General features: G+C 42.6%; 117 protein-coding genes, 1 pseudogene and 1 riboswitch (1 of these 119 cut by a window edge). Of the genes and pseudogenes, 79 read left to right on the top strand and 39 right to left on the bottom strand.

The window, feature by feature from the left end; translation table 11 throughout:
• The first annotated feature begins 85 nt into the window (after positions 1-85).
• The 9 genes from ACXAEA_RS22085 (at position 86) to ACXAEA_RS22045 (ending at position 9,631) form a co-directional block, all read left to right on the top strand.
• The gene (locus tag ACXAEA_RS22085) at positions 86-1,351 is read left to right on the top strand and encodes an MFS transporter (protein WP_475097988.1); all 1,266 of its coding nucleotides are present in this window, start codon (positions 86-88) and stop codon (positions 1,349-1,351) included.
• Positions 1,305-1,943: a TetR/AcrR family transcriptional regulator gene (locus tag ACXAEA_RS22080; RefSeq protein ID WP_475097987.1), complete on the top strand. Its 639-nt coding sequence runs from the start codon at positions 1,305-1,307 to the stop codon at positions 1,941-1,943. Before ACXAEA_RS22085 ends, ACXAEA_RS22080 begins: the two co-directional genes overlap by 47 nt.
• A gap of 640 nt (positions 1,944-2,583) precedes the next feature.
• Positions 2,584-2,874, top strand: coding sequence for an Asp-tRNA(Asn)/Glu-tRNA(Gln) amidotransferase subunit GatC (gene gatC, locus ACXAEA_RS22075; RefSeq protein WP_475097986.1), 291 nt, complete (start codon positions 2,584-2,586; stop codon positions 2,872-2,874).
• Between the two features lie 11 nt (positions 2,875-2,885).
• On the top strand, positions 2,886-4,343 hold the full coding sequence (gatA, locus tag ACXAEA_RS22070; protein ID WP_475097985.1) for an Asp-tRNA(Asn)/Glu-tRNA(Gln) amidotransferase subunit GatA: 1,458 nt from the start codon (positions 2,886-2,888) through the stop codon (positions 4,341-4,343).
• A gap of 12 nt (positions 4,344-4,355) precedes the next feature.
• Complete coding sequence (gatB, locus tag ACXAEA_RS22065) at positions 4,356-5,783, top strand: Asp-tRNA(Asn)/Glu-tRNA(Gln) amidotransferase subunit GatB (protein WP_475098191.1); 1,428 nt, start codon at positions 4,356-4,358, stop codon at positions 5,781-5,783.
• A 192-nt stretch (positions 5,784-5,975) separates the two neighbouring features.
• Entirely contained in the window at positions 5,976-6,671 is a 696-nt protein-coding gene (locus ACXAEA_RS22060) for a hypothetical protein (RefSeq protein ID WP_475097984.1), read from the top strand.
• Positions 6,672-7,553: 882 nt separating this feature from the next.
• A complete protein-coding gene (locus tag ACXAEA_RS22055) occupies positions 7,554-7,892 on the top strand; it encodes a hypothetical protein (protein ID WP_475098190.1) in 339 nt (112 codons plus the stop codon).
• Positions 7,893-7,907: 15 nt separating this feature from the next.
• Entirely contained in the window at positions 7,908-8,951 is a 1,044-nt protein-coding gene (locus ACXAEA_RS22050) for a leucine-rich repeat domain-containing protein (RefSeq protein WP_475097983.1), read from the top strand.
• Between the two features lie 20 nt (positions 8,952-8,971).
• Positions 8,972-9,631, top strand: coding sequence for a hypothetical protein (locus ACXAEA_RS22045; protein ID WP_475097982.1), 660 nt, complete (start codon positions 8,972-8,974; stop codon positions 9,629-9,631).
• An 82-nt stretch (positions 9,632-9,713) separates the two neighbouring features.
• Here ACXAEA_RS22045 and ACXAEA_RS22040 read toward each other — a convergent pair whose 3' ends face one another.
• The 3 genes from ACXAEA_RS22040 to plsY all read right to left on the bottom strand — a co-directional run bounded on the left by ACXAEA_RS22040 (position 9,714) and on the right by plsY (position 12,869).
• Positions 9,714-10,457, bottom strand: a complete 744-nt coding sequence (locus ACXAEA_RS22040; protein ID WP_475097981.1) for a hypothetical protein — start codon at positions 10,455-10,457, stop codon at positions 9,714-9,716.
• Positions 10,458-10,578: 121 nt separating this feature from the next.
• Positions 10,579-12,054 carry a sodium/proline symporter PutP gene (putP, locus tag ACXAEA_RS22035; protein ID WP_475097980.1) on the bottom strand — a complete coding sequence of 492 codons (1,476 nt, stop codon included), beginning with the start codon at positions 12,052-12,054 and terminating at the stop codon, positions 10,579-10,581.
• 191 nt (positions 12,055-12,245) lie between these two features.
• Positions 12,246-12,869: a glycerol-3-phosphate 1-O-acyltransferase PlsY gene (gene plsY / locus ACXAEA_RS22030; RefSeq protein ID WP_475097979.1), complete on the bottom strand. Its 624-nt coding sequence runs from the start codon at positions 12,867-12,869 to the stop codon at positions 12,246-12,248.
• Between the two features lie 346 nt (positions 12,870-13,215).
• Between plsY and ACXAEA_RS22025 the strand changes: the two genes are divergently transcribed.
• The 12 genes from ACXAEA_RS22025 (at position 13,216) to rlmD (ending at position 26,001) form a co-directional block, all read left to right on the top strand.
• On the top strand, positions 13,216-14,157 hold the full coding sequence (locus ACXAEA_RS22025) for a diacylglycerol kinase (RefSeq protein WP_475097978.1): 942 nt from the start codon (positions 13,216-13,218) through the stop codon (positions 14,155-14,157).
• A gap of 249 nt (positions 14,158-14,406) precedes the next feature.
• A complete protein-coding gene (locus ACXAEA_RS22020) occupies positions 14,407-14,958 on the top strand; it encodes a cysteine hydrolase family protein (protein ID WP_475097977.1) in 552 nt (183 codons plus the stop codon).
• Between the two features lie 66 nt (positions 14,959-15,024).
• Positions 15,025-16,500 carry a nicotinate phosphoribosyltransferase gene (locus tag ACXAEA_RS22015; RefSeq protein ID WP_475097976.1) on the top strand — a complete coding sequence of 492 codons (1,476 nt, stop codon included), beginning with the start codon at positions 15,025-15,027 and terminating at the stop codon, positions 16,498-16,500.
• 195 nt (positions 16,501-16,695) lie between these two features.
• Positions 16,696-17,244, top strand: a complete 549-nt coding sequence (locus tag ACXAEA_RS22010; protein ID WP_475097975.1) for a hypothetical protein — start codon at positions 16,696-16,698, stop codon at positions 17,242-17,244.
• Positions 17,245-17,501: 257 nt separating this feature from the next.
• Entirely contained in the window at positions 17,502-18,575 is a 1,074-nt protein-coding gene (locus tag ACXAEA_RS22005; protein WP_475097974.1) for an ATP-binding protein, read from the top strand.
• 110 nt (positions 18,576-18,685) lie between these two features.
• Positions 18,686-20,818 (top strand): DNA helicase RecQ, encoded by a 2,133-nt coding sequence (gene recQ / locus ACXAEA_RS22000; protein ID WP_475097973.1) that lies wholly within the window; start codon positions 18,686-18,688, stop codon positions 20,816-20,818.
• Positions 20,819-21,197: 379 nt separating this feature from the next.
• Entirely contained in the window at positions 21,198-21,608 is a 411-nt protein-coding gene (locus tag ACXAEA_RS21995; RefSeq protein ID WP_475097972.1) for a hypothetical protein, read from the top strand.
• A gap of 96 nt (positions 21,609-21,704) precedes the next feature.
• A complete protein-coding gene (locus ACXAEA_RS21990) occupies positions 21,705-22,655 on the top strand; it encodes an ABC transporter permease subunit (RefSeq protein WP_475097971.1) in 951 nt (316 codons plus the stop codon).
• Complete coding sequence (locus tag ACXAEA_RS21985; RefSeq protein ID WP_475097970.1) at positions 22,652-23,542, top strand: ABC transporter permease subunit; 891 nt, start codon at positions 22,652-22,654, stop codon at positions 23,540-23,542. The genes ACXAEA_RS21990 and ACXAEA_RS21985 overlap by 4 nt, the downstream gene beginning before the upstream one ends.
• 133 nt (positions 23,543-23,675) lie before the next feature.
• Complete coding sequence (locus ACXAEA_RS21980) at positions 23,676-24,125, top strand: BsuPI-related putative proteinase inhibitor (RefSeq protein WP_475097969.1); 450 nt, start codon at positions 23,676-23,678, stop codon at positions 24,123-24,125.
• An 80-nt stretch (positions 24,126-24,205) separates the two neighbouring features.
• Positions 24,206-24,544, top strand: a complete 339-nt coding sequence (locus ACXAEA_RS21975) for a DUF3221 domain-containing protein (protein WP_475097968.1) — start codon at positions 24,206-24,208, stop codon at positions 24,542-24,544.
• Between the two features lie 86 nt (positions 24,545-24,630).
• Complete coding sequence (rlmD, locus tag ACXAEA_RS21970) at positions 24,631-26,001, top strand: 23S rRNA (uracil(1939)-C(5))-methyltransferase RlmD (protein WP_475097967.1); 1,371 nt, start codon at positions 24,631-24,633, stop codon at positions 25,999-26,001.
• A 112-nt stretch (positions 26,002-26,113) separates the two neighbouring features.
• Here rlmD and ACXAEA_RS21965 read toward each other — a convergent pair whose 3' ends face one another.
• The 7 genes from ACXAEA_RS21965 to ACXAEA_RS21935 all read right to left on the bottom strand — a co-directional run bounded on the left by ACXAEA_RS21965 (position 26,114) and on the right by ACXAEA_RS21935 (position 32,951).
• Complete coding sequence (locus tag ACXAEA_RS21965; RefSeq protein WP_475097966.1) at positions 26,114-27,331, bottom strand: hypothetical protein; 1,218 nt, start codon at positions 27,329-27,331, stop codon at positions 26,114-26,116.
• Between the two features lie 13 nt (positions 27,332-27,344).
• Positions 27,345-28,178 (bottom strand): hypothetical protein, encoded by an 834-nt coding sequence (locus ACXAEA_RS21960; RefSeq protein ID WP_475097965.1) that lies wholly within the window; start codon positions 28,176-28,178, stop codon positions 27,345-27,347.
• The gene (locus tag ACXAEA_RS21955; protein ID WP_475097964.1) at positions 28,175-28,864 is read right to left on the bottom strand and encodes an ATP-binding cassette domain-containing protein; all 690 of its coding nucleotides are present in this window, start codon (positions 28,862-28,864) and stop codon (positions 28,175-28,177) included. The genes ACXAEA_RS21960 and ACXAEA_RS21955 overlap by 4 nt, the downstream gene beginning before the upstream one ends.
• 2 nt (positions 28,865-28,866) lie before the next feature.
• Positions 28,867-29,247, bottom strand: coding sequence for a GntR family transcriptional regulator (locus ACXAEA_RS21950; protein ID WP_475097963.1), 381 nt, complete (start codon positions 29,245-29,247; stop codon positions 28,867-28,869).
• 495 nt (positions 29,248-29,742) lie between these two features.
• Positions 29,743-31,485, bottom strand: coding sequence for an ABC transporter ATP-binding protein (locus ACXAEA_RS21945; RefSeq protein WP_475097962.1), 1,743 nt, complete (start codon positions 31,483-31,485; stop codon positions 29,743-29,745).
• A gap of 373 nt (positions 31,486-31,858) precedes the next feature.
• Complete coding sequence (locus ACXAEA_RS21940) at positions 31,859-32,416, bottom strand: DUF6143 family protein (protein ID WP_475097961.1); 558 nt, start codon at positions 32,414-32,416, stop codon at positions 31,859-31,861.
• Positions 32,409-32,951, bottom strand: coding sequence for a DUF6143 family protein (locus ACXAEA_RS21935; protein WP_475097960.1), 543 nt, complete (start codon positions 32,949-32,951; stop codon positions 32,409-32,411). Before ACXAEA_RS21935 ends, ACXAEA_RS21940 begins: the two co-directional genes overlap by 8 nt.
• Positions 32,952-33,252: 301 nt before the next feature.
• Here ACXAEA_RS21935 and ACXAEA_RS21930 point away from each other — a divergent pair, with 301 nt between their 5' ends.
• The 3 genes from ACXAEA_RS21930 to ACXAEA_RS21920 all read left to right on the top strand — a co-directional run bounded on the left by ACXAEA_RS21930 (position 33,253) and on the right by ACXAEA_RS21920 (position 35,094).
• Positions 33,253-33,519: a hypothetical protein gene (locus tag ACXAEA_RS21930; RefSeq protein ID WP_475097959.1), complete on the top strand. Its 267-nt coding sequence runs from the start codon at positions 33,253-33,255 to the stop codon at positions 33,517-33,519.
• On the top strand, positions 33,519-33,722 hold the full coding sequence (locus ACXAEA_RS21925) for a hypothetical protein (protein WP_475097958.1): 204 nt from the start codon (positions 33,519-33,521) through the stop codon (positions 33,720-33,722). Before ACXAEA_RS21930 ends, ACXAEA_RS21925 begins: the two co-directional genes overlap by 1 nt.
• A gap of 403 nt (positions 33,723-34,125) precedes the next feature.
• Positions 34,126-35,094, top strand: coding sequence for a tRNA dihydrouridine synthase (locus ACXAEA_RS21920; protein WP_475097957.1), 969 nt, complete (start codon positions 34,126-34,128; stop codon positions 35,092-35,094).
• Between the two features lie 212 nt (positions 35,095-35,306).
• On the opposite strand, the gene ACXAEA_RS21915 is transcribed toward ACXAEA_RS21920, so the two are convergent.
• The gene (locus tag ACXAEA_RS21915) at positions 35,307-35,738 is read right to left on the bottom strand and encodes a dual specificity protein phosphatase family protein (protein ID WP_474835906.1); all 432 of its coding nucleotides are present in this window, start codon (positions 35,736-35,738) and stop codon (positions 35,307-35,309) included.
• A 120-nt stretch (positions 35,739-35,858) separates the two neighbouring features.
• Positions 35,859-36,107 carry a PepSY domain-containing protein gene (locus ACXAEA_RS21910; RefSeq protein ID WP_474835907.1) on the bottom strand — a complete coding sequence of 83 codons (249 nt, stop codon included), beginning with the start codon at positions 36,105-36,107 and terminating at the stop codon, positions 35,859-35,861.
• 620 nt (positions 36,108-36,727) lie between these two features.
• Here ACXAEA_RS21910 and ACXAEA_RS21905 point away from each other — a divergent pair.
• The 4 genes from ACXAEA_RS21905 (at position 36,728) to ACXAEA_RS21890 (ending at position 42,662) form a co-directional block, all read left to right on the top strand.
• Complete coding sequence (locus ACXAEA_RS21905; protein WP_474835908.1) at positions 36,728-37,057, top strand: hypothetical protein; 330 nt, start codon at positions 36,728-36,730, stop codon at positions 37,055-37,057.
• Positions 37,058-37,237: 180 nt separating this feature from the next.
• Positions 37,238-39,457, top strand: a complete 2,220-nt coding sequence (gene katG / locus ACXAEA_RS21900) for a catalase/peroxidase HPI (RefSeq protein ID WP_475097956.1) — start codon at positions 37,238-37,240, stop codon at positions 39,455-39,457.
• 383 nt (positions 39,458-39,840) lie between these two features.
• Positions 39,841-41,079 (top strand): serine/threonine transporter SstT, encoded by a 1,239-nt coding sequence (gene sstT / locus ACXAEA_RS21895; RefSeq protein ID WP_475097955.1) that lies wholly within the window; start codon positions 39,841-39,843, stop codon positions 41,077-41,079.
• A 782-nt stretch (positions 41,080-41,861) separates the two neighbouring features.
• On the top strand, positions 41,862-42,662 hold the full coding sequence (locus ACXAEA_RS21890) for a DUF2935 domain-containing protein (protein WP_475097954.1): 801 nt from the start codon (positions 41,862-41,864) through the stop codon (positions 42,660-42,662).
• A 95-nt stretch (positions 42,663-42,757) separates the two neighbouring features.
• Here ACXAEA_RS21890 and ACXAEA_RS21885 read toward each other — a convergent pair whose 3' ends face one another.
• Complete coding sequence (locus ACXAEA_RS21885; RefSeq protein WP_475097953.1) at positions 42,758-43,696, bottom strand: DMT family transporter; 939 nt, start codon at positions 43,694-43,696, stop codon at positions 42,758-42,760.
• Positions 43,697-43,908: 212 nt separating this feature from the next.
• On the opposite strand from ACXAEA_RS21885, the gene ACXAEA_RS21880 reads away from it, so the two are divergent.
• From ACXAEA_RS21880 to ACXAEA_RS21870, 3 genes are all read left to right on the top strand, one after another.
• Positions 43,909-44,391, top strand: a complete 483-nt coding sequence (locus tag ACXAEA_RS21880) for an Lrp/AsnC family transcriptional regulator (RefSeq protein WP_475097952.1) — start codon at positions 43,909-43,911, stop codon at positions 44,389-44,391.
• Between the two features lie 116 nt (positions 44,392-44,507).
• Positions 44,508-44,903: a VOC family protein gene (locus ACXAEA_RS21875; RefSeq protein ID WP_475097951.1), complete on the top strand. Its 396-nt coding sequence runs from the start codon at positions 44,508-44,510 to the stop codon at positions 44,901-44,903.
• 24 nt (positions 44,904-44,927) lie between these two features.
• Positions 44,928-45,296 (top strand): MmcQ/YjbR family DNA-binding protein, encoded by a 369-nt coding sequence (locus tag ACXAEA_RS21870; protein WP_475097950.1) that lies wholly within the window; start codon positions 44,928-44,930, stop codon positions 45,294-45,296.
• 313 nt (positions 45,297-45,609) lie between these two features.
• Here the strand turns inward: ACXAEA_RS21870 and ACXAEA_RS21865 are convergent, their stop codons facing one another.
• Positions 45,610-45,981 carry a Na-translocating system protein MpsC family protein gene (locus ACXAEA_RS21865; protein ID WP_475097949.1) on the bottom strand — a complete coding sequence of 124 codons (372 nt, stop codon included), beginning with the start codon at positions 45,979-45,981 and terminating at the stop codon, positions 45,610-45,612.
• A gap of 223 nt (positions 45,982-46,204) precedes the next feature.
• Positions 46,205-46,344, top strand: a riboswitch (cyclic di-AMP (ydaO/yuaA leader).
• 404 nt (positions 46,345-46,748) lie between these two features.
• Here ACXAEA_RS21865 and ACXAEA_RS21860 point away from each other — a divergent pair.
• The 8 genes from ACXAEA_RS21860 (at position 46,749) to ACXAEA_RS21825 (ending at position 55,191) form a co-directional block, all read left to right on the top strand.
• Positions 46,749-47,153, top strand: a complete 405-nt coding sequence (locus tag ACXAEA_RS21860) for a hypothetical protein (RefSeq protein WP_475097948.1) — start codon at positions 46,749-46,751, stop codon at positions 47,151-47,153.
• Positions 47,154-47,277: 124 nt separating this feature from the next.
• Positions 47,278-47,358, top strand: a complete 81-nt coding sequence (locus ACXAEA_RS21855; protein ID WP_474835890.1) for a potassium-transporting ATPase subunit F — start codon at positions 47,278-47,280, stop codon at positions 47,356-47,358.
• 30 nt (positions 47,359-47,388) lie between these two features.
• Entirely contained in the window at positions 47,389-49,050 is a 1,662-nt protein-coding gene (kdpA, locus tag ACXAEA_RS21850; RefSeq protein ID WP_475098189.1) for a potassium-transporting ATPase subunit KdpA, read from the top strand.
• 153 nt (positions 49,051-49,203) lie between these two features.
• A complete protein-coding gene (gene kdpB / locus ACXAEA_RS21845) occupies positions 49,204-51,216 on the top strand; it encodes a potassium-transporting ATPase subunit KdpB (RefSeq protein WP_475098188.1) in 2,013 nt (670 codons plus the stop codon).
• Positions 51,217-51,249: 33 nt separating this feature from the next.
• Positions 51,250-51,828, top strand: coding sequence for a potassium-transporting ATPase subunit KdpC (kdpC, locus tag ACXAEA_RS21840; RefSeq protein ID WP_475097947.1), 579 nt, complete (start codon positions 51,250-51,252; stop codon positions 51,826-51,828).
• Between the two features lie 69 nt (positions 51,829-51,897).
• A complete protein-coding gene (gene kdpDN, locus ACXAEA_RS21835; protein WP_475097946.1) occupies positions 51,898-53,043 on the top strand; it encodes a KdpD-like non-kinase potassium sensor in 1,146 nt (381 codons plus the stop codon).
• Between the two features lie 78 nt (positions 53,044-53,121).
• Positions 53,122-53,535, top strand: a complete 414-nt coding sequence (locus ACXAEA_RS21830; protein WP_475097945.1) for a CBS domain-containing protein — start codon at positions 53,122-53,124, stop codon at positions 53,533-53,535.
• A gap of 381 nt (positions 53,536-53,916) precedes the next feature.
• Positions 53,917-55,191, top strand: a complete 1,275-nt coding sequence (locus tag ACXAEA_RS21825) for an L-cysteine desulfidase family protein (RefSeq protein WP_475097944.1) — start codon at positions 53,917-53,919, stop codon at positions 55,189-55,191.
• 257 nt (positions 55,192-55,448) lie between these two features.
• Here ACXAEA_RS21825 and ACXAEA_RS21820 read toward each other — a convergent pair whose 3' ends face one another.
• Positions 55,449-55,874 carry a MarR family winged helix-turn-helix transcriptional regulator gene (locus ACXAEA_RS21820; RefSeq protein WP_475097943.1) on the bottom strand — a complete coding sequence of 142 codons (426 nt, stop codon included), beginning with the start codon at positions 55,872-55,874 and terminating at the stop codon, positions 55,449-55,451.
• 308 nt (positions 55,875-56,182) lie between these two features.
• On the opposite strand from ACXAEA_RS21820, the gene ACXAEA_RS21815 reads away from it, so the two are divergent.
• The 6 genes from ACXAEA_RS21815 to ACXAEA_RS21790 all read left to right on the top strand — a co-directional run bounded on the left by ACXAEA_RS21815 (position 56,183) and on the right by ACXAEA_RS21790 (position 62,840).
• Positions 56,183-56,890, top strand: a complete 708-nt coding sequence (locus ACXAEA_RS21815; protein WP_475097942.1) for an SDR family oxidoreductase — start codon at positions 56,183-56,185, stop codon at positions 56,888-56,890.
• 39 nt (positions 56,891-56,929) lie between these two features.
• Positions 56,930-57,757: a methyl-accepting chemotaxis protein gene (locus tag ACXAEA_RS21810; RefSeq protein WP_475097941.1), complete on the top strand. Its 828-nt coding sequence runs from the start codon at positions 56,930-56,932 to the stop codon at positions 57,755-57,757.
• Positions 57,758-57,790: 33 nt separating this feature from the next.
• The gene (locus ACXAEA_RS21805) at positions 57,791-58,831 is read left to right on the top strand and encodes a medium chain dehydrogenase/reductase family protein (RefSeq protein WP_475097940.1); all 1,041 of its coding nucleotides are present in this window, start codon (positions 57,791-57,793) and stop codon (positions 58,829-58,831) included.
• Positions 58,832-58,908: 77 nt separating this feature from the next.
• Complete coding sequence (locus tag ACXAEA_RS21800; RefSeq protein WP_475097939.1) at positions 58,909-59,745, top strand: SDR family oxidoreductase; 837 nt, start codon at positions 58,909-58,911, stop codon at positions 59,743-59,745.
• Positions 59,746-59,794: 49 nt separating this feature from the next.
• Positions 59,795-60,829 carry an aldo/keto reductase gene (locus ACXAEA_RS21795; RefSeq protein ID WP_475097938.1) on the top strand — a complete coding sequence of 345 codons (1,035 nt, stop codon included), beginning with the start codon at positions 59,795-59,797 and terminating at the stop codon, positions 60,827-60,829.
• 319 nt (positions 60,830-61,148) lie between these two features.
• Positions 61,149-62,840 carry a methyl-accepting chemotaxis protein gene (locus tag ACXAEA_RS21790; RefSeq protein ID WP_475097937.1) on the top strand — a complete coding sequence of 564 codons (1,692 nt, stop codon included), beginning with the start codon at positions 61,149-61,151 and terminating at the stop codon, positions 62,838-62,840.
• Between the two features lie 336 nt (positions 62,841-63,176).
• Here ACXAEA_RS21790 and ACXAEA_RS21785 read toward each other — a convergent pair whose 3' ends face one another.
• A complete protein-coding gene (locus ACXAEA_RS21785; protein ID WP_475097936.1) occupies positions 63,177-64,481 on the bottom strand; it encodes an MFS transporter in 1,305 nt (434 codons plus the stop codon).
• A gap of 369 nt (positions 64,482-64,850) precedes the next feature.
• Here ACXAEA_RS21785 and ACXAEA_RS21780 point away from each other — a divergent pair, with 369 nt between their 5' ends.
• The 5 genes from ACXAEA_RS21780 (at position 64,851) to ACXAEA_RS21760 (ending at position 68,765) form a co-directional block, all read left to right on the top strand.
• Positions 64,851-65,000, top strand: a complete 150-nt coding sequence (locus ACXAEA_RS21780; protein WP_475097935.1) for a hypothetical protein — start codon at positions 64,851-64,853, stop codon at positions 64,998-65,000.
• A gap of 233 nt (positions 65,001-65,233) precedes the next feature.
• Complete coding sequence (locus ACXAEA_RS21775) at positions 65,234-65,725, top strand: YehS family protein (protein ID WP_475097934.1); 492 nt, start codon at positions 65,234-65,236, stop codon at positions 65,723-65,725.
• 389 nt (positions 65,726-66,114) lie between these two features.
• On the top strand, positions 66,115-68,010 hold the full coding sequence (gene abc-f / locus ACXAEA_RS21770) for a ribosomal protection-like ABC-F family protein (protein WP_475097933.1): 1,896 nt from the start codon (positions 66,115-66,117) through the stop codon (positions 68,008-68,010).
• A 146-nt stretch (positions 68,011-68,156) separates the two neighbouring features.
• The gene (locus ACXAEA_RS21765; protein WP_475097932.1) at positions 68,157-68,612 is read left to right on the top strand and encodes a DUF2269 family protein; all 456 of its coding nucleotides are present in this window, start codon (positions 68,157-68,159) and stop codon (positions 68,610-68,612) included.
• A gap of 12 nt (positions 68,613-68,624) precedes the next feature.
• Positions 68,625-68,765, top strand: coding sequence for a hypothetical protein (locus ACXAEA_RS21760; RefSeq protein WP_475097931.1), 141 nt, complete (start codon positions 68,625-68,627; stop codon positions 68,763-68,765).
• 500 nt (positions 68,766-69,265) lie between these two features.
• Here the strand turns inward: ACXAEA_RS21760 and ACXAEA_RS21755 are convergent.
• Positions 69,266-69,697: pseudogene (locus tag ACXAEA_RS21755) on the bottom strand (AhpC/TSA family protein); the annotation flags it as partial.
• A 285-nt stretch (positions 69,698-69,982) separates the two neighbouring features.
• On the opposite strand from ACXAEA_RS21755, the gene ACXAEA_RS21750 reads away from it, so the two are divergent.
• Together ACXAEA_RS21750 and ACXAEA_RS21745 are read left to right on the top strand one after the other, a co-directional pair.
• On the top strand, positions 69,983-70,864 hold the full coding sequence (locus ACXAEA_RS21750; protein WP_475097930.1) for a GNAT family N-acetyltransferase: 882 nt from the start codon (positions 69,983-69,985) through the stop codon (positions 70,862-70,864).
• A gap of 102 nt (positions 70,865-70,966) precedes the next feature.
• Positions 70,967-71,938, top strand: a complete 972-nt coding sequence (locus ACXAEA_RS21745) for a PstS family phosphate ABC transporter substrate-binding protein (RefSeq protein WP_475097929.1) — start codon at positions 70,967-70,969, stop codon at positions 71,936-71,938.
• A 117-nt stretch (positions 71,939-72,055) separates the two neighbouring features.
• Here ACXAEA_RS21745 and ACXAEA_RS21740 read toward each other — a convergent pair whose 3' ends face one another.
• Positions 72,056-72,226: a hypothetical protein gene (locus ACXAEA_RS21740; RefSeq protein WP_475097928.1), complete on the bottom strand. Its 171-nt coding sequence runs from the start codon at positions 72,224-72,226 to the stop codon at positions 72,056-72,058.
• 135 nt (positions 72,227-72,361) lie between these two features.
• The gene (gene yfkAB / locus ACXAEA_RS21735; protein ID WP_475097927.1) at positions 72,362-73,480 is read right to left on the bottom strand and encodes a radical SAM/CxCxxxxC motif protein YfkAB; all 1,119 of its coding nucleotides are present in this window, start codon (positions 73,478-73,480) and stop codon (positions 72,362-72,364) included.
• Positions 73,481-73,647: 167 nt separating this feature from the next.
• On the opposite strand from yfkAB, the gene ACXAEA_RS21730 reads away from it, so the two are divergent.
• Both ACXAEA_RS21730 and ACXAEA_RS21725 read left to right on the top strand, forming a co-directional pair.
• A complete protein-coding gene (locus ACXAEA_RS21730) occupies positions 73,648-74,502 on the top strand; it encodes a GRP family sugar transporter (protein WP_475097926.1) in 855 nt (284 codons plus the stop codon).
• A gap of 13 nt (positions 74,503-74,515) precedes the next feature.
• On the top strand, positions 74,516-75,301 hold the full coding sequence (locus ACXAEA_RS21725; protein ID WP_475097925.1) for a glucose-1-dehydrogenase: 786 nt from the start codon (positions 74,516-74,518) through the stop codon (positions 75,299-75,301).
• A gap of 93 nt (positions 75,302-75,394) precedes the next feature.
• On the opposite strand, the gene ACXAEA_RS21720 is transcribed toward ACXAEA_RS21725, so the two are convergent.
• Entirely contained in the window at positions 75,395-75,892 is a 498-nt protein-coding gene (locus tag ACXAEA_RS21720) for a CBO0543 family protein (RefSeq protein ID WP_475097924.1), read from the bottom strand.
• 156 nt (positions 75,893-76,048) lie between these two features.
• Between ACXAEA_RS21720 and ACXAEA_RS21715 the strand changes: the two genes are divergently transcribed.
• Positions 76,049-76,579, top strand: coding sequence for a CBO0543 family protein (locus tag ACXAEA_RS21715; protein ID WP_475097923.1), 531 nt, complete (start codon positions 76,049-76,051; stop codon positions 76,577-76,579).
• 211 nt (positions 76,580-76,790) lie between these two features.
• The gene (locus tag ACXAEA_RS21710; RefSeq protein ID WP_475097922.1) at positions 76,791-77,759 is read left to right on the top strand and encodes an NAD(P)-dependent alcohol dehydrogenase; all 969 of its coding nucleotides are present in this window, start codon (positions 76,791-76,793) and stop codon (positions 77,757-77,759) included.
• Between the two features lie 59 nt (positions 77,760-77,818).
• On the opposite strand, the gene ACXAEA_RS21705 is transcribed toward ACXAEA_RS21710, so the two are convergent.
• Together ACXAEA_RS21705 and ACXAEA_RS21700 are read right to left on the bottom strand one after the other, a co-directional pair.
• Positions 77,819-79,507 carry a methyl-accepting chemotaxis protein gene (locus ACXAEA_RS21705; RefSeq protein ID WP_475097921.1) on the bottom strand — a complete coding sequence of 563 codons (1,689 nt, stop codon included), beginning with the start codon at positions 79,505-79,507 and terminating at the stop codon, positions 77,819-77,821.
• Between the two features lie 258 nt (positions 79,508-79,765).
• The gene (locus tag ACXAEA_RS21700; protein WP_475097920.1) at positions 79,766-80,341 is read right to left on the bottom strand and encodes an MEDS domain-containing protein; all 576 of its coding nucleotides are present in this window, start codon (positions 80,339-80,341) and stop codon (positions 79,766-79,768) included.
• 383 nt (positions 80,342-80,724) lie between these two features.
• Here ACXAEA_RS21700 and ACXAEA_RS21695 point away from each other — a divergent pair, with 383 nt between their 5' ends.
• From ACXAEA_RS21695 to ACXAEA_RS21675, 5 genes are all read left to right on the top strand, one after another.
• The gene (locus ACXAEA_RS21695; protein ID WP_475097919.1) at positions 80,725-81,006 is read left to right on the top strand and encodes a GNAT family N-acetyltransferase; all 282 of its coding nucleotides are present in this window, start codon (positions 80,725-80,727) and stop codon (positions 81,004-81,006) included.
• Positions 81,007-81,156: 150 nt separating this feature from the next.
• Positions 81,157-81,492, top strand: a complete 336-nt coding sequence (locus ACXAEA_RS21690) for a hypothetical protein (protein ID WP_475097918.1) — start codon at positions 81,157-81,159, stop codon at positions 81,490-81,492.
• A 156-nt stretch (positions 81,493-81,648) separates the two neighbouring features.
• On the top strand, positions 81,649-82,632 hold the full coding sequence (locus ACXAEA_RS21685) for a ring-cleaving dioxygenase (RefSeq protein ID WP_475097917.1): 984 nt from the start codon (positions 81,649-81,651) through the stop codon (positions 82,630-82,632).
• A gap of 69 nt (positions 82,633-82,701) precedes the next feature.
• On the top strand, positions 82,702-83,307 hold the full coding sequence (gene wrbA / locus ACXAEA_RS21680; protein WP_475097916.1) for an NAD(P)H:quinone oxidoreductase: 606 nt from the start codon (positions 82,702-82,704) through the stop codon (positions 83,305-83,307).
• Between the two features lie 312 nt (positions 83,308-83,619).
• Positions 83,620-85,074 (top strand): protein adenylyltransferase SelO, encoded by a 1,455-nt coding sequence (locus ACXAEA_RS21675; protein WP_475097915.1) that lies wholly within the window; start codon positions 83,620-83,622, stop codon positions 85,072-85,074.
• Positions 85,075-85,271: 197 nt separating this feature from the next.
• Here the strand turns inward: ACXAEA_RS21675 and ACXAEA_RS21670 are convergent, their stop codons facing one another.
• Together ACXAEA_RS21670 and ACXAEA_RS21665 are read right to left on the bottom strand one after the other, a co-directional pair.
• Positions 85,272-85,367: a putative holin-like toxin gene (locus ACXAEA_RS21670; protein WP_251485982.1), complete on the bottom strand. Its 96-nt coding sequence runs from the start codon at positions 85,365-85,367 to the stop codon at positions 85,272-85,274.
• Between the two features lie 667 nt (positions 85,368-86,034).
• Positions 86,035-86,907 (bottom strand): MerR family transcriptional regulator, encoded by an 873-nt coding sequence (locus ACXAEA_RS21665; RefSeq protein WP_475097914.1) that lies wholly within the window; start codon positions 86,905-86,907, stop codon positions 86,035-86,037.
• A 181-nt stretch (positions 86,908-87,088) separates the two neighbouring features.
• Here ACXAEA_RS21665 and ACXAEA_RS21660 point away from each other — a divergent pair, with 181 nt between their 5' ends.
• From ACXAEA_RS21660 to ACXAEA_RS21635, 6 genes are all read left to right on the top strand, one after another.
• The gene (locus tag ACXAEA_RS21660) at positions 87,089-87,286 is read left to right on the top strand and encodes a DUF378 domain-containing protein (protein ID WP_475097913.1); all 198 of its coding nucleotides are present in this window, start codon (positions 87,089-87,091) and stop codon (positions 87,284-87,286) included.
• 97 nt (positions 87,287-87,383) lie between these two features.
• A complete protein-coding gene (locus tag ACXAEA_RS21655; RefSeq protein WP_475097912.1) occupies positions 87,384-87,560 on the top strand; it encodes an SE1832 family protein in 177 nt (58 codons plus the stop codon).
• Between the two features lie 141 nt (positions 87,561-87,701).
• On the top strand, positions 87,702-88,226 hold the full coding sequence (locus ACXAEA_RS21650) for a GNAT family N-acetyltransferase (protein ID WP_475097911.1): 525 nt from the start codon (positions 87,702-87,704) through the stop codon (positions 88,224-88,226).
• Positions 88,223-88,912, top strand: a complete 690-nt coding sequence (locus ACXAEA_RS21645) for a Dph6-related ATP pyrophosphatase (protein WP_475097910.1) — start codon at positions 88,223-88,225, stop codon at positions 88,910-88,912. Before ACXAEA_RS21650 ends, ACXAEA_RS21645 begins: the two co-directional genes overlap by 4 nt.
• Positions 88,913-88,954: 42 nt before the next feature.
• Positions 88,955-89,782: an MBL fold metallo-hydrolase gene (locus tag ACXAEA_RS21640; protein ID WP_475097909.1), complete on the top strand. Its 828-nt coding sequence runs from the start codon at positions 88,955-88,957 to the stop codon at positions 89,780-89,782.
• Positions 89,783-89,800: 18 nt separating this feature from the next.
• Positions 89,801-90,250, top strand: a complete 450-nt coding sequence (locus ACXAEA_RS21635; RefSeq protein WP_475097908.1) for a GNAT family N-acetyltransferase — start codon at positions 89,801-89,803, stop codon at positions 90,248-90,250.
• A gap of 52 nt (positions 90,251-90,302) precedes the next feature.
• Here the strand turns inward: ACXAEA_RS21635 and ACXAEA_RS21630 are convergent, their stop codons facing one another.
• Positions 90,303-93,386, bottom strand: a complete 3,084-nt coding sequence (locus ACXAEA_RS21630) for an efflux RND transporter permease subunit (RefSeq protein ID WP_475097907.1) — start codon at positions 93,384-93,386, stop codon at positions 90,303-90,305.
• A 99-nt stretch (positions 93,387-93,485) separates the two neighbouring features.
• Between ACXAEA_RS21630 and ACXAEA_RS21625 the strand changes: the two genes are divergently transcribed.
• Complete coding sequence (locus ACXAEA_RS21625; protein WP_475097906.1) at positions 93,486-94,316, top strand: TetR/AcrR family transcriptional regulator; 831 nt, start codon at positions 93,486-93,488, stop codon at positions 94,314-94,316.
• An 80-nt stretch (positions 94,317-94,396) separates the two neighbouring features.
• Here the strand turns inward: ACXAEA_RS21625 and ACXAEA_RS21620 are convergent, their stop codons facing one another.
• Positions 94,397-95,017 (bottom strand): class I SAM-dependent methyltransferase, encoded by a 621-nt coding sequence (locus ACXAEA_RS21620; RefSeq protein ID WP_475097905.1) that lies wholly within the window; start codon positions 95,015-95,017, stop codon positions 94,397-94,399.
• 110 nt (positions 95,018-95,127) lie between these two features.
• On the opposite strand from ACXAEA_RS21620, the gene ACXAEA_RS21615 reads away from it, so the two are divergent.
• Complete coding sequence (locus tag ACXAEA_RS21615; RefSeq protein ID WP_475097904.1) at positions 95,128-96,018, top strand: LysR family transcriptional regulator; 891 nt, start codon at positions 95,128-95,130, stop codon at positions 96,016-96,018.
• A gap of 50 nt (positions 96,019-96,068) precedes the next feature.
• Here the strand turns inward: ACXAEA_RS21615 and ACXAEA_RS21610 are convergent, their stop codons facing one another.
• From ACXAEA_RS21610 to ACXAEA_RS21595, 4 genes are all read right to left on the bottom strand, one after another.
• Positions 96,069-96,866, bottom strand: a complete 798-nt coding sequence (locus ACXAEA_RS21610; RefSeq protein WP_475097903.1) for an N-acetylmuramoyl-L-alanine amidase — start codon at positions 96,864-96,866, stop codon at positions 96,069-96,071.
• A gap of 164 nt (positions 96,867-97,030) precedes the next feature.
• Positions 97,031-97,591, bottom strand: a complete 561-nt coding sequence (locus ACXAEA_RS21605; protein ID WP_475097902.1) for a hypothetical protein — start codon at positions 97,589-97,591, stop codon at positions 97,031-97,033.
• Positions 97,588-98,175, bottom strand: coding sequence for a hypothetical protein (locus ACXAEA_RS21600; RefSeq protein ID WP_475097901.1), 588 nt, complete (start codon positions 98,173-98,175; stop codon positions 97,588-97,590). Before ACXAEA_RS21600 ends, ACXAEA_RS21605 begins: the two co-directional genes overlap by 4 nt.
• A 67-nt stretch (positions 98,176-98,242) precedes the next feature.
• Complete coding sequence (locus ACXAEA_RS21595; RefSeq protein ID WP_475097900.1) at positions 98,243-98,770, bottom strand: GNAT family N-acetyltransferase; 528 nt, start codon at positions 98,768-98,770, stop codon at positions 98,243-98,245.
• A gap of 103 nt (positions 98,771-98,873) precedes the next feature.
• Between ACXAEA_RS21595 and ACXAEA_RS21590 the strand changes: the two genes are divergently transcribed.
• The 4 genes from ACXAEA_RS21590 to ACXAEA_RS21575 all read left to right on the top strand — a co-directional run bounded on the left by ACXAEA_RS21590 (position 98,874) and on the right by ACXAEA_RS21575 (position 102,688).
• On the top strand, positions 98,874-99,509 hold the full coding sequence (locus ACXAEA_RS21590) for a hypothetical protein (RefSeq protein WP_475097899.1): 636 nt from the start codon (positions 98,874-98,876) through the stop codon (positions 99,507-99,509).
• Positions 99,506-99,850 (top strand): rhodanese-like domain-containing protein, encoded by a 345-nt coding sequence (locus ACXAEA_RS21585; protein WP_475097898.1) that lies wholly within the window; start codon positions 99,506-99,508, stop codon positions 99,848-99,850. Before ACXAEA_RS21590 ends, ACXAEA_RS21585 begins: the two co-directional genes overlap by 4 nt.
• A 357-nt stretch (positions 99,851-100,207) precedes the next feature.
• A complete protein-coding gene (gene putP / locus ACXAEA_RS21580) occupies positions 100,208-101,677 on the top strand; it encodes a sodium/proline symporter PutP (RefSeq protein ID WP_475097897.1) in 1,470 nt (489 codons plus the stop codon).
• Between the two features lie 618 nt (positions 101,678-102,295).
• On the top strand, positions 102,296-102,688 hold the full coding sequence (locus tag ACXAEA_RS21575; protein WP_475097896.1) for a fasciclin domain-containing protein: 393 nt from the start codon (positions 102,296-102,298) through the stop codon (positions 102,686-102,688).
• Positions 102,689-102,767: 79 nt separating this feature from the next.
• On the opposite strand, the gene ACXAEA_RS21570 is transcribed toward ACXAEA_RS21575, so the two are convergent.
• The 6 genes from ACXAEA_RS21570 to ACXAEA_RS21545 all read right to left on the bottom strand — a co-directional run bounded on the left by ACXAEA_RS21570 (position 102,768) and on the right by ACXAEA_RS21545 (position 105,707).
• Complete coding sequence (locus ACXAEA_RS21570; protein WP_475097895.1) at positions 102,768-103,496, bottom strand: ZIP family metal transporter; 729 nt, start codon at positions 103,494-103,496, stop codon at positions 102,768-102,770.
• Positions 103,497-103,622: 126 nt separating this feature from the next.
• Positions 103,623-103,778, bottom strand: a complete 156-nt coding sequence (locus ACXAEA_RS21565) for a hypothetical protein (RefSeq protein ID WP_475097894.1) — start codon at positions 103,776-103,778, stop codon at positions 103,623-103,625.
• A gap of 119 nt (positions 103,779-103,897) precedes the next feature.
• Complete coding sequence (locus ACXAEA_RS21560; RefSeq protein ID WP_475097893.1) at positions 103,898-104,302, bottom strand: nuclear transport factor 2 family protein; 405 nt, start codon at positions 104,300-104,302, stop codon at positions 103,898-103,900.
• Between the two features lie 109 nt (positions 104,303-104,411).
• Positions 104,412-104,876 (bottom strand): SRPBCC family protein, encoded by a 465-nt coding sequence (locus ACXAEA_RS21555; protein WP_475097892.1) that lies wholly within the window; start codon positions 104,874-104,876, stop codon positions 104,412-104,414.
• Between the two features lie 12 nt (positions 104,877-104,888).
• On the bottom strand, positions 104,889-105,311 hold the full coding sequence (locus ACXAEA_RS21550; RefSeq protein ID WP_475097891.1) for a DUF1801 domain-containing protein: 423 nt from the start codon (positions 105,309-105,311) through the stop codon (positions 104,889-104,891).
• Positions 105,312-105,335: 24 nt separating this feature from the next.
• A complete protein-coding gene (locus ACXAEA_RS21545) occupies positions 105,336-105,707 on the bottom strand; it encodes a VOC family protein (RefSeq protein ID WP_475097890.1) in 372 nt (123 codons plus the stop codon).
• A gap of 224 nt (positions 105,708-105,931) precedes the next feature.
• Between ACXAEA_RS21545 and ACXAEA_RS21540 the strand changes: the two genes are divergently transcribed.
• A complete protein-coding gene (locus tag ACXAEA_RS21540) occupies positions 105,932-106,447 on the top strand; it encodes a DoxX family membrane protein (RefSeq protein WP_475097889.1) in 516 nt (171 codons plus the stop codon).
• 535 nt (positions 106,448-106,982) lie between these two features.
• Positions 106,983-107,906 carry a GNAT family N-acetyltransferase gene (locus ACXAEA_RS21535; protein ID WP_475097888.1) on the top strand — a complete coding sequence of 308 codons (924 nt, stop codon included), beginning with the start codon at positions 106,983-106,985 and terminating at the stop codon, positions 107,904-107,906.
• A gap of 39 nt (positions 107,907-107,945) precedes the next feature.
• Here the strand turns inward: ACXAEA_RS21535 and ACXAEA_RS21530 are convergent, their stop codons facing one another.
• Positions 107,946-108,401 (bottom strand): GNAT family N-acetyltransferase, encoded by a 456-nt coding sequence (locus ACXAEA_RS21530; RefSeq protein WP_475097887.1) that lies wholly within the window; start codon positions 108,399-108,401, stop codon positions 107,946-107,948.
• A 24-nt stretch (positions 108,402-108,425) separates the two neighbouring features.
• Positions 108,426-109,076: a YdeI/OmpD-associated family protein gene (locus ACXAEA_RS21525; protein WP_475097886.1), complete on the bottom strand. Its 651-nt coding sequence runs from the start codon at positions 109,074-109,076 to the stop codon at positions 108,426-108,428.
• 275 nt (positions 109,077-109,351) lie between these two features.
• On the opposite strand from ACXAEA_RS21525, the gene ACXAEA_RS21520 reads away from it, so the two are divergent.
• The 4 genes from ACXAEA_RS21520 to ACXAEA_RS21505 all read left to right on the top strand — a co-directional run bounded on the left by ACXAEA_RS21520 (position 109,352) and on the right by ACXAEA_RS21505 (position 113,748).
• A complete protein-coding gene (locus ACXAEA_RS21520) occupies positions 109,352-109,879 on the top strand; it encodes a YceI family protein (RefSeq protein WP_475097885.1) in 528 nt (175 codons plus the stop codon).
• Positions 109,880-109,996: 117 nt separating this feature from the next.
• The gene (locus ACXAEA_RS21515; protein WP_475097884.1) at positions 109,997-111,460 is read left to right on the top strand and encodes a spore germination protein; all 1,464 of its coding nucleotides are present in this window, start codon (positions 109,997-109,999) and stop codon (positions 111,458-111,460) included.
• Positions 111,461-111,470: 10 nt separating this feature from the next.
• Positions 111,471-112,655, top strand: coding sequence for a Ger(x)C family spore germination protein (locus ACXAEA_RS21510; RefSeq protein WP_475097883.1), 1,185 nt, complete (start codon positions 111,471-111,473; stop codon positions 112,653-112,655).
• On the top strand, positions 112,645-113,748 hold the full coding sequence (locus ACXAEA_RS21505; RefSeq protein ID WP_475097882.1) for a GerAB/ArcD/ProY family transporter: 1,104 nt from the start codon (positions 112,645-112,647) through the stop codon (positions 113,746-113,748). The genes ACXAEA_RS21510 and ACXAEA_RS21505 overlap by 11 nt, the downstream gene beginning before the upstream one ends.
• 154 nt (positions 113,749-113,902) lie before the next feature.
• Here ACXAEA_RS21505 and ACXAEA_RS21500 read toward each other — a convergent pair whose 3' ends face one another.
• Positions 113,903-114,665: the 3' portion of a uracil-xanthine permease family protein gene (locus tag ACXAEA_RS21500; RefSeq protein ID WP_475097881.1), read on the bottom strand. It continues 596 nt past the right edge of the window; only the last 763 of its 1,359 coding nucleotides appear in the window; its start codon lies off the right edge, out of view; the stop codon is at positions 113,903-113,905.

Here is a 114,665-nt window from a genome sequence, read left to right as displayed (position 1 = left end):
GGTTGATAAACGACACAAGTGTCGCTATAATTAAATTAAATGAAAACGACATTAATGTCGTTTTGTATGATGTGGAGGGATGGAGATGGGGGCTCTTTTAAGAAATAAGGGGTTTGTTACCTTAATGCTTGCACAGTTCATATCGAGTTTTGGTGATTGGTTGAGTGTGATCGCAATCATTACGATGGTTGGTTTGAAATGGGAAGCATCGCCAATGGAGGTTTCTTTGATCATACTTTGTTTGGCAGTCCCTATGGCGGTGTTAGGGCCATTTACAGGCACAGTCGCTGACAGGCTAAACAGGAAATTGTTGATGATCGTTTCAGACTTGGCAAGAGCTGGGCTTATTTTGTTTCTTGCATTTACGGATTCTTTATGGACTGTTTATATTTGCTTGTTTATGGTCGGAATGCTTTCGGCAATTTTTGTCCCGGCAAAGAATGGGAAACTGAAAGAGCTGATAGAACAAGAAAGTATGAAAAGTGCTATGTCCATCACCTCTATGATTGATTCGGGATCGAAGGTATTGGGTCCATTGTTGAGCGGAATATTGGTTGCGGCTTTTGGGACACAGCTGGTGTTCTTTATCGATTGTGGAACCTTTGTTATTTCGGCGTTACTGCTGTTCTCATTGCCCAAGGTAACAGGTTCAATACTGGAAGGGTCAGCTAAGCCAGAGAAAGCTTCGTTTAGAGCGGATTTTTTAGAAGGCCTCGAGTTTATCAGAGGCAATCGCTTCTTGATCATTGGGATGATCGTTTTAGGGGTCAGCCTGCTGATTTTACAACTTTCCGATTCACAAATCATTGTTTTGCTTCGGGAATTACCGCAAGCCTCACCTGACCTGTTTGGTTATCTTGTTACGGCATCTGGTGTAGGGTTGTTCCTTGCAGGATTACTGTTGGCTAAAAAAACAGATTACAATGCTCTCATTCTGATGTTTATTGGAGTTTGTGGAATTGGCTTCAGTTTTAGTATGATGGCAGTATTGACCCGGTTGGATTTAGTGCTGCCCGGTTTATGGGTACCTGCTTTGGGGCTGGCTGCCGGTTTTTCTGCTGGATTGGTATTCATCCCTTTTCAGGCGACTGTCCAAGCCGATACTCCCGTACACATGACGGGAAGAGTGTTCGGGGTGTTGAACAGCGTGACTACCACTGCGACAATCATTGGGCCGTTAGCAGGCGGATTACTTGCTACTGTACTGGGAGTCATTCCGACATTTGTGATTACTGGATTATTGTTGGTTGCGGTCTCTATCGTCGGTTTGATTTTTAAAAATAAAATAGAACGGGGGAAAGCAGATGTCTCCGAAGGTCAGTCAGGAGCACATGGAACAGCGCCGCATTGATATTTTGAGAGCGGCACAGGAGGTTTTCATTGAATATGGTTACGAGCGAGCGACGATGAAGCACATAATGGATGCTGCAAAGGTTAGCAGAGGCGGACTGTATCAATATTTTTCAAGTAAAGAAGCTGTGTTTGAGACGATTTTGGAAGAATCACTTGCCAGAGAATTAGATGATACGTTAGATATGGTAAAGGAAAATGTAACATCTTATTGGAATATGCTTATGAAAACCATCTTTGGCGAGGATGGGGAGCCTGATGACGAAATGGATCCTTTAGCGCCGGCAAAGCTTGAATTCTTTATCATCGGAAGAAATGACGGCCATAGAAGAGAATACGGAACAGTGCGATACCATAATGGCTTGAAACTTTATAGGGATATTATTGAACATGGCCAAAGAAGTGGTGAATTTAGCGCAAGGTTTGATCATGAAATCATTGCCCGCTCGATCATTGCTTTTATTGATGGCTTAGCAGTGGAGCATGCGATGTTATCAAAGGAAGACTTAAAAATAAAAGAACAATCGATATTGTTTGTAGATTATTTAAAAATGGCGTTAGGAATAGGAGATCATTCCATAAAAAGTGATTAAAAAATTGGCATATCTTGGAGAGAGTCGTAACCTGCATGGCCAGCGTGAGAAAGGTTTTGGAAAAGGGAATGGTGTTATTCACGATTCCCTATTTTAATTGTTTTTCCAATAATCTTAAAAACTTTTGCCGGGAATCCATATTGCGGATTATTCTGTTAACCCGAATCGAGCTTTGGAGGTAGGCCCTCACATGCCGGTTAACGAAAAATAAACGCCGATACTTCTGGTCCTCGTAAATCTCTTTGAACCATTCATGCTGGTTTAATCGCTCTATATGACGGTCGATTTTTCGGGTATTCAATACCTGATCATTGCCTCCACTAGTAAATAAACTGCCAATGAACTCAAAAATAAATGCTAGAATGGCATCCTCACCTCACTTCTAAGAATCAATCAGTTCTCCTCATACCATAGCTGCATGCAATCAGCAGCAACAGAAAACCAAAGGCTGAAAATAGTTTTTTCATATTTTACTCCGCCTTTGTAATACTAATATTCCACAAAAATGTATTCTTTCCTGCGATCCCAAGCCTCTCATGTTAAAATGGTACAAATGGCAAGGCTTGTATTGCTTTAACGTGTAAAACTTTGCTATGATCAGTATTATTATTGTCTGACGATTTACAATGGAGGTGCTTTTATGTCAAGGATTTCAGAGGATCAGGTGAAGCATGTCGCGCACCTGGCGAGATTGGCGATAACTGAGGAAGAGGCGCAAATGCTGACAGACCAGCTGGACAAAATTATTACATATGCGGAGCAATTGAATGAGCTGAATACGGACAATGTTGAGCCGACAGCACATGTGCTTGAAATAAAGAATGTCATGCGCGAGGACCGTTCCCAACAGGGGCTGCCGCGCGAGGAAGTATTGAAGAATGCGCCTGAGCACCAGGATGGGCAGATCAAAGTACCTGGAATTATGGAGTAGGAGGACCGGCAATGAGTTTATTTGAACATAAGATTTCGGAGCTTCACGAGCTTTTACATAAAAGAGACCTGAGTGTTTCCGACCTGGTCGACGAATCGTTCAAACGGATTGGCGAGGTCGAAGGCAAGGTCCAGGCATTTTTAACACTGGATGAAGAAAATGCAAGGGCAGCTGCGAAGGCACTGGATGATAAGGCAGTGCAAAGCACGCCATCGAATAAATTATATGGCCTGCCGATCGGCATAAAGGACAATATCGTCACAAAGGGTTTGCGTACGACGGCGGCGAGCAAGATTCTCGAAAACTTTGATCCTATTTACGATGCGACCGTCATGCAGAAGCTGAGGCATGCGGAAACGGTGGCGATCGGCAAGCTGAACATGGACGAGTTCGCGATGGGGTCATCAAATGAAAACTCTGGTTTTAAAAAGACGCTCAACCCATGGAATCTTGACCGTGTGCCTGGTGGTTCTTCTGGCGGATCCGCCGCTTCAGTAGCAGCAGGAGAAGTACTTTTCTCGCTTGGTTCTGACACTGGTGGTTCCATTCGCCAGCCTGCATCATTCTGCGGTGTGGTCGGCATGAAGCCTACTTATGGTCTTGTTTCCCGTTTTGGGCTGATTGCGTTCGCGTCATCATTGGACCAGATTGGACCGATCACGCGCAATGTTGAAGACAATGCCTATTTGCTAAAAGCGATCGCGGGGTACGATGAAATGGATTCGACTTCCGCAAAAGTGGACATCCCTGACTATATCGGTTCAATGAATGGCGATATAAAAGGGATGAGAATCGCTGTGCCAAAGGAATATATCGGTGAGGGTGTGAACGAAGAAGTACGCAAATCCGTGCTGGACGCACTAGCGGTCCTTGAGCGCCTCGGTGCAACATGGGAAGAGGTTTCCCTGCCGCATTCGAAGTATGCATTAGCAACGTATTACTTGCTGTCATCTTCTGAAGCGTCCGCTAACCTGGCACGCTTTGATGGCGTGCGTTACGGCTATCGTACTCCTAACGCGGAGAACCTGATCGAAATGTACAAAAAGACTCGTGCAGAAGGATTCGGCGAGGAAGTGAAGCGCCGGATCATGCTTGGTACTTTCGCGCTTAGCTCTGGTTATTATGATGCTTATTATAAAAAAGCACAGAAGGTTCGCACGCTGATCAAGCAGGACTTTGAAAAAGTGTTCGAACAATACGACGTCATCATCGGTCCGACTACACCTACGCCAGCCTTCAAAATAGGCGAGAATACAACGGATCCGATGACGATGTATGCGAACGATATTCTAACCATTCCTGTTAACCTTGCAGGAGTGCCGGCAATTTCGGTTCCGTGCGGTTTTGATCAAGGGCTGCCGCTTGGCCTGCAAATCATTGGCCGCCATTTCGATGAAAGAACAGTATATAAGGTTGCCCACGCATTCGAGCAGGCGACTGATTTCCATAAACAACAACCGCAGCTGTAAGGGGTGAAAATGATGAAGTTTGAAACAGTAATTGGCCTTGAGGTCCACGTTGAATTAAAAACAGATTCGAAAATTTTTTCGGCGAGTCCGAACCATTTTGGTGCTGAGCCGAATACAAATACAACCGTCATAGACCTTGGCTACCCAGGAGTCCTTCCTGTCGTGAACAAGAAGGCTGTTGAATACGCAATGAAGGCAGCTATGGCGTTGAACTGTGAAGTAGCTGAACACACGAAATTCGACCGGAAAAACTATTTTTATCCGGATAACCCGAAGGCCTACCAGATTTCCCAGTTCGATAAGCCGATTGGCGAGAACGGCTGGATCGAAATCGAGGTCAATGGCTATAAAAAGAAAATCGGCATAACCCGTATCCATATGGAAGAGGATGCTGGCAAGCTGACGCATGGCAGTGGATATTCCCTCGTTGACTACAACCGCCAGGGAACGCCGCTTGTCGAGATCGTATCGGAGCCCGATATAAGCACTCCGGATGAGGCATACGCTTATCTGGAAAAATTAAAGTCAATCATCCAATATACAGGTGTATCGGATTGTAAAATGGAAGAAGGTTCACTCCGCTGTGATGCGAACATCTCAATCAGGCCTATCGGGCAGAAAGAACTCGGCACAAAAACCGAGCTAAAAAACCTGAACTCCTTCAACTTCGTTCGCAGAGGCCTTGAACATGAGGAAAAGCGCCAGGAAGAGGAAATCCTCGCTGGCCGCGAAATCCAGCAGGAAACGCGCCGCTTTGATGAAGCAACAAACACAACCATCCTGATGCGTGTTAAAGAAGGCTCTGATGACTATCGTTATTTCCCTGAACCAGACCTGCCAGACCTTTACATCGACGAAGGGTGGAAAGCAAGAGTACGTGCGGAAATCCCAGAGCTTCCAGACCAGCGCAAAAAGCGATATGTCGAAGAGATGGGACTGCCAGCTTATGATGCGGAAGTTTTAACGGTATCGAAAGAGATGGCTGATTTCTTTGAGTCTGTCGTAAAAGCTGATGCGGATCCGAAACAGGCATCCAACTGGCTGATGGGAGAGTTCTCAGCTTACCTGAAGGCAGAATCGAAAGAGCTGCATGAAACGGCATTGGCTCCAGACGGGCTTGCTGGCATGATCAAGCTGATTGAAAACGGAACGATTTCTTCTAAAATCGCAAAGCAGGTATTCAAGGAACTGGTCGAGAACGGCGGCGATCCAGAGCAAATCGTCAAGGAGAAGGGACTTGTCCAAATCTCCGACGAAGGCGCACTGCTTAAGATCATCACCGAAATCATCGATGCCAACCCGCAATCAGTGGAAGATTTCAAAAGCGGCAAGGACAAAGCAAAAGGATTCCTAGTCGGCCAGATCATGAAAGCGACAAAAGGCCAGGCCAATCCGCCGCTTGTGAATAAATTGCTAGTTGAAGAACTGAATAAGAGATAATAGCGAAAGCTGGCGATTACATCGTCAGCTTTTTTGTCGATATTTCCCGGGAAAAAGGGGAAATTGCGTTAAAAAATAGTTCTTAAAATACATATTCTTACATACTTGCGGGTGCTATTATTAGCTTAAGAATGCAAAAGCAGGAGGCTGGCCGTTATTTTACTAAGAGACATTGATCTGGATTTGCCCTATATGGAAAATGAAGAAAAAATCAAAGCATTAATGGTCCAGCATTCTTTAACAGAAGCAGACGCAACCCGCTTTGATTATGAAGAAAATTGGAAGCACAAGAGGATGTTGTTCCGTGACCAGGTGAGGTGTATAGCGAGTTTATATACATTTTTGCTTGGGCGCTTCTCTACTGAAAAAACAAAAAAAGTAACGATTAATTGCATAGAAGAGCCAATCGATGATGTGCATACAACCCCGGATGGTTTCACTGAAGTGTCGGTAGATCTGGATATAGACACTTATTTTTCATTACCCAATTATGAAAAGAAAAGGATTATCCTTAAAAAAATTCATGAGGGCATGATGAAAGTCGTCATGGAGTTTGAATGGAATCAGGAACTTTTTAATCGAATTGCTGCAGAAGTTCAAGCCCGAAACTATGTTAACGAGTATGTCTTGAATCAAAAGAACTCACCAGACAGGAAGTTTAAAGCAGAAGTATTTTGTGAACATGATCTAGACTATTTTTCAATAATCCTGACCATCAGGGACAATAAAACTGGAGAACGGGTAAAAACCAAAAGGGTTTTGCAGGAGAGGCCGCATGAATTGATCTTTTCTCAATATCTTGGAGACATAAGATGGGCTTCTAATAGTGCCATAGAATTATTCTATCGTGGTAAGCAAACAAAATGGCTGGTTGAAAAAATGTGCTAAAGGCGGGGGCTTATGGTCAAATTCATCAAAATTGGAAACGTGCGAATTCGGCAGGATGAAGATAGCGTGTCGGTGTCAATTAATAGCGACAATATTAAGGATTCAGTTGATTATATTAATGAGCATGGAATTAAGACGGTCGATATTGCTTATGAGATCGAACATGTAAATTTTCTAAGTGAATGTCCTGATGTTGAGAGTGTTGCCCTTGGTGATGAAAACTTAAAAGATCTAACAGGTCTTTACGATTTAAAAAAACTAAAGTCGTTGTCTATCAATGATACAAGGCCGTCTCTGAAAATCGATTTTGAAAAAATCCCTTCACTTGAAGTGTTTTTTGGGAAGCTGCCGCCTAAAGCAAAAGGTGTAGAGACACTCAGGAACTTAAAAGAAATGAGGCTCTGGAGTTACAAGCCTAAGTCAAAAAATCTTGAACCATTCTCCGAGCTTAAGAATCTTAAATCCCTGGAGCTAATCCAGTCTAATATCACATCGTTAAAGGGTGTTGAAGGACTGGAAAGCCTGGAAAAGCTGGGTCTTTACTATTTAAGGTCCTTTAATGATTTGAAGGACATTAAATATCTATCAAAAAGCCTAAGAGTTTTAGAGATTGAGAACAGCAAAAAAATCGAGGATTTCAGTCCTATTGCAGAGGTAAAAGATTTAGAAAAGTTAAGTATGTTGGACTGTGGGGAAATAGCTTCGATTCAGTTTGTCAATCAATTGCCGGGATTAAAAGAGCTTGCCTTTGGTGGGACTACTGTTCTTGATGGGGATTTGTATCCTTGCGAACTTATTGAACATGTATATTTTACACAGAAAAAGCATTACACTCATCGGTTAGTAGAATACACTGCGGTAAAGAAAGAAGAGACAGAAATTATGTCTGTTCAAAGTTCTGATGATACACTGCCCACTGTTTTATGGAGAGCACGGATGGAGGAAGGAGACGATCTGTTCACTGAGGAGGCTATAGCCACTTCGGAAAAAGCATTGCAGCAATATGTCTCTTCACTCAATTCCATGAAAGCCCCGACGGAAAGGGCAATATTGAAAAAGGTAAAAGAAGTTGTAACCGAATTTAACAGGTTGAATGAAGAATTCGATTATTTCATCGAAACGCTGGAACGCGAAGAATTGTATGAATTCATTGATGAAAAAGCACAGGAAGCCGGTTTGGAGCCGGATGGGGACATAACGGAAGAGTGGAGAGAATGGTGATTAAGGAGAAAATCGATGTATAGCAGGGTCACTGATGCCGTCATACAAATAAAGAATGCTTTAACCCCGGAAGAAATTACGGAATTGAAAAATGATACAGACTTGAAAACTATACAGTTCTCTAGTGATATTGAACTTAAAACCTTTCAGCGAATGAATGACCTATTATTTTCGACACGTGCTGATGTTGGTCTCCGCATTTATGGTTACTACCAGTCAGTATGTGATTTGGGCTTTCTTCAGCATCTTACGAATTTGAAGCGTTTGTATGTTGAATGTCATGAAAGGGTAGAGAATATAGAGGCCCTTGCGTATTTGGGTTATTTAACAGAATTAAATCTGAGCATATATAGTTTGGAAACATTTGATATCTTATCTATGATCCCTGAAGGATTGCAAAAGTTGATCCTCGGCGATACGAAGTCAAAAAAGCCGAGTTTAGCTGTGATAGAAAGATTCACTGACCTTAGAGAACTAGTGATAGTAGGACACACGAAACACATTGATGTTGTCGGGAAGTTGCTAAACCTTGAAAAACTTACATTAACCTCCGTTACGACTAAGAGTTTGGAATTTCTGAAACCGTTAAATAGATTAACGCAGCTTTCAGTTAATTTTGGCGGCATTAAAAACTTCTCAGCAGTAGAAGGAATGGTAAGGTTACAATTTTTAGAACTTTTTCAAATCAGGGGATTGAGCGATCTCTCATTCATATCAACACTTTCAGGCCTTCAATATCTTTCCTTGCAAAATTTACCGAACGTTCAAGAGTTGCCAGCTTTGAATCTCCCGAAACTAAGAAAGGTAGCATTAGATAATATGAAAGGACTAAACGACCTCCACGGTTTAGGAGATGTACCTGCTTTGGAGGAGTTTACCCATTGGTCAGCGATGAATAGAAGGATCGACGATTACCTGCCTATTTTAAGAAATCCCTCTTTGAAAAGAATTTCTGTTGGCTTTGGCAGTGATAAGAAAAATAAGCAGTTTGAAGAGCTAGCGAAGAACCATGGTAAAACTGACCAGGATGTCTGGAAAGAATTCATTTTTTTTACATGATCTACTGAAGGAGAACGTATATGGAACTAAAAGAAATCATTTTATCGGACATGACAAACAGGCCTAAAAAGAATGAGGTGGGCTTCAATCATCAGTCCCGTGTATTTCAATTGTTGCTAGGCAGATATTTAAAAGAAATTAAGACCGAGGATGTCAGGTATTTGAGTGTTTACTGTCTTGATAAAGTAGAAGGAATGGAGATTGATCCGTATACGATAGAAAATGGATTGACGGTGAAGATTCCATATAATCCGATTGAGTTTTTGCAGTGTGGAAATGTTGAAGAGAAGTATGTAGAGTATGTGAAAATTTTTAATGAATACATAGCTCCGGTATTTGGTGAGCTGAAGTGGGATTATGCACCGGTTGAATTGGCTCTTGGAAAAATCAAAGAACATCATTATCAAGCGGAATTCCTTATGAAAAATACACCTAAAAAGAGTCCTGACAAAAAACATACAGCGATTGTAACGGGAATCCATTCTGTCAGTTCTTTTCAATTAATAGGAAAGATTTTTGATAAGGACGGGCTGTTGGTAAAGGAGAAATTACTGGTAGAAGAGGTACCGAATGAAATGGTATATGGAAGGTTTTTGGGGAAGGCAGCCTGGAGGGATAATAAAACATTCGAAGTCAGCTCAAAGACAAGCCAGTGGGTTGGTACGATTGTGGTTGAGTAAACAGAATTCGAGGCTAGGTTTGAAAAAGCTTTTTATCGAGTTTGATTAAGGAACTAAAAGGCCCTGTCAGTTGGGCCTTTTCTTAATCCCGGCCATCATCCATCAGGTAATTGATCAGCATTTCCTTGTCGAATAAGGAAAACATAAATTCTTCTGTATTAAAAATCATATAGACGGGTGTAATATCAGAAGTGAGTTCCGGATAACGTTCTTTCAAACCTTCTATATCGTCTGTAATGTGAAAAGACTCAAGTTTTTTCTTTATTTCATCAGGGATGTCATACTTTTCTGAATCTCCACGTGGAACAATCGCCAGTACAGCAGGTTTCTCAGGATTCTTTGAGAAGAAATCGTAGAATGGCGGCAGATCTTCAATGGCCAATTTCACATAATAGGTGCCAAATGAAGCGAATTCTTTATCCCAGCCTGCGGTGATCTGGAAGAGAATGTTTTGTGATGTTTGGCTTTTTGGAATGGAGATTGTATCGCTATCCTCAACTAATTTTTTTCCGCCTGGGACAGAATTCACCTGGGTAATAATGATAGACTGGGGTTTATTTTCTGAAGGGAAAGTCACCTTAAGCTGTTGTCTTTCCTTGGCTTTGGTTGGGTTCAGTCCAGCCATCAGCTTGATCGGGTCTTGGGAAGTTTCCCTGATTCCATGCCAGTGATACCCGCCCCTGACGAAGGAGATTTCCTCATTTTCAATCGTCACGACAGGCAAAGGCGGTTTTTCTTCTTTATAAAGTTTGTAACGGTCCATTGCGATCAAGGCAGTTAAAAGCAGGATAGCCATCGTTCCATAGATTATGATTTTCTTCTTCATCCATTTCCCCTCGGGATTTCAGACATAGTACTTAAGTATTTCGATAGCTGGTAATTGATTACCTTTTTGAATGAGATAAAAAAACGCCACAGAGAAATTCTCTGTGGCATTTGCGTTGTGATTATGAATTCAAGTTCTTAACGCTAAGATCGAATTCTTTTTCAATTTCAGCATTCGGTTTATAAGTAGCCAAGCTGACTACTACAGAAACGATTAAGTTAATCAGGAATCCAGGAACGATTTCGTACATAACATCGCTTAAGCCGACGTTGCTCCAGATGACGACTGTTGCTGCACCGGCAACCATACCGAGGATCGCGCCCCAGTTGGTCATCTTTCTCCAGTACAGGCTGAGGATGATGATTGGTCCAAAGGCAGCACCGAAGCCGGCCCATGCATATGCAACCAATCCAAGGATTGTGTCGTTCTGAACCCATGCAAGGGAAGCGGCAACAATTGCAACGATTAGTACAGCCAAACGGCCTAAGAAAACGTATTGCTTATCTGATTTTTCTTTTTTGAATAAGACTTTGTACAAGTCTTCAACTAAAGCACTCGATGTAACGATCAATTGAGAAGAAATCGTGCTCATGATCGCTGCCAATACTGCTGCCAGCATCAGGCCTGCGAACAATGGATGGAAGAATAATTGTCCCAGCTCGATGAACACAGCTTCTGGGTTATCAAGCTTGATATCCGGGTTTTGGGTAAAATAAGCAAGACCGATCAGTGCAGTCAGTATCGCACCAAGCAGGGTGAAAATCATCCAGCTCATCCCGATTCTTCTAGCGCTCTTTGTTTCTTTTACAGATGTAATTGCCATAAAGCGAGTGATGATGTGCGGCTGGCCGAAATAGCCAAGCCCCCATGCAGCAGTCGAAATGATGCCGAGGACAGTTGTGCCCTTGAACAAGTCAAGCAATGCAGGATCGATGGCACGGATTGTGTCGAAAGTTTCCGCAGGACCGCCAGTTTTGCCGAATCCGATAATCGGGACGAGCACAAGTGCGAGCAGCATCATCAAGCCCTGAACGAAATCTGTGTAGCTAACTGCCAGGAAGCCGCCGAATAGTGTGTAAGCCACAACGACAGCGGAAACAAGCAATAGACCAGTATGATAATCCAAGTTAAATGAACTCTGGAAGAATACAGCTCCAGCGACCATTCCGGAAGAAACGTAAAATGTGAAAAATAGCAGGATTACTATTCCGGATACGATACGCAATAGCTTGGTATCATCTTTAAAACGGTTTTCAAGGTAGCCTGGAATCGTAATGGAATCATTGGCTACATGTGTGTAAGAACGAAGTCGAGGTGCTACGAACAGCCAGTTGAGGTATGCACCGACAGTCAATCCGATGGCAATCCATGCATTCGCTAAACCGCTTACATAAATACCGCCAGGAAGACCCATCAATAGCCATCCGCTCATGTCTGCAGCACCGGCGCTGAGCGCAGTGACTGCTGGTCCAAGCGATCTGCCGCCGAGCATGTAATCGGTCAGATTGCTTGTCTTTTTGTAGGAATACCAGCCGATATAGAGCATCGCGACCATGTAAATCCCAATTGCGATAATTTGATACATTTCATTAGACATAATCTTTCCCCCTTTGTTATAGTGAAAAATTATTAAAATAATATTGCTAATACATGTAATATTCTATCATTTCACTCAAGTGAATAACAATCTATTTTTTTGCAAAAAATATTATTCCAGTAATAGTAATTTACTTTACTGATATATTTATAAAGATAAAGAAAACCATGACATCATAGCCATGGTTTACTTTACTTTTTAAAAGAATCCTTAGGTGGAAGGCGATCGCCCTTCACTTTCTTATCATTGATTTTTGGTTCCATTCCATGAAAGAAATTTTGAAGGTTTGAACGATGGAGAAAAATTAAAAATAATATAAAGGCAGTAAACAGGTATGTTTCATTGATTTCTGGAGAGAAAAACGAATATACCAGCATAGCGATTCCGACAGAAATCGAACCCATGAATACATATTTGGTGATAAGTATGACGGCGAAGAAGGTTACATAAACGGCAAGGAACATTCCGATATCAACAATCAAAAGTGCCCCTGCTGTCGTCGCAATCGCCTTGCCGCCGCGGAAGCCTGCGAATATCGGAAAGCAATGGCCGATGACGGCAATCAATCCAGCGTAAAGCGGACTTATTGGTACACTGAGAATCAATGGAAGAGAAGCAGCAAGCATCCCTTTGGCGACGTCCACGAGCAATACGATGACGGCTGCCCTTTTACCCATTACCCTCAGTGTGTTGGTTGCTCCGGGATTTTTACTGCCGTGATCCCGGATATCAACATGGAAAAAATATTTGCCAATTAGTAAAGCTGTTGGAATGGATCCAACTAAATAAGCTGCCAAAAGAATCATCCAGGTCATAAATTTAGTCACCCTTTTAATCTAGTTAAAAAATCATATTCCAAAATGGCCAGGTTGATGAAAGATAATTTCCTGATAGCCATAGTGCCGTCAGGGGTATCTTCCATTTTATGTAACCATAATCTTCTCTTTGTATTGTAAAAAAGAACGAGAATGAATGGAAGAGTTTTTCGAAAAATACAATAGTTAACACTTTGATTAAAAGTTGGGTTTCTTTTTGGCAAATAGGCACAAAGTAGTTTATGATATATCCGGTAGATGGATGTTGGACAATTGCCTGATCGTTGAATTTGAGATATGATGTAAAATGATGGAATTAAAAACCATATTAAGTAGGATGATGGGTATGAAAAGAGCAAGAATCATTTATAATCCGACTTCCGGGCGGGAGATTTTCAAAAAGCATCTCGCGGAAGTTTTAGTTAAGCTGGAGAATGCGGGCTATGAAGCTTCCTGCCACGCGACAACAGGTGAGGGAGATGCGACGCAGGCAGCGAAAATTGCAGTTGAGCGACGATATGACCTTGTCATTGCCGCTGGCGGAGATGGCACGATTAACGAGGTAGTCAATGGAATTGCCGAGCAGGACTACCGTCCGAAAATTGGCGTCATTCCGGTTGGCACAACCAATGACTTCGCGCGCGCGCTCCATATTCCGCGGGATATCGAGGCTGCGGTCGACATCATCGTAAAAGGCGAAACGATTCCGGTTGATGTAGGCCGGATCAATGATAAATATTTTATAAATATTGCAGGCGGCGGCAGGATGACAGAGCTGACATACGAGGTTCCAAGCAAGCTCAAGACGATGCTCGGCCAGCTCGCTTATTACTTAAAAGGAATCGAGATGCTGCCTTCAATCCGTGCTTCAGAAGTGAGCATCGAGTATGATGGCAAGCTGTTCGAGGGAGAAGTCATGATGTTCCTCGTCGGGCTGACAAACTCCGTAGGCGGCTTCGAGCGACTGGCACCGAACTCATCCATCAATGATGGCTTGTTTTCATTATTGATTTTGAAAAAGACGAACCTTGCCGATTTTATCAGGATCGCGACACTCGCTGTCCGCGGCGAGCATATCAATGACCCTGGCGTCATTTATACGCAGGCGAACCGCATCAAGGTCCAAGCCAAAGAAACCGTCCAGCTGAATCTCGACGGCGAATACGGAGGCAACCTTCCTGCCGAGTTCGAAAACCTGTTCAGGCACATTGAAGTCTACGTGCCGCTTGATGAAATCCGTCCAGAAGACCGTCCAGAAAACCTGGATTTGAACTTTAAAGCAGAATGATTTAGAACCACTCCGATTTTTGGGGTGGTTTTTTGTGTTTTTGTGAATGAGCGGTGTAGGGAAGGTCATTGCATTACCCGAAAACTGGTCAAGGAGCTGATTTCGGTAAAAGAACATTTGAGAACCTAATGAATATGTGGATTCTTCCTGAAACAGGGTATGTAATCAGTATAGGATGTGTAAAATTTGCCTGGAAAACATAAATGGAAGAAAATAATAGATAATATGATAAAAGGATGTGGATCCATAATGGGGAACAAGGCGTTGATCAATATCGACTATACATATGATTTCGTGGCTGATGATGGGCGGCTGACGTGCGGGGAGCCGGGACAGAACATTGAGGAGAGGCTAGTCGGCATCACCGATGAATTCATCAAAAATGGTGACTATGTGGTATTCGCGATTGATGTCCATGTTGAGGGCGACGAGTTCCATCCGGAGACGAAGCTGTATCCGCCCCATAATATCCGCGGCACGGAGGGAAGGGACTTGTACGGCAGCCTTCAGGCGGTGTATGAGGAGAACAAGCACCTGGACCATGTGCATTATATTGATAAAACGAGGTATTCGGCATTTGCCGGTACGGATCTTGAGATAAAACTGCGTGAGCGTGGCATCACGGAAGTGCATCTTGTCGGCGTTTGCACGGATATTTGTGTGCTTCATACAGCGGTAGATGCTTACAACAAGGGATTTAAGGTTATTGTGTATAAGGATGCGGTTGCTTCTTTTGACCAGGTTGGCCATGAATGGTCGCTCCGCCATTTCGAGAGTTCGATTGGTGCAGAGGTAAAGTGAGTTTGCTTTTCGAGGTTCAATAGCACTTGATCGATTACGTATTGCAGTAAATTTGGAGGTTTTTTGATGAGCACAAAATTCACAGACGACAGCTTGATGCTGCACACGGACTTATACCAATTAAATATGATGGAAACCTATTGGCGCGATGGCGTCCACAATCGCCGTGCGGTGTTTGATTTATTTTTTCGCAAGCTTCCTTTCGGCAATGGCTATGCCGTGTTTGCCGGCCTTGAAAAAATCATCGACTATATTGAGAACTTCGGTTTCACAGAAGATGATATTCAGTATTTGAGAGAAGAAGGGAAGTTCGATGAGGATTTCCTCGGTTTCTTAAAAGAGCTTCGCTTCACGGGCAATATCCGCGCGATGCAGGAGGGCGAGATTGTTTTTGCCAATGAACCGCTGCTGAGGGTTGATGCTCCACTTGCTGAAGCGCAGCTGATTGAGACGGCGCTGCTGAACATCGTCAACTACCAAACATTGATTGCGACAAAAGCTTCACGCATCAAGCAGGTTGTGAAAGATGAGGTTGCGATGGAATTCGGTACGCGGCGTGCGCATGAACTGGATGCGGCACTTTGGGGCACTCGTGCTGCTTATGTGGGCGGTTTTGATTCGACGAGCAATGTGCGTGCGGGCAAGCTGTTTGGGATTCCGATTGCCGGAACGCATGCCCACTCAATGGTACAAGCCTACAGGGACGACTACACTGCTTTTAAAAAATACGCAGAAACGCATGAAGACTGCGTATTCCTTGTCGATACGTATGATACATTAAGATCCGGCGTTCCAAATGCAATCAAGGTTGCCAGGGAATTCGGCGACAAGATCAATTTTATCGGCATCCGCCTTGACAGCGGGGACCTTGCTTATCTTTCTAAGGAAGCGAGAAAAATGCTGGATGAAGCTGGCTTTAGGGATGCGAAAATCGTTGCCTCCAGTGACCTGGATGAGTACACGATCATGAACCTGAAAGCCCAGGGTGCGAAAATCGACGTCTGGGGAGTCGGCACAAAGCTGATTACCGCCTACGATCAGGCGGCGCTTGGTGCGGTATATAAAATTGTTTCCATCGAGCGTGCGGACGGTACCATGGAGGATACGATCAAGATTTCCTCAAATCCTGAAAAAGTGACGACACCAGGCATCAAAAAGGTGTACCGGATCATCAACAAATCGAATAACCGCTCAGAGGGTGACTACATCGCGCTTGAGGACGAAAATCCCCAGGATGAAAAACGCCTGAAGATGTTCCATCCGGTTCACACATTCATCAGCAAGTTCGTCACGAATTTCGACGCACGGGAGCTGCACCACGACGTCTTCAAGGAAGGCAAGCTTGTCTACAGCCAGCCAAGCCTCGAGGAAGTCCGCAAGCATTCAAAATACTGCCTCAGCGTGCTTTGGGAAGAATACACGCGCATGCTCAATCCAGAAGAGTACCCGGTTGACCTCAGCCAGAAATGCTGGGACAACAAAATGCGCAATATAGCAGAAGTGAAAGAGAAAGTCATGGAGATGACTGGAGAAAAGATGTGATGGTGAGGGCTGCTTTCCTTAGTGGGAAGCAGTTTTTTTATCACTAAAATACTTTTGTGCGACGTTCTTTTTGAAATTCAAGGTTAATAATATGTGAATAGGATATTCGAAGGGAGGGTGTGAACGTTTATAGGATGCAGTGAGGTAATGATGGTTGTCATGAATACAAATTCCAAAACAGGTGGTGTATTCTTTATGACTTTATCTTCATTCATTCGCTTTACTGGCATTTGCTCTATGATTGCAGGGATTCTATTTGTTTCATTAGCTATCTGGTACAACGTTGGCATGCACGCATTTGGAGCTTATCTTGATTTAATCGGGATGCTCTGCTTGTTGCTCGGTCTGGCTGGCATGTATCTTAGCCAGGCAAAAGCTTTTGGTAAACCAGGTTTTCTCATCTTCCTCCTTGCGTTTTTCGGTGCAGCGATGTGGACGGGGCACAGCTGGGTGAACGCTTTTTTAATAGAAGTGCTTGAATCAGCGGCTCCTGAAGTGCTCGAAAATCCTCCTGGCAAATTAATGACAGGGATCACGCTCTCATTATACCCCTTCTTTTTAGGTCTTTTATTATTCGGTCTTTTTACCGCGATAAAAGGCATCCTTCCGCGCTGGCCTGCACTAATTCTCGTCGTAGTTCCAATATTGGATTTTGTTCCATACGGCTCATACGTGGCTCAACCTCTTGCGGGAGTAGCCCTTGTCTGGCTTGGTTATGCTGTTTGGAAGAGAAATGGTGAATAAAGTAGTTTAGAGAAATTTTGAAAAAAGTTATGAGCGATGAAACCCAAAATCACTGCTGTACTTAACATTAGGTTCTTTCTGTGCAAAGAGCAGTAGTTTAGGACGCTGGCAAAGCCGGGGTCCTTTTCTTTTTTATAACAGCGCAACAATCGACAAATAGTAAGAAATCCACTGCAAATTCCCTATTTTTTCTAAAGGATTTCCCCTGTGAATAAAGAATTAATAGAGAACGAATCTTTTTCTAAGGGTGTTGCCGTGTGACTGACCAGAAGTGCAGGGTGGATTATGAGCAGTTCATTCCGAGAGAAACGGGCTTTATTTTTAAGTTCGAAAAGATAAACAACACATTCATCCATACGTTTATTGAAGGCAAACTGATAGAAAAAGTAGGTCTTTGCCCTAAATATGTAGTGGGGAAATCATTGTTTGAGTTCCTTCCGGCTGATCAGGCTCTCCGGAAAGAGGTTTTTTATGAAAAGGCGTGGAATGGGGAGCATGTTAACTACGAAGGGAGCTTTGGCGGAATCCAGTACCTTGCCATCCTGAATCCCGTTCGCCAAAACGGAGTAACGGTGGAGGTAATTGGGACGACTATAGACATTACGAAGGAAAAAGTGAGAGAGAAACAGGTTCAGCAAATGGAGAAGCTTTCCGTTGTGGGAGAGCTGGCCGCAGGCATTGCACATGAAATCCGGAATCCGCTCACCTCGCTGAAAGGTTTTGCGAAAATTGTCAAAGAGAGCGTATCGGACCCATCATTGGTGCCGTACTTGGACATCATGCTGGATGAAATGGACCGGATCAATGAAATCGTCAATGAGTTCATGTTCATTGCGAAACCAAGTGAAAATGTGCATTTTCAGCCTACGGATTTTAATAAACTTTTACGCGAATGCATCCACTTCATGGAACCGCAGGCGCTCCTAAAGAGCATAAAAGTAGAATTTGAGTTTGAGTCGGAAATTCTTCTGAATTGTGACAGGAAACAAATGAAGCAGGTGCTAATCAATCTGCTGCAGAATGCGATTGAAGCAACCGAGAACAGCGGCCATTTTATCGAAGTAAGGCTTGAGGAAATGGGCTCAGATTCCGTAATGGTCACCATCATCGATAAGGGCTGCGGAATATCGGAATCAAGATTCAAGCGCTTGTTCGAACCTTTTTATTCAACAAAGGAAAAAGGGACAGGCCTGGGGCTGATCACCTGCAAGCGGATCATCGATCTCCACCAGGGCAATATCGATATTGAAAGCAAGCTTGGCGAAGGCACGACGATCAGAATCAGCTTGCCCAGATTCGATAGTGCCGACTTCTTGAAGATTGCAAAATAATGAATGCCTTGCTTCTTTGGAGCAGGGCATTTTTGCTGTCTATCTGGTACAATGAAAGAGTAATTCCTCATTTTTCCCTCAATTTTTCTCACTGAAAGGAGCACCCCATTATGCTGCAAAAAGCCCGTGAATTATTGCAAAACCATTTTGGCTATTCCGCGTTTCGTCATGGACAGGAACAGGCAATCAGCTCAGTATTAGAAGGAAAGAACACGGTCTGCGTCATGCCGACTGGAGGAGGGAAGTCGATTGTCTATCAAATCCCGGCGCTCGTGCTGCCAGGAACGACCATCGTCATTTCGCCTCTGATCTCGCTGATGAAGGACCAGGTTGATACGCTCATCCAGCATGGTATTCCGGCGACGTATATCAACAGTTCGCTGTCTGCCGGTGAAGCTGCGAGCCGGATGGATGATGCCAGGAACGGAAAGTACAAGCTGTTGTACATTGCACCCGAGCGACTCGGATCCTGGGAGTTCATTGATGACCTCCAGGACATGGAAATCCCGCTGATCGCCGTTGATGAAGCACACTGTATTTCACAGTGGGGCCATGATTTCCGTCCGAGCTATATGCACATTTCAGGACTCTCTGACCGTTTGCCGCGAAAGCCGATTGTGCTTGCCTTAACCGCGACAGCAACTCCGAAAGTACGGGAAGACATTTGCGCCTCGCTAAAAATAAACCCTGAAAACACTGTGATCACAGGGTTTGAGCGCAGCAACCTGAGTTTTTCCGTGGTAAAAGGCCAGGACCGCCAGGCATATTTAAAGGATTTCATCAAAAAAAACGAAAAGGAAGCCGGCATCATTTATGCGGCGACCAGGAAGATTGTTGACCAGCTTTATGAGTGGCTGCAGAAGGAAGGCTTCAATGCCGCCCGCTACCACGCAGGAATGAATGATGAAGACCGGAACCGCGAACAGGAACGATTTTTGCAGGACGATGCCACTGTGATGGTCGCGACTTCGGCATTCGGAATGGGGATCGATAAAAGCAATATCCGCTATGTTCTCCATTTCCAGCTGCCGAAGAATATGGAGAGCTACTACCAGGAGGCAGGCCGTGCCGGCCGTGATGGCTTGGACAGTGAGTGTATCGTGCTGTATTCTTCACAGGATGTCCAGGTGCAGCGCTTTTTGATCGACCAGTCAGCCGACCGCGAGCGGATCGCGCCTGAGCTTGAAAAATTGCAACAGATGGTCGGGTACTGCCATACCGAGGAATGCCTGCAATCCTATATTCTGCATTATTTTGGCGAGACGGAAACAGAGCAGTGCGGCCGCTGCGGCAATTGTACGGACGCCCGTGAGACGGAGGATGTCACGAAGGATGCGCAAATGGTGCTGTCGTGTATCATCCGGATGGGCCAGAAATACGGCAAGGCGATGACGGCCAATGTTTTGACAGGCTCGCGTAATAAGAAGGTACTCGAGTTCCGCCTGGATAAACTGCCGACGTACGGATTGATGAAGAATCGGAGCACGAAGCAGGTAAATGACCTGATCGAGTTCCTGATTTCCCAGGAGCTGATCGGCGTCGAGCATGGCACCTATCCGACAATTTTTGTGCCGGAAAAAGGAAAGGACGTTTTGCTCGGCAAGTCACAGGTATTTAGGAAGGAAGCCGTGCAGGTCAAGCTGGTTTCTAATGATGATCCATTGTTTGAAGAGCTCCGTGAATTGCGGAAAAATATTGCTGCTTCGGAAAAAGTGCCGCCGTTTGTCATTTTCTCCGATTCCTCGTTGAAAGATATGTGCCTGAAGCTTCCGCTGTCGGATGCGGAGTTCCTTAAGGTGGCCGGAGTCGGAGAGCATAAGCTGCAGAAGTATGGCGAGCCATTCATTGAGCGGATTATTGAGTTCTGCGAGGAGCATCCGGAGCGCCAGCCAGTGATGAATGCCGTCGCGGAGCCGGTTAGGAAACCTGCGAAAAAAGCAGTCGGCGATTCGCATTTGGAAACATACAAGCTGCATCAGGAGAAACTGACCGTAGCCGAGATTGCCGCAAGACGCGAGCTAGTGGAAAGCACGGTCGAAAATCACCTCATTCAATGCATCCAGCAGGGGATGGAAGTCGATTATGAGTTGCTAATTCCTGGGCAGCATATTGATGACCTTGAGCGGGCCGTGGCAGAAGCCGGCCGCGACAAGCTCAAACCAATTAAGGAACTGCTCACTGATGAAGTCAATTACTTCATGATCAAGGCATTTTTGTATATGTCTAAAAAGAAGGTACATTAGGAAGAGACGAAGCCCGAGGGCTTCGTCTTTTTTGTAAGGTCATCGTTGTTGGTGTTAGCAGCTTGTTGCATTAGTATGTGCTCGAGATTTGGTTTTCTCCACAGTTACGGTCACATAATCCGCGTTAATGTGCCGATAAATCATCCTTGTCCACAATTACGGTCACATAATCCGGCTTAATGTGCCGATAAATCGCCCTTGTCCACAATTACGGTCACATAAATCCTCGTTAATGAGCCGATAAATTGATATTGTTCACAATCATGGTTACATAAGCTATGAATCTCGAAGATAGGATTAGGGATTTTTAAAAATACACTTTTCAGAAAAGTTAAAAATGGTAAAATATAACTAGTGCAAAAAGAAAGCTGGTGTAAGGATGCATCCAATTACGGTTATTGAAATATTGCTAGCTTTGGGGATTGTGATTTTGTTGCTTGTGGTTACTTATTTTCTTCCTAAGAAGAAAGTTGCTTTGATGATCGTGCTCGGTGTGGTGGTTGCGGAGTTGGCGTTCTTTGCAATCCGGCCGCTTTGGATCAATTACCATCTTGGGATCAAAACAGAGCAACTCTCGGAATACCTGGAGAAGCGTTATCCGGAGGAAGGGTTCAAAATCAGCCACCGAACAAGCCGGAACTATAATCCGTACCATCTAGAAGTCAGATTCGAGAATGAGCCGGGCTGGATTTACTCTTATTCTGTCACGGAGGATGGAATCAAGCAGGTGGGGATTGGCGTACCTGATGCACAATTGCCAGAGAAGGGCCTTCACTATGAGGATTTGTGAGATTAAGAGTGAAAACAGTTGGTTGAGAGTGATATCAGATGGCTGCTTTAAGGCAGCTTTTTTAATCGTTTAAAATTCAATCCATCAGGAGGATTCATGGTTATTTTTAAAAAGGCATTAGGGCAAATTGTGTTATGGATCATTTGTGTATTCTTGTTTATCGGCATTTTGTTTTTGCCGGCTACGACGAAATACGAGTCTGGCCAGGGTGGGCAATTTAAATCCGCAAGCTACGATTATGATATGGACAAGCATATTGAAAACATCACCGGGTTCTTTGATTATATAAAAGAAAATCAAGGGTTCGGTGAGTTTGTCCCTGGCCAGTCATATGTGGAGCGGGTTTCGGGCAAGGCGTGGAAGAGTTTGCTTTTGGTCGTTCCGACTTTGATTTTGGCCTATATCATTGGCGTGTTAAAAGGGATTTTTGACTTTAGGATGCAGCGGAAGAAGCTGAACTTTCTGGGGAATGGGACGACGTGGCTGTTCATTTCAATGCCCGATCTCTTTTTCATCATCATCATCCAGATTGGGCTGATGTATTTATATGAGAAAGGGCTGTTTTTCCATGTTGCGTTGTATGGCAGTGATAAACTAGAAACCTATGTTGTTGGGATTCTATTTTTGCTGATTTATCCTGTTTTCTACCTTGCGAACATCACAAATGTGAGTTTACGTGAGCAGGAGGGAAATGATTACATCAGGACCGCGGAATCGAAGGGAACCTCCGGAAGGAAAATATTGTTCATACATATCCTGAAAAATTCGTTGCCGAAAATACTGGCGCATGCGAATACCATCACACTCTATGTGTTATCGAATCTGTTTATCGTTGAAAAACTGATGGATTTCCAAGGCGCAGCCGATGGCCTGTTTGACGCGGTACTTAGGGGCACAAACGTCAGGGTCGGGCTGGATATCATGGTGGATGGAATCTCGGCAGCCGGTTATACCATCTTTTTCGCCTCGATCATTTTGGTTGCCAATCTGGTTACACAGATTTTCAAAAGTGTTGTCACCCCAGGAATTTCAGGAGATGAATCATGAATAAATCATTAATCTTTGGCTTGATTATTTTGTCTGTTCTAGTGGTCATTGCTTTTACAGCGCCTTATCTTCCGTTTGTTGATACTTCTTTAAAAGAAAATGTTATGAGGCAAAAGGAAGATGGAGGATTCGAACTCCCGCCTTTTGCTCCATCGGAAGGTTTTCCGATCGGATCGGACCAGAATGGTGTCGATTTATTGAGCAGGGTATTGCTGGGAACGAAGGAAACACTGTCGACCATACTGGCGATCGTGCTGATTCGTTATCTAATCGCGATCCCCTTGGCTATGGCGAGTTTTTATTCGCGATTTTTCCATAAGATTCTCCTCATCTGGAATCGACTGTTTTCTTTTTTGCCGCCTATTTTCTTTGTGATCCTGATCATTGGTACACCGTTCATTGTTTTTTCGAGTGATCGATATCTATGGATCATGCTCGTGCTGGCGGTAATCGAAGTTGGCAGGGTTGCCGATATTTTTTATCAGGGAATGGTGGATATCTCAAAAAAACCATATGTGGAAGCGGGAATCGTTTCGGGATCTTCTCCATTGACCATGCTGAAAAACTACTACTGGCCTCCGCTAAGACCATTTTTCATCGTCCAGTTTTTCTCGGATCTGGGAAGAGTCCTGTTCCTCATCGGCCAGCTTGGAATTGTCGAGATCTTTTTAAGTGTGGAGTTTGTTTCACAGCTGAACGGCTCATATAAGGCGATGAATACATCCAATGTCTGGCCAACTTACTTCCTGGACGTCACCAATCACATCTGGTCACACCCATGGCTGCCGATCACCGGCACCCTTGCGATTGGAATGACCATCTTTGCGTTTTCCATGACCAGCAACGGCCTTCAGAAATACTTTGATAAAAAATATAAAAGGGCTTAATTCGAAGGAGAGGTGTGCTTGCACTTCTCCTTTTGTTTAAAAATGGGCTATTTAGTTTATCAATGATTGTAACCTTTTGATCGTTTCACCTGACAAATAGAAGGAAGAGTTTATTCAACAGGAGGATCGGGCGATGAAAAAATTAATGATAATATTGCTGCTTGGGTTGCTGGTTACAGGCTGTGGAACGGAAAAGCAGGTATCTAATAATAATCAGGAACAAGGAGGTGCAGGAATCGTGGCGGGAGAAATGGCTGCAAGTCTGGCAGAGAAAAGCCAATTGATATTTGAATATGAAGTGAAGAATCAGACGGAAGAAGAAGTGACCCTTGAATTCACGAGCTCGCAGCGGTTTGATTATTCGGTGAAAACGAGGGATGGCAAAGAGATTTTTCTCTTCTCAAGCGTCGCATCCTTTTTACAGGCATTAGGCGAAGAGAAATTGAAGCAAGGCGAGGCTCTGACATATGAAATCGACCTGCATGAGCTGACCCTTGGAAAAGGCGATTATGTACTAACTGTCTGGATGACGCCAAAGGGCGGAAAAAAGTATGAAGTGACCAAAGAGTTTTCTGTGGAATAACATGGGGACGGTTCTCCTGTTTTGCGAAACAGAGGGACGGTTCTGCTGTTTTGCTCGTGATTGGATGATGGGGGATGGAGATGGCAATACGGAAAGTTATTTTCCTGTTTATAATTTTGATGTCTATGGTCTTTGCTGGTTGTGCAAGTAAGCAAAGTGAGTCTGGTTCCGGTTATGTTCTGGAAGTGAAAGAGGGTTCTTTATTGATAGTCCAGAATATCGATTCGAAAAGATTCAATGAGATAAAAGAGATATCGCCAGAGGCATTGATCGACCAGGGCGGTCTCGATTTGATCTGGCTGACGTATGAAAAAGCAGCGGATTTTAAAAAAGGAGATCAAGTGGAGTTCTGGCTGGACGGCGGCATAAGAGAGAGTTATCCAGCGCAGGGTAATGCGAAGAAAGTAGAACGGAAATAATCTGTTTCAGGGCCGGTGCGTTTCGCAATCCGGCCTTTAATATGATAAAATCTGACTTAGCTAATTTACAGCAAAGGACGGAAATGATGAGCAAAACGATACCGGTTAAGAAGAATGATTATATAGATGTTGTGTTTGAGGATTTGACGCATGACGGGGCAGGTGTTGCCAAGGTGGACGGCTACCCGATTTTCGTGCAGGGCGGACTTCCTGGGGAAAAAGCGAAAATCAAGGTGATCAAGGCTAACAAGGGCTATGGCTTTGGCCGCCTGATGGAGATTCTTGAGAAAAGCACATTCCGTGTCGAGTGCCCGGCTGAAGATGCCCATAAATACGGCGGCTGCCAGCTGCAGCATATCAGCTATGAAGGCCAGCTGAAGTATAAGGAGAACCAGGTGAATCAAGTGCTTACACGGATCGGCAAGCTTGAGGATGTTGTGGTGCACCCGATTTTGGGGATGGACAATCCATGGCATTATCGGAATAAAGCGCAGGTGCCGGTAGGAGAAAAGGACGGCAAGCTGATCGCCGGCTTCTTCAAGCCGCGCAGCCACGAAATCGTCGATACAAACGAGAGTCTCCTGCATCTGGAAGAAATCAACGAAGCGGTACAAGCGGTAAAAGAAATCGCCAGCGAACTGGGAATCCAGCCGTATAATGAGGAAAACCACAAAGGCGTACTCCGCCACATCATGGCACGTTATGGCAGACAAACCGGAGAGCTGATGGTCGTCATCGTTACCAGAACAAATGAGATTCCCCAGCGGAACAAGTTGGTTGAAGATATCGTCGCAAGTCTGCCTAAGGTAAAATCAATCGTCCATAACGTGAACTCGAAGAAAACGAATGTCATCATGGGCGATAAAACAGAGGTTCTCTGGGGCAGCGAGGTCATCTATGACTATATCGGTGACATAAAGTTCGCGATCTCTGCGCGTTCGTTTTACCAGGTGAACCCCGAACAGACAAAGGTGCTTTACGACAAAGCACTTGAATACGCGGAACTGACTGGCGAAGAGTCCGTCATTGACGCCTACTGTGGCATCGGCACGATCTCATTATTTTTAGCGCAAAAAGCAAAGAAGGTATTCGGCGTAGAAATCGTGCCAGAAGCCATAGAAGATGCAAAACGGAACGCTGAACTGAACGGCATTACGAATGCAGAATTCGCAGTAGGCGAAGCGGAAAAAGTCATTCCCGCCTGGTACGAAGAAGGCAACAGCGCAGATGTGTTGGTTGTGGATCCTCCACGCAAAGGCTGTGACGAAGCCTTGCTGCAGACCATCATCAATATGAAACCGAAGAAGGTTGTGTACGTGTCCTGTAACCCAGCCACCCTTGCAAGGGATCTGCGGATTCTTGAAGATGGCGGATACAAGACAGTTGAAGTGCAGCCGGTTGATATGTTTCCGCAGACGACGCATTGCGAAGCTGTTGCGAAGATTGTACTGGCATAAATATGGAGAGCCTTATCCTTTGGCGGATAAGGCTCTTGTAGTGTCAGGAAATTATACTATTTGATAAAGGCATTTAGAATTTTAAATGAAACGCAAGAACCGTCCCCGTGTATTATTTCACATACATTTCGTGTAGATATAACTCAAAATGCTTTGTTTCTTTAAATGAATCTTCTAAAGTTACTTGACCTCTAAAAAGCATTTCACCTGTATGTGCATCCGCAACAACCACATCCGCATTTATATTTAAGTTCGGACTCATTTGCGAGGAAGCAATATAGAGTTTACCATCGTTTATGGTTGTCATTTGACCACCTTTAATACCATTTTCACCTGATAGTTGAATACTATATGCCTTTCCAACATGTTTGTCTACTAAGCTATAGGGAGTTACTACGAGCTCTTGTCCATCTAATCTTGTGAAATAAATGTGAGAGCCATCAAAGAAGCTGAGTTGATTCTCATCTAATCTCAATTCTGGTACATCAATGTTTTCTTTTTCTTTTGTTACTAAATTGTAGGAAATGATTTCTTGATTTATAACTTCTTCACTTATAGTAGATTCCGTATCTTCAATCACTTTTAGTTCCGTTTTTACAAGAATCAGATGCTCATTCACATTTGTAGGTCTGGTTGGAACTAGTTGTACGTTGATACGAGTATCACTCTGACCATTAGTGGTTTGAATTATGGCTTCATGGTTACTTACATTTTGATTAGCAATATCAATCGTATAGATATGTTCTTCTTCATTATGTCCCATAATATTTCGGGTTATAATGTATAACTCATCCTCTACCTTCTGTACATCCTCCACAAATATATACTCAAGTTCTCCAACATCAGGAACTTCCGCCGTGAAGGAGTCTATGTTGCCTTCCTCTTTGTTTAACACAGAGATATCAAACTTAAAGTCTCTGGATTGAAATGAACCTGAGTTATAATCTACAGTTGCATAAGACAGAAACTGCTCGTTCTCAAAGAAATTGTTAACGAATGGATCTTTACTACGCATAAAGGTACGATATTTTTCTTGTAAATTCTTGATTACAGTTGGAGGCTGTCCGATTATCTGATCTAGAAAGGAACGACCATTGTATGTAGATCCCTTTGGTGTAATTGATAAGTTTGTACTAACATAACTCATAGAAGAAGTATCTGTATACGATCCTTCTAAGACCAAGGGCTTTATTTCTTCTGCATTGCCGCTTATTGTTTTGATAACGAACTCTGGGTTTGATTCCGCTGACATAGTAGAACTAACATAGAAAGTTCCAAGGCTAAGCACTATAACAGCAGTGATCATTATAATCTTCCAGTATTTTTTCATGTAAAAACACTCCTTATACGGTGATCTTTTTCGTTAATAGGTATTTGCTCATCCAAATAGATGCTGCAAGTACAATCAAACCCGTAATGATTTCAAGCGCCAATAATTCAATAGGATAGAAAAACCCATTAAGAACAAATCCTTGTAAAAGTAATGGTGAAATAAATATCATTGCAGCAATTGCAATATACATAAGTCCCGCAATAATCCCTTTCCACCTGAAACTTCTTTCCATTAAGATCGCGGTGAATAGAACAGAAACAACCAACAAACCTGCTCCATAATAAAAGATCAGTTCGACTACGCTACTTGGAATAATAATTGATAACTCAGGCATACTGGCCAAAGTTTCGCTTACACTCATATCCATTCTGAATTCTTCTGGAACCATGGTTTTCATTACGAATATCTCGATCGGCAGTAAAATGAGTTGAAAGGCGACTAAGCCTAATGTCATGATTAAAATAGTTGTCGCTTTTGCATAAAAGACATTCAATCTTGTGGTGGGAAGCATTAATAATCGGTAAATAAATGTATTTTTTCCTAACCAGTCACGATACCAAATGAGAAAGATGTAAAAACCTACACCAGCGATACAAATTGCGATTGGACCTAAAAACCATATACTGCTTATGATTTGTAAAAAACTCATTTGACCGAAAGATTCCAGAAACTGTGCTTTTGGCACTAACTCTTCAAAAATTTTTTCATCAGCCATGTTTAAGTAGCTCTTTGATTCCACAATTACTCCTATTATTTGCACAATAAATGTCAAACCTAGTAAAACGGCAAATAGTTTAGCAACACGGTTAAATTCAAAATTCACGAGTTTTAAATAATTCCTCATCTCTGATACACCTCTCTCATGACATCAATGACTGACTTTCCTTCGATTTCGCGTGCTTCTTCAGCACTGAATTCCTTGGAAACCATTCCGTTATCTAGAAGGACAACCTTATCTATTAAATGCTCAATATCTCCTACCTCATGTGTTGTAATAATGACACCGCGATTTTCAATTAAATGACTTGTAAATACATTGGCGATATCCTCTCGACTGAACATGTCAATTCCCGAGAACGGCTCATCCATTAAAACATAATCCACATCTAGTGCTAAACCAAGAAGCAGATTCACCTTTGCTGTATTTCCCTTAGAGAGGGAAGAAATTCGATCGCTTTGATTTAATCTGAAAAACCCTAGTAATTCTGTTGCACGGTCATTATTCCAACAAGTATAAAAGTCGTTCATGAACTCCATCGCCTCTGCGATCGTCATGTTTGGAAGCATCGTAATGGCATCAGGGATAAAGGTGATTTTTTCGAATGTATGTTTATCTAACTGTTTTCCGTCTATTAGAATTTGTCCTTTATTAATAGGTGTAAGAGCCATAATTGCATTTAGGATGGTCGTCTTGCCAACTCCGTTTATTCCAATTAAACAAGTGATTTCACCTTTATTAGCTGTGAATGAAACACCCTTTAAAATTTTCTTACGTCCATAGTTCTTTTCAACCGCTTTTACTTCAATCATATTTAAGCCTCCTTATCCCCGTTAGCTTTGTATTTTTCCTTAACCAAGTCAAGGAGCTCCTCGACTGGTACATTAATTGAACGAACAGATGTTACAAACATATCAACTGCCTCAACAAGAAGCTCATTTCTCACATTCCCTAAAACCTGTTTATCTGTAGTGATTTTGCTTGGATGATTCTTTTCCGTATAAATCAAACCCTGTTCCTCCATTTCCTTATACGCTCGCTGCGCAGTGTTAGGATTCACTTTCATCCTATTTGCTAAATCCCGCCTTGATGGAATCTCTTCTCCAGGTTCTAATTCTCCATTTACGATTTTTTCCTTAAAATAACGAACAATCTGTAAATAGACCGGATCCCGATTATTAAAATTTACATTCATTGAAACAACTCCTATACGACCTATAAAAAAATCAGGTCATTTTAAGTGTGTGTATTAAGTGGTTCATACGCTATAGGTGTATTATATGGTTAGTACACTGTAAGTGTCAATTCCATTTTTGGTATTTTTTTCTTATAAAGCTGACTGGAGGGGTTCATTCTCCCAATCAATTAGATGGAGAGTATATTGAAATCCTTTAAATAGTCCTAATCCTTAATTGATAATCCTTGTGAAGTATTGTACATAATCTATATTGTGCTTATCTTAATGGAAATGTAATCTCACCAGCATCTGACGTGTTGACACATACACTTTGTACATGTAGAAGCTGTAGCAAAGCTAATTATAAGAGAAGGCAACTGACCCAAAAGGGAGTTGCCTTCTTTGTTTTTTGAATGGAATTCCGGCTCACGGATTCACTATTTTAGAACTCATGTTTTGAAAGCCAGTAAAAAATCGGCCCCATTTTAAGAGAGCCGATTTTAAAAAAGAATATTACATTATGGATTCAAACTGCTTGGAGTAGAGGTGAGAATAGGCTCCATCGTTTGAAAGCAGCGCATCATGTGTTCCTTCCTCCACAATTCCCTCCTCCGTCAAAACGATGATCCGCTGTGCGTTCCGGATGGTTGAAAGGCGATGGGCTATGACGATGGTTGTACGCCCTTTTGCGAGTAATTCCAGTGATTCCTTGATGATGCTTTCGCTCTCGTTATCCAGTGCACTCGTTGCTTCATCCAAAATAAGCACTGGCGGATTCTTAAGGAAAACGCGGGCGATGCTAAGACGCTGCTTTTGTCCGCCTGACAGCCTGACTCCCCGCTGGCCAATTTCGGATTGGTAACCGTCTGGCAATTTCATGATAAAGTCATGAGCATTAGCACACTTGGCTGCAGCGATAATGTCCTCATCACTCGCTTCAGGATTTCCGTAGCGGATATTTTCCATAACCGTTCCTGCAAACAGGTATACATCCTGCTGAACGATCCCTATGTTCTTCCTTAATGAATAGAGATCGATCTCGCGGACATCGATTCCGTCGAGCATTACCTTGCCGTCTGTCACATCGTAGAAGCGGGGAATGAGCGAGCAGAAAGTGGTCTTGCCTGCACCCGACGGGCCTACCAGGGCAACATATTCTCCCGGCTGTATATTCAGTGACATATGATCAAGGATATGGTTTAAATGGTTCTCGTACCGGAATTGAACGTGCTTAAACTCAATTTCGCCACGGACTTCCCGCAGTGTAACCGCATTCGGTTTGTTTTCGATTGAGGGCTGTAAATTCATGATTTCCGTAAAGCGCTGGAAGCCGGTGATTCCTTCCTGGAAAAGTGTGCTCATTTGAGCCATTTTTTGAATTGGTTCTAGCATGAAGTTTATATACAGCATAAAAGTGATCAAATCTGCCAAATCCAAAGTATTATTCACGATGCTTGAACTTCCGAAGATGATGACTGCAATCGTGATCAGCTGGATAAGCGTTTGTAATCCATTGTAAAAGTTAGCCTCTGTCCTATAGAAACTGATCCTGCTATCAAGGAAACGGCTGTTTTCGCGGTTGAACTTCCCTATTTCTACCTGCTCGTTGGCAAAAGATTGAACAACCCGGATGCCAGCCAGACTATCCTCGACCTGGGCATTTACGTCTCCGATTCTTTCTTTGTTTCTGATTAATGCCTTGTTTTCCATCTTGTTGAAATATAAAGTAAAGAACCCCAGAATCGGCAAAAAGCTGAATATAACAATTGTCAATGGCGCGTTAATAGAGAACAGGATGGCAAACGCACCGATAAAGCGGACGAAATATTTTAGGTAATCTTCAGGGCCGTGATGGTACAGCTCGGAAAGCCAAAGGAGGTCGTTCGTAATCCTGGACATAAGCTGACCGGTCTTTTCCTTATCATAAAAGCTAAACGAAAGCTTTTGCATATGTTCAAACAGTTCGGTGCGAAGGTTGCTTTCCATTCTGGCTCCCAATTCATGGCCCTTATAGTCCACAATGTAGTTTCCGATATTCTGGATTGCGGTGAGCACAAGCATCAGCCCGCCAATCCAATACACCTTATTTAATGCAATTGACAGGTCTCCCTCCAGCACATCCTTTGTAATATACCGGACAAGCAATGGAAACAACAAAGACAATGCGGATACCAGAAATGCACATGCCAATATGGATAAAAACAATTTAAGATACGGCTTATAATACGAGAAAAATTTTTTGACTGGAAAATCCATGAGTTACCCCTTTATGTGTTATTTAAATAAACACATATAAGGGAGCACACCGTTACATTTAAAGAAGTGTTTCCCCCTTATATGTTTGTACGGTTTGGTTCATGATATTTCTCATTGAAATTCCTCCTTAAACGTTGATATGAAAATTATAGACTAAGTATTTAATTAGTGTACAGAATATTTAAAAAATTATTGCTTATGGGTATTTTTGATGGGGCTTTAAATCACCGCCATGGAATGAGAGATAGCATAGTAAAGACGGCTTTTTATCGTATGAAAAGCCGTCTTCGTTGGTATGAAGTAATCCTGTTATCCTTCTAGTTCCATGCTTTCGCCAAAGAAAACAAAAGGTGTTACGTCCTTTGGATATTGATTATGCTTCTTCCTCCCACCAGCCAAAGGCAACTCTTGCATGTACCTGGCTTTTTCCAGGGGACGGAAAGAGCAAGGAAAAGGAACTTCCTGGAGGGATGATAAACATACCTTGAAAATCATGTTTTGTAAGGGTAACCATCGGTTCAACCCTTCTCACAAAAGCGTAAGTACCGCCGCTTGGTTTTCCTGATACGAAGCTGGCGCTTTTGATTTCAATCTTGGGCATTGGCGGAGGAATAATGGCCTGGTTCCCGGCTGCAAAATATGGCGATGTTCTTCCTCTTCCTGGAAGAATGCTGCTTAGCCAAGCTTCAGTTGTCAATGGTTCATTGGAATAGTTGGTAATGGTATAAGCGTTCAAAAACATATTTACTTTTGAGTCCGCCGGATTGATTAGACTGCCCCATCCATTGTACCCACCTCCAAAGGATATGAGATTAGTTTGACCCAAAAAGTACTCGCCAAGATAGGAATGATATACATTTTCGGGCAATACCGTGACCTCATGGGGTTGTTTTTGCTCAAAGTCCATATCTGCTTTCTCATAATCATGCATTGGCCGCTTCCTCCCACCAGGTCAAAACGATTGTCCCTGTGATGTATTGATATCCAGGCGGTCTTAGAAGTATTGAGAAGGAGTCTCCAGGACCAATAATAATAGAGCCATTGTGTGAATCGCTTACAAGGGTGGAATTTTGAGTAACAATTCTATCAAAAATATTTACACCTTTTGCCATGGGCTCGGAAGAATAACCAGCATATTTCATTACCGCCTTTGGTAGTGGGGAAGGTGAAATAGCCTGGTTTGTTGGAGTTATATTGGTGGAGACTGCTGCTTTCTTGGGCGGATCGGCGTTTAACCAGATTTCGCTGATGAAATTTTGATTTGAGAAGTTTGTAATCGTAAAAATATCGATATATAAATTGACTCCAGAATCAACCGGATTTACGATGCCGCCCCAGGCGTAATATCCACCGCCGAAATTCAGTAATCCGGTTTTGCCTATAAAGTATTTTCCTCGTTTTGAATTTAAGGCTGGACTGGTTATATTCACCACTTCAATTGGCTGTTTATCCATTTCATTTGGCATACCATTGCTCCTAACTGTGCATTCTCATGATTATACAATATGAAACAGTATAGGCAATTGTTCAAATTGATTATATTCTCCGCTAATAAATATGAATAAGTAAACTCTAACTCCACCTCATGTGTTGCCACATTCACTCGGGACATTTTGAGTCTGTAGCACAACTTATTTCCAAGAAAGGTAACTAATCCTCTGGGAGTTGCCTTTTTTACGTTTTTATTTTGATATGTCGGTGTTATTTCTTGAATCATTGGTATGTGGTATTATATGAAATAAATATCCCTCAATCGGCGGCGATAAAATGAATAAGGTTCTGTCTTCAGAGGAACTCATGAAATACATTGATAATATGGATAGTGAAAACTCTGTATTACAATTTTCAGTACCGGGAAAAGGTCGGTTTACTCTTGTTCTTCAAGAGGAAGACAATCAAACAATAGAAGCAGATGCTATGAAAAATCCGCAGCTTGAAATAATGTTTAATGAAAGTGCAGAACAATACAAGAATGGAAATGTATTGACTACCTCAGACCTTATAAAATCTTTATCAGTAAAGGATTTTAAGTAATGGGAACCCGTAATGTGGTTTGGACTCCCACTGTGAGAGGGAAACTAATTGGATTTAGAAGTTCAAAATTTACACCAGAAGAAACTCTCGATTTTATTTCACAACTTGTATTAGAAATAGAGGATTTATTAAAAAATCCTATACTTGAAAAACCTATACTGAGGAATTTGGAAAATACAAAGGGATTTCAAGAATTGTTATAAAGAAGTTCCAAATTTATTTTAGACAAAATAAAAATGATATTGTCATTATTGCTATGTTATTTCCAGGTGAAAATAAATAGCTACAGCATAAATCAAGAGCTATATGTGTTATCCCAAAAATAAACTTCTGCAAGGCCGACCCTGAACTCATTCAGGGTCTTTTTGCTGTTAAACGATTGTTGATCCAGTGCTCAACCCCATTTTTCTAATTAGCAAAATATTATTTTAACTCGGTCAGTGGAATGCTATATGATGTACAGAGTCGTGAAGTTTAAATTACCATTTCCATTAGTTTGATAAAAAGTGCATAAGCATGGTATAAGTGTAAATGGAGCAGGAGCATTCTGCTTTTTAATTTTGGGGAAGGTTTGTGATCCCATGATGAGAGGATTTGAACAAATTCATGAAAGAAAATTTTTGGCGTGATTTACCACGGCCATTTTTTATACTGGCACCAATGGAAGAAGTGACGGATGTTGTTTTTCGCCATGTGGTGAGTGAGGCAGCAAGACCGGATGTGTTTTTCACAGAGTTTACAAACAGTGATAGTTATTGTCATCCAGAGGGAATCAAGAGTGTGCGAGGCCGTTTGACTTTTACTGAGGATGAACAGCCAATTGTCGCCCATATCTGGGGGGACAAGCCTGAATATTTTCGTCAAATGAGTATTGGCATGGCGGAAATGGGTTTTAAGGGTCTGGATATCAATATGGGCTGCCCGGTACCCAATGTGACACAGAATGGGAAAGGAAGCGGCCTGATCCGTCGCCCGGAAGTTGCGGCTGAACTAATACAAGCGGCAAAGGCAGGCGGATTGCCTGTAAGTGTAAAAACAAGACTTGGTTTCACGGAAGTAGACGAATGGAAGACCTGGCTGAAACACATTCTGGAGCAGGACATTGCGAATCTTTCCATCCACCTGCGTACAAGGGAAGAAATGAGCAAAGTGCCTGCGCATTGGGAGCTGATCCCGGAGATTAAAAAACTTCGCGATGAAGTTGCACCAGATACCCTTTTGACAATCAATGGGGATATCCCTGACCGACAAACTGGCTTGAAGTTGGTTGAGCAATATGGCGTTGATGGGGTTATGATTGGGCGCGGCATATTCCATAATCCGTTTGCCTTTGAAATGGAGAAGAAAGATCATAGCAGTGAGGAACTGCTTGATCTTTTACGATTGCATATGGATCTCCATGATAAGTATTCACATTTAGAGCTGCGGCCGTTTACGGCTCTTCATCGCTTTTTCAAAATCTATGTCAAAGGATTCCATGGGGCGAGTGGATTAAGAAATCAATTAATGAACACAAAGTCAACAGATGAAGTGCGTGAATTGCTTGATCAATTTGCGACAAAGAATCTTGATTGAAAGTGGAAGCATGAAGTTGCTGACGGAATCAGGTAATACTGGTTCCGTTCGTTTATTTAGAGAAATCATCAACTTAACTTGTTTTAGAATTACAGCCCACGCTTGTAGAGTGATGTTCACTGCTCGTAAGGAAAGATCAATTGATAAAGCCCCCTTTAAGCCAAGGGGGCTTTATCGATTCAACTATACAACTAAACTTTAATTAAGAGTTGCTAGCCGTACAAATAGTTTTCAAAATGAAGCAATAGTCTCATGTAATCAGCTGGCGGTTTAATATCAGCCTTCTTCTGTCTAACCGTAAGAAGGGCTTGATCTCGCCGTAAACGATACTTTTGCATATAAAAAGCTGTAATAACAAAACCTAAACGCTCTTTACCAATAGTATCATGTATTAAGATCGTATGTCCCGAATCCATTAACCGATTTAAATACTGCATTAAATTAACAACCCACTCTATAGATGGAGCAACCCGTACATTAAGTGGAGCCCAAATCATCATTATTTCAAGAGTAAAAGGAGGTCGATCCGGTTTAGTTCGGAGATTTACAATAGCAGTTATATTGTTGTAGATAAAGTCCCAGTCAGTTGCTGAAATCCGTCCACCTATATAGAGTCTATTTGGAATCATTTCCACAAAACTCATCTTATAAGTTTCCCTCCCTGGTTTACTGGGTTGCTTCAATTAAGCATTAAGAATTCCATCCAGTCTTGTAATCGGATTTTAGACCTCTTTCATCATCAGATAGTCCGAGAAGCCAGTGCGTTAATCAAAATCATTTTCTTCATCAATTTTTATGATTTTGCCTGACTTTGCAAGAATCTCCACTTCAAATATTCTGTTTTCTGGAGTTAATATGAAGACTTCATAAACTAAAACACCATTTTCTAAATCCATATCTACGTGCACAATTTCCCCAGGTACACGTTTTACGGCAATTTCTTGGGCTTGTTGCTTTGTGATTTTTTGCCTATACATTGGTGCCGGCTGTCCATAATAAAAATTTCCATACATTTGAAAATCTCCTCCTCAATAAAAAGTCTAATCATTTCACCATATGTATTTGTTAAACTGCTGGTGATTGAAATTGAAGTACTTATTGTTGTAGAAAGAAAGGACAGCTAAAGTTGTAGAAAAACAGCCAGGGGCATTGAATCTATTTCTACTCTTGGCCATGAAGGGAAAGAACGTGTTTTATTAACTTGGATGCCAGCTGCCAGTTTGTTTTTTTGATCCAGATTGGAATGAATTATCAGGCAACAAGCCCTTATGGGTGCTGCCTTTTTAACGTAAGTGAAGAGAGCGTTCACATAATTGTTGATAACATTAAAAAAATCTAAATTTAATTAATACTCAGTATGGTATGATTTGATTTAGTAGGAAGAACAGCAAAAAAATAATGACTCCTGAAATCTTCTCCCATCTCGCTCTCGTAATTTACTCCATTAAAACAATAATGCCTTTATTAAATTATCGTATCTTCTGTCAAAGCCATCTCGTATCCTTTCATAATGTTTGAACCATAGTTTTTATTTTTATACAAATGCGAAAGGAGTGGTGATCCATGTAAGCTACTAACCAACACTTCTGAGATTTATATAACATTACATTTTCAATTTAAAGGAGGATTATATATGGGTCATGATATATACGGCATAAATAAAGCGAGGAAAGAAATCGCTTATGCCCGTTTTAGCATGGGGAATCGCAATGCAATCCTGCTGTACAGTTTACTTGATGCCTATCAGTTCTATGCAGGAGTTAGTGGATCAGGTAAGAGTTCGGTCTTCTCGATCCAACAATTTGAAAAGGCTTTGAATGAATATAAGAAATTATTTAAAACGGGTGATTCCCTGTCAGAAAGTGATTGCGTATCTTGGGATCAGAAACAAATCCTGAATTTTATAAAAAACTGTTTGGAAACTGCACAGAAAGAAAAAAGTGTTGAAGTGTATTTTGGCTAGCATTTAATAAAAGTCACTATATCTTTCATCTATATCCAGCCTTATGTTAACCCCCAATACACCCTCATTCGCTTCTAATCATAAAAGATTCCAATTATAGATAATAAATCCCTTGTCCCGTTCATATTTATTAATGTTCAAAGTTTAATTCATTTTTACTTTAACGAAAGGGGAAAGAAAATGGACAAGGATACTGCAAAGGTTGGGAAATGCCCGTTTACGCACGGGGGTGCTACTAGTCATAAAACCAGTGGGACGACGAATCGGGACTGGTGGCCGAACCAGCTGCAATTGAATATTCTCCATCAGCATGATCGAAAATCCAACCCTATGGGAGAAGATTTTAACTATACGGAAGAATTTAAAAAGCTGGACTATGATGCTCTGAAGAAGGATCTTAACGACCTCATGACAACCAGTCAGGACTGGTGGCCGGCTGACTACGGACATTATGGGCCATTATTCATCAGGATGGCCTGGCATTCCGCGGGAACGTATCGTATAGGTGACGGACGCGGCGGAGGCGGAACTGGTTCACAGCGCTTTGCACCGCTTAACAGCTGGCCTGACAACGGGAACCTTGATAAAGCCCGCCGACTTCTATGGCCGATCAAGCAAAAGTATGGCAGCAAGATTTCCTGGGCTGACTTGATGTTGCTGGCAGGCAATGTGGCTATTGAGTCCATGGGCGGCAAGACAGCCGGCTTTGGTGCAGGAAGGCCGGATATTTGGCATCCGGAGGAAGACACTTACTGGGGTGTTGAATCAGAATGGCTTGGCGATAAACGTTATGCCGGTGATCGCGAGCTTGAGAATCCGCTTGCTGCCGTGCAAATGGGTCTTATTTATGTGAACCCGGAAGGCCCGAATGGTAAGCCGGATCCAATCGCAGCGGCTAGGGACATACGCGAAACTTTTGCGCGAATGGGAATGAACGATGAAGAAACGGTAGCACTGATCGCTGGAGGCCATACTTTTGGCAAAGCCCACGGTGCAGGAGACGCGGCCAATGTTGGTCCGGAGCCTGAAGCTGCTTCAATCGAAGAGCTTGGCCTAGGCTGGAAAAACGCATACGGCAGCGGCAAGGGACGTGATACGATTACGAGCGGTTTGGAAGGAGCCTGGACGGCAAATCCAACACAGTGGGATAATGGTTACTTTGATTTATTGTTCGGATACGAATGGTGGCTGACAAAGAGTCCGGCAGGTGCCTATCAATGGCTGGCTGTGGATCCTGCTGAGAAGGATCTTGCACCGGATGCGGAAGATCCATCTGTAAAAGTTCCAACCATGATGCTTACGACCGATATTGCTTTGCGCCATGATCCGGATTACGAAAAAATCGCCCGCCGATTCCATCAGAATCCAGAAGAGTTTGCTGATGCATTTGCGCATGCGTGGTTCAAATTATTACATCGTGATATGGGCCCTAAATCAAGGTATAAAGGTCCGGAAGTTCCAGAAGAAGACTTTGTCTGGCAGGATCCTGTTCCAGCTGTTGATTATGAATTAACGGATGAAGATGCAGAAAAGATCAAAGAAATAATCCTTGACTCTAGTCTTTCAATCGGCGAGTTAGTTACGACTGCCTGGGCTTCAGCAAGTACGTTCCGAGGCTCGGATTTCCGCGGAGGAGCGAATGGTGCCCGTATCCGTCTGGCACCGCAAAAGGATTGGGAAGTGAATCAGCCAGAACAGCTTTCAAAGGTGATTGGTGTACTCGAAGACATCCGAAGTCAACTGGATCAGGAAGTCAGTCTTGCTGACTTGATTGTCCTAGGCGGATGCGCTGCGATCGAGAAAGCCGCTCGAAATGCAGGCTTTGATGTAACAGTTCCATTTGCTCCTGGACGTGGGGATGCGACGGAAGAGCAAACAGATGTAGAAGGCTTTGCGGTGCTGGAGCCCTATGCCGACGGATTCCGCAATTTCCAGAAAAAGCAGTATGGTGTGAGTCCGGAAGAGCTTTTCCTGGACAAGGCGCAGCTGTTAAACCTTAGTGCACCAGAAATGACGGTGCTAATTGGCGGGATGCGTGTCCTCGGCACGAACCATGGCGGCACAAAACACGGCGTATTCACTGATTCCGTCGGCACACTGACGAATGATTTCTTTGTGAACTTACTCGATATGGGAGTGGAATGGAAGCCGGCTGATGGCGGAGTATATGAAGGACGTGACCGCAAGTCAGGTGAAGTTGTTCGTACAGCCACCAGAGTTGACCTGGTATTCGGTTCAAACTCACAGCTGCGTGCGATTGCCGAAGTGTATGCTCAAGACGATAACAAAGAGAAGTTTGTGCGAGACTTTATTTCTGCCTGGGTCAAGGTCATGAACGCCGACCGTTTTGACCTGAATGAACAGACCCGCGAGACCTCAGAAATGGCGCTGCGGCATTAATAAATCAATAGTTTTGTAGATAGCAGATCAATAATTGGTCTGCTATTTATTTTTTGCTGGAAACACGGGGAAACACGGGGACGGTTCTACTGTTTTCAAATGCTATTCATTTTGCAATTTTTGAAACAGTAGAACCGTCCCTCTGTTTTTGTGTTTCTTGGGAAGATTTATCTATTAACAGTTGTATTCAATTTGAGGTATGATTAACTGAGTATTTAGATAGTTAAAACTTTTTGTATATTATAATTTTTATATTGTGATATACCTTTTTAACGTCTATAATACACAGGAAGAGGACAGTTGTGTTTTTATAGTGGACAATGTTGGATTCTACTAAAAAACAACTAAACAGGTAAATGAACATACTACTGGGGGAGATGACGATGAAAGATTTACTGAAGAAGTGGAATCAAGTAAGCCTGGTGAAACAGATCATTTTGGGTATGTTAATTGGTGTTATCCTAGCATTAACAATCCCGGGCCTTGCAAAGCCGGTTGCTATTTTTGGGTCTTTATTTGTAGGTGCCCTGAAAGCAGTTGCCCCTGTACTAGTATTATTCCTGGTAATGTCGGCGATTGCCCAGCATAAACGCGGACAGAAAACAAATATGAAAACGATTATATCTCTATATCTATTAGGAACATTCTCAGCCGGACTTATTGCGGTTATTGCTAGTTTCATGTTCCCGGTTAGCTTGAAGCTTACAGCCGGTGCTGAGGGAATGACGCCTCCAGGAAGTGTAGTTGAGGTTCTTAAAACTGTATTGCTCAACATTGTTGATAACCCGGTTAACGCTATTATGAATGCTAATTATATCGGTATTTTAGCCTGGGCAGTCCTGATTGGTCTTGCTCTGAAAAATGCAGCTGATTCAACGAAAACAGTGATAGGCAATTTATCCGATGCCATGTCCAAAATCGTCACTTGGGTGATTAAATTCGCTCCGCTGGGGATCATGGGTCTTGTATTTGAATCAATTACAACAAACGGACTTAGTTCTTTGCTTAGCTATGGCAAATTGCTTGCGGTCCTGATTGGATGTATGCTTGTTGTGGCCCTTGTCGTCAATCCAATCATCGTTTTCACGATGATCAGGCAAAATCCATATCCGCTTGTCTTTAAATGTTTGAAAGAAAGTGGTATTACAGCGTTCTTTACACGCAGTTCAGCTTCAAATATCCCGGTTAATATTAAAATTTGTGAGGATTTAGGCCTGGACAAAGATTCATATTCTGTTTCCATTCCATTAGGCGCAACCATCAATATGGCTGGAGCAGCCGTTACGATCTCTGTTATGACACTGGCTGCTGTCCATACACTTGGCATTCAGGTGGATATTCCTACTGCCATCATTCTAAGTGTTATGGCTGCCATCAGTGCTGCGGGTGCTTCAGGAGTTGCCGGCGGATCCCTGTTGCTGATCCCTCTCGCATCCAGCTTGTTCGGCATCCCGAATGATGTCGCCATGCAGGTGGTTGCTGTAGGTTTCATCATTGGTGTTTTACAGGACTCTTTTGAAACAGCTCTTAATTCATCGACTGACGTTCTTTTCACAGCTGCAGCGGAATTTAAAGATTGGCGTAAAGCAGGAAAAACGATTGAAGTTAAAAAAGCAGCTTAATATAGCTGCCAAAATGGACGGACATCTAGCCAGGATTGCAAAATATAATTACCAAAGGTTGAGTGTGTTTCTCAGCTCATGTTAAAAGAAGGCAACTCCTTTTTACGGGGTTGCCTTTTTGTATTTTTTACAAGGTATTTTCAAAGCTGTTCATTGATTTTAGGTAGATCATTGTGGGTCATTTGTCCAGAGTTCAGCACTTGATGAGATTTCCTTCCTCGGGAATCGGGTGGAATTTGAGTAGCACTGGGTACATCTCGCCCATTTTGATTTGGTGTGGAGACAGAAAGTTTTACTAAAGAATTTTTTTTGCTTAATGGAAACCTTTTGTCGAATTTAGAGTATATATATAGAAAATGGAGTGATTCGAATGAGGAATTCACGTATTCAGAAGAAAATTTTGCTCTATTCAACAATTTGCCGGAAGATAGGGATTTTAAGTGAGGAGGAATACAACCGGATCATTGGAAAATCCTTTTCTAATTAGATTAAAGCAGGGAAAATATTTTTTGCTGCTTTAAGGGGAAATTAAATGTCGGTTCCCTAGTCTCATACGAAACTCCGGAACCGTTACGGTGTTACTACTAACTCAAACTATTATTTCAATAGAAGGATATTTAGAGAGTGCTTTATATCTTGCTAATTGATGATCGGTTCATTGATACAAGCACAGATATTTCAGTTTCTGAAATTTAGCATAGATAATGTTTAGGGAACAGAAGAATAAGCGAGAAAAATATAACATATAAATGGTGGTGGAATTATGGAGAAGGGGTGATTGGATGGCAAATCCAATTGTTGCGAGGTCATTGGATGAAATTGCGTTTTGGTCGAGGATCATGAAGGAACATGCATTATTTCTTAGCTTAGGGTTTACCTATGAACAGAAACAATTGATCGCAGAAGCGCAGCAGTTTATTACTCTTTTTGAAAGAATCGAGGAGAAGCTGGCCAGATTTTCCGTAAACTCAGATATACGTCTGGTTCAAGCGTTTAACAATGAGGTTTATCAAGCAGCTGCTGCCATTTGGGCTTACAAAAGAAAAGTGCTGGGATTGACTTTACGTTGTGAAATTCGGTCGAATAACTTCCCATTGTTGATCGATCATATAAGCAGGGAAGCGGCTTATTTCGCGAATCGGTTAAAAGAGCTGAATGAAGGGAAACTGGCACCTGAGCCTGAGGCAATTATCGCAGAGAATGTCTTTTTCCTAAGGATCATGGCTGACCATGCTAAATTTATCGGACACCTGTTAGATCCTTCGGAACGAAAGCTCGTCGAACAGGCGAAGGAATTCAGCCATGATTTCGATCAATTGGTGTTTCAGGCGGTTGATCTAGATTCAATGCGTCCGCAATCAGAAACAGTACCAATCCTGGATCATTTCCTGGACCAAAACAGAGTATCCGTTGCTTCACTAAGGGATTTCAAGAAAACAGCCAGAGAATTAATTGAAGCCTGCCGTATAAAGAGCAATATCCATCCACTTTTAGCTGATCATACTTTCCGGGAAGCAGAACGGTTCCTGGAAATCATCGATTTATTCGAAGCCAGTCTGAAAGGGCAGAAGATGCAAGGATAGGGGTTTAAAAACACAGGGACGGTTCTCTTGTTTCATTTTGAAACAAGAGAACCGTCCCTATGTTTCAATTGGAAGATAAGCTTAAAAATGCGCACTCAATTGAGATGCGCATTTCTCATACTCTGGGGTCGATTTCGTTTAAGTAGATTGAAAACAGAAGAACCGTCCCTGTGATTCTTCAAAATGGTGAACAAGAAGCAGCCTGCAATGACGATGATGCTGCCAGCAGCTTGAATCCAGGTCATTTGCTCGCCTAGAAAAGCAAAAGCTAAAATGGCTGTGAAGATTGGGTTGAAATTCAGGAACAGCCCGGATGTGCTTGGTCCGAGTTTGTTCACTCCGATATTCCAGAGAACCATACAAAGGACTGTTGAAATCAGGCCTGTATATAAAATGGATTGAATGAACGATGCATTTACGTTTGTTATAGTGAAATCTGAGATTGTAAATGGAAGAAGGACGAGAAGTCCGAAAATGCCTGAGTAGAGGATGGACATCATCGGCGTGACGGTTGCCATCGCCCATTTGCTGCAAACGGAATAAATTCCCCACATGCCCACAGCGACCATCATGTATAGATCCCCGGTGTTGAACTGCAATGAAAACAATAAATCGAAATTTCCTTTTGACAGAACGAGCAAAACGCCGAATAGTGAGATGATCATTGAGAAGAACTGAAGAGAATTTATTCTCTCTTTTAGAAAAATGAACGAGAATGCAGCGATTGAAAACATGTTTAATGTCGAGATTAAGCCGACGTTCGTAGCCGAGGTTTGTTCAAGGGCCATAAACTGAAAGGCCTGAAACATGGCGACTCCGGTGATTCCCATTAAAAATAATGGCAGGATCGATTCTTTTGGAGGTATCAGCTTTTTTTCTTTCCACCAGACAAGCGGAACCAGACAGATAATCGCAATGGCCCATCTTAGAATGGTCAAGGTGGCAGGGGAAGCATGCTCCACAAGCGTTTTTCCCACGATAAAATTACCGCCCCAAAGAAAGCTGGTCAGAAGTAATAACCAATAATATTTCACGTCATTTAGCTCCTTTTCTCAAAGAGCCATTGTGCACAATGACATTGCTTATATGAATTATTTTAACATTTACATTCTGTAACGAAAGGATATTTTGTATAATTGGATTAATTCGAAATAAACGAAAGTGTTATAGATTATTAGTTTGAAAAATTCATTTTCGTATTGTTATTAAGCGGCTTTTTTGAATAATTGAAAAAGGGGATCAGGTCGTGGAATCAATCGTTAGCAAGGTATTGGACAATGTGGATATAAAAATCCTCGATTTGCTTCAAAAGGACGCGCAGCTAAGCAATCTGGAACTCTCAAAACGAGTGAATCTATCTGCGCCGGCTGTCCACGCCAGAATCAAGCGGCTGGAAGCTGAAGGGTATATCAAAAAGCAAGTGGCTATCTTGAACCATGAGAAGCTGGGCTTTGACTTGCTGTGCTTTGTTTTCATGAGCACCAATATGCATCAGGCCGAAAAGCTGGAAGCACTGGAGGCGACATTGGAATCGATGAAGGAAGTTTTGGAGTGTCATTGCTTAACAGGCGAATACGATTATCTGTTAAAGGTGGCGTGCAAGGATCGCAAGGAACTTGAGATGTTTATCAGAAAGCTGAATGAACTGGGGATAACCAAGATCCAGACAAGTCTTGCCTTGAGAGGGATAAAGGATTCGACGGTGCTGCCGATTCGCGAGGATGAATAACGCGACAGAATTTAGATTTTTGTAAAAATTGAATATATTCCCACAACTGTCCTATAATAAAGAAGTATCCTCAAGATATACATAATAGCATCTAAATATAAAATCTGGAGGTAATCATGGGAAGATTAGTTCATTTTGAAATCCATGTAAGTGATATGGAGAGGGCAAAGAAGTTTTATGGAGAGGTATTTGGATGGTCATTTCAGGATTGGAGTGAGTATGCCGGAATGCCTTACTTCGGGGCTGTGACTGGCGATGAGAAAGAACCTGGGATCAATGGCGCATTGATGCAGCGGAAAAGTGCTCCACCAGAACCAAACCAGGCATTGAATGGATTCTCCTGCACCATGGGAGTAGAAGATTACGACGCAACAGAAGCGAAAATCCTCGAGAATGATGGCAAGGTCGCAGTGCCGAAATATGCCCTTCCTGGAATGGCGTGGCAAGGGTATTATCTCGATACTGAAGGTAATGTATTCGGGATTCATCAGCCTGATGAGAATGCAAAATAGAAACTATGATAGGTGTAGAAAAGCGTGAAATCTAAAGGGACGTCAAGTACGCTTGAAAATGTGCGCACTATCTGTCTTGCACTGCCCGAGGCAGTTGAGCATATTGACGGCTTTGGGCACAATACGTTTAAAATCAATGGGAAATCTTTCGTGATATCAGGAGAAGATGACAAAGGATTCAGCTTGTCGTTCAAGTCTGATCGCGAAACACAACAATTATTGCTGCAAAAAGAGCATTTTTATAAAGCCCCATACATAGGACATCATGGTTGGGTATCTATTCAAAATCCTGAAAGCGAAGTCTGGGATGAATTGACGGATTTAATCCAAGAAGCCTATTTACGAGCAGCACCGAAGCGTTTGGTTAAGAACTTTATCGAGCTCCGGAAATGATAGGCAGAAAATATTAGGCAGAAAATATTAGGCAGAAAATATTAGGCAGAAAATATTAGGCGAATTAATATCGTAAATTTAACAAGGTGAAAAACCCACAAAAAATTTTCTTTTGTGGGTTTTTTTGTTCACAAGAGTGCTTCTTATATGTCTGTAAACAGGACAAATAATTTAATCAAACGTTTGATTAAATTTATTTGCTATTTAGAAAAAACGATAATATCAGGATTTATTTCTTAGGCTGTTACGCCTGAAAAGGTCAGAAGTAAACGAGACAGACCGAGCTCTGTTAATCAACTAAACTATGAAAATCCTATTCATTGCCCAGCAGTTTTTCGAGATCTTTATCCACTATGAACACTTCAATTCTTTCCCCCAGTTTTGTACTGATATCACTATGGCTGGAAAGAACCTTGCATTTTGTATGTTGTTCCACAATTTCTTCAAAGTTCTTGCTGTACATTTCACGGAGGAGCTGGCGCATTTTCTTTACGAGCTTCTTCCCATCATCATGGCTGACTAAATGTTTTTCTTCAACGGTTAATACACCTTTGAAACGGGCGATCACCATATCATTGACAATATACGTTTTTGTTTCCTGTGGTCCTCTGCCAATCAGGTCTCTTTGCAATTTAATGAAAGCTTCACTCAAATCTGCTTCAAGCCTGCGTTTTTTTGAGCTCATTAAGAACTCCTCCTAAGCATGATATTTACAGAGTAATATTAATGAATCCCTGTAAAACCTGTCAATAAGAGTTTGAAAAAGGGAGCAAATCAAAAAGAAAGTGAGCAAATTAAAGATAACTTAAGGTAAATCTAATAATTTCGTCAAATTTTACGAAAAAACAGGTTATTTGCCCATTTACAAACTTTTCATCCAGGAGTAAAATTACCTCGAAATCACAAATTAAATAGTTCGGCCTAATCTCACTTGTGAGAACGGAGGACCCATTTTCTTGGGGTTAATTCTACGTATGTAGAAGGGATGAGATCACTCTTTCGCCATCCTACCCGTCAGCTAACTTCGTCGGCTAAAGCGAAGGAGGTCATAAGACCGCCTTATTCAGGGGGCTTTTTTCATAGCAATATGAAAAAAGCAGCTTGACTGTGTAATGTAGGTCTTTTTATTGTGCCTATTTTTGAAAAGGTTGCATGGATGACAGAATGCAAAGGAAGCAGCTATTCAGTTGTTTGCTGGGCGTTAGGTAGACCAATGTGTACTTTTTCTCCAATGGAAATTGAATGTTTCATTCAGTGTTATTTATCTGTCTCATTTTTTGAGAGATAGCTAGATTCAGCTGGGTGGCATCAATTTTGGGGAAGAAGGATGCATTGGTCTTTTTTTGTACCTTTTTTTAAGAAGGCATGGGATTAAGCGCATTAGATACGGAAGTGGACCTGATTAATTTGTGGATTTTATTAAGTGCTAATTTTGAAAAGGAGGAACAGGAAGTGAGCGGGGATGCGGATTTTAATAATGGACTGCTTGTATGCATTCCAAATTATGAAGTATTTCTGAGTGTTTGTGACCAGTTTGATGCAAATGATTCTATTGTGTATTTATCAGCGGATGAAAAGGTTAACCAGGAGCTGACGAGCAAAGGCATCAATAACATTATTCATTTAAAAGAGGAAGACATATTCGTGGACTTAAAACAAAGGTTTATGAAAGTCATTCTGCTGGAGGATCGCCTGGCTGATACATGCAGCCTATCAAAAGTAATCCAGACGAGTACCCTTGCTCCGATCATTGTTGTTACGAAAAACAAGATGTACCCTCAGAAATTATATGAATGCCTTGGTGTGAAACATGTCATTTATACAAACTGCAATAATATCGCTTTTTTAATCCATTAAGGAAATCAGGAGGGTTTAGGATGTTGGATGTTTTGATTGTAGGGTTATCCCTTGTACTTACTCTTATGATGGCTGGTCTGACGAGCTGGTCTTCCCGTATAGTTCACCAAGGAGATGAAATGGAATGATGACCTTATTATTGGGGGTTGTATCCCTCGTTGTGATTTATCTGCTTTATGTATTAGTGAATCCAGAGAAATTTTAACTTTCGGAGGTAAAAATAGTGTTCACGACCATTCTTTCAATCATCATCACGCTGCTGGCTGTCGCTCTTTTGGCGAAGCCAGCCGGAATCTATTTGGCAAAAGCTTTTGATTATAACGAAAGCGGCCTGGATAAAGTATTCGGCCCTTTTGAAAATCTGTTATTTAAGCTAGGAGGAATTAAGAAGGTAAGCCAGTCCTGGAAACAATATGCGCTGTCATTGGTGTTTGCGAATGCGTTCATGATTTTGCTGGTTTACCTGGTTTTCAGGCTGCAAGGTCATCTGCCGCTCAATCCAAGTGAAATAGCTGGAATGGACCCTACGCTCGCTTTCAATACGGCAGTAAGCTTCATGACAAATACGAACCTTCAGCACTATAGCGGTGAAAGCGGACTTTCCTATTTAGCGCAAATGATCGGAATTCTGTTCATGATGTTCGCTGCTCCAGGAACGGCACTGGCTGTACTAATGGCTTTTATCCGAGGTCTTTCAGGTAAAGAATTCGGAAATTTCTTTGTGGATTTAATCAGGGCGATTACGAGAGTGCTTTTGCCGATCGCATTTATCACGGGATTGCTTTTTGTTGCGATGGGAGTACCACAGACACTGGAGCCAACGATTACTGCCGAGACAATCGAGGGTGGTGAACAGCAAATAGCACGTGGCCCAGTAGGATCATTCCTGTCTATAAAAGAACTGGGGAACAACGGGGGAGGGTTTATGGGAGTTAACTCTGCACACCCATTTGAAAACCCGACGGCTCTCAGCAATTTCCTGCAAATCCTCTTGATGCTATTACTGCCAACAGCTACGCCATTTGCCTACGGAAGAATGGTTGGAAATGCCAAGCAGGGAAGAGTGTTGTTTGCTTCGATGTCCATGATGTTCATCGTCATTCTCGGAGTAACCTTAACTTCTGAATTCCAGGGAAACCCGGTTATCAATTCGATGGGAATCCAGCATGAGCAGGGCAGCATGGAGGGAAAAGAAGTCCGCTTTGGGACAGGGCAATCTGCTTTGTATGCTGTTGTTACGACAGCCTCTGAGACAGGTGCGGTTAACACAATGCATGACACAATGACCCCGATTGGCGGAATGATGCCTCTTGCAACGATGATGCTGAATACAGTCTTCGGTGGAGTAGGAGCAGGGTTCATTAACGTGATTATGTACGCAATCATCGCTGTCTTTCTATCTGGTTTGATGGTCGGCCGTACTCCTGAGTTTTTAGGCAAGAAAATTGAAGGGAAAGAAATGAAGCTAATTGCTGTTACGCTGCTGATGCAGCCATTGTTGATCCTGGGTGCTTCCGCCATTGCCTTTTTCACGCCATTAGGATATGAAGCGATTTCCAATCAGGGGTTCCATGGCATCAGTCAGGTAGTGTATGAATATACGTCCTCAGCGGCTAATAATGGATCAGGTTTTGAAGGATTAGGCGATGCAACGCCATTTTGGAACGTGTCTACAGGAATCGTCATGTATCTTGGGCGCTTCTTTGGTCTAGTGACAATGTTGGCTGTAGCTGGCTCGCTTGCTTCCAAAAAGCTAGTCCCAGAAACTGCGGGAACCTTCCGTACCGACACAGCATTATTTGGAACCATATTGCTTGGAACGATTTTTATCATAGGCGCACTTACCTTCTTTCCAACACTAGTATTGGGGCCGGTTGCAGAATATTTAACATTGTAGATGGGAGGGCTCATGATGGGCAGTCATGCACTTAAGAAAAAAACAAATGTTCGTGATGAAAATGAAAATAGTAAGCTTGAAAAATTATCAGATAAACGAACCAATTTGCCTCAAGATCATAACGAAAATAATAAGGATGGAAGTAAGAAAACAATGGATAGAGCGATTTTAACTCAGGCTTTAAAAGAATCTTTCATAAAACTCGATCCAAGGATCATGGTCAAAAACCCAATCATGTTTGTTGTGGAAATAGGTTTTTTCATTACATTGATCATGTCCTTTTCTCCTGGCATCTTCGGTAACAGTGGGGTAGAGCCATGGTTCAATATCACTGTTACGATGATTCTGCTATTCACAGTCCTGTTTGCAAACTTCGCCGAAGCACTGGCAGAAGGACGCGGGAAGGCGCAGGCAGACTCTCTGAAGAAATCGAAAAAAGACATTACGGCGAATCTAGTAAAACAAAACGGAAAAACCGAAAAAGTATCATCTGCCAATCTTAAAAAAGGCGACATTGTCATCGTCTCTAGAGGAGAGATGATCCCTGGGGATGGCGAAGTGATTGAAGGCTTGGCTTCAGTTGATGAATCCGCGATCACGGGGGAATCAGCTCCGGTCATTAAGGAAGCAGGCGGAGACTTTAACTCTGTTACAGGGGGAACAAAGGTCGTAAGTGATCAAATTAAAGTAAGAATCACGAGCGATCCAGGTGAGTCCTTCCTTGATCGAATGATTTCGCTCGTAGAAGGCGCAGAGCGGCAAAAAACGCCGAATGAAATTGCTTTGAATACAGTGTTAACGAGCTTAACCCTGATTTTCATGATTGTGGTTGTGACATTGCCATTTTTCACGAAATATTTAGGCTTTCAATTAGAAATCCCTGTCCTGATTTCATTGCTCGTCTGTTTGATTCCGACGACGATTGGAGGATTATTATCAGCAATCGGGATTGCCGGTATGGACCGAGTGACTCAATTCAATGTTTTGGCGATGTCAGGGAAAGCAGTAGAAGCTGCTGGTGACATCAATACGATCATTTTGGATAAAACAGGTACGATTACCTTTGGAAACAGGATGGCAAGTGACTTTATTCCAGTGGGAGATGCAGGGCAGGAAGAGTTAAGTTATTGGACGGGAGTTAGCTCCCTTAAGGACGAAACGCCTGAGGGCAGGTCAATCATTGAACTATTAAAGCAAAGAGGCTCAAAGATTGATGATCAACTTGCAGCAGGGGCAGCTTTTATCGAGTTCAAAGCTGAAACGAGGATGAGCGGGATGGATTTAGCAGACGACCGCCGAGTACGCAAAGGGGCCGTTGATGCAGTGAAAAGCTGGGTGAAGGCGCAAGGGGGAACAATCCCTCATGATCTGGACGAGGAAACAATGGCTATCTCAAAAGCTGGCGGAACACCATTGGCCGTTGCAGTCGACAATCACATTTATGGACTGATCTATCTAAAAGATACGGTCAAACCAGGAATGAAGGAACGATTTGACCAGCTTCGGAAAATGGGCATAAAAACTGTAATGTGTACGGGTGATAACCCATTGACCGCTGCAACGATCGCAAAGGAAGCTGGTGTGGATGAATTTATCGCAGAATGCAAACCGGAAGATAAAATAGAAGTTATTAAATATGAACAAAGCCAGGGAAAACTCGTTGCGATGACAGGAGATGGAACGAACGATGCCCCGGCGCTTGCACAGGCCGATGTAGGATTGGCGATGAACACGGGTACAACAGCTGCAAAGGAAGCAGCGAATATGGTTGACTTGGATTCAGATCCGACAAAGATTATTGAAGTTGTATCAATCGGGAAACAGCTGCTTATGACTCGCGGCGCACTGACGACTTTCAGTATTGCCAATGATGTTGCCAAATACTTTGCGATTATTCCGGCCATGTTCATGATTGCGATTCCTGAAATGGATGTACTGAATATTATGAGGCTGGACTCACCTGTGTCTGCGATCTTATCGGCTTTGATCTTTAATGCGATCATCATTCCATTGTTAATTCCATTAGCGATGAAGGGGGTTTCCTATAAGCCAATGAGTTCGGATGCCTTGCTGAAAAGGAACTTAACCATCTATGGACTAGGCGGTATCCTGGTGCCATTCATCGGAATCAAATTAATTGATATTGTGGTTGCACTATTCATTTAATGACAAATAATATTTAGAAAGCAGGTATACAAAATGGCAGAACAACAACGTCTGTTTGCTCCCATTATTAGAACGAGTCTAGTCATCATGGTATTTTGCGGACTGCTCTATCCACTGGCTTCAACTGGGGTTGCACAGGCAATCATGAACGATAAGGCAGATGGAAGCTTACTATATAATAAGGATAATAAAGTAATAGGTTCTGAGCTGATTGGCCAGACGTTCAAAGAACCAGGCTATTTCCATGGACGTGTATCAAGCATTGAAAATAATGGTGCCGGTTCTGGTTCAAATAACTATGCACCATCGAATAAGGATATGATCGATCGGACGAAACAGTCTTTGGCAGACTGGAAAAAGGAAAATCCAGCTGTGCCCATCAGTGAAGTTCCCGTCGACCTGATTACAAACTCTGGTTCTGGACTTGATCCTCACATCAGTCCGGAAGCAGCGATTACCCAGATTGACAGGGTTTCAGAAGCTACAGGAGTGAGCCGCGAAAAACTGGCTGAACTGGTGGAAAAGCATACCGAAGGAAAAGAACTGGGTTTGTTTGGAGAAAAACGAGTGAATGTTTTAAAGCTTAACCTTGAACTGAAGAAAGAACGATAGCATCAGCAGGCACTCGACTTGTTTTTAACATGGCGGGTGCCTCTTGGTGATTTTTTGAGGAGAGAGAATATGGAAGAAAACCATCCTTATTTTAGAAGGAAGACTCCTGAAGAAATTTTAGATGAGATTACTGCTTCCAAAAGGGGAAAGCTGAAGCTCTATGTTGGGGCAGCCCCGGGAGTAGGCAAATCGTATAAAATGCTTCAGGATGCTTTGGATTTAAGGAAAGAGGGAAAAGATGTTGTCATCGGGTTGATTGAGACCCACGGCAGAAAAGAGACCGAGGACCAAATAAAAGATCTGGAAGCAGTCCCGTTGCTGTCCTTATCTTACAAAGGGAAAACATTCTATGAAGTGAATGTACAAGGCATACTGAACAGGAAACCTGATTTTGTGGTGATCGATGAACTGGCACATACCAATATTCCAGGATCGAAGAACCTTAAAAGATTTATGGATGTCGAAGAAGTACTGAAAGCAGGGATCCATGTCCTGTCTGCTGTCAATATCCAGCATCTCGAAAGTGTAAACGATATTGTCCAGCAAATCACGGGAATAAAGGTAAGAGAAAGGGTTCCGGATACCTTTGTTTCAAAAGCCAGTGAAATTCAATTGATTGACGCAACTCCGGAGACCTTAAGAAAAAGGCTGTCCGAAGGGAAAATATACGCCCACGATAAAATCGAACAAAGCCTCAGCCATTTTTTCACGTTAACCAATTTATCCGCTCTTAGGGAATTGGCCCTTCGCGAAGTTGCTGATGATGTAGATGAGCGGATCGGACAAATCAGTGGTGATATGGTCAATGGTCCAATTGGCGTCCATGAAAAAATCATGGTATGTATCCACTATGGGCCAACTGCCGAGAAGCTGATCAGAAGAGGCTGGCGAATGGCGAATCGGCTGAAAGCGGAGCTTTATATTTTGACTGTGATAAATGACGATATGGCCAATAATGCTTCGATAAAAAAGAAGCTCAAGGAATGGGGAATGCTGGCCGAACAATTCAACGCTATGTTTATAATAGAAGAAAGCGGGAAAAGAAAACCGGCGCAGCTCATCATTGAAGCAGCAAAGAAGTATGGCATCACGCAAATACTTCTAGGCCAATCTGCCAGAACAAGATGGGATGAGATCCGGAAAGGTTCCATTGTGAATATGATCATGAGGGAAACATCGAATATCGACATTCATATCGTAGCCGATGGCAGATGAATGGACTGGAATTTATCAAATAGTAAGACATTATGTATGGTGAACAAAACTAATTTAAGAACATCATAGGAGGATATCGTGAATATAGCTTTTTTCCTAATCCCCAAAAGAGAGGTAGCCTACATTCATTATGAATCTACCATGAGACAAGCGCTTGAAAAAATGGAGTTTCACAAATATACGGCAGTTCCGATTATCGATCATGAAGGGAAATACATCGGTACTTTAACAGAGGGCGATTTGCTTTGGAAAATAAAGAATACACCGGGATTAACGTTTGAGAGTACCGAAAAAACGAGGCTGCAGGAAATACCATTGAATCGACGCAATGAACAAATTCATATTGATGCGGATATGGAAAACATTATTGAAAGAGCGATGGAGCAAAATTTCGTTCCTGTTATCGATGATGCTGGAATCTTTATTGGCATTATTAGAAGAAGAGAAATCATTGAGTATTGTGCTAAAGGGATTTTAGAGAAATCAATTTAAGGAAGCATGGGGACGTATTTGCCTCCTTTTTTTAGAGGTACTTTAACCGGATTTCAATTTATACTGAATATAAGCATCAAAAGAAGCAAAGGGTACTTCCCTTTGCTTCACCGACTACTTTGTAGGAGCGGCACCAAAGCGTTTGCTCTAGAACTGGATTGAATTGCATAAAAAATAAAGAAAGGCGGTTGCCTTTCTTTATTTTTTTGTGCTTTTTTCAACATTACAGATATTGGCTCTAAACACCTAAAATATTTTTTAATGATAAAAAAATATACGAACCTTCTTTATCATGTGTTATCTTTAAGAATAAAAAAATGATAGCAACTCAGACTTCATTGATTCTATAAACTTATTCTAATTAAGTAGGTGTGAAGCAAAATGGGTAGGCACAAAATATTAGAAATAATAGAAAAAGAATTAGTGGTTGCACTTGGCTGTACGGAACCTGTTGCGATTGCCTTGGCCGCTGCAACGGCAAAAAGCTATGCAAATGGTCAAATACAAGAAATTTGTGTAAAGGCTAGTGGAAATATTATTAAAAATGCTAAATCCGTTGGCATTCCTGGAATGACTTCCAAGGGCCTTGATTTCGCAGCAGCGCTTGGAGCAGTTGCCGGAGATCCGAATAAGCAGCTTGAAGTATTGAATGGGCTGACTATTGAAGACGAGCAAACGGCTTTAAAACTTATTGCAGAAGGTAAAGTAGTGTCTGCTCAGGCAGACACCAAGCAAAAGCTTTCTATTGAAGTGACTTTAAAAACGGATAAGCATGCTGCTAGAGTTGTTATTTTGGATAATCATACTAACATTACCTTGATTGAGGTCAATGGCAGGGTTGTGCACCAAGGTGGATGCGAAAGTATAGGCATCCAATCAGAGGAAGAGGAATTGTTGACACTTACCATTGATGAAATTTATGAATGGGTTCAAAATGTCGATATCAGCGACCTATCTCTCGTAAAAAAGAGCATTGAGCTAAATAGAGTTATTGGACAGGAAGGCCTTTCGGAAGATTTTGGATTAAAGGTTGGAAAAACAATTAAGGAAAATGTGAAAAAGGGGATTTTATCCGATGATATCGCCACAGCAGCGATGTCTTTAGCCGCTGCTGGATCAGATGCAAGAATGTCAGGATCCACACTGCCGGTAATGGCGAACACTGGAAGCGGAAATCAGGGAATTGCTGTTACACTTCCGGTTGTGGCAGTCGCCGAGAAATTGCAGGTATCAGAGGAGAAGATGATTCGAGCAGTTGCACTTAGCCATCTCATTACAATTCATATAAAATCAAAATTTGGGCGTCTTTCTGCATTATGTGGTGTAACAGCAGCAGGCATGGGTGCCAGTGGCGCAATTGTTTATTTACTTGATGGCAATCTGCAGCGAATTAAAGCATCAATTCAAAACACTATTGGTAATGTTTCTGGAATGATTTGTGATGGGGCAAAGGCTGGTTGTGCCATGAAAGTGTCGACGTGTTCGAATGTCGCAGTTCAATCAGCTTTGTTGGCAATGAACAATCAAGAAATTAAATCTACGGATGGATTTATTCATGATGACGTAGAAAAAAGTATCGAGAACTTTTGTAAACTAGGGAATGAAGGAACACGCCATACGGACGAGTTAATTTTAAAATTAATGATGGAAAAATAGTTTTATGACAACAGCAAAGATGCTGGAAAAGTAGAAATAGCCTCACTCCAATGGAATGAGGCTATTTTCGTCTTAAGTACTTCACAAAGGTGATTCTATCATTTTTTCGAAATTGAGAAGATACTATCATCCATCCAGATTTAAGTAGACAAACTCGAGTGGTTAATTAAATTAATCAAACGTTTGATTAAATTGAAAACTTGTAAACCTTCGAGAAAATAAGGCTATCACACAAGATAGCATTCACTACCCAAGGATTATTTTTTCTCTAATTTATTGCCTGCTTCGTTAATTAGTTTGTTTAATTCTTTCCCTTCTTCTTCACCTAAAATCTCAGAGTAAGAACGGAATAGAATTTTCCAGCCATCGTTAATATCTTTTAGGATCGCTTCCCCATTTTCAGTAGGGAAATTAAAAGATCTCTTTCCTTCCGTTTTTCGTTCAATCAAACCTTTATCGACTAGCTTATCAACAAATCGGGTGATCGTTGAAGGCTTTAAGTGAAGGGCTTCAGCTAACTCAGATTGGGAAATTCCTGGCTTTTCAATAACCAGCATCATTAAAAAGGCATGAGTTGGAGATAAGCCTGTTTTTTGAAAAGATTCTTCTGCCATCTTGGTAATAGCACGTGATAACTTACTCACTGTGAAATACAGGCAGTTGTTAAAGTAATCGTTGATCATAATAGAAACTCCTTCTACTTTGCTTGTACATACAAATTACATCAAGCAAAATTTATTGTCAAATGGCAAAAGAATTTTTAAAAGCAAAAAAAATTGATTATTCCAAAACAACCTATTATTATATTTGTATGTACAAATATAATTTCACCAATAATTCTTCCTTAATGAAAGGGTGTGTTGAGGAATAATAGCATAACTGGATTTTGTTACTGATCTAGAAACATTTATAAAGTCTCATAGAAGCATAGGAATAAAATTTTTTAATAATATAATTGTATGTACAAACAACTGAAAAGGAGTTGATTCTAGTGTTACATAATAAGAAAGTTGCGCTCATTACTGGAGGAAACAGAGGGATTGGTTATGAATTAGGCAAGCAATTAGCCGAGAAAAATTTTCGGGTTATTCTGGGCAGCAGAAACGCTGATAAAGGACAGAAGGCTGCTTCAGCGTTAATAAATCTTGGAAATGACATTTCAGTTGTTGAACTGAATGTTGATGATACAACAAGCATTCAGAATGCGGTTGAGTACATTCAGCAAACAAATGGACGCTTAGATGTTCTCATAAATAATGCAGGTGTCTATTTAGATGAGGATCTTAAGATGACAGAAGATGATCCATCTATTTTAGATAAAACATTAAAAACGAATCTGTTAGGACCTTATCATCTAGTTCGAGCTGTACTTCCATTAATGAAGGAACATAACTATGGAAGGATCATCAATATTTCCTCTGGATATGGACAGATGGATGGAATGGGTCAAACAGGGCCAGGCTCATATAAATTATCGAAGCTGGCATTAAATGGCCTAACCCGGCTTTTGGCAGCAGAAATTTCTGGAGATATCAAAATCAATGCAGTATGTCCTGGCTGGGTAAGGACTGATATGGGCGGGCCGCATGCTCCTCGAAGTGTGGAGGAGGCAGCGAAATCGATAGTGTGGCTTGCAGAAATTGATCAGGACGGGCCAAATGGTGGGTTCTTTAGAGACGGACATAAAATTAACTGGTAAGTTTTCTTCATACATCGAATTACGAAACGAGGGGTATCGTTGTCACAGTATCATCCTATTCTTGAATCCTTAATGAAGGCGGCGCAATTATTTCAGACCGCCATACCGATGGACACCTCAATCGCCATCGGAGATCAAGGAAAAATCATTGCCTATTTTCCGGGTGCAAAAATAAATCTTAGACTTAAGCCAGGTATGGAAATAAAATCTGGTACTCCAGCAGATATGGTTTTAAAAAAAGGGGAATTGATCCGTACGATTGTCCCTGCAAATTTGCATGGCATTGAATTCACAGCAAATCTGCTCCCTATAAAAGATGAGAACGGACAGGTGATTGGGATCATGTCACTTGGAATTATGCACCAAAACGAAGAAGAATTATTAAACATTTCGAATGAAATGATCTCTTCTTTGGACCTGGTGAATGAGAATGTAGGGAATGTGTCAGATGGTGCCGTGTCTCTCTTCTCGCATACTCGTGACCTTTTACAAGTCTCCGAGGAAGCTAGCAGACAGGTGGAGAAAACAAAAGAGGTCCTGACGTTTATCAAACAAGTGGCAGACCAGACAAATCTCCTCGGACTCAATGCAGCGATTGAAGCAGCAAGGGCAAATGAACATGGAAGAGGGTTTACCGTCGTTGCAAATGAAATACGGAAATTATCTCAGCATACACGTTCCTCTACCGAAACCATTCAAGACATTCTTGAGAATATTAGAGAATCGATGGAAAGCATGAACAATATGGTGCAAAAAATCTCTAATGTAGGTGAAATCCAGAAGGAAAACATTAAACAAATTCATGATTCGGTGGATGAAATCCATCAGATGTCAAAGAGGCTGAATGAATTTGCTAACTTGATATAAGTAACCTATTTTGTGAACCAGAGGACGAATTAGATGAAAAATAAACGGATCGTCATTCAGCAATACGGTGGTGTGGAAGGATTACAAATCATTGAAGATGAACTCCGTCCTCCACAAGCTGGGGAAGTAAGAGTGAAAGTAATGACTGCAGGGGTCTCCTATAATGAGGTCATGCAGCAGGAAGGTGTATTCAAAAACCCGGCTTTACCTATACCGAAGCTGCCCTATACACCTGGCTATGATATCTACGGGGTCATTGAAGAGACAGGTTCAGATGTTGATGAAAAATGTAAGGGCAAAAGAGTCATAGCACTTACTGGAACAGGAGGATATTCCCAATATATCAATCTTCCTTTAGACTCCCTAACGATGATCCCGGAAGAAGTGGCTTTAGATCCTGCCGAGACAGTTACGCTTGTCCTGAACTATGTCACTGCTTACCAAATGCTAAAGAGAGTTGCGCGTGCGAAAAAAGGTGAGAGAATTCTCGTACATGGAGGGGCTGGTGGAGTGGGCTCTGCCCTCCTGGATTTGGGAGGGTATGCGGGTCTCGAAATGTACGCTACGGCAAGTACTCATAAGCAGGGCTTCATAAAAGGCTATGGGGCAACTCCGATTGATTATGTAAAGGAAGATTTTGCAGAAGTCTTAAGCAAGGAACTTGATATCGTTTTTGATTGTTTCGGAGGAGCTATTACGACCCGCTCTTACTCATTGCTCAAAGAGAATGGAAGGCTTGTATTATTTGGTGATTTAGGAAAAATGACGAACGGGAAATCAGGAACATTGTTACAGACTATACGGACCAATATGGGCATTGGGTTTACATTAATGAAAAATTTCATTCCCGGGAATAAGCGAATCGTTTCGTTCTATGGAATCGACTTTTACAAGAAGAAACATCCCAATTGGTTCAAGGAAGATTTAAAGGAGCTTGTTGAATTATTAGCATCCAAAGAAATCCAACCGATCATTGCCGAACAAATATCTCTAGATGGCATTCAGTATGCACATGAACTCCTCTCTAATAGAAAGGTTATGGGGAAATTGGTTATAGATATGACAAGATGTTAGGCGAGTTTTAAAGATAACTTAGTCTGTCTTGTTATGGCTAGAGTAATAAAAATTTTTACTTGAAAGAGGGAAGGAACATGGAAAATAAAATTTGTTTAATCACGGGCGGTAATTCAGGTATCGGGAAAGCCACGGCGCTACAATTAGCTAAAAAGGGAGAAACAGTCGTTATACTGTGCCGCAGCCAGGAAAGAGGAAACGATGCAGTAAAAGACATAATCCAGCAATCGGGTAATCCTAAAGTTCATTTAATAGTTGCGGATCTTTCTTCGCAGCAAATGGTGCGTCAGGCAGCAGAAGAGTTTAAACAAAAATTTAATAAGTTAGATGTCTTGATCAACAATGCGGCTGTATTCTTAGCTGAAAGATCTGAAACGGAAGATGGGATTGAAACTACATTTGCCACAAACTATCTTTCTCATTTTTTACTTACTCATCTTTTGCTTGATTCATTGGAAGCAAGTGGGGAAGGCCGTATTATTAATGTAGCTTCAAAGCATAATGGAATTAAGATGAATTTTGATGATTTGATGGTGAAAAATAATTATGCGTTCTATAAAGCAGTAGGACCTACAAAGCTTGCGTTAATTTTATTCACGAAGGAGCTTGCTAAGAAATTGGAAGGCAGACCAATCACAGTAAATAGCTTGCACCCTGGAATCATTAAATCGAACATTATGCATCAGCTGCCCTGGATTCTTCGCACTGTTTTCGGCCTCATGTCAGCAAAGACTGAAAAGGGAGCGAAAACGCCTGTGTATCTTGCGTCTTCCCCAGAGATGAAAGGGGTAAACGGTCAATTTTTCAATAACTGCAAGCCGGAAAAAACTACAAAAGAAGCAAATGATTTGGATTCGGCAAAAAAACTATGGGATATAAGCATGAGCCTTTTGAAGCCTGGAATTTTAGATTAGTGGCATTTAATACTTGAATGTACAAACAATCAATAAGAAGGAGATTACAATGAAATATAAATTACTTGGTAAAAGTGGTTTAAGAGTTTCAGAACTTGCTCTAGGAACGATGACATTTGGAGAAGATTGGGGATTTGGGGCTTCGAAGGAAGAAAGTCAAAAAATATTTACCCGATTTACAGAAGCTGGCGGAAATTTCATTGATACAGCCTGCAATTATACGAATGGAACAAGTGAGAGGTTGATTGGTGAATTCATTCAAGGAAATCGAGAGCAATACGTCATTGCTACAAAATATTCACTGACGACACGGCGGGATGATCCGAATGGCGGAGGGAATCATCGGAAAAACCTTGTACAGACTGTGGAAGGAAGTCTTAAGAGATTAAAGACGGACTACATCGATTTATTATGGCTGCATGCCTGGGACTTTACGACTCCAGTTGAAGAAGTCATGCGGGCTTTAGATGATTTGGTTCGTGCAGGCAAAGTCTTATATATAGGAATTTCGGACACGCCTGCATGGATTGTTTCCCAGGCGAATACATTAGCCACACTGCGTGGATGGACGCCTTTCATCGGGCTGCAGGTGGAATATAATTTGCTGCAGCGGGCCCCGGAACGTGATTTATTGCCAATGGCAAGATCCCTGGATATTGGTGTGACGGCATGGGCACCGATTGCTGGTGGGGCTTTAACTGGAAAATATCTAAATGAATCTAAAGATGAAGTGAAGCGCCTTGCTCCAGAAAGCAAACGGTTAAATGAGGGGAACAGGAAGATCGCGCTGGAAGTGGTAAAAGTAGCGAATGAAATTGGCAGATCGCCTGCACAAGTCGCGCTCAATTGGGTACGCCAACAATCCGGCGTTATGATTCCGCTCATCGGAGCAAGAAAAGAATCACAAATTGCCGACAATCTGGCTGCGGTCGAGTTCACTCTGACACCTGAACATCTAGAACGCATAGATCAAGTAAGCAAGATTGAACTTGGGTTCCCGCATGATTTTCTATCATCTGACCCGGTACGGAATGCGCTATTTGGTACTACTTTTACAAAAATCGATCATCATAGAATAGTATAAGAAGGGTTAACCTGAATTTTCCCAAAGCAAACACACACAAACTGGCAGAAAGAAGAATGAAGAAGCTGTCTCATAAGGCCTTGAAATGAGGACCGTTTGAACAGCTTCTTTTTTCTTTTGCTGATAATTTTCTGAAAAGATAATAAAGTATAGATTAAATTGAAAAAATACTTGTTGTAATCGCTTTCTCGCTAGATTTGTAAAGGTAAAATAAAAACAATGGATGTGCTTTGACCATGCTGCATGTCTAGCAATTTTCCAATAATTTCAACAGCTGCTCTATTTTGGGGACCGAGAAAAATTAGTAAAGGAATAGACAATGATGAGTATAAAAAGTAAATTACTGATCGGGTTTGGCTTAGTTTTATTTATTTGTTTACTTGCATTTGGCAATCTCTATTATTCTTTAAAAACAGCAGGGAATTCATATCAGAATCTAGTGGAAAAGGATGTTCGCAAGCTGAATCTGGCCAATGAGATCCAGTTTCTTGACTTGGCTTCAACAGATTCCATTAAAGGACTCATCATCGATCCTGACAACTTAGAAGAAAAACAAAGACATGAAGAAATTGTGGTGGAAATAAAAGAGAGAATCAATGAGGTAAAGCCTCTCTTAAATGATGAGCGCACCATCCAAATTTTTAATGAGTTAGACAGTTATAGTCAACAGCTAACGGACCTGGAATCCATCATGATCAACCTGGCAAAAACTGACCAGGAAAAAACAATGAAAATTTATCATCAACATTATGCTGAAGTAAGAAATATTTTTGCTGGCAATCTCGAAGAATTTAAACAAATTCAATTGGAAATCATTGAGTCAAAGACTGATCAAGATAGTAAACTTATTAAAAATCGTTTAATAGTTGGGTTAATTGCGATTTTGACTACTCTGATTATAGGGATTTTCATTGCGATAACAATTGCAAGAAAAACAACGAAACCAATTAATGAAGTGGTCGGTAAATTAGAAGAACTTTCAAGTAATGAAGGGGATTTGACGGCTCGTCTTTCGATAACTAGTAAAGATGAAGTCGGACAATTAGCAGCAGCCTTCAATAAAATGATTGAATCAATCCAGCATCTTGTAGAAAACGTGAAATCAACGACAGTAGAGGTCGTTTCTTCTGCTGAAGTATTATCTGAGAGTGCAGAACAAAGCGCAAATGCAACCAATCTGATTACGCTCTCGATCCAAGAAATCGCGTCTGGGTCAGAGCAGCAGGTGAGGCAGGCAGAAACCAGCACAATTGCGACAAATGTCATGAAGAACAGCATTCAATGTATAGCAGAATCCTCATCGATGGTGTATGATTCTTCTATTGCAGCATCCCAAGTTGCTGAAGATGGAAATAAAGCAGTCATTAACGCCATTGAGCAAATGCACTCAATCCAGGATATAGTAAATGAAGCGGGAACAAAAGTGAAAGACCTTCATTCCCTTTCAAAAAACATCGGTCAATTCCTGGCAGTCATTACGAATATTGCCGAACAAACAAACTTACTTGCTCTGAATGCGGCAATTGAAGCAGCTCGTGCTGGATCAGTGGGAAAAGGTTTTGCTGTCGTAGCAGACGAGGTAAGAAAATTAGCGGAGGAATCGAAACAATCTGTTTCGGAAATTACTCATTTAATCACACGTATACAGGCTAATGTTTCAGAAACAGTGAACTATATGGATAAAGGAGAGAATGAGGTACAATCAGGGATCTGTTTGGTCAATGAGGCTGGTCAATCGTTTAAGAGAATCTATGATTCTGTTCAGCGAGTCACCCATCAAATTCAAGAAGTTTCAAATGCTTCGATTCAATTAGCTGGTGGGACAGAAGAAGTAGCAGAATCCATTCACCATTTAGCAGCCATATCAAAAGAGGCTTCAGCGGCTTCACAAAACGTGGCTGCTTCATCGGAGGAACAGTTATCTTCAATTCAGGAAATAGCATCATCAGCTGAATTCCTCTCCCACAGAGCTAAACAATTGCAAAAATTAGTTAGCAGACTTAAATCATAATGCATACAAGAATTACATTAAAGGTGAACTACCGATAAATTTAGCACGGATTTATTTTGATTTTCAATTATAGAGTAAGAGCAATCCTTCATCTTGATCATAAGGATTGCTCTTTTTTTTATTCTTCAACAAAAAAGTTTTACAAGTGAATATTTTTTGTTGAAGAAAAATTTTTTGTGAATACAGAATTTACATGATAGAAAATGAGGTGCTAACATGAGGAATTCGCGAATCCAGAAGAAAATTTTGATATATTCATTCATTTGCATGAAGTTAGGGATTTTATAAAAAAGATCCTTACCCGTTTTTGGGTAAGGATCTTTTTGTAGGAGACCTCTATGCTGTCTTCTTTTCAGGAATCGAACTTCCTGCGCTTTTCCTCTGGTAGTAATACCAGTTCAGGACGATTGAGACGACATAGAATGCGATGAAGATGAAGAAGGCAGGGACATAGCCTCCTGAGATATTGACGGACCAGCCGAACAGTTTTGGAATCAGGAAGGATCCGTATGCTGCGAAGGCTGCGGTGAAACCAAGGACAGGTGCTGCTTCTTTCGGTACGAAGATTCCAGGGATCATCTGGAATGTTGAACCGGACCCGATTCCTGCTGCGATGAACAGGATCAGGAATGAAATCAGGAAGCCGCCGAACTGTTTGTTGCCAAGGAAGAAGATGACGCTACCGGCGCCTGCCATCATCACGAACAGGACGATTGAAGTAAGTTTGGCTCCGCCCATTTTATCGGCAAGCCAGCCGCCAACAGGGCGGGATGCTGCAGCAAGGAACGCGCCAAGGAATGCCAGTGAGATATGTTCCGGGAATTGAGACTTCAACAGAAGCGGAAATGCCGCTGAATATCCGATGAAGGATCCGAATGTTGCTACGTAAAGCCATGTCATGATCCACGTGTGCTTGCGTTTTACAATAACGAATTGATCAGAGAAAGATTGCTTTGTTCCAGGAAGATTATCCATGCCGAACCATGCTGCGATTGTCACGATTGCAATCGGGACAAGCCAGATGAATGCGGCGTTTTGCAGCCATACTTCCTGGCCGTTTGATAATTGCTGTCCATCGCCAGCGACAAATGCGAACGTGCCAGTTGTGATGATCAGCGGAGTGACGAATTGAACGACTGAAACCCCCATATTGCCTAAGCCGCCATTAAGGCCAAGAGCTGTTCCACGTGCTTTTTTCGGGAAAAAGAAGCTGATGTTGGATGATGAACTTGAAAAGTTGCCGCCGCCAAGGCCGCAAAGTGCTGCCAGTAAAAGCATGATAGAGTAAGGTGTGTCAGGATTCTGGACAGCGAAGCCGATGCCGACTGCGGGTATTGCAAGAACGGCCGTTGTCAGTACGGTCCAGTTTCGGCCCCCTAGCATACCGACACCAAATGTGTATACAAATCGCAATGTCGCACCAACAAGACCAGGCATTGCCGCTAATGTGAAAAGCTGTTGATCGGTAAAACTGAAACCAATGTCATTCAGGCGAATTGCAACCACTGACCAGATCTGCCAGACGATGAAAGCAAGCATCAAGGATGGGACTGAAATCCACAAATTCCGCTTAGCATGCCGTTTGCCCTCTGACTGCCAGAAACGATCGTCTTCCGGATTCCATGTATTTATACGAGCCATGTTAATTCCTCCAATGTAATACGAATGTTTATATCATTAATAAACCATTTATATCACTGCCCAGGTGTGACGAACTTCACATTTTTATCTGTGCACACAATTCTGTCAAAAAGTCTTGAACATTTTTTGACAGAAGGCCTGTCAACTGCCCGTCAAAGGGTTGATGACGGACGAAATTGAAAAAACCGGGCAAAACCGTCCGGCAAAGAGGTGATGACGGACGAAAATGGGATGAAACCAGGCAAAATTGTCCGTCATAGAGGTGATGACGGACGAAAATGGGATGAAACCAGGCAAAATTGTCCGTCATAGGGGTGATGACGGACGAAAATGGGATGAAACTAGGTAATAATGTCCGTCATAGGGGTGATGACGGACGAAAATGGGATGAAGCTTGGCAATAATGTCCGTCATAAGAGTGATGACGGACGAAATGGGATGAAACCAGGCAAAATTGTCCGTCAAAGGGGTGATGACGGACGAAATTGGGAAAAACCTCGCCAAAACTGTCCGTCATAAGTGCTGCCGTTGCTTGAGGTTAGGGGTACACATTGCTAAAATGGGTTTGTACATAAATAAGAAAGAAAAATTTTACTTCGAGAATTGTCCAGCTCCAGCGCCAAGCCCCTCGAGTCGTTTCGGTCCGCCCAATGAAGTCAAAGAACGACTTCACCGGTCGGCCCTCCAACGCTTGTCGGGGCTGACCAAGGCGCTTGCGCTTTTCTTATCGAGTAGTAAATGGAGGTTAGCAAATGCTGAATAACGATATCATGATCCGATTGCGTTATGCTCTGGATATTAAAGATAACGATATGGTGGAGATTTTAAATCTTGGCGGCGTGAAAGTGACGAAAGATGATGTGCGGATGATGCTGCAGAGGGTTGATGTAGATGAATATGGAGATGAGATTGTACCCGAGGACTATATAAGAGTGAATCATGCGATGATGGAACAGTTTTTGAATGGGCTGATTACGTTTAAAAGAGGGAAGCGTCCAGGAGAGACTGGAACTCCGGCCCTGACTGGGGAGAGTGTGAATAATCAGCTTTTGAAGAAGGTGAAAATCGCTCTGTCGCTCACGAGCGAGGATATGCTGGAGATTTTTGATCTTGCCGGCGTCCGCGTCAGCAAAGGGGAGCTCGGTGCCATTTTACGAAAGGAAGGGCATAAGAACTATCGGGAATGCGGCGATAAATTCGCCCGTAATTTCCTGAAAGGCCTGGCCTTGAAATTTAGAGGATAAATTTGGATTTACAAATTTATGCAAAGATGAGATAATGAAGCAAATGATGGAGGAGGGAAAGTAAGTTTATGGAACCAACTAATTGCTGATTTATTAATTTTTGAAAATTAATAAGGATTTTGTATCGAGTGTAAAGTGCCTATTTTACGTAGGTTTATTTGTTATGCTCTTTGTGGAATCGCGGCAATTAGAAGGAAACTTACTTTACTGAATCGGGATACGTATGTTTTGGCACTGTTTTTTTGTGCTGGAAATCGGTGGATTCAAGACTGTGAGAAGAGCTTTCTTCTTATGGTCTTTTTTTATGGCGAAAATTGAATAGTAAATGAGTTCTTCTTGTGCTGTCCATAAAAAGCGTAGCTTCATTATGGATGAAAGAAGGAATTTGCATGTTTGAATTAAAAGTGCATGGTATAAAAAAATATATGGAAGCGACGCTGGTCGTGAACAGTTTTACATTGGAGGCATTTGAAGGGGACCGGATTGGGATTGTCGGCGCGAATGGCAGCGGCAAGAGTACGGTTCTTAAGCTGATTGCAGGCATAGAGCCGATGCATTACTACCCTGGCTACCCGCAAACTTCGAGCCCAGGGTATGATGAAGGCTTGATTCACAGGCCCCGAGGAGCGACGATGGCTTATCTTGAGCAAATGCCGACGTATCCGGAAGGCTTGAAAGTAATCGATGTGCTGAACCTGGCTTTTGAAGAGGTTCATGCGATTGAGAAACAGATGCGTGAAATCGAGGAGCAGATGCAGGTTCTAGAGGATGCGGCTTTGGAAAGAGCGCTGAATAAATATAGTGATTTGGTGAATCTATATGAAACCAAGGGCGGGTACGAACAGGAAGAGAAGTTAAGCAAGGTTCGCACCGGGCTTAAGTTTTCGGAGAGCTTTCTGCAAAAAGACTTCGATTTGCTTAGCGGCGGGGAGAAAACGACGGTTGGGCTTGGGAAGATCCTGATTCACCAGCCCGATATCCTGCTTCTTGATGAACCGACGAACCACCTTGATATGGATTCGATTGAATGGCTCGAAGGCTTTTTGAAAAATTATAAGGGGATTGTGCTGATTGTCTCGCATGACCGCTATTTCCTCGATCATGTCGTGAATAAGATCGTCGAGATCGAGGACATGGAAACGATCAGCTACAAGGGGAACTATTCCGCTTTTATCAGCCAGAAAGAAGAAAATATGAGGGTGCAGTATGAGCATTTCCGCGAGCAGCAAAAAAAGATCAATAACATGGAGAAGCAGGTGATGAGCCTTCGTGACTGGGCGATGCGAGCGGACAATAATAAGTTCTTCAAGCGCGCGGCCAGCATCCAGAAAAAGCTCGATAAACTGGACCGCATTGATAAGCCGATTTTTGAGCGGAGGAATATGAGGCTGAATTTCAATGACGCAGTGCGCTCTGGGAATGAGACGATCAAGGCGATGGGGCTCTCGAAGCGTTATGAAGATAAGGTGATTTTTGAGGATGCTGATCTGATGATTCAGTACGGTGAACGGGTCGGGATGGTCGGACCGAATGGGAGCGGCAAGACGACGTTCCTGAAGATGCTTTTAGGCGAGGAGCAGCCGGATGCAGGAGTGGTGGAATTAGGTGCGAATGTGATGGCCGCCTATCTGCCTCAGAAGATTGTTTTCGAAAATGAAGAACTTACGGTGCTTGAGTGCTTTCGGGAGGATATCTCGATTGTGGAAGGAAAAGCGCGTGAGTATTTGGCGAAGTTCATGTTCTATAAAAAGAGTGTCTTTAAAAAGGTGAAGTTCCTGTCTGGCGGCGAGCGGATTCGATTGAAGCTGGCGATGCTGATGTTCCAGGATATCAACTTGCTGATTCTCGACGAGCCGACGAACCATCTTGATATCGATTCCATCGAAACCCTTGAAGTGGCACTCGAGGATTTTAAAGGAACCATCTTCTTCATTTCGCACGATCGCTATTTTATCAATAAAATCGGCGAGCGCGTGATTGCGGTTGAAGACTTTGGCTTGAAGAGCTATCCGGGGAATTATGATGATTATAAAAGGGAGAAAGCTGCAACTGAGTCCGTGTCGGTACCGGTTTTGAAGGAGAAGGTGCAGCCTGATTCGGTAAATGCAGCTGCCGCGAAGCTCTTAAAGAAAATCGAAAGCCTGGAAAAAGAAATCACAGAGCTCGATTTGGTGATGGGGATTAACAAGGATTATGAGGAGCTAAATGAGCTGTATAGCAGGAAGCAGAGTTTGAATCATGAGCTTGAGTCTGCAATGGAAATGTGGCTGGGTTATGGAGAGTAAGGGGTTGGAAGCATGAGTTTTTATGCTTCCTTTTTTCTTTTTAGGAGGATAGCACTATAAATAAGTTGGAAAATTTAGAATTAATGCCCTAAAAAAGGAATATTTATGTTATAAATGAATAGGTATAAAGTTCTAGGAGGGGTAGTATGACATTATATGGATTATTGGTTTTAGTTCATGTCATCGCGGCCGTTGTTGGTTTAGGAGCGAGCTTTGGAATGCCGGTTGTTGCCAAGTTTGGTGCTAAATCAGTAACGAATGCAAAAGTTTGTTTTGAGATTAATAAAAACATAGAGAAATTCGCCAAGGTCGGATCGCTTACTTTGTTGGCCAGCGGAATCCTGATGGCCATTATTAATCCGGCATTGTGGTCACAGGGATGGTTCATTGGTTCCTTGATTATCTACATACTGATCCAGCCAGTGGTAGCAGCAATGATTCCGAAAACGATTGAAAAGCAGGTTGAAATGGTGATGAACAGCGGAGAAGGAGAATTGCCATCTGAATATCATCAGCTGGATAAGAAAGTCGCAAAGCTGAATGGCATCGCGCACGTTGCAGCTATCGTGCTGATCATTCTGATGTCGACTAAACCATTTTAGGGGGAAGCGGAAATGGAAGGTAAGACAGTGTATTATGATGGAAGCGGAGAAAAACAACAATCAGCAGGTGCTGGGCAGAAGCCGAACAACGTGGTCATCACAGCTGAGATGAGGAAGTCCCTCAGTGGAAACCCTTATGTGTTTGTAAAATAGAATAGGTTGAAGAGAGAGTGCTGCCCTTTGGGGCTGGTGCTCTTTTTTGTTTTGTTTGAAAAATGTCTTATTGAGCGGTGTGTTCGGACGGGAATTCAGTGAAACGGGTTGAGCATGATTACTTTACCAAAACATAAATACTATCAACTAGATAAAATCACCTGGGTGTCCTAAGCGCTCCAGCTCAATTACAGCATGTGGAATATAAACAAGAAATAGTATGACTAAGCTTTCTATGAAAAAAATAACTGAATTATGCAACTTTTACTACCAAACCTCCGTCTAAATGAATAGACTGCCAATCATTGGGTGATTAAGATTTTGCTAGATTGGGAATACTATATCTAACAACATATTAAATCGGAGGTAGATTACAATGAAACAAATTACGGAATTCATGAATGAAGAAGGTTTTGAGCTTAAGGGATATCTTTCACAACTTTTTGAACAAGCTTCTGATAAAGAAGAAAAGAAGAAACGCTGATCGCGGGACAGGCTGATCAGCGTTTTTTCATGTGCTGCAATACTTCATCGATTTTTGCGTGGTCTTCTGGTGATTCATCGATATGCTTCCACAAGAGTTTTCCCTCGACCGAATAGAGCCATGTTCCCCCCTGAATGTAGACGTCCTGCGTTTTCATCGACTTAATGACGAATTCTTTCTGCTTTTCATTTTTTGGGATGAAATTTTTAACTTTCCCGGTGATGAATCCAAAGCCTGCTTTCGCCAGCAGCTTCCATTTTGGCATCGTTTTATGCCCCATGCCGCGATACGCTTCACGGGAAGGATCCCCGAGTATTGGGAAAGGGAATGGTCCAAACTGATCAAGAAATTGCTTGATGAACGACCCTTTGGATGGGGCGATGGCAATGACCTGGTGGCCTGTTGCCTCTACTTCATTGATTCGCTCACGCAACTGCGCAAGATATGCCCGGCAAACCGGTCAGCCAAGCTGACGGACAAATACGACCATTGTTGGCGCGCCCTGAATGGCCGCGTCCAGCGTGATTGTTTTTTCTGGATCGGTTGTTTCCAATACAAAGTTCATGCGATCGTTTCCTCCTTACTATGATTTCATCTTATAAAAAATCATATAGAACTTCTTCCATAATGAAAAGTTTGAACGTTGTCGAAAGGTTTTTTGGAATTTTTTAAAAAATAAGAATAAAATAAACTAAACAGTCGGTTTATTTTTACAATAAGGGGAGGAATAATTGTGAACATTGAAATTAAGAGATTAAGTGATTGTCCGTTGAAGGATGGGGTAGAGGCTTACAATCGAGGGTTTGAGGGGTATTTTTACGATCAGAGCAAAACGATTGAGTCGTTCTCGAGGCGCTTTGGCCTGGATGAAATTTCGCCGGAGTACTCTGTCATCGCTTACCATGAAGGGAAGCCGGCGGGAATTGTGCTAAGCGGAATCAAAACCATCAATGGTGAGAAGATTGCCTGGAATGGCGGCACCGGGGTAGCGAAGGAGCTAAGGGGGAAGGGTGTAGGAAAAAAGTTGATGTACGCGGCTCTGGAGATCTACCGGGAAAACCAGGTGAAATATGCAACCCTTGAAGCAATCTCAAGAAATGAAGCCGCCATCCAGCTCTATCAATCTCTTGGTTTTAAGGTGAAGAGGAAGTTGAAATTTCTCCAGTACAATGAACCTTTTTCGGAAGGTGTTTTTGATTCCAAAAACGATCAAGTTGAATACGTGTCACCGAGTGAATTATCCAAGATTGATTTTTACCAGCATAAAACGTCTTGGCAAAATCATAAAGACAATATCCATGATGGCAATGCGATGATCCTGAGAGATGAGCAGAACGAAATCGCAGGTTTTTCCCTTTTTAAAAAAATGTATAAAGACGGAGTGGTGGCAAGCATTGGACTTCTGCAGCTGGAAGTCGCGGAGGGCCGGACTGACAGGCTTAATATCATGAAAACGCTCCTTAAGCATTCTTTCGCGCCGCTGGATGGTGCTTTCCAACGGACAACGGTCAACACGCCAGAGGAGAAGTTAGAGTTTCTTCAGTTATTGACGGATTCAGGATTCAGCCAATGGGAAGAACAAGTGTGGATGGTGAAGGAACTTAATATTTCTTAACAATCCTTTTCAATTAATTTACAACTCCTTAAAACCCAATTAATATCTCTCTAGTAAATTTGTACTTGTAGCAAGGGACATAATATTAGGGGGAATTAAGGAATGAAGAGTTTTAAAAAGTTAGCGATGTTCACAATGCTTGCTTCCGTGATGGCTTTCGGAACTGCTTGCTCTGATGGAGAGAAAAGCGCGGAAACAACAAATGGATCAAAGGAAACTGAAACTCAACTTGAAGGCAGCGTCGTGATCGACGGTTCAGGTACTGTCTACCCGTTCATGGCAAAAATGGCTGAGAAATATATGTCCAACCAAGAAGATGTATCTGTAGAAGTTAGCCGCTCTGGGACTTCTGCTGGTTTCAAGAAATTCCTAGTTGAAGAAGGAACAGACTACAACGATGCTTCCCGCCAGATCAAAGACGAAGAAAAGGCAAAAGCTGAAGAGCTTGGCATCGAAGTGAAAGAAATGAAAGTTGCTTTGGATGGATTGACGATTGTCATTAATAAAGATAACGAATGGGCAAAGGAACTGACAAAAGAAGAAGTTGTCTCTATTTTCCTGGCTGAAGGTGGAAAGAAGAAATGGTCTGATGTCCGCCCTGACTTCCCGGCTGAAGAGATTAAAACATATGGCCCTAACGAAAACCACGGAACATACGAATTCATGTTTGAAAACATTCTAGAAGAAAAAGACCTGGTCGAAGGCATCAACCTGCAGCAAGACTACTCTACACTGGTTGACCTAGTTTCAAAAGACAAGAACGCAATCGGTTTCTTCGGCTATGGTTATTATGCAAATAACAAAGATAAACTGGCTGCAGTAAATGTTGATTTCGGCAACGGACCAGTTGAACCTTCCCTTGAAACAATCAAGGAAGACGGCGAATACGGTCCATTCACACGCCCAGTGTTCACATACTTGAACGTAAACAATGCAAAAGAAAAAGCACAAGTACTAGATTATGCGATCTACACAATGAATAACGCACAAGATGTTGCCACAGAAACAGGCTTCGCACCACTGACAGACGAAGACATTCAGGCAACAATTGCAGAACTTGAAGGTTTGAAATAAGCGATTGCAGAAATCGAAGAATTGAAATGAACAAAAAGGAAGCATGGGATCCCATGCTTCTTTTTTTATGGTCTCGGGCTGATTAGCAAAAAAAAATAACAGTGGAGTCCACTGTTATCACATTTCATTTAATGCCGACATGAACTTATGCCGGTATTTCGCTTTGTTGAGCAATTGCTCGATCTCTTTTAGTGTTGAGTGGCGCTCGTTTTGGTTCTGGGCATTGAGTAGATGCGTCTTTAGTTCTGTTAATTTCATCATTTCTTCTGTAGAAAGATTGCTTTTCATTTGTGAATCCTCCTGTCGATTAGGATGAAAGTTGATGTTAACCATAGTGTAAATGGGGAATATTAAGGCAATACAGGAGTTTTATTAAGATTTTTCCATCGCAAAAAAACTGCCGGTTCAAAAACCGGCAGCGTGTTATTTACTGATATTATGGCGGAGTTTGCTAAAATCGGCTTCTTGATAGTAGCTGTTTTTCACCAGGATATTCGGGCCGAGGCAGGATACAGCCGGGCAGTGGCAGCTCAACTCACGGGCAATTGCGGAGTCCTGCCATGTTTGATAGGCGTCTTCGAGCTTTGTTGTCTGGATGTTGCCAAGCGGCGGAGTGTCGCCGAAATCGGTGACGATGATGTCGCCGTTGAAAATATTCACATTGAGTCGCGAACGGCCATCCGGGTCGTTCCTTACAGTTACATTTTTGCTGTTATAAAGACGTTTGAGAAGGTCCAGATCCTCCTGCTTAGTGCTGCATGCATAGAATGGCAGCGTTCCGAACAGCATCCACACGTTTTCGTCGCGGACGTCGAGCAGATGGTGGATCGCTCCGCGAATTTCTTCAAGTGTCAGGGATTCAAGGCTGCTTGCGAAATCGCTAGGGTACATCGGGTGCACCTCATGCCTCTGGCAGTGCATTTCATCGACGATTTGCTTGTGAATTTTCTCGAGATATGGCAGGGTACGCTTGTTCAGCATCGTTTCGGCCGATACCATGACGCCTGCTTTCACGAGCTCTCTGCTATTTTCTATCATTCTTGTAAAATATTTTTCGCGCTGCTGGTAGTCAGGTTTCTTTTCCATCATCGCGAATCCGCCTTCGACGAAGTCATCAACGGTGCCCCAGTTGTGTGAGATATGCAGCACATCCAAATATGGGATGATCATCTCATACCGCGATAGATCCATCGTCAAATTGGAGTTGATCTGCGTACGGACACCGCGTTCAGAAGCGTACTTTAAGATCGGCATGACATAATTTTTTACGGAGGAAAGGGAAAGCATCGGTTCGCCGCCGGTAATGCTCAATGAGCGAAGCTTCGGGATTTCGTCCAGCCGGTGCAAAAGCAGTTCCAATGGAAGTGCATCCGGGTCCTTTGTCTGCAGCGTGTAACCGACGGCGCAATGCTCACAGCGCATATTGCAAAGGGTCGTTGTCGTGAATTCGATATTGGTGAGTTGAGGCTTGCCGTATTGTTCGACATCAAGGTAAGCTTCCCAGGGGTCGTGTTGAGGGGTGATTGGTTTTATGTATGACATGATTGACTCCTTAATTAGTTATTTAGGAAAACCTCTTCATTATAGCTGAGTGGCCATGCTTTCGTGTATTCCGTCCCCCCTATTTTGGATGAGATTTTGCTTGAATAGGATGAGGGGTTTTACTGCAACCTAATAAGAATAGTAAAAATAGATTGGGGTACTCGCATATGACCGGAATTTTATTAGCCTTGCTTGCAGCCGTTTCATGGGGCAGCATCGTGTTTGTCAGCAATAAGCTCGGCGGTGATGAAGACAGCCAGACCCTTGGTACGACAATAGGGGCCTTGATTTTTGCAATTGGAGTTTTCATTTATAAAAGGCCGGATTTATCGACTCTTGTCTGGACAGTGGGTTTTATTTCGGGCTTGTTTTGGTCACTTGGCCAAAAAAATCAATTTGGGGCTGTCCGTTATTTGGGCGTAGCCAAAACGGCACCGATGTCGACGGGCTTACAGCTGATTGGCACGACTTTTTTCGGAGTGTTTATTTTTAAAGAATGGGATACGAAGATGAGTGTCGTAATCGGGATTGCAGCGCTGGCGTTGATCATTGCCGGGGCAGTGCTCACCTCGCTGAGACAGGGGGATGACAAAGGGAAGTCAAAGAGTTTGAAAAAAGGCTTCCTCGTCCTGCTTCTTTCGACGTTAGGGTTTGTTGGTTATGTCGTATTAATACGCTGGTTCAACATCGATGGCTGGGCCGCGATTCTTCCCCAGGCGATCGGGATGATTGTCGGCGCCATGCTGCTGACGATGCGCGGTAAACCGTACAACAAGTATGCCATCCGCAATATTGTGACCGGCCTGCTATGGAGTACAGGGAATCTTGGGCTTTTGCTTGCACTCCCAAAAATCGGAGTGGCGACAAGCTTTTCTTTATCACAAACAGGAATCGTGATCTCGACCATTGGCGGACTTTTCTTCTTAAATGAAAAGCGCAGTAAAAAACAGGTTTGGATGGTACTGCTGGGATGCCTGCTCATCATTGCAGGCGGTGTATTACTGGGCGTTACAAAAAGATAAAGGGGCGATTGGAATGTATCCAAATCTTGAAGGGAAAGTTGTGGTCATTACAGGGGCTGGAACCGGTCTTGGGAGAGCAATGGCTGAAAGATTCGGTGCGGAAAAGGCGAAGGTTGTCATCAATTATTTTAAAGAAGATGAAGATGTCCAGAGCATCATTGAGACCATTGAAAAAGCTGGAGGAAGCGCAAGTGCGATCCAGGGGGATGTAACAAAAGAAGAGGATATAAAACGGATGATTTCGCATGCCGTCAAAACGTATGGATCCCTGGACATCATGGTCAATAATGCCGGAATCGAAAACGAAGTCCCTTCAGAGGACCTCACACTCGACGATTGGAACAAGGTCATCTCGACCAATTTGACGGGGCAGTTCCTGGGCTGCAGAGAAGCGATTGATTATATGCTTGAGCATAAAATCAAAGGCTCGATCATTAATATGTCGTCCGTCCATCAGGAAATTCCGTGGCCTCACTTTGTCCATTACGCAGCAAGCAAGGGCGGTGTAAAATTGATGACCGAAACGCTCGCACTTGAATTTGCCCCGCATGGCATCCGTGTGAACTGCATTGCCCCTGGTGCAATTGATACACCAATCAATGCTGAAAAGTTCGCTGATCCGGAGCTGGAAAAAGGGGTTGTTGAGCTAATTCCGATGGGGTATATTGGCAAGCCGGAAGAGATTGCGGCATGTGCGGTGTGGCTTGCTTCGAGTGAAGCCAGCTATGTCACCGGCCTGACGCTGTTCGCTGATGGCGGGATGACCCAATATCCTGGGTTCCAGGCTGGGAAGGGTTGAGTCTGCCTTAGCACAAAAGAAAAAACAGAGGGCCTATCAATATTGGATAGGCCCTTCGTTATGGTGAAAAAAGGATAATGAAGGTGCTTGGAATCAGTCCGGACTCATTTTTTGTTGTTTTTGTTCGATCTTCCGGATACCGCCCATAAAAAACCTGACTAACAGGAATGTACCGGCGATTGAGGCGAAGCTGTGGAGGGAGGTCCAACTCTTTTTATATCGAATCAAATCTGTGTTTTTTTCAAGCCAGTCCTCCATAGCGGCTGATGGTGCACTGAATAATAGTGATTTTAATAGAATCGAGATCCAGCTGGATTGCCTGGTAATCTGGTTGAAATAGATGCAGGTTACCGGAAAGATAAGATAGCTGAATAAAACACTGATATCGAAGGTTTTAAATAAAGAAACAGGATATTTCAAATATCCTCTCTTGACCAGTACATTATCTAAAATGGAGGCTATGTAACCTTTCAATAAGAAAATCATGAGCCAATCTTTCACAGGCGGCTTTCTTAAAAGATGAAAAAAAGACAGTAAGCCAAAAACGAATAGGTAATTTAGTGTCTTCTTTTCAAGTTTTCTCCTCCTCAATAGTTTGACCTCCTGTCTGCAGATGATTGTTTTTATCATTCCTTCTATAAATGAGATTATTCTCCCGTCATTATAGGTGATTTAAAAAGTAATATTCCGAAATGTTGGAAATGATAACGTAAAAGGGGAATTTTAAGGGAGTTAGGTGATCAGATTATGATCAATGCGATTTATGCGATAGTTTGGATCGGGATCTTATTGAAATGGGGAGATTGGAAAAATTGGAAAGTGTACTATCCAACAATCCTTTTCCTTACCCTTGGAGATTTTATCTACCTTTATTTACTGTCAGATCATTATCCCATGTGGAAATATATCCCCGCGCCGGGAGATGAGGAAGTAGGAATTACGAATACGCACATCTCTTTCTCCATCATGGCAATAAAATATCCAGCAACATGCTTAGCTTATCTAGCCAACTTTCCGAAAGAAGGTATTATAACGAAATTTATCTATTATACAGGGTGGCTGATCCTTTATTTTGCCAATGAACTGGTGGATCTTCAATTTAACCTGATCAAATACTTCAATGGCTGGAGCATCTGGTGGTCCGCGCTATTTAATGCCGTCATGTTCCTGATTTTGAAAATTCATTTTCACAGGCCTTTGATTGCCTGGATTGCTTCCGCTATTTTTATTTTGTTTTTATGGAACCAATTTGATGTGCCTTCCAGGGTTTTTAGATAATGCTAGACATAAAAATGGCCTGATCCTTTACTTGGATCAGGTCTTGTTTTTATTAAGGAGAATTTATATGTTTCAACTTCGAGGAACGGTACATCTTAATACTCGGTAAAATAATTTATTTATTGCGGCAGTCTTGACTCACATCAAACTGGAATAGCTTATATATATGGGTCTTTTTTAGCTGTTTCACTAAATAGATTAGGAGGCTTTTATGAGAGCTGTTGTTTGCAATAAATATGGACCGCCTGATGTTCTTGAAGTAAAGGAAGTGGAAAAACCTATTCTCGGGGATCATCAAGTATTGGTAAGAATCCATGCGTCATCGGTGAATTACGGGAACCTGGTCCTTTTAAAAGGAGAGCCTTTTCTGGCCCGATTCGCGTTTGGTCTGTTAAAACCAAAATACTCTGTTCCTGGAGGGGACATAGCTGGAAGGGTTGAAGCGATAGGGAAGGATGTTAAACAGTTTAAGCCTGGTGATGAGGTATTCGGTGATCTTTCTGGCTGTGGATGGGGCGGGTTTGCTGAATATGCGGCTGTTCCTGAAAATGCCCTGGTTTTGAAGCCGGTGAATCTATCGTTCGAGGAAGCTGCCGCTGTTCCGATGGCTGCGGTGACAGCTCTTCAGAGTCTAAGGGACAAAGGCAAGATCCAGTCTGGACAGCAGGTACTGATCAATGGGGCTTCTGGGGGTGTAGGGACGTTCGCTGTGCAGATTGCTAAATCGTTCGGAGCTGAGGTAACGGGGGTCTGCAGCACAAGAAATCTGGACATTCTGCGGTCAATAGGAGCAGACCATTCAATCGATTATTCAAAAGATGACTTTACTCAGAAACCCAAGAGTTATGACCTAATTCTGGGTGTGAACGGCCATCATTCGATTTCAGCATATAAACGAGTATTAAATCCCGAGGGGAGCTTTGTTCACGTCGGCGGCTCTGAATCTCAAATGTACCAGGCTATGCTTCATGGGCCCTGGATTTCAATGACTTCAAGGAAGAAAATCGGCAGCTTTCTGCAGAGGCCAAAACAGAAGGATCTGGAATTTATGAAGGAGCTTATCGAAGCCGGCAAAGTTAAGCCCGTTATCGACCGTTCCTATAAGCTGAGTGAAGTCCGGGAAGCTTTCCGGTATTTTGGAGAAGGGCATTCCCAGGGAAAAGTAGTCATCACGGTTTGATAAATGTTCAGCGCAATGGTTTAAGAAGCTGTAAATAAAAAGCCTGATCTGAAAATCGATCAGGCTTTGCCCTGCAGAATGAACTGGCTGGTGATTTTGGATAATGATTTGGCCAGGCTGTTCAACTTCAAGCCAATTTCATCGGTGGATTCCATCTGCTGAACCTGGACCACGCTTGCTGTAAGCATTTCTTCTGCACTGATCAGTGTTTCCTGCGAAACGGACAGGAAGCTCTCGGCTCCATCAGCTAATTGTGGGAGCGTGTTTTCGAGGTTTTCCAGTTCGCCTTGCATGGAGTGGAGCTTGTCGCTGACGGAGGAAATCTCGTTCATCAGTTCGTCGAAGGAAATTTGTGAACTGCTTGCCATGGTTAAATTTGAGTTGATTTTTGAGTGCATCTCATCAAATTCAGCAGTTGCCCCCATCGTAATTTTCTCCATATTGTTGATCGCACGAGTGATGTCCTCTGCAGTTTTTGCAGATTGTTCTGCAAGTGAGCCTACTTCATTGGCGACAACGGCAAAGCCCTTGCCAGCATCCCCGGCGCGTGCGGCTTCGATTGAGGCATTGAGCGCCAGTAATTTCGTCTGGTCTGCAATTGCTTTTACCATGCCAACTAAATTCGTGATCGAATGTGAGTATTCTTTTACCTGATGGACCGTATTGGTTAATTGCTTGAAGTCTGTTTCGTAAGAATGAATCGTCGAGATTAGCTGGCCGATGCTCTTTTCGCCATTCACAGCTGATTCATTCATCCTCGCAGAACTGCTGAAGACACTGTCCATATTCGTTACCAGGGCTTCAATCATGTCTTTCATATCTTTAAAGCTTCTGACGCTTGTCTCTGAGCTGGCTGCGGTTTGCTCGGCTCCTCCTTTGACGAGGTGGATGGCGGCGACTAGCTGCTGGCTGCTTGCCAGGGTGCTCTGCGATGAATCCTTCAGCTCATTGCCTGTATTGCCCAACTCTTTTGTCGTAGCGGTCAGTTCTGTAACCATCTTCATCATCTGTTCGATCATGCTGTTGTAGCTTTTTTGCAATGAATTGATTTCAGGAATCGAGGTTCGGATGTCAGGCGCGCTTTGCAGGCGGCCTTCGCGGACCTTTTTCATGGTGTTTCTCAGCGCGTTCAAAGGTTTCGTCACTTTTTTTACAAACAGGCTGATCAAAATCGTGGCAGCCAGTAAGCTGATGAAGATAACAGCGATTGTAAAATAAGCCATTTCATTGACGGGTCCCATATATGTACTGGTTGGAATCAGGATGACGTAAATACCGTTGATTTCCTTCATTTCCTGAAAAGCAACGGTGTAGTCTTGTCTATTGAATACGGAGTGAACAACCCCGTTCTTGGATTCCTGAATCGACTTAAGCTGTTGGCTGGAAAAAGGAACCTCTGCCTTTTTGCTAACATTGAAGGGAGTCGCTTTTCCTTCGCTAATATAGTAGAAATCAGAGGCAATGCCGTCCTCTTGCAGCTTTTTTTGCTGTGAGCGGACATTGCTTTCAAGCTGCTGCCTGAAATAATCTTCGTCACTGACATATACAAATTTTAAATTTTCGGCTATGTATCCCATTAATTGAGCTTCTCTTTCGAGGCGATCCTCGATTGTGTCAACCGCCATGCTTCTCGCTTTCATATAAGAGCTGACACCCACGGTGACGACCGATATCAAAAGCAGCGAGAGGAATAAGAACAGCAGGCGGGTGCCCAGGGTGAAATGTGAAAACTTGGTTGCAAGCTTCAAAACAAAGACCTCCAATTTATCATACTATTGTCCTATAGGATAAATTATACAGAGGCATTGTAAATTGGATGTTAAGATATTGTAAGGGTCAGGTGGAGGGGGATAATGTCTAAAAAAATGATTGGGTATTGGAGGGGAAATTAGGAATCTTTGAAGGATTAAAAGGGGTGGCTAATCGTTTTTTACGAAGAATCTTGTAAAGTTATTTTATATTAGAGCCATCACTTAGCGAATCCTAAAGTGTAAAAAATCTTTCATCTATTTTTTTGCATCAATCAAGGGCACATATTGTTCAGAGACGATAAGATCATCTTCCACTAAAACGTAAGGGTGTGTTTCCATCAGAATCGTTTTAAGGTGGTCGGGCATCTTATCCCCTTCATAGGCGCAGATTAATGGAAACGACAGCTGATTTACCGCTTCGTCCACCACTTTTTCAAAATCCTCGATTAGATGCAGCGGATCTTCCATGGTAGCCCATTCCACATGAGCCCATGATCGAAAGGTAATTTGATTTTCCACATAAGGCTGTACGGTTTTTTCAAAGTATTGTGTGATGGCAGGAGGGTGATAGCTGCCACTAGAATAATAGAAATCGAAGTTGTTTATATGGTGAACGAACTCCCATTGCTCTGTCGTTAACCGTTTTTTTAGTTCTTTATCGATTAAAGGGTATACACGTTCACTTTCAATGAGAATCACGTAATCTCCCGCGGCGATGCCATCTTGAATAAAATTAACTGCCTGTTCGATGTACCTTTCCATTCCATGATAGGAATATAGGACATGCACACATCTTTGATCATTAAACAACTGATTCATATTGCTTTTCAATTCATTCACCCCTTTTTCCAGTATTCTCCTCATTATATAGTACGGTTCAAGATAAATACGTAATATGGTAAAAATAACTTTTTTAATCCAAAAAACTTTCTTCTATTTTTGATAATGTAAAAATCTACACGACCATCTTGGATCAGTTCCTGTAAACTTAGAAGATATTTACAGTTTGCGAATAAAATGCGTTTTTTGCGAATAAACCCTTAGAAGTTGCGAATAAATCGCAGGTAACGATTCATTTGACCTGAAAACAAAAAAATAGTACTGAAATGGCTTGTTCAAAATCAAGGGAATAAGTTTTTGTGTATAGGGGTATTAAAGGAACATAACCTAATTCATAATTTGAACTGGAAAATTCAAAACAGGAGGTGCTGTTTATGTCATTTCAATATGCGGAAGAAGATGGCCGTTTTGTCGCCAAGGATGCAGACGGGCTCGAAGTCGGGGAAGTGACTTTTACTCGGGATGGAGATGAGGTTCTGGTGATCGACCATACAGGTGTGGATCCAGCGAATCGTGGCCAGGGTGTGGCCGAAGAACTGATCCGTCATGTTGCGGAGAAAGCGAAGAATGAGGGTTTGAAGATCGAGCCGGTGTGCTCCTATGCTAAAAAAGAACTTGAGAAGAAGCCGGAATACAGAGAGGTTTTGAAGACTTAGGCCTTGAGTTTTTACTCATAGGCTTTTTTGCTGATGCAGTTCACACTTTGATGATCGTTGCATCTATCGGTATGCTATCTAATTGGGTTCGAATGGCAATGTCCGGTATAATAAGAAAGTCAGAAAACGAATAGGGATGGTCATCAACTAATGTGTGGGATTGATTTTGTTATTGCTGTGACCGATAAAGAAGCGTCAATGGCTGAAGAATATGTAAGGTTTGAAGAAAAAATACACGATTATTTAATAAGAGAAACAAAAAAGAAGGATCCTTTGACATTACTGATTCAATTAGACCGGTATAAACGAACAGTCTTAAATGCTAAAGAAATCAATGAGTTAATCGTCATATGTGAAGAGTTATTAAAGAGATTTTATGTGGAAACAGAAATAAACCATGCAATACGTGACTTTGCACAAGATTTGAAAGAATTATGCCAGGAAGCGATCGAGCAAAAGAAGCATCTTTATGCTATTGGTGATTAACCGGGGATAAACGAACCCATTGACATGAAAATACCAGCATGATAAAATTATCTCGAATTCAAGATAATTTGTTTTTTCGATGGGAAAAAGGATATAGTAATGATAGATATTTTTTTGAGGTAATATCTCGATTTCAAGATAAAAGGAGAGATACAGATGAATGAATTAAGAGGAATACACCATGTAACGGCAATTACAAGCAGCGCGGAAAAAAACTACGAGTTTTTCACATATGTACTGGGAATGCGTCTTGTGAAAAAGACGGTCAACCAGGATGACATTCGCACGTACCACTTATTTTTTGCGGATGATAAAGGGTCTGCGGGTACGGATATGACTTTCTTCGATTTTCCTGGCATTCCTAAGGGAACGCACGGAACAGACGAGATTTACAAAACAGGGTTCCGCGTGCCGACAGATGCGGCGCTGGACTACTGGGTCAAACGATTCGATAAATACGACGTCAAGCATACAGGCATCAAGGAGTTGTTCGGAAAGAAAACGATTTCGTTTGCCGATTTTGATGAACAGCAATACATGCTGATTTCGGATGAGTTCAATAAAGGCATTACATCCGGGACTCCATGGCAGAACGGTCCGGTTCCGTTGGAGTTCGCGATTACTGGCCTTGGACCAATTCATATCCGCATCTCACGCTTCGATTATTTTAAAGAAGTGTTGGAAAAAGTGATGCATATGCGCGAAATCGGGCAAGAGAGTACTCTGCATTTATTCGAAATGGGAGAAGGAGGGAACGGTGCTCAGGTTATCGTCGAGGACAATAAAGTGCTGCCGGCTGGCCGCCAGGGATTTGGCACCGTGCATCATGCGGCATTCCGGGTTGCCGACACTTCAGTTTTGCATGAGTGGATCGATCACATGAAAGCATCCGGATTTGGCACCTCAGGGTATGTTGACCGCTTCTTCTTTGAATCATTATACGCGCGAGTGGCACCTGGTATTCTGTTCGAATGGGCGACAGACGGACCTGGCTTCATGGGGGACGAACCATATGAAACCCTCGGGGAAAAATTATCCCTGCCTCCGTTCCTTGAATCGAAGCGTGAGCAGATCGAGGATTTTGTCCGCCCGATCGATACCGTACGCAGCACAAGGGATATTGAAAAAGAGTATTTGTAAACCACTGTTTGTACAGGTCATTTTTGTGGAAAACTCCAATTGAATGATTTTAATAAGGAGGGAACTAAAATGGTTAAATTAGCAGTGATTTTTTACAGCATGGGCGGAACGAATTATCAGCTTTCAAAATGGGCAGCGGAAGGCGCAAAGGAAGCAGGCGCTGAAGTGAAAGTGTTTAAAGTGAAAGAATTGGCTCCTGAATCTGCGATCGAAGGCAATGATGCCTGGAAAGCGACAGTCGAGGCGACAAAGGATGTCCCTGAAGTCACACCGGATGACCTTGAATGGGCTGATGCCATCATTTTCAGTGTCCCAACACGATTCGGGAACATGCCTTCACAAATGAAGCAATTCCTTGATACAACCGGCGGCCTGTGGGCTAAAGGCAAACTGGCGAACAAGGTCGTCAGCGCGATGTCCTCCGCTCAGAACCCGCACGGCGGACAAGAAGCAACGATTCTGTCATTGTATACAACGATGTACCACTGGGGTGCGATCGTCGCCGCGCCGGGTTATACCGACCAGGTGACATTCGCAGCAGGCGGAAACCCATACGGCACAAGCGTAACTGTCGACCAGGACGGCAATATGGTCGAAGACGTCCAAGCAGCAGTGAAATACCAGGCAAAGCGGACCGTTACCGTCGCAGGATGGGTTAAGAACGGGAATCAATAGAAACACGGGGACGGTTCTACTGTTTCAGGCAAAGAAGCACGGGGCGGTTCTTGTGCTTCCGGCGTAAAAAGCGTAAAACATGGGTAAAACATGGGGACGGTTCTTGTGTTTCCGTCTTATGAAAAAGCGAACAGTGCAGAACTGTTCGCTTTTTTCGTTCTGTTGAATTATTGATTCAGTTGGAGGTTGGCTGTTTTTAAATGAAGCTGAATCCACGTTTAGAATAACTCCTTCAATAAAACTCTGGCGCGTCACAGAAGTGTTAAAAGGGTATACTTAAAGTATGAAGAGATAGAAAAGGAGGAGAATCCAATGACGAACAATCAGGCGGGCTGGAATTTTGACAATAGCTATTCCCGGTTGCCGGGAATCTTTTTTACCCTGCAAAATCCGAAACCTGTCCGGGAACCGGATATGGTCATTTTTAATCATGCATTGGCCGGGGAACTTGGCTTGAATGGGGATGAATTAAAAGAGCAGGCGGGTATTTTTGCCGGAAATGAGATTCCTGAAGGAGGAACGCCTCTGGCGCAGGCGTATGCTGGCCATCAGTTCGGGCACTTTAACATGCTTGGTGACGGACGTGCCATCCTGCTGGGTGAGCAGATGACTCCTGAGGGTGAGCGATTCGATATCCAGCTCAAAGGGCCGGGGCGGACTCCTTATTCCCGTGGCGGTGACGGCCGTGCCGGTCTTGGCCCGATGCTGCGGGAGTATATCATCAGCGAAGCGATGCATGCACTTGGCATTCCGACGACCCGCAGCCTTGCTGTCGTCACAACCGGCGAGCAGATCATCCGTGATACAATGCAGCCCGGCGCGATTTTGACGCGTGTGGCAGCAAGCCATTTGCGTGTCGGTACCTTTCAATTCGCAGCCAATTGGGGAAAGAAAGAGGATTTGCAGGAACTGGCTGACTATGCTATTAAGCGGCATTATCCCGAGCTCGAAGGTGAGGAAGACTGTTACCTTTCCCTGTTAAAAGCGGTCATCAAGCGCCAGGCTGAATTGATTTCGAAGTGGCAGATGGTTGGATTTATCCACGGTGTCATGAATACTGACAATATGACGATCAGCGGCGAGACGATAGATTATGGTCCTTGCGCGTTCATGGACACGTACGACCCAGCGACCGTGTTCAGTTCGATTGACCGCGAAGGCCGATATGCGTACGGGAACCAGCCATATATCGGCGGCTGGAACCTTTCGAGATTAGCGGAAGCGTTGCTGCCTTTGTTGCATGAGGACGAAGACCAGGCTGTTCAACTGGCCGAAGGAGCACTCTCAGAATTTCCAGGGTTATTCGAAGGGGCATTTTTAGCGGGAATGCGTGCGAAACTGGGGATTTTTAATGAGGAAAAAGAAGATAAAGCCCTTATCTCTGGACTGCTTAATTTGATGCAGAAGCATAAAGCGGATTTTACCAACACATTCAGGGCATTGACCGCCGGCAAGCTTGAGGGCACGGAACTTTTTGTGGCTGAGGACTTCATTCAGTGGCAGGAAAAATGGCAGGATCGGCTTGGCCGCCAGGAACAATCGAAGGAAGCTTCCCGGCAGCTCATGCGTGACAGCAATCCGGCTGTCATTCCGCGAAACTACAAGGTAGAAGAGGCCCTCGCGGCTGCTTTGAATGGTGATATGAGTGTGATGGAAAAATTGCTAAGGGTTCTGGCTGACCCATATGCCTATTCGCAAGAGCAAACGGAATTCTGTGCACCGCCTGCGCCGTCAGCGAAGCCTTACCGCACTTTCTGCGGGACATAATCTCAGGGGCAAAGATTGATTGCCTTTTTTGCTTTTTAACCTTACGATGTTTATAATTTAGGTAAATAGTCCATATATTAAAAAAGAGCCTCCGGCGGCAACCGGAAACTCAGATGTACAGCATGCTGCAGACGTGCAGCGGCCCATAGAATGAATAAGAAATGGTCTACTCAAACATTGTGGCGATGCAGGGTAGGTCATTTCTTTTTGTTTGCAGAAATACCCAATGCAACTACGGCAATGATCAATGTTGCAAAACTAATCATCATGTTCATTGCTTCGTAAGTCACCATCAGCGTCACCCCCTTTCGTGAAGAAAGTGAGGAATGACCGCTGCCCACCCCGCATTTGCTGTACAGAATAAGTATAAACATGAAATACGGTCTGCTATACGGTGAAAGAGCCGATTTCGGTTGAAGTAATTTTTTATTAATGAGAGGTTATGTACCCGAAGTGCGAGGAAATGCTTGAGTACGGTCACATAAAAAAGGATTATGTGACCGTGAAGCGAGGAAAATCAAGATGACGGTCACATAAAAGAGAAATATGTGCCCGTGAAGCGAGGGAAAACAAGGTGACTGTCACATAAAAGAGAAATATGTGCCCGTGATGCGAGGAAAATCAAGATGACGGTCACATAAAAGAGAAATATGTGACCGTGAAGCGAGGGAATGAGAGTTTACGGTCACATAAAAGCGGATTATGTGCCCGTGCAGCGGGGGAAATGAAGATTACGGTAACATAAAAGCGGATTATGTGCCCGTGAAGTGGGAGAAATCGAAATTACGGTCATATAAAAGAGAAATATGTGCCCGTAATGCGAGGAAAATCGTAATCACAGTAACATAAAGAGAGGCTTTGCTCACGAAACCCAGTCAGAACTGTGCGAGCTGGCAATTAAGGTCATCAATGTGATACTGCATCCAAAAAGAAGGCCTGGAACTCCCACCCAGGCCGTTTTCAACGCATAAAAGAGCGATACCATTTATCCCAATCGAGTCCGAGTGAGTAGGAGACTGATTTAGATTCAAGTTTTGCACAATCGTTGATGCATTTGCCGCCGATGATGAATTTCAGTCCTGGATTTGTATTCAGAATGGATACGATCCAGTCATCCACCTTCTTAATAGGACCGGGATTGGTCATCGAAATCGCTACAAAGGAAATGCCCTTCATCCTGATCAATTCCGCTAATCCTTCAAGTGGTGTATTCGGTCCCAAATAGATGACGTCGTGCCCTTTTTTCTTTAAAAAAATGCTGAAGATCATCAGCCCGATTTGGTGGTGCTCACCTTCGGGACAGAATGCCAGCACTTTCGGAAGGTGCTGATTCACAGGCAGGATCCTCAGGAACTGGGTGCAGCGGTTGATGATGAACTGCGATGAAAAATGCTCCTGGGCGACTGTGATGGCGCCATTCTCCCACTCATCCCCAACCTTATACAAAACGTCCACCAAAATATATTGAAATACCTCTTCATAGTCATACAAGGAAAATGTAAGGTCGACAATTCGATTCGCTTCTTGTGTGTCAAGGTTGATCAGGGCATGATATAACTCTTCCTGGACTCCATCGAACTTATTTTTTTCGGTTGGAGGTGTGTCAGGAGTATGATCGATTTCTTGTAAAAGCCTGACGGCGTCACTGATTTTCATGTTGTGATCGTGAATCTGTGTCTTAATCCACTTCAGCATTTCTAAGTCCTTCTCGCTATAAAGACGGTGACCGCCTTCGGTACGGGAAGGCTTCACCACATTGTAGCGGTTTTCCCAGGCCCTGATTGTTACGGCCGGGATATCCAGTAATTCCGAAACTTGCTTGATACTATACAAAATTATCACCACCACTCATTATTGTATACAAGTTATACAAAACTTACACAATTTTAAAAGCCTAAAATACGCCATTTTCAGGTGTTTAAAATAATAAAGTAAAAATAATTGCCATTTTTGTATAGGTTTTGTATAATGTAATTGTAAGGTTATACAAAAATTATACAACGGTGGTGCGATTATGAAAAATTTAAATTTGTTATCATTAGTATTGCTTATTGTCGGCGGATTAAATTGGCTTCTGGTCGGTTTGTTTGAATGGGATTTGGTTGGAGGGCTTTTCGGAGGGATGGACAGTCCAATTGCGAAAGTGGTCTATATCCTTGTTGGCCTGGCTGCAATCTACAGCATCACACTTTTATCAAAAGTAAATAAATAATTACGGAAGGCGTACAGAACTCAATCTGTACGCCTTTTTTGATAAAATAAAAACATCAATATGTCTATCCTAAAGAAAGGAGGGAGTGGACCAGGAAATGAATAAGAGTGAGATTGAATATAAAATCGTTGAATTAAAGGACGAATACTTACAGCTTCAGCATAATCTTGAAAAGCTGGAGTCGATAAAGGGTAATCTTCATCCGCTGGAAAAACGGCTAGCGGCTATTGAAGAGGAGTTAAGTTCGCTTAACCAGATGCTGCGGGAAATGTAAAACCAGAAGCCTATTCTTTTAAAGAATAAGGCTTTTTCTTTTGAATCGAAGGAACGGGAAGGAATCGTGCTGGATGTTGTTGAAGTTATTGAATAAAGGTATTGTCGAATCGTTATTTCACTAAAGCAGGTGATTCAATCCATGAAAATAATTGAAACTGAGAGACTGTATTTAAGGGAATTGCTTTTGGAGGATACAGAAGAGTTATCGAAGGTTCTTTCTGATCCGGAGTCCATGCAATTTTATTCTGAGCCGTTTAGTCTGGAGAAGGTGGAACAATGGATTCGCTGGAATATGAAAAATTACAGAATTCATAACCATGGATTGTGGGCGGTCATTTTAAAAGATGGGGAAGAATTCATTGGGGATTGTGGCATCACGATGCAAAGAATTGAAGATGAGACGGTCCCGGAGATTGGTTTCCATATCATTAAGAGCTTTTGGAATAAAGGATATGCGACAGAAGCTGCGTTTGCCTGTAAGCAATATGCATTTGAAAAGATGAATTACCCGAAGGTATTTTCATATACGACGATAAGAAATCTTGCTTCACAAAAGGTCGCTGAGAAAATCGGGATGGGTCCATATAAGGTTTTTGAGAAGAATGGGGAAAAACAAATCGTACAAGTAGCAGTTAATCCTGCGATTTTGGGAGGCAGAGAATGAAGGTAGTAGTTGGTTTTAGCGGGGGCAAGGATTCCACGCTGGCATTATATAGACTTCAAAATCAAGCTGAATACGAGATTGATTCATTGCTGGTGACGCTGACGGAAGGATTTGACCGTGTTTCGATTCATGGAGTCCGTTATGAGCTGCTTAAGCTGCAGTCCGAGTCTTTAGGGATTCCTTTAAGGGAAGTGTGGATTCCGCAGGATTGCCCGAATGAGAAGTATCAGGAGCTTATGGGGAACGCCGTTTCTAAAATGAAAGAAGACGGGGTTACACATATGGCATTTGGGGATCTTCATCTGGAGGATGTCCGGGAGTACAGAGAAAAAATGCTATCGGGAACAGGGATCAAGCCAATATTTCCTCTATGGAAAATCCCTGTAGAGGAGATCAGCGAAGAATTCATAAGCCTTGGATTTAAAACAATCCTTACATGCGTTGATATGGATCAACTGGATAAAACTTTCGCAGGCAGAGTATATGACAGGGAGTTCATCATAGATTATCCGAAGGAAACTCATGATATTTGCGGAGAGAATGGGGAGTTTCATTCCTTTGTGTTTGACGGGCCCAATTTTAAATTCCCAATCAAATTTGAGTTAGGCGAACAAAAAGTAACACCTGACTTTTTCACTAAAAAGGACCGATTTCTGTACATAGATCTCCTTCCAAACAATAAGTAGGCAGGGGAAGGATCCATAAAATTGTCTGGGGGAGAAGAGTCCATGTCAATAAAAAAGAGTTTTGCCCAGGAGACAGTAAATGGGGTAATCATGGGCAATGGGAAGGTGTCTTTCCAAAATGTCCGATTGAATGTCCATAGTTATTATATTGATGGGGTTTTGATTGATACGGGGGCAAGGTCGCTAGGCGATTACTTCAAACCGTTTTTTAAGGAGCTTACTATTGACCAGGTGGTAATGACTCATTACCATGAGGATCATTCGGGGTGCGCGGCGTTTTTGCAGGAAGAGTTACAGCGGCCGCTTTTCATGAATGACTTGATGATTGAGTACTGCAAGGGGAAGGCGGATTACCCAATGTATCGGCAGCTGTTTTGGGGGAAGCGCAAGCCATTTCGGGCGGAACCCATCGGGGATAGCTTTCATTCGCCAAATGCATCATGGAAAGTAATTCATACTCCCGGGCATGCTGAAGACCATGTGGCGTTTTTAAATGAAGAAACTGGACAGCTTTTTACTGGAGATCTGTACTGCCAGGAAAAGACGAAGGTTGCTCTTCGGGGTGAAAGTGTGCCGGTCATGATTGACTCATTAACGAAACTCTTGACCTATGATTTTGAAGAGGTGTTTTGCAGTCACGCAGGCCATTTGAGTGAAGGGCGCGCAGCTTTAAAAAGAAAGCGGGATTATTTATTGGAGCTGCAAGGAACTATTTTAAAAATGTATGATGAAGGAAATGCTCCTGAAGAAATAAATGCCGCACTGTTTCCGAAAAAATATCCAATTGTATTTTTATCTGCGGGAGAATGGGACTCACTCCATATTGTCCGTTCCGTCATTAACGAACGTAATCAATCGGTGAACTCCTAACCAAAAGGAGGATTTCGAATGGATATTGTTATAAGAGACTATGAGGACCATGATTATAGTGAATTCGTGGGGATGGTGAACGCGCTCTACCGAGAAGACCCCGAGGGCAAGCCAATGGAACTGTCAAAAGTGGCAGCTACAGTTAATGAGTATAAAAATCATCCTGAAAAAATCAGGATTGTCCTTTTGCTGAAAAAGAATGAAGTCATTGGTTACTCCATCCTTGTTCACTTTTGGAGCAATGAATATGGTGGGAATATCCTGGTCGTAGATGAATTGTATATCAAAGAGAAATACAGAAACGCAGGGATCGGCAGTTATTTTATAAAACAGTTAGAAGAAAGTGGAGACTGTGCTGCTATTCAATTAGAAACGACTCCATCAAACGAAAGGGCTTGTCATTATTATAGGAGATTGGGATTCGAAGTTAGTGAAAATACACATTTGGTGAAGGTTAAGTCATATTAATGAATGGAATAAAACAAGCCCTGCGAGAGTATATCCTCGCAGGGCTTCAACATTAATTCTCTTCTATTTCTCTACGGTTTTTCTTGAAAAGCTTCGATAATACTTCATACACGATTGGCACGATGATCAATGTCAATAATGTGGAACTTGCTAAACCTCCAATTACAGTGATTCCAAGTCCCTTCGAAATGAGACCGCCGCCGCCTGATCCGATTGCGAGCGGGATCAGTGCGCCGATGGTAGCGATTGCTGTCATCAGGATTGGGCGCAATCGCGTTGCTCCGGCTTCGAGGATCGCATCACGCATTCCCAGACCGTCACGTTCCATATGAATGATTCGGTCAACGAGGACAATCGCGTTTGTAACGACGATCCCAATCAACATCAATAGACCCATCATGACGGATACCGAGATGGTCTCGCCTGCGATCCACAGGCCGACAAATGATCCGATTACCGCAAATGGCAAGGAGAACAGGATTGCGAATGGTGCAAGTCCCTCACCGAATGTGACAACAAGGATGAAATACACGATTGCGATTGCTGCAAGCATGGCGATTCCAAGTTGAGTAAAGGTTTCGGTCATATCTGCAGCCACACCGGCAACGTCCAATGTCACACCTTTTGGCAGATCTAATTTCTCGATTTCTTTATCGATTTCAGATGTTGCTTTTGAAATGTCTTCGCCAAGAATCGTTCCTGAAACGGTTGCGTAGTATTCGCCTTTATTACGCGCAAGTGTGTTCAATGTTGTCCCTTGCTCGACTTTTACCAGATCGGAAAGAGGCATTGTCGTACCAAGGGCTGTCGGTACTGGTGTGTCCAGAATGTCGTCAATGGATTTTGGCTGTGCCGCCTGTTCCTGCTGGACGATGACTTCCAGTGTATTGCCGTCTTTTTCAATTGTTGTCAAGACTTCCTGTGATTGATCAGGGCGTAACATCATAACGATTTGCCCTGTCGTAAGCCCATATTGGAGCAATTCTTCCTGCTCTACCTTGAAGGTGTATTCAACGAAAGCTTCTTCTGCACTTGAAGAAACATCCTTCAGGCCATCGTTATCCTTCATGACGTCTTCGACCATTTTTACAGCTTCATTTAGCTTATCAAGATCTTCACTGTAAAAATTGTAACTGACTTCGTTCGAGGACATGGAAGCAGCTGCAAAGTTCTGGCTCTTCCATTCGCCGGATTGGTCGATGTTGAACACATATTCTTCGATTTCTTCACGGACTTCCGGGAAGTTTTCCATCTCTGGGTCGAAGATCAGGTACATTAATGCACCGTCACTGCCTCCGCCCATCATCGCGGCCATCGGGTCGCCGCTCTCAGTCACTGAGATCTGGACGATGTCGATATCCTTGTGCTTGAGCATTTTTTCTTCCACTGCTTCAACATTCGCCAATGTATCTTCTTTCAGATCGCCTGCTCCAGGTGTGTAGGTTAAGTACATCACCTTATCTTCCTCGCTGCCCATGAAGCTGAAACCAATCAGCGGCGTCAACGCCAGACTTCCTGCGAGTAAAACAACGGAAAGGATGGAGGAGATGACTTTATGGTTGAGCGTCCATTGAAGGATGCCTTTGTACCAGTTTGATAGTTTGCCAGTTTCTTTATGGCTGCTTTCAGTCTTTTCGCCATATAACTTTTTCCTGAATAGAAAATGGGATAAAGCAGGTACTACTGTTATGGCGACGATTAGCGAAGCGCCTAGTGCGAACGTCATCGTCAATGCGAATGGCATGAATAGTTCGCCAACCATGCCGCCAACAAAGATCAGCGGCGCAAATACTGCGACTGTCACCAATGTTGAAGAAAGGATTGGTTTGAACATTTCAATCGTTGCTTCCCGGATCAGTGCACGGCCTGTTAATTTCTCTTCTTTTAAATGAAGGCGGCGGTAAATATTTTCAACAACTACGATCGAGTCATCGATTACCCGGCCAATTGCGACGGTGATCGCACCAAGGGTCATGATATTCAGTGTGATGTCCATCCAGTTCAAAATCAGCAAAGCCATGAAAATCGAGACTGGGATGGATACGATCGAGATGATCGTCGATTTAAAATCACGCAGGAACAGCAGGATGATCAGTACAGCAATCAATCCGCCGAATAATGCTTTTTCGACCATTGTTGAAACCGATTCTTCAATTGGCTCGCCCTGGTCAAGCGTGACATCAATGACAAGACCGTCGATTTTCTTCTCTTCTTCCTTAATCAGGTCCTTAACAGCGTTCACGACGCTGACGGTGTTTGCCTGTTGCCCTTTAACGATTTGAATGGCAATGGCGTCTTTGCCGTTTGTGCGTGATACCGATTGGACTTTCCCGACCACTTCAATTTTTGCGATGTCGCCAAGCTTCACGAATGGCAATGGATTTGTTGCAGAAGGTTTAACGGGAATCAGCATATTCTTCAGCTCATCAGCTGTCATGAACTTGCCGTCGATGGCAACAGCCTGTTCACCTTCTTCAAATTCATAAAGGCCCAATGACACTGCCAGGTCGCTTGCCTGGATCATTTGTTTGACGTCGTCCTCTTTTAAACCGAGTTCCGCCATCTTGGCCTGGTTATAAGTCAGCTCGACTTCTTCAACATGCTGACCAGTAATGGTTGCAGAGGCAACGCCTTCGATTTTTTCGATTTTAGGAAGCAAGATGTCTTCCACAGTCGAGGTGATCTCGACGATATCTTCTTTTTCACTGCTGACACTCAATGCGGCAACCGGCATCATATTCATGCTGATTGCAGTAATGACAGGTTCCTGTGCATCTTCTGGCAGCTTTACTGTATCTAGCGCAGCTTCCAATGCACGTTTCGCCTCGTCCATATCGATTCCGTATTCGTATTCAACTTGGATATTCGACATGTTAGAATAAGAATTGGAATAGACGAATTTCACGTCCTCAAGATTTTCGATTGCTTTTTCCAAAGGCATGGACACATCTTCCATGACCTGTTCAGGTGTTGCCCCAGGGTATACATCCATTACCATCAAGTATGGTATGGAAATGTTCGGGATTGTCTCCATATTCATCCGCGTACCTGAATAAATACCAGACACCGTGATGATAATTGTGAGGAGCCAAACTGCAAGTTTATTTCTTACGACAAAATTGACTAAACCTTTCACTTTTACACCTACCCTAAATTGACTTATCAGACTCAAGTATTTATACTAATGACCGAGTGGTCAATTGTCAATGAAATAATATAGGAGCGATAAAAGTAAATGATGAAAAAACAATTAATCATGGAAAGTGCATTGGAATTGTTTGCGGAGAAGGGTTTTGAAGCAACTTCGATCCAGCAGATCACAGAGCATTGCGGAATTTCAAAGGGTGCTTTCTACTTGTCGTTCAAGTCAAAGGACGAACTGATTATCGCCTTGATTGATCATTTCATGATGCAGTTGATTACGGATATTGACCGCATAGTCAAAAATTCAGCAGATGATCAGCTTTTATATGATTTCTATTATGCGATCTATGATTCTTTCCAAAAACACTCTGATTTCGCAAAAATTTTAATAAAAGAACAGGCCCATACCTTGAATGAAGAACTCATGTTGAAAATGAGATATTATGACATGTTATTAGAGGATTTGATTTTAGCGATGCTGGAACGGTTGTACAGTGACGAGGTCAATCACATAAAATATGATTTGATATACAGTATCAAGGCCTTTATGAACACCTATTCACACTTGTTCTTATTCTATGATCTTCCTTTTGATTTAAAATTACTGTCACAGTCGCTAGTCGAAAAAACGAACCTGATTGCAAAACACGCAACAGTGCCGTTCATTTCACCGGATATTGCCCAAATGTTAAAAAAGCCAATCAATGAAGAAGTGACGAAGGAACAGCTTCTTGTGATGATCGAAGAAAAAATAGAAGAGATGGAAGAGTCCATCGAAAAGGAATCATTGATTTTGATAAAACAGCAGTTGATCGAACCAACACTCAGCCGTGCGATTGTGAAAGGGCTGCTGGAAAACATCCGGAATCATCCTTATTCTAAGTGGCTGTCCTATTTGCTTAACCATTATTTTGGTTTTTAAGCGAATTCCTGCAACACAATGAAAAAGGTATACATAAACGTTTCCGTGCTAAATGTTTATGTATACCTTTTTAAATGAAATTACTTTTCGCCAATCACCGCAACAGTATGGTATTCTCTTGAATTTGGTCCTTTTACTATTTTTACGTCTTTAAAACCAATCTGGGTCATGAGCGGGAGCAGCTGGTGTTCCAGCATGCTTTGTACTCCACTCCATGTTTCTCCATCCTTGCCATTGCAAAGGGTGATGGTTACGGAACCTTTTGGCTTCAATACTCTATAAATCTCAGAAATGGTTTCAGAAGACATGTCCCAAAAGTAAACAGAATGGATGCTGAATATCTTAGTGAACATTTCGTCGTCCAAGGGGATATTCCTTACGTCTCCCTGTAATAATTGAGCCTCACCATTGCGAATGGCACGTCTATTCCTTATTTTTGCTGAACGGAGAATTGATTTGGAGCGGTCCAATCCAACGACTTGTTGAACATTGGGTTGTGCAAGGAGAAGTTTCATGGCAAATCCTGCTCCGCATCCGAGCTCTAAAACTCTTTCCTCTGTTTTTAATTCCATTAAACTGATTGTCCATATTGTTTCTGGCCGATGCTGCAAAACCATCTTTTCTCCAAAATATAATCCTAGTAATCCCTTCGGTGACTGATACTGAGAGTCAACAAAATCTTTGATTTTTCTAAGAATCACGTTCATTCCTCCCCTGATAATAAAATTATAGTTCAGCCAAATTATTAAACAAGGTAATATTGATTATAGTTAGTATTAAGATTTTTTATAGAAGAAGAGAGGATATTTTCTTGGATATTAATCAATTAGAGGCATTTGATCATGTTGTAAGATTGGGCAGTTTCAGTAAAGCTGCCAGGAACCTGAACCTATCTCAGCCAACCATCAGTATTAGGATCCAGGGGCTGGAAAAGGAGGTTGGGGGAAGCCTATTTCACCGGGTTGGTAAAAGGGTAGAACTTACAGAGGTGGGGAAGGGCTTCTTGCCATATGCAAGACAGGCTCTTGAAATCTTAACGAAGGGGATTGAAAGGGCACATCTCATACAGGGGGGGGAATTAGGTCATGTTACCATTGGAACGCTCCCAACATTCACCTCTGGTACATTCAGTTCAGTCATTGCTTATCTAAACAGGACCTATCCAGAAATCAATCTAGAAATACATACAGGACATAACCAGCAGATTATTGAAATGCTATACGACGGATTTGTGAAAATTGGATTATTGACCATGCCTTTTTTTAATATAGACATAAAAAGTATTTTCACTATAAAAGAGCCGCTTATTTTAGTTGCTCACCCTTCTCATCCAGCTGCTTCATTATCTGAAGGAACACTTAGCTTTGTTGAGGTCATAAAGAAAAGCAATCCATATATAGTTGTCGACTGGAGTGAAGAAAGCAAGCAATGGCAAAAATCATTGATTCACCCTGGTATAGACTATTTAGAGCTGCCTCCAGCTACAGCGATGGATTTAGTCCTTTCCAAAAATGGGATCACACTTTTGACAGAAACAATGGTGGCAGAATTATTAGAATCCAAAAGGCTAGTGAAACTGCAGCCACATGATCTTCCGCCTTTATTTCGGGAAATAGCTTTGGTAAGTTTGGATTCGGAAAAGAATCTATCACCAGCTGCAATGACATTGATTGATGCCTTTAGGAACCAAGTGAAAAAATAGTTTTGGGTAAGTAAAAAACGCTCGGGTTGAGCGTTTTTATTTTTGGCTATTCAGTCCACATCAATAAAAGCGTCAATGCCAAGGCGTTTGATCCGGGCTACTCTTGTCTCGGCGTTTTCGCGGCTTGTGAAGGCTCCGGCCTGGATTCGGTACCATGTTCCGCCTGAGATGGCTGTGGTCACAATAAAGCTTTCAATTCCTTTAGAACGCAGGAAAGCCACTCGCTGGTCCGCATTTGCCTTTTGTCTGAACGAACCGGCAATGACTTTGTACAGCGACCCGCGTTCTTCAACCTTTGGTTTTGGCGTGAGGCTGAAGGCTTTTGCAATCCCATTCGCATGGCCCTGTGCAACGTTTTGCCGCCAGGAGGCCTGCTTCATCAGGGCAGCATCCTGGGCATTGTCGATAAAGCCATTTTCAGAAAGCATGGCGTCCATGGCCGATTCGCGGAGTACGTGGAAGTCTGCTTTTTTCTTGCCCCGGTTCGTAAGCTGGTTCAGTTTCACTACTTCTGCGTGGATGATGTCGCGGTATTTTGCGGTTGTGGAGTTTTCAGAGAGGCTGCTGTGGATGTAGTCTTCATAGCCTTTTGCGGTGCCATTGAAAGCATTGATGTGGATCGCCATGTAAAAATCCGCGCCCCATGCATTTGCTTCATCGGTCCGCTGTTTCAAGCTTTTCGTGGTATCACTCGTCCGGCTCATTTTCACCTCAATATTTACATAATTGTCCAGAAGAATATTGCGTATTTTCAGCGCGATATCCAAAGTCAAATCCTTCTCCATCAGGCCATTGCCCTGGGCTCCAGGATCCAAGCCGCCGTGGCCGGCATCTAAATAAAGTTTCATTGAATCTCCTCCTTTAATAAAATCGCATTCTCTATAAGGTATGTAGGAAGAAAGTATCGGTAAGGGTGCATGTCCTGTTGAACTGAAAAATCTTAATTAAAAACAATAGACAAGCAAAGAAGCAGCCCGATTCTCCATTGAATTGGACTGCTTCATGTGTCTTTCTAAAAATCTTTATTGATATTATGGGCGATTTGTTTTTGAACATAGTTATGAAACAAATGATAGTAGGCTATATTCATGATCATTACAAGTAAATAGAAGAAAGAAGAGTACCACAGATTCCAATTTTTATAAGTGAATAGATGGAAAAATTCAACTGAGACCCACTCTAGAACGGACAGAATGGCTGTTCCGATAAATATATAAATCAAAGAATTCGGTTTATGTTTCGCGTAAAAATACATGATGATTAATAAGGAAAAGGGATAAACAATATTTTGAAGCAGCAAATCCATGAGCTCACCACTGTTATGGTCAACCGTATCATAAAAGTCATAAGGCGGCATGGCCAGAAAATAATCACCAACGGTTGTGTAAAGGAGATTAAACAAAAGAATCCCGATGAATTCTGTAACTAGAAAAACTGAATCCTTTTTATGCAAGTAAAAGTAAACAATAAGCACCAATAACGTAATGCCAATTGTAAACCATTCATTTTCATCAATTTTTTTTGGTGAAATGGGCTTTAAAATTTCATAGGCCTTAATAAAATAATAATTCATATAATCCTTTCCTTTCTTAGAATTCCAGAAAGAACATTCATAAAATATAAAGTGAGTAAAATAACCAGCATTTCAAAGAACATATCCAATGAAGGATACCAGCTAATACTGTCGGAACGAAGGACACCAATCTGTAAAAATGCCTTTTCAACACATATGCCGAATAGAATCCATGAAAAAGTCCCGATTAATTTTACGATGAGTGCTGTGTTCGAACGATAAAGAGCCATGACCCACATTAGTGTAATGGCAAAAACCGCACCGTATTGAAGGCGTACAGTCCAAAAAGGAAAATGTTCTGTCACGACAGAAATACGGACATATGGTGAAGAAATCGTATAAAACATATTTTGACTAAAGTAGGAAGTGAATAGGAATAACAAAAATATTTCGATCTTTACGAACCATTTTTTCAATAATGGCAATGTGACAAGAAGAAAGATGGATAGAATTAAGACAATGAAAAATGTAATGACTTTCAGATAAAACCCTCCAAAAGCTAAATACTTATCGTATTGCTGTAATTGGCTATCGAAGAAAGGCAAGTCTGCCAATGTTAGTATGGACTGTTGTTGGACATTCATTCTCTCTTTAAAAATGCCCCCAAAATACAAAACACCCAAAGCATCACTATGCCTTGAGCGTTTTGTATTATGTATTCCTAAGTACCGTAATAAACCCATCCAGAATCTTGTGACTAACTTTAAAGCCCTTGCTCTCGTAAAATTTCAGTGCAGCATCGTTGCCGTTTGATACATAGATAAAACGGTCCTCGATTTCAGGGAATGCATCCAGCCATTCCATTGATTTTTCGAACAAAACAGAGCCGAATCCGAGACTGCGGTAACCTTCTTTGATGTAAAACTGCGACAGGCAGCCGACATCATCGCCTTTGACTGAATCTAGATCGAAAAAGGTGGCGAATTCATTGGAATAGACTTCTTTTGGAGAGATGTTGCTGTAGACATAACCGACCATTTCTTCTCCATCCATTGCGGACAGGATAAAATTCGCTTTTGCTTTTTCAACAGAAGGAACCATCCTCGTTTCAAAGCTCATGCTGTCAAAACGCTCAGGAGCAATCGTGGCCAAAGACTTTTGATAGGCCATCAGTTCATTGACCAAATCCTTAATGGAAGTGATATTTTCTTCTTGGATTATTTCGTAATGAATGCTCACTTTTTCACTCCTTCCGATATTTTGTTTGATAGAATTATAGTTGAGTTTTCAAACGGTTAGCAAGTTTCTTTTGTGATAAATTTTAGCGGGAGGGTTTTTGGGGATGCTTGAGAAATTAGCTTGCAAGCTAGGGCGCAGGGATGAAGAACCGAATATAGAGCTGGCCATTGAACTTTGCGAGAAAGAGGATCGCAAGGGAATCGCAGAAATTGTTGAGGGTCTGAATGGAAAAGATAAGACGGTCGCCAATGACTGCATCAAGGTTCTGTATGAAATAGGATATAGAAAACCTGAACTGATTTCGGAATATGCAGATGTATTCGTGTCAAATCTTTTATCGAAAAATAATCGGCTAGCCTGGGGAAGCATGATTGCACTTGGAACGGTGGCTGAATTGAGTGCGGATGTGATTTTTCCAAAGTTGGCTCTTGTAAAAAAAGCATATGAAATTGGCAGTGTGATTACCGTGGACAATAGCATCAGTGTTTTTGCAAAAATGTGCAAAGCCAACACGGATTATGAACATGAGATCTTTCCGATCATCATCAACCATTTGAAGCATTGCCGGCCAAAAGAAGTCCCGCAGCACTCCGAACGAGCGATGGTTTGCATCGATGAAACGAATTCAGAGGAGTTCATCAAGGTTTTAGAGGAAAGGAAACAGTCTTTGTCTGCAGCACAGATGAAGAGAGTGGAAAAGGTAATCAAAACAGTATCTGAAAGGGGCAGGTTGAATTGACAGTAAAGAAAATTTCTCCGAAAGAGCTATATGAGAAGTTGAAGCAGGAGGAAGTGGTGCTTTTAGATGTTAGAGCGGAAGAGAAGTACCAGGGTTTTCATATAGAAGGAACGAATGTACATAGCCTGAACATCCCGAAGAATAACATCTTTGATTTGGCGGAGGACAAGGACGCCTCAATCGACGCTTTGCCTGAAGGGAAGGAATTGATTGTTACCTGCACGACAGGGAACTCTGCGACAAAGTGCGCAAACATCCTGGCAGAAAAGCAATATGATGTGGTCGTTTTGGACGGCGGGATTACGGCGTGGAAAAGTTATTTGGAAACGAAAAGGGAATAGGGAAATGGATTTGGAGGAGTGGGGATGTGACCGCTCCTTTTTGTGTTTTAAAAGCGGAAATATTAATAACTGAAAATTGCTAATATAATTACTTTGAATAATTTTGAAATCGATTTCATTCCTGACATGCTGGTCAGGACGCGGGTTTTGCCTGCTCGTCATATCGTGTAACATCCTTGAAACAATGCAGGATGTTTGTTAGGTTAGATAACCGTAAGCCTCATGAGGGCAGGAAAAACTTGGACGGCATAATTAACATATGAATTTTTCTTTGTGGTCCGGCTGGATTTTTGAAGCCTGTTTTCAATACCACTATGTTACTTATTTCGTTTAGGGAAAACGAAAAGGAGAGATTTGGTGACTTTTGAAGTATTTATATCTTTAGCAGTTTATTTTATCGCAATGATCCTCATCGGATTGTATGCATACCGCAAAACATCTGATCTATCAGATTACATGCTAGGCGGGCGCGGGCTTGGACCGTCGGTGACGGCGCTGTCTGCCGGTGCGTCTGATATGAGCGGCTGGATGCTGATGGGATTGCCTGGCGCGATGTACACAACGGGTATCTCGAGTGCATGGCTGGCAATTGGATTATCCATCGGTGCTTATTTGAACTACCTCATCCTGGCTCCAAGACTCAGAACGTATACGGAGCTAGCAAATGATTCAATCACAATCCCCGATTTCCTTGAAAACCGCTTTTCGGACGGAACAAAAATTCTTCGTTCCGTATCAGCAATCGTCATTATCGTGTTCTTTACGCTGTACACGTCAGCGGGTCTCGTTTCAGGCGGAACTTTGTTCGAGTCTGCATTTGGGCTTGATTATCGCTGGGGCTTGTTCCTTACTGCCGGTGTAGTTGTTGTCTATACGCTATTCGGCGGCTTCCTTGCCGTAAGTTTGACGGACTTTGCACAGGGGGTCATCATGTTCATTGCGCTGATTCTGGTGCCGGTTGTTGCCTTCACAGATCTTGGAGGCACTGCAAACGTAATGGATACGGTAAGTAAAATCGATCCTACCATGATGGATCTGTTTAAAGGGACTACTTTTATCGGCATCATGTCACTTTTGGCATGGGGGCTTGGTTATTTTGGCCAGCCGCATATCATCGTCCGCTTTATGGCGATCAATTCTGTTGAAGAGTTAAAACCTGCTCGCAGAATTGCGATGGGCTGGATGATCATTTCCATTATCGGTGCTTTGGCAGTCGGTTTGGTTGGGATTGCTTATGTAGATGTGAACAATGTGGCGCTTGAAAATCCAGAAACGGTGTTCATCATGTTCGCGAACATCCTGTTCAACCCTTATATCACGGGATTCCTGCTTGCCGCGATTTTAGCAGCAATCATGAGTACGATTTCTTCCCAGCTGCTTGTCACATCAAGTGCGTTGACAGAGGACTTTTACAAAGCGTTCTTCCGCCGCGAAGCAAGTGACAAAGAATTGGTATTCGTCGGACGTTCCGCTGTCCTGCTTGTCGCATTAGTCGGCATCGCGCTTTCTTACACACCGAGCGACACAATCCTTTCATTGGTCGGTAACGCCTGGGCTGGATTCGGTGCCGCATTCGGACCAGTCATGCTCCTGAGCCTGTACTGGAAGCAAATGAACCGATGGGGCGCACTTGCCGGCATCATTGTCGGTGCGCTGACCGTCATCATCTGGATCAGCATCGATGGACTTTCAGAGTTCATGTATGAAATGATCCCTGGATTCTTTTTCAGCTTGATCGCGGTTCTTGTGGTAAGTAAAATCACAGCAGGACCAGGCAAAGCTGTAAAAGAGGAGTTTAAGGAAATGGAAAACATTATGTCTGAGTAAAAATGGTGAGGCTGCTGAATGAATTTTCAGCGGCTTTTTTTGTTTCAATTGGATTCTGTGCCCGAGGTAGAGAAGGGATAACGATTAACGGCGCAGAAAAGGGGGGGTGTTCCAGAAGTGAAGAAGTAATCAGAAGCCGGTCACATAAAAGCGGGATATGTGCCCGGTCCGGAGAGGAAACCCGAAAACCGGTCACATAAAAACGAGATATGTGTCCGGACTGGAGAGGAAACCCGAAAACCGGTCACATAAAAGCGAGATATGCCCGGTCTGGAGAGGAAACCCGAAAACCGGTCACATAAAAGTGAGATATGTGCCCGGACTGGGGAGGGAAACCGTAAACGGGTCACATAAAAGTGAGATATGTGCCCGGACTGGAGAGGAAACCCGAAAACGGGTCACATAAAAAGATTCATATTCCAAAAGTAAGATGTGCATTTCATCATAAGAATCTTGGATGAAAATGTATAAGTGAAGAATACTACCTTTTGTAAAATGATAAAAGGAGAGATTTCAATGAAGAAAAGAATGACTTTGGTGTTAATCATGATCATGATGGTCATGTCATTGGCAACTCCAGGTTTAGCTGCGAATAATTCATGAAATAAAAAGGACATTGTGGACACTGCGGTCGCGGCAGGGAACTTTAAGATTCTTGCTGCTGCTCTGGAAAAAGCCGGTTTGGTGGAGACTTTGAAGGGGGAGGGACCATTCACCGTTTTCGCACCGACGGATGAAGCGTTCAACAAATTGCTGAAGGACTTAGGGATTACAGCAGATCAACTACTGGCAAGACAAGATTTAAAGGATATCCTTCTGTATCATGTTCTTCCAGGTAAGGTATTATCAAGCGACCTGAAGGAAGGAATGAAGGCGCAAACACTGGCGAAGAAGGATGTGACCATTTCTCTTGACCCAGTCCAGGTAAATGAAGCAAATGTGGTTACTCCGGATGTTGCAGCCTCAAATGGTGTCATCCATGTGATTGACCAAGTATTGCTGCCGAAATAAAATACGACGGTTCCTGCTTTAAAAGCGGGAACCGTCATTTTTTTGGTTTTTTCGAGGATACTCGGCTTATAAAAAAGCCCTAAGCAAAATGATTCAAAATCAATGAAGCCAACAATCCAAGCGCGGTGATCAGGCCGGTGACGGGGCCGCTGTCTTCGAAGGCTTCTGGCATCATTGTGGATGCGATCATGGCAATGATCCCGCCGCCAGCGAAGGCTGAGATTCCTGCCATTAATGCACCTGAGGCGTCTTTCAGGAAAAAGTAACCCGCCCAGGAGGATACGGTGGCAATAGCTAGAACGGAAAACCACATGATGAAAATCTTCAGCCTGGAATAGCCATTTTTCCGCAATCCAGCCGTGCTGGAGAGACCTTCCGGGATGTTGCTGACAAAAATGGCGACTACTAAAAGAAAGCTGACCGTTTTTTGCTCCAGAAGGCTGGCGCCAATCATGATGGATTCTGGAATCGCATCGATGATCGTCCCTATGAAAATCGCAATCCCGGCATTCGACTCAACCGGCTTGCCAGAACGTTTCCGGTCGGAAGCGCCTTTTTTGGAAACCATTAAATCCAACAGCGTGAAAAGGGAGGCACCTGACAAAAAACCGATGCTGGTCGCAAGAATCCCGCCTTTATGGACCGCTTCGCCAACAAGCTCATAGGAAGCGGCGCCAATGAGGACGCCTGTCCCGAAAGCCATGATAAAGCCAATTACCTTTTTCGGGATCGTAAACATCATAGCAGCCAGAGAACCGAGCAAAACCGCCGAACCAGAAATCGCGCCCCACATGGCCGCAATCCACATATGTACTCTCCTTTCGGTGAAATTTCATTGGTAATATAATTTCCCATCTAAAGGGAGATTATTATCATGGGGACGGTTCTCACGTTTCACAATAACCAAAATAGCTCGCCTATGATGGCGAGCTATTTATACGTCTTTAATCTGATTTCTTGCTGTTCTTTTATCGGAAATCTCAATATATCGAATTGTTTCCCTCTGAAGCTTACGATAGGATGCTGTCAGCAAAGCCGCTCCGGCTGAAAGCAATGAGGCCATGAGCAGTTTTTTTCTAGTCTTATCCATGATCTCCCTCCAATTTCAACTATCCTTTTCTTTTAACCTATTCCCTTTTTTATAGCACTTGTAACATAGGGGCGGTTCTCCTATTCCATTCTGGAACACGAGAACCGTCCCCGTGTTTCTTAATGAATCGCCTCTTCCGTCTCCCTGACAATCTTCCACTTTCCATCAATAAGCTTCCAGTTTTCAATCGTGAACAGGCTCGCTAAAATCTCTTCATTTTTCACGATGAGCTGTTCATAAAAGACTACGGCATTTTCATTATTCCCGAAGCGGATCACTCTGTTTTCAAATCTTTTCTGGCACCCGAGGAAGTGCATGACAGACTGCTTCATGCCATCAATGGCGTCTTGTTTGGAGAAAATCATCGGCTGGTTATGGGTACCTTTGAAAAAGGCAACATAATAGTCATCCGTCATTCGGTCCAAAGCTGAAGTGTCGCCTGAGGTCATTGCGTTATTCCAGTCGTCGAGAAAAGTGTCGTGCATCCGTGTGAATTCTTTTATCGAATTTTTAAGTTTTACCATAGGTTAAGCCTCGCATTCGTTTGGGAATATAAGTAAATTCGTGAACAGAGTCCACTTTCCCTCTGAAAAAACAAAAGCTGCCAAAATAAATGGCAGCCAATCCCGCAGATTATTTACTCGTCATTTTTTCATCAAGATACTTGAGAATCATTTCCCAGGCTGAATCGTGCCGGCTCTTGGATTCTTCATCCGGGAATCCATTGTGTGTCAGGCTCAAAAGGGTCCCGCTCTGTTTGGGTTCAAGTTCGATTGTCACCACTGTTTCCGCACCTTTTGTTCCGCTTGCACCAGTCAGCCAGGTGAATTCAATCAGGCGATCCGGCATTAAACGAAGGAATCTTCCGTAATGGGGGTGACGCTGCTCCACGGTATCTTCCGCAGCTTTAAAAACGGTCTCGAAGAAAAAGACGGAATTGACCTCTGCCTTCATAATCAGTGTTCCAGGTGCCGCAAACCATTCATCGAACTTTTCGGTCCACGCTTGGTAAAGGACGTGAGGCGGGGACTCCATTAAGCGTTCAACCGTAAAGCCGAGCGGCCTTGCTGATAAGTCTGGTATTGTGATAGGTTCCAATTTATATTCTCCTTACTTAGCGGGATATCTATCTTGTAAAAAGGCCACAGACTGATTGATTAATGCTTTTAAAACATCTACATCAATATCTGCGATTTTATTAATGTACACACAAGCTTTTCCAGAAGTATGCTTGCCAAAATCCTTTAATAGCGCTTCTCTTTCGGTGTCGCCGGTGGCAAAATACAAGCTGATTTTCGCTTTCCGGGGTGAGAAGCCAACGAGCGGCGCATCGCCTTCGTGGCCGGTTTCGTACTTATAATGGTAGGATCCAAATCCGATGATGCTCGGTCCCCACATCTTCGCTGGATATCCAGTCGTTTCTGTAAAAATGTCCAATAGCCTGTACGCATCCTCACGCTTTTTCGGATTGTCGACAGCTTCAATGAACTCAATGACACTATTGTCATTTTCCTTTGTTTTCAGTTCGTACATCTCAAGGATTCTCCTATTCTTTTTTTATCTATGTTGGTCTACAAGAATCTGATTGCCGTCAGGATCTTCAATCATGAAATGGGCTGGCCCTTCTCCTGATTCATTTGCCTCAGCCAGGAACTTTACACCGTGTTCTTTCAGTTGCTTTTGAAGTTCGCGAACATCCGTAAAACTTTCCAGATTTTCGGCATTTTGGTTCCAGCCTGGATTGAAGGTAAGGATATTCTTTTCAAACATCCCCTGGAACAGTCCGATAATGCAATTCTCATTCTTCATGATCAGCCAATTTTGTGTAATGTCCCCACCCAGGTCTTTAAATCCAAGATTTTCGTAAAAAGCTTTTGAAGCTGCAAGGTCTTTTACCGTTAAGCTTACAGAAAATGCACCAAGTTTCATGTTTTCTACCACCTTTTATAGAATGAAAATTCTGATATTAATCTAAATTTAGTATAGACAAGCATTCTAAAATTTACAATGAAGCACATAAAAAAACCCTTGTCATAATTCGTTCAAAACATTTCAACAGAATTGTGAATTGATTCACAAAAACCCCTATTTTCGAGATATATTTGATATCTTATAAGTGTAATAATACTAAATAACTTAATGGAGTGAGGAAAATGTTTGCAAAGTGGTTAAGAGAAAATAACATTGCTGCTGGCCTGTTGACTGTCATTAGGGTTTGGCTAGGATATAACTGGATGACTGCCGGATGGGGCAAATTGACTGGGGAAGGATTCGATGCTTCCGGCTATTTGAAAAATGCTGTAGCGAATCCAGTTAAGGGTCCAGATGGAAACATGGTATACGGCTGGTACGTGAGCTTCCTGGAAAGCTTTGCACTACCGAACGTCGAACTGTTCAACTTCATCGTTCCGCTTGGTGAATTCCTTGTCGGACTTGGTTTGATCCTTGGTACACTGACAACTGCTGCAATGTTCTTCGGCCTTGTGATGAACTTCAGTTTCTTCCTTGCCGGAACAGTATCTCACAACCCAACTGACATCTTCTTCGGCTTCATCATCCTGGCTGCTGGCTTCAACGCAGGCAAGTACGGCTTAGACCGCTGGGTAGTGCCATTCATCCGCAAAACTGTTTTGAAACGCGGTGAAGAAGGCGTCCGCAGCGCAGCTTAACCTTAGTTACATCCCCCTTTAAAATAAATTGGCTGCCGGGAAATTTCTCGGCGGCTATTTTTGTTTCGGGTATAGAGTCTTCTTATATTACCTTATTGGGGTTTGCTACCCTAAAGTCTTTCTATGTTATCTTTATTAGGTTTGCCAACTGGTTTCGGGCATATAGAGTCTTTCTATGTTCCCTTTATTGGGTTTGCCGACTGGTTTTTGGCTTATAGAGTCTTTCTATGTTCCCATTATTGAGTTTGCCAACTGGTTTCGGGCATATAGAGTCTTTCTATGTTCCCTTTATTGGGTTTGCCACCTGGTTTCGGGCATATAGAGTCTTTCTTTTGGGGATATATGTGTATCCATCTAATTTAAGGTCTAGAATTAGCCTAATACCAGAACGCGAGAACCGTCCCCATGTTTCTTAATCAAACGTTTGATTAAGAAAAATTGTGATTGGTAAACGGATAATTATTTCATATTCAACATGAACAGGTTGAATTATAATCGAATTAGTGTGAATTTTTAAAAATGGGGGGTGGATTCAGTGAAAACCATTCAGAATCCATGGATTAAGCTTAAGGGGAATATTGATGCTGATGACTATGAAATGATCAGCCAACTTCAGGAGCGCTGCATTCAACACGATGGCACGGCTCTTAAACTGGAGCTTGATTACAAGCTTGGGGTTAACAATGACGGCAGCAAGGGTGTTCAAGACATAAATGAGTTTTTGTATTTCGATGGGGAGAAGTTGATTGGCTATATTGGTGTTTGCAGTTTTGGCGGCCCGTGGGAAATCAATGGCGTGGTGGATCCGGATTACAGGCGTCAGGGTGTGTTCACTAAATTATTTGAGCTGGTTCAGCAGGAATGGAAGCGTAGGAATTCTGGCAGCATGCTGCTGTTAAGTGACCGCAGCTCGGAATCTGGCCAGAAATTCATCGCTGGAATTGGTGCAGGGTACAAGCATTCAGAGTATGAGATGTTCTTGAAAAAGGATGATCAAGTCCTAACTCAAGATCTATCGTCTGGAATCACCTTCAGAAAAGCAACCAATGGGGATGCCAGGGAAATCGCCCGTCAGAATGCGATTTATTTTAACGACGAATACAATGAAAATGACTTTGAAGACATTGAGGCAGAAACCGAGGAGATGATTCTCCCTGAAGAAGAGGAAAAGCGGGGGATGACCTCTTACCTTGTTGAAAAAGACGGACAGATCATTGGAAAAGTGAATCTCCAGCTGACTTCCAAGCTTGGTGCCATCTTCGGTCTTGGAGTCCTGCCGGAGTACCGGCGCAAGGGATATGGAAGAGCACTACTCCTCATGGCGGTCGAGAAGCTGAAAGAAGCAAACGCAAAGGAAATCATGCTGCAGGTAGCGGCCGAAAATTCCAACGCGCTCAACCTTTATAAGTCATGCGGATTTGTGGAAACATCCACGATGGATTATTTTGAATTGAAATAGTTAATACAATATAGGACGGCTTCCTAAGCCGTCCTATTCTTATAATTTCATCGTCATAAACACACTATTATCGTCTTCCACATAATCCCCAAATGGCGGGCAGTATTCAAAGCCGTATTTTTCATAAAGCTTCCTTGCAGGGACGAATGCCTCCATTGAACCGGTTTCCAGGCTTAGTCTTGAATAGCCGCGCTCCCTGGCTTCCTTGATGATGTGCTCGAGCATGGCCTGTGCAACTCCTTTTCGGAGATGGGCAGAGGCCGTCCTCATCGATTTGAGCTCACCATGCTGGGAATCAAGCTCCTTCATTGCACCGCAGCCCATGAGCTGCTCACCTTCCCAGGCTGTCCAGAAGGAAATCTCCGGTTTCTTTAACTTATCAAGCCCCAGCGCATGAATGCTTTCGGGAGGGGAGTGAAGCGTCATCCCGTGCAAATGTTCCCCGATTAATGAAACCACTTCAGAACCTGTTAGATCATCGACTTTAATTTTCATAAAAAAACCCCCCGGAGATTGAAACTATTTCTTTTTCTGGCGGAATAAATCGATTGATTTATACCCTTGTGATAAAATCTCGACCATTTGTTCCTGGCGTTTTTCGCGCGTTTTTTGCTGCTTGGCAGAGAATATGTAACGAGCCCAATCTTTTTGGTAGCCTGGGGTCAGTTCTTTATAAAATTGTTGCTCATTTGGATGATCAGTTAGTAATTTCTCAACATCCTGGACGTTGTCCTCGTAATCAGCCACACACTGGCTTGCCGCTGATGACTTTTGTGCTGGCTTCTTTTCCCGCTTTAATCCCACGACAGTAAAAACGTCATCCATACTGACCATTCTCGAAAATTTGATATCGCTATTTTCTACATATCCATCTTCGCCCACCTTCATCGCCGGGAAGATCTCATCTCTATGAACATAAGTTTCATACCGCTTGTTGCCTTTTTTCGGATAGGCAAAAAATAAATAACCTTTTTCCTGTAATGGTTGCTTTTTAATGATGCTCTGAACATGTTCTGCCATTTCATCAATCGTTTCGATAAAGATGAAAATGGCATCATGGTCGCCGGAAATTTCCGTTTTATAACCATTGAACAAATCATAATCGCTTGGCTGGTTGAGGACAGCCAGATTCTTGTACTTAGTCAGATTCAATTTATTTATGATTGTCATCATATACTCCTTTATGGTTTGGGTATCTTTATTATAAAGTATATAAATTGGCAGGATGCATATCAACATAGGCGGCATATATAAATAATATAAGCAGTTGTATGTTTTTGTAAAAAAAATCAAAAACACAGTTGACAGTCAGTTTGTTTCCATGATAAATTTATCTTGAATTAAAGATAAATTAATTCGAGGTAAATATTAGATTTTTAAAATTTTTTAGATGTTTATCTCGAATTCGAGATAAAAAAACAAAAACAATTTGGAGGGATTTTAGAATGGCTAAATTTGCAGTAGACCAGGCGCACTCAGCAGTAGGATTTGAAGTGAAACACATGATGGTATCAAAGGTAAAAGGACAGTTTGATTCTTATACAGCAGAGGTTGAAGCAGCAGACTTAACAGATCTAACAACAGCTTCAATCTCATTCAAAATTGACGTAGCAAGCATCAACACACGCAATGACGATCGCGACAACCACTTGAAATCAGCGGATTTCTTCGATGCGGAAAGCAATCCAACAATCGATTTCAAATCTACTGTTATCACAAGAGACGGCGATGACTATAAAGTAGCAGGTGACTTAACGATCAAGGGTGTAACAAAGCCAGTAACATTCGACGTTGAATTCGGCGGCAAAGGAACAAACCCATGGGGTGTTGAAGTTTACGGCTTCGAAGCAGAAGCAAAGATCAACCGCGAAGAATTCGGGCTTACATGGAATGCAGCACTAGAAACAGGCGGCGTTCTAGTAGGAAAAGAGGTAAAAATCAAAGTTGAACTAGAAGTGAATCCAGCAGCATAAAGGTCAAAGGAGTCCAATTCGCACATGAATTGACTCCTTTTCTTTTTAGCTCATGACTCACAGTATAGTAATCCCTCCTCTGGGAATATTAAGGCAAAAAGTAATTTGGGTGTTTATATGAGTGAGGATACAGCGAGAATCTCGAAGGTTTTAAAAGAGAACTTATCTTACATACAAAGTACATTTCATCATAATAAAGAGCTAATTATTCGTTCGTTTTTTTTCTCGTCGGATTCATCTGGCTGCCTGGTGTATTTGGATACGATCGCGGATAAAAAGGTGATCCAAGAGCATATACTGGGACCGATATTAAAGCTTGAAAAATTGTCAGGTAAGCCCATTCAACTAATTGAAAACACAATCGAGATTTCCAAAATCAAGCTCGTTTCCGAATTGGGTGAAGCAGTAAACGAGCTGTCTAATGGAAATACACTTATTTTTATCGATGGCGCTGATTCAGGTATTTCAGCTGATACGGCCGATTGGAAGGACCGCTCGCTTTCACCTCCGCAGATCCAGCGAGTATTAAAGGGGCCGCAGATTGGTTTTACAGAGCTGGCCAATAATAATATCTCACTCATAAAACGAATCATTAAAAATGATCAATTGACGATTGAGGACCAGACCATCGGGGAGGAAACCAGCACAGGGGTCTATCTTTTATATTTAGCTGACAAAGCGGATCGTGACATAGTGAATCATGTTAGAAGCAAGGTGAAATCCATTAACCTGAAGTCCATCCTGGATTCATCCTATATCCAGGAAAGCATCTCAAGGGACCAGATTACTCCTTTCCCGTTGGTGCTGGCAACGGAACGTCCGGATGTTGTGGCAGGCCATTTATTGGAGGGGAAAATAGCGATTATTTGTGATGGATCCCCAGATGCTTTGATTGTGCCTTCATTGTTCATCCAGTTTTTCCATTCACCTGAAGACTATTATGAAAGCTCGATGTTCAATTTTACGAGATTGATTCGAATCTTCTCTTTTGTTGCTTCAATCTTTCTGATTCCTTTTTATATCGCATTTGTTTTATTCCATCAGGAGCTTATTCCGAGTGAACTGCTTGTCAGCCTGGCCGCACAGAGGCAAATTGTTCCGCTGCCTTTAGTCATTGAAGTCCTCCTCTTGATGGTGATTTTCGAAGTATTATTGGAAAGTTCCATTCGATTACCGACAGGCATCATGCTGGCATTTTCCATCATCGGAACCATCATTTTAGGGCAATCTGCTGCCGAGGCTGGAATCGTCCAGCTTTCAACACTGGTGATCATTTCAGCTACATATGTACTGAATTTCGCGATTCCCGTGCAACCCTTCGGTAACGCGATCAAAGCGATCCGCTATATCATGGTATTTTTGTCCAGTTCATTTGGTTTATATGGAGTCATCCTGGGAACGATTGTCTTAACTAACCACCTTTCTTCATTAAACAGCTTTGGCGTTCCATATTTATCACCAATCACACCTGTAAAAACTGCTGACTTAAAAGACACCTTTATTCGGTTCTCGTTAAAGAAGATAATCAATTCACCCAAAAAGTATGATAAGGACGATCTCCTTAAAAATAGCCGTAAATGAGTGATTGCCCATGAAATATCTTTATGCTCTATTTATACTTTTATCGGTGGCGGCGGTTTTTCTCGCTCCAATGGATAAACATGAGTTAAATGAACTTTCTTTTACCTTTGCAATGGGTGTCGATTATGCAGAGGACGGGTATGAGCTATCCCTGCAATTGATTAATCCAGCGGCCATTGCCGGAAAGACACCGGTTCCCAATTCACCCTATGTTGTGTACAAAGCCACGGGAAAAACCATCGATACGGCATTGGAGAGAATTTCCGTCAACTTGTCCCGCTTTGTGCATTTAAAGCAGGTGGAAGTGATCATTTTAAGTGAAAAATTAGCTCGTGAGGGAAAAATCAAAGACATTGCGGAATATGTCATGCATTCTGCGCAGATCCCGACCGATGCCAACATGGTGATCATTAAGGATGTGGACGCGAGTGAGTTGTTAAAGGTCTATTCACCGATTGAAGGCTTTTCCGCATTTGAAATTGCCAACATCCTGAAAAAATTGGGAAGAGATATTCCCAAGACTTCTTCTGAAATCAAGGTGGACGAGATCAAGGAAGGAAAAGACATAACCTTGCCTTACATAAGATTGGCAGGAGACCTTAAAAGCGGGCAATCGAAAGGGAACTTAGAAACAACGAGTCCTGCGCATATCGCCTATGGAGGGTTGGCTCTCTTCAAGGAAGATCAGCTAGTCACCTTTCTCGATTACCGGGATGCTGCCTACGTTTCAATGTTGCAGGGAGTTGAATCTGGTTATTCAATCGAAGCCAGCTGCCCTAAAGAAGAGAATGACGTTTTTACCTTTCGTGTCCTTGGGAATCGGGCCAGGGAGGGGAAAGTTGAAACCCGTGAAGACAAGTATATCTACCATTTTGACTTGAAGCTTAAGGGTGATATCAGCCAGTTCGAATGTGATGTAAATCTTGATAACCCGAAAGAAATCGAGCTAATAGAAAAACAACTGGAAAAAGTGATTCAGAAGAATGTAGATCACCTACTTACTGTTGCACAGGAACAGGAGATAGACCCTTTGGGGCTAGGACTCATCATGCGAGAAGAAAGTCCGGAAAACTGGAAGAAGGTAAAATCGGAGTGGCCATCACGAATGAAAAATGCTGAAATCCAACTTTCTACGAAAATTTCTGTGCAAAATATTGGTAATTACAAAGCGGGAGATGGATCAGGTGGAGAATAAACCAACTATAGGGATAATCGAGACGCTGTTTACGATGCTGCTTTTCCTAATTGGAAGCTCCGTTATTTTTGGGCTGAATTTATCAGCAGAAAAAGCTTCCTGGGTCGTCAGTCTCGCAGCAGGGTGCTTAGGGCTGGTTTTATTCTATATGTATGTCTATACCTGGAGAAACAATGATTTCGGGAACCTTCATCAGATTTTGAAAAAGAATCTGGGAAGGTTCCTTGGATGGATTGCATCTCTTGTCTATGTGCTGTACTTTACTTATCTGGCCTCCCGCGTATTAACGGACTTTAGCATGTTCATCACCAGTACTTTGCTCTATTCCATGAACCCATTCTTAATAAAATTCTCCATCTTTCTTGTGGTTGTCTATACCTATGTCAAAGGGCTGGAAGCCTTTATTCGCTCAGCCGTCATTATCGGCAGCATAACTGTTCTGTTTCTTTTATTGATTCCATTCTGGATTGTCGTTAGCGGGACGTTTCATTGGGAATACATCGATCCCATCTTTGCTATGGATGTGAAAAAAATCATCAAAATCCTGCCCACGATGATTGCGTTTCCTTTTGGTGAGCTGATTGCTTTTTTAATGATTTTTCCTCACTTAAATCATGAACACAGAACACTTCTATCCAAAAAAGGAAGCTACATTATTATCTTCTTTACGATATTGCTATCCCTGTTTTCATTTTTAGCCATTGGCGTGTTACATCCGGAATTGGCTGCCAACTACACGTTTCCAATCATCAGCGCGATTGAAAGGGTCACACTTTTCAATTTCATTGAACGCCTGGATGTCTTTGCGGTGATTGTCATCATCTTTGGTGGATACTTTAAAATTGCCATCTTCACCTTCGCAAGCGTAAATCTTGCTAAATCCACCATGACAAAGGTTAAACCAAAAGTGCTGACCTTTTCTATTCTGGTAGTCATCTTTCTGCTGTCCTACACCTATGCGGAAAATATTTCACAGCACCTGGAGGTCGGACTGAAATACGTACCGGTTTTTATCCATTTGCCGTTAGCCATCCTGGTGCCGATTTTGCTTCTTTTCATCACGGTCATTAGGAAGAAAAGGGCGATGAAGTGAAGAGAAAGAATGAATAAGGCCAATCTCATTTCTTCAGGCTGGGATTAGCCGTTATTAATAACAAGAAAGAAGAGCTGCCAAAAGCAGCTCTTCTTTCAATAGGGAATGGTGTTCAGGTTTCAATATTTAAAAGTCCAGAACCACTCCTATGCATCTAGGCTTGGTAAGCTGTATTCTTCCCTCTGCTCGCGTCCGAGGTTTGTTTGGTTGTTTTTTCTGCTGGTATAACCAAATTTAACAGCACGGCTGCCAGTGCACCGACGGTAATGCCGGAGGAAAGGATATAGTTCGCCCAGTCTGGCATGCTGTACAACACTTCTTTTGGTAAAAGGGTTGCTGCAATGGTCAAGAGAATTGGAAGGCCGATGACCATCATGTTTCTGTCGTCGATGTGGAGCGGCTGGATTACTTTCATGCCGTTTGTCACGATCGCCACACAGACAATGCCAAAAATTCCATTGATAACAGGCTCTGGTATGCAAGTAATCGCAGTGGAAAGCTTAGGGATAAGCCCTAAACATACAAGGATTAAGCCGCTCGCCATGATCGCCAGTCTGCTTGCTACGCCAGTGATCGCAAGCAATCCTGCGTTGGAAGAGTATCCTGTCATAGGCGTGCTTCCGAACAGTGCACCCACAAAGCATCCAAGTCCTTCACCGACAGAAGCGCGGTTTAGACGTTTTTCATCAAGCTCTTTTCCTGTAACCGTGGAAACGACGAACCATGTTCCTGTTGTTTCAATCAAGATAATTAAGTATACGAACACAATTGTGATAATGGCATTTACATCAAAAACGGGTTTTCCAAAAGGAAATAATGTTGGCAAGGAGAACCAGCTTGCACTTTTAACCGGTGAAAAGTCGACGCCTCCAAAGAAGCTTGCGGTAACTGTTCCGGCAATGATTGCAATAATGACT

This window comes from Mesobacillus sp. ABV4_180, assembly GCF_056158485.1.
Note: the sequence above shows the minus strand (reverse complement) of the source record. Positions and strands in the feature narration are given on the sequence as shown.

What these genes read in the sequence shown, in the direction of transcription:
- ACXAEA_RS22085 (WP_475097988.1), top strand. Translation starts at nt 86, where the DNA reads ATGGGGGCTCTTTTAAGAAATAAGGGGTTTGTTACCTTAATGCTTGCA.
- ACXAEA_RS22080 (WP_475097987.1), top strand. Translation starts at nt 1,305, where the DNA reads ATGTCTCCGAAGGTCAGTCAGGAGCACATGGAACAGCGCCGCATTGAT.
- gatC (WP_475097986.1), top strand. Translation starts at nt 2,584, where the DNA reads ATGTCAAGGATTTCAGAGGATCAGGTGAAGCATGTCGCGCACCTGGCG.
- gatA (WP_475097985.1), top strand. Translation starts at nt 2,886, where the DNA reads ATGAGTTTATTTGAACATAAGATTTCGGAGCTTCACGAGCTTTTACAT.
- gatB (WP_475098191.1), top strand. Translation starts at nt 4,356, where the DNA reads ATGAAGTTTGAAACAGTAATTGGCCTTGAGGTCCACGTTGAATTAAAA.
- ACXAEA_RS22060 (WP_475097984.1), top strand. Translation starts at nt 5,976, where the DNA reads ATGGAAAATGAAGAAAAAATCAAAGCATTAATGGTCCAGCATTCTTTA.
- ACXAEA_RS22055 (WP_475098190.1), top strand. Translation starts at nt 7,554, where the DNA reads ATGTCTGTTCAAAGTTCTGATGATACACTGCCCACTGTTTTATGGAGA.
- ACXAEA_RS22050 (WP_475097983.1), top strand. Translation starts at nt 7,908, where the DNA reads ATGTATAGCAGGGTCACTGATGCCGTCATACAAATAAAGAATGCTTTA.
- ACXAEA_RS22045 (WP_475097982.1), top strand. Translation starts at nt 8,972, where the DNA reads ATGGAACTAAAAGAAATCATTTTATCGGACATGACAAACAGGCCTAAA.
- ACXAEA_RS22040 (WP_475097981.1), bottom strand. Translation starts at nt 10,457, where the DNA reads ATGAAGAAGAAAATCATAATCTATGGAACGATGGCTATCCTGCTTTTA.
- putP (WP_475097980.1), bottom strand. Translation starts at nt 12,054, where the DNA reads ATGTCTAATGAAATGTATCAAATTATCGCAATTGGGATTTACATGGTC.
- plsY (WP_475097979.1), bottom strand. Translation starts at nt 12,869, where the DNA reads ATGACCTGGATGATTCTTTTGGCAGCTTATTTAGTTGGATCCATTCCA.
- ACXAEA_RS22025 (WP_475097978.1), top strand. Translation starts at nt 13,216, where the DNA reads ATGAAAAGAGCAAGAATCATTTATAATCCGACTTCCGGGCGGGAGATT.
- ACXAEA_RS22020 (WP_475097977.1), top strand. Translation starts at nt 14,407, where the DNA reads ATGGGGAACAAGGCGTTGATCAATATCGACTATACATATGATTTCGTG.
- ACXAEA_RS22015 (WP_475097976.1), top strand. Translation starts at nt 15,025, where the DNA reads ATGAGCACAAAATTCACAGACGACAGCTTGATGCTGCACACGGACTTA.
- ACXAEA_RS22010 (WP_475097975.1), top strand. Translation starts at nt 16,696, where the DNA reads ATGACTTTATCTTCATTCATTCGCTTTACTGGCATTTGCTCTATGATT.
- recQ (WP_475097973.1), top strand. Translation starts at nt 18,686, where the DNA reads ATGCTGCAAAAAGCCCGTGAATTATTGCAAAACCATTTTGGCTATTCC.
- ACXAEA_RS21995 (WP_475097972.1), top strand. Translation starts at nt 21,198, where the DNA reads ATGCATCCAATTACGGTTATTGAAATATTGCTAGCTTTGGGGATTGTG.
- ACXAEA_RS21990 (WP_475097971.1), top strand. Translation starts at nt 21,705, where the DNA reads ATGGTTATTTTTAAAAAGGCATTAGGGCAAATTGTGTTATGGATCATT.
- ACXAEA_RS21985 (WP_475097970.1), top strand. Translation starts at nt 22,652, where the DNA reads ATGAATAAATCATTAATCTTTGGCTTGATTATTTTGTCTGTTCTAGTG.
- ACXAEA_RS21980 (WP_475097969.1), top strand. Translation starts at nt 23,676, where the DNA reads ATGAAAAAATTAATGATAATATTGCTGCTTGGGTTGCTGGTTACAGGC.
- ACXAEA_RS21975 (WP_475097968.1), top strand. Translation starts at nt 24,206, where the DNA reads ATGGCAATACGGAAAGTTATTTTCCTGTTTATAATTTTGATGTCTATG.
- rlmD (WP_475097967.1), top strand. Translation starts at nt 24,631, where the DNA reads ATGAGCAAAACGATACCGGTTAAGAAGAATGATTATATAGATGTTGTG.
- ACXAEA_RS21965 (WP_475097966.1), bottom strand. Translation starts at nt 27,331, where the DNA reads ATGAAAAAATACTGGAAGATTATAATGATCACTGCTGTTATAGTGCTT.
- ACXAEA_RS21960 (WP_475097965.1), bottom strand. Translation starts at nt 28,178, where the DNA reads ATGAGGAATTATTTAAAACTCGTGAATTTTGAATTTAACCGTGTTGCT.
- ACXAEA_RS21955 (WP_475097964.1), bottom strand. Translation starts at nt 28,864, where the DNA reads ATGATTGAAGTAAAAGCGGTTGAAAAGAACTATGGACGTAAGAAAATT.
- ACXAEA_RS21950 (WP_475097963.1), bottom strand. Translation starts at nt 29,247, where the DNA reads ATGAATGTAAATTTTAATAATCGGGATCCGGTCTATTTACAGATTGTT.
- ACXAEA_RS21945 (WP_475097962.1), bottom strand. Translation starts at nt 31,485, where the DNA reads ATGGATTTTCCAGTCAAAAAATTTTTCTCGTATTATAAGCCGTATCTT.
- ACXAEA_RS21940 (WP_475097961.1), bottom strand. Translation starts at nt 32,416, where the DNA reads ATGCATGATTATGAGAAAGCAGATATGGACTTTGAGCAAAAACAACCC.
- ACXAEA_RS21935 (WP_475097960.1), bottom strand. Translation starts at nt 32,951, where the DNA reads ATGCCAAATGAAATGGATAAACAGCCAATTGAAGTGGTGAATATAACC.
- ACXAEA_RS21930 (WP_475097959.1), top strand. Translation starts at nt 33,253, where the DNA reads ATGAATAAGGTTCTGTCTTCAGAGGAACTCATGAAATACATTGATAAT.
- ACXAEA_RS21925 (WP_475097958.1), top strand. Translation starts at nt 33,519, where the DNA reads ATGGGAACCCGTAATGTGGTTTGGACTCCCACTGTGAGAGGGAAACTA.
- ACXAEA_RS21920 (WP_475097957.1), top strand. Translation starts at nt 34,126, where the DNA reads ATGAAAGAAAATTTTTGGCGTGATTTACCACGGCCATTTTTTATACTG.
- ACXAEA_RS21915 (WP_474835906.1), bottom strand. Translation starts at nt 35,738, where the DNA reads ATGAGTTTTGTGGAAATGATTCCAAATAGACTCTATATAGGTGGACGG.
- ACXAEA_RS21910 (WP_474835907.1), bottom strand. Translation starts at nt 36,107, where the DNA reads ATGTATGGAAATTTTTATTATGGACAGCCGGCACCAATGTATAGGCAA.
- ACXAEA_RS21905 (WP_474835908.1), top strand. Translation starts at nt 36,728, where the DNA reads ATGGGTCATGATATATACGGCATAAATAAAGCGAGGAAAGAAATCGCT.
- katG (WP_475097956.1), top strand. Translation starts at nt 37,238, where the DNA reads ATGGACAAGGATACTGCAAAGGTTGGGAAATGCCCGTTTACGCACGGG.
- sstT (WP_475097955.1), top strand. Translation starts at nt 39,841, where the DNA reads ATGAAAGATTTACTGAAGAAGTGGAATCAAGTAAGCCTGGTGAAACAG.
- ACXAEA_RS21890 (WP_475097954.1), top strand. Translation starts at nt 41,862, where the DNA reads ATGGCAAATCCAATTGTTGCGAGGTCATTGGATGAAATTGCGTTTTGG.
- ACXAEA_RS21875 (WP_475097951.1), top strand. Translation starts at nt 44,508, where the DNA reads ATGGGAAGATTAGTTCATTTTGAAATCCATGTAAGTGATATGGAGAGG.
- ACXAEA_RS21865 (WP_475097949.1), bottom strand. Translation starts at nt 45,981, where the DNA reads ATGAGCTCAAAAAAACGCAGGCTTGAAGCAGATTTGAGTGAAGCTTTC.
- ACXAEA_RS21855 (WP_474835890.1), top strand. Translation starts at nt 47,278, where the DNA reads ATGATGACCTTATTATTGGGGGTTGTATCCCTCGTTGTGATTTATCTG.
- kdpB (WP_475098188.1), top strand. Translation starts at nt 49,204, where the DNA reads ATGGATAGAGCGATTTTAACTCAGGCTTTAAAAGAATCTTTCATAAAA.
- kdpC (WP_475097947.1), top strand. Translation starts at nt 51,250, where the DNA reads ATGGCAGAACAACAACGTCTGTTTGCTCCCATTATTAGAACGAGTCTA.
- kdpDN (WP_475097946.1), top strand. Translation starts at nt 51,898, where the DNA reads ATGGAAGAAAACCATCCTTATTTTAGAAGGAAGACTCCTGAAGAAATT.
- ACXAEA_RS21825 (WP_475097944.1), top strand. Translation starts at nt 53,917, where the DNA reads ATGGGTAGGCACAAAATATTAGAAATAATAGAAAAAGAATTAGTGGTT.
- ACXAEA_RS21820 (WP_475097943.1), bottom strand. Translation starts at nt 55,874, where the DNA reads ATGATCAACGATTACTTTAACAACTGCCTGTATTTCACAGTGAGTAAG.
- ACXAEA_RS21805 (WP_475097940.1), top strand. Translation starts at nt 57,791, where the DNA reads ATGAAAAATAAACGGATCGTCATTCAGCAATACGGTGGTGTGGAAGGA.
- ACXAEA_RS21800 (WP_475097939.1), top strand. Translation starts at nt 58,909, where the DNA reads ATGGAAAATAAAATTTGTTTAATCACGGGCGGTAATTCAGGTATCGGG.
- ACXAEA_RS21795 (WP_475097938.1), top strand. Translation starts at nt 59,795, where the DNA reads ATGAAATATAAATTACTTGGTAAAAGTGGTTTAAGAGTTTCAGAACTT.
- ACXAEA_RS21790 (WP_475097937.1), top strand. Translation starts at nt 61,149, where the DNA reads ATGATGAGTATAAAAAGTAAATTACTGATCGGGTTTGGCTTAGTTTTA.
- ACXAEA_RS21785 (WP_475097936.1), bottom strand. Translation starts at nt 64,481, where the DNA reads ATGGCTCGTATAAATACATGGAATCCGGAAGACGATCGTTTCTGGCAG.
- ACXAEA_RS21780 (WP_475097935.1), top strand. Translation starts at nt 64,851, where the DNA reads ATGACGGACGAAAATGGGATGAAGCTTGGCAATAATGTCCGTCATAAG.
- ACXAEA_RS21775 (WP_475097934.1), top strand. Translation starts at nt 65,234, where the DNA reads ATGCTGAATAACGATATCATGATCCGATTGCGTTATGCTCTGGATATT.
- abc-f (WP_475097933.1), top strand. Translation starts at nt 66,115, where the DNA reads ATGTTTGAATTAAAAGTGCATGGTATAAAAAAATATATGGAAGCGACG.
- ACXAEA_RS21765 (WP_475097932.1), top strand. Translation starts at nt 68,157, where the DNA reads ATGACATTATATGGATTATTGGTTTTAGTTCATGTCATCGCGGCCGTT.
- ACXAEA_RS21760 (WP_475097931.1), top strand. Translation starts at nt 68,625, where the DNA reads ATGGAAGGTAAGACAGTGTATTATGATGGAAGCGGAGAAAAACAACAA.
- ACXAEA_RS21745 (WP_475097929.1), top strand. Translation starts at nt 70,967, where the DNA reads ATGAAGAGTTTTAAAAAGTTAGCGATGTTCACAATGCTTGCTTCCGTG.
- ACXAEA_RS21740 (WP_475097928.1), bottom strand. Translation starts at nt 72,226, where the DNA reads ATGAAAAGCAATCTTTCTACAGAAGAAATGATGAAATTAACAGAACTA.
- yfkAB (WP_475097927.1), bottom strand. Translation starts at nt 73,480, where the DNA reads ATGTCATACATAAAACCAATCACCCCTCAACACGACCCCTGGGAAGCT.
- ACXAEA_RS21730 (WP_475097926.1), top strand. Translation starts at nt 73,648, where the DNA reads ATGACCGGAATTTTATTAGCCTTGCTTGCAGCCGTTTCATGGGGCAGC.
- ACXAEA_RS21725 (WP_475097925.1), top strand. Translation starts at nt 74,516, where the DNA reads ATGTATCCAAATCTTGAAGGGAAAGTTGTGGTCATTACAGGGGCTGGA.
- ACXAEA_RS21715 (WP_475097923.1), top strand. Translation starts at nt 76,049, where the DNA reads ATGATCAATGCGATTTATGCGATAGTTTGGATCGGGATCTTATTGAAA.
- ACXAEA_RS21710 (WP_475097922.1), top strand. Translation starts at nt 76,791, where the DNA reads ATGAGAGCTGTTGTTTGCAATAAATATGGACCGCCTGATGTTCTTGAA.
- ACXAEA_RS21695 (WP_475097919.1), top strand. Translation starts at nt 80,725, where the DNA reads ATGTCATTTCAATATGCGGAAGAAGATGGCCGTTTTGTCGCCAAGGAT.
- ACXAEA_RS21690 (WP_475097918.1), top strand. Translation starts at nt 81,157, where the DNA reads ATGTGTGGGATTGATTTTGTTATTGCTGTGACCGATAAAGAAGCGTCA.
- ACXAEA_RS21685 (WP_475097917.1), top strand. Translation starts at nt 81,649, where the DNA reads ATGAATGAATTAAGAGGAATACACCATGTAACGGCAATTACAAGCAGC.
- wrbA (WP_475097916.1), top strand. Translation starts at nt 82,702, where the DNA reads ATGGTTAAATTAGCAGTGATTTTTTACAGCATGGGCGGAACGAATTAT.
- ACXAEA_RS21675 (WP_475097915.1), top strand. Translation starts at nt 83,620, where the DNA reads ATGACGAACAATCAGGCGGGCTGGAATTTTGACAATAGCTATTCCCGG.
- ACXAEA_RS21670 (WP_251485982.1), bottom strand. Translation starts at nt 85,367, where the DNA reads ATGGTGACTTACGAAGCAATGAACATGATGATTAGTTTTGCAACATTG.
- ACXAEA_RS21660 (WP_475097913.1), top strand. Translation starts at nt 87,089, where the DNA reads ATGAAAAATTTAAATTTGTTATCATTAGTATTGCTTATTGTCGGCGGA.
- ACXAEA_RS21655 (WP_475097912.1), top strand. Translation starts at nt 87,384, where the DNA reads ATGAATAAGAGTGAGATTGAATATAAAATCGTTGAATTAAAGGACGAA.
- ACXAEA_RS21650 (WP_475097911.1), top strand. Translation starts at nt 87,702, where the DNA reads ATGAAAATAATTGAAACTGAGAGACTGTATTTAAGGGAATTGCTTTTG.
- ACXAEA_RS21645 (WP_475097910.1), top strand. Translation starts at nt 88,223, where the DNA reads ATGAAGGTAGTAGTTGGTTTTAGCGGGGGCAAGGATTCCACGCTGGCA.
- ACXAEA_RS21640 (WP_475097909.1), top strand. Translation starts at nt 88,955, where the DNA reads ATGTCAATAAAAAAGAGTTTTGCCCAGGAGACAGTAAATGGGGTAATC.
- ACXAEA_RS21635 (WP_475097908.1), top strand. Translation starts at nt 89,801, where the DNA reads ATGGATATTGTTATAAGAGACTATGAGGACCATGATTATAGTGAATTC.
- ACXAEA_RS21625 (WP_475097906.1), top strand. Translation starts at nt 93,486, where the DNA reads ATGATGAAAAAACAATTAATCATGGAAAGTGCATTGGAATTGTTTGCG.
- ACXAEA_RS21610 (WP_475097903.1), bottom strand. Translation starts at nt 96,866, where the DNA reads ATGAAACTTTATTTAGATGCCGGCCACGGCGGCTTGGATCCTGGAGCC.
- ACXAEA_RS21605 (WP_475097902.1), bottom strand. Translation starts at nt 97,591, where the DNA reads ATGAATTATTATTTTATTAAGGCCTATGAAATTTTAAAGCCCATTTCA.
- ACXAEA_RS21600 (WP_475097901.1), bottom strand. Translation starts at nt 98,175, where the DNA reads ATGAATGTCCAACAACAGTCCATACTAACATTGGCAGACTTGCCTTTC.
- ACXAEA_RS21590 (WP_475097899.1), top strand. Translation starts at nt 98,874, where the DNA reads ATGCTTGAGAAATTAGCTTGCAAGCTAGGGCGCAGGGATGAAGAACCG.
- ACXAEA_RS21570 (WP_475097895.1), bottom strand. Translation starts at nt 103,496, where the DNA reads ATGTGGATTGCGGCCATGTGGGGCGCGATTTCTGGTTCGGCGGTTTTG.
- ACXAEA_RS21565 (WP_475097894.1), bottom strand. Translation starts at nt 103,778, where the DNA reads ATGGATAAGACTAGAAAAAAACTGCTCATGGCCTCATTGCTTTCAGCC.
- ACXAEA_RS21560 (WP_475097893.1), bottom strand. Translation starts at nt 104,302, where the DNA reads ATGGTAAAACTTAAAAATTCGATAAAAGAATTCACACGGATGCACGAC.
- ACXAEA_RS21550 (WP_475097891.1), bottom strand. Translation starts at nt 105,311, where the DNA reads ATGTACGAACTGAAAACAAAGGAAAATGACAATAGTGTCATTGAGTTC.
- ACXAEA_RS21545 (WP_475097890.1), bottom strand. Translation starts at nt 105,707, where the DNA reads ATGAAACTTGGTGCATTTTCTGTAAGCTTAACGGTAAAAGACCTTGCA.
- ACXAEA_RS21540 (WP_475097889.1), top strand. Translation starts at nt 105,932, where the DNA reads ATGTTTGCAAAGTGGTTAAGAGAAAATAACATTGCTGCTGGCCTGTTG.
- ACXAEA_RS21530 (WP_475097887.1), bottom strand. Translation starts at nt 108,401, where the DNA reads ATGAAAATTAAAGTCGATGATCTAACAGGTTCTGAAGTGGTTTCATTA.
- ACXAEA_RS21525 (WP_475097886.1), bottom strand. Translation starts at nt 109,076, where the DNA reads ATGACAATCATAAATAAATTGAATCTGACTAAGTACAAGAATCTGGCT.
- ACXAEA_RS21520 (WP_475097885.1), top strand. Translation starts at nt 109,352, where the DNA reads ATGGCTAAATTTGCAGTAGACCAGGCGCACTCAGCAGTAGGATTTGAA.
- ACXAEA_RS21515 (WP_475097884.1), top strand. Translation starts at nt 109,997, where the DNA reads ATGAGTGAGGATACAGCGAGAATCTCGAAGGTTTTAAAAGAGAACTTA.
- ACXAEA_RS21510 (WP_475097883.1), top strand. Translation starts at nt 111,471, where the DNA reads ATGAAATATCTTTATGCTCTATTTATACTTTTATCGGTGGCGGCGGTT.